This window comes from Marinobacter xestospongiae (assembly GCF_023156385.1).
GTDB classification, from domain to species: domain Bacteria; phylum Pseudomonadota; class Gammaproteobacteria; order Pseudomonadales; family Oleiphilaceae; genus Marinobacter; species Marinobacter xestospongiae.
In genome coordinates this window covers 1-115,343 of the sequence record NZ_JAKZAK010000014.1, presented here as the reverse complement: position 1 = coordinate 115,343, position 115,343 = coordinate 1, and the positions used below count along the sequence as shown (strand labels likewise).

At 63.3% G+C, this 115,343-nt stretch carries 98 protein-coding genes and 1 pseudogene (1 of these 99 running past the window's edge); 55 read left to right on the top strand and 44 right to left on the bottom strand.

The annotated features are described in order from the left end of the window. From MLD24_RS11565 to MLD24_RS11555, 3 genes and pseudogenes are all read right to left on the bottom strand, one after another. Positions 1–125 carry the start of a PLP-dependent cysteine synthase family protein gene (locus MLD24_RS11565; RefSeq protein ID WP_227172018.1) on the bottom strand. It extends 811 nt beyond the left edge of the window, so the window shows 125 of its 936 coding nt (coding positions 1–125); it begins with the start codon at positions 123–125; the stop codon falls past the left edge of the window. A 20-nt stretch (positions 126–145) separates the two neighbouring features. After that, positions 146–2,057 (bottom strand): annotated as a pseudogene (moeB, locus tag MLD24_RS11560) (molybdopterin-synthase adenylyltransferase MoeB). A 7-nt stretch (positions 2,058–2,064) separates the two neighbouring features. Then, positions 2,065–3,057, bottom strand: a complete 993-nt coding sequence (locus MLD24_RS11555) for a DMT family transporter (protein ID WP_248166743.1) — start codon at positions 3,055–3,057, stop codon at positions 2,065–2,067. A gap of 90 nt (positions 3,058–3,147) precedes the next feature. Between MLD24_RS11555 and MLD24_RS11550 the strand changes: the two genes are divergently transcribed. Continuing rightward, complete coding sequence (locus MLD24_RS11550) at positions 3,148–4,605, top strand: aminotransferase-like domain-containing protein (RefSeq protein ID WP_486341551.1); 1,458 nt, start codon at positions 3,148–3,150, stop codon at positions 4,603–4,605. Between the two features lie 264 nt (positions 4,606–4,869). Here MLD24_RS11550 and MLD24_RS11545 read toward each other — a convergent pair whose 3' ends face one another. Beyond that, the gene (locus MLD24_RS11545; protein ID WP_248166740.1) at positions 4,870–5,322 is read right to left on the bottom strand and encodes a YaiI/YqxD family protein; all 453 of its coding nucleotides are present in this window, start codon (positions 5,320–5,322) and stop codon (positions 4,870–4,872) included. Positions 5,323–5,402: 80 nt separating this feature from the next. Next, on the bottom strand, positions 5,403–6,137 hold the full coding sequence (locus MLD24_RS11540; RefSeq protein WP_248166739.1) for a tellurite resistance TerB family protein: 735 nt from the start codon (positions 6,135–6,137) through the stop codon (positions 5,403–5,405). 229 nt (positions 6,138–6,366) lie between these two features. Between MLD24_RS11540 and MLD24_RS11535 the strand changes: the two genes are divergently transcribed. From MLD24_RS11535 to sugE, 5 genes are all read left to right on the top strand, one after another. Further along, positions 6,367–6,912, top strand: a complete 546-nt coding sequence (locus tag MLD24_RS11535) for a copper chaperone PCu(A)C (RefSeq protein WP_227172011.1) — start codon at positions 6,367–6,369, stop codon at positions 6,910–6,912. Positions 6,913–6,915: 3 nt separating this feature from the next. Then, a complete protein-coding gene (locus tag MLD24_RS11530) occupies positions 6,916–7,590 on the top strand; it encodes a class I SAM-dependent methyltransferase (RefSeq protein WP_425562309.1) in 675 nt (224 codons plus the stop codon). A 55-nt stretch (positions 7,591–7,645) separates the two neighbouring features. Next, a complete protein-coding gene (locus MLD24_RS11525) occupies positions 7,646–7,972 on the top strand; it encodes a TfoX/Sxy family protein (RefSeq protein WP_248166738.1) in 327 nt (108 codons plus the stop codon). A gap of 91 nt (positions 7,973–8,063) precedes the next feature. After that, a complete protein-coding gene (locus MLD24_RS11520) occupies positions 8,064–8,495 on the top strand; it encodes a GFA family protein (RefSeq protein ID WP_248166737.1) in 432 nt (143 codons plus the stop codon). A 177-nt stretch (positions 8,496–8,672) separates the two neighbouring features. Then, a complete protein-coding gene (gene sugE / locus MLD24_RS11515; protein WP_248166736.1) occupies positions 8,673–8,990 on the top strand; it encodes a quaternary ammonium compound efflux SMR transporter SugE in 318 nt (105 codons plus the stop codon). Positions 8,991–9,015: 25 nt separating this feature from the next. Here the strand turns inward: sugE and MLD24_RS11510 are convergent, their stop codons facing one another. Genes MLD24_RS11510 through MLD24_RS11500 form a run of 3 tightly spaced genes read right to left on the bottom strand, consistent with a single transcriptional unit; the run spans position 9,016 to position 12,091 of the window. Beyond that, a complete protein-coding gene (locus MLD24_RS11510; RefSeq protein WP_248166735.1) occupies positions 9,016–9,963 on the bottom strand; it encodes a patatin-like phospholipase family protein in 948 nt (315 codons plus the stop codon). Next, positions 9,960–11,456 carry a flavin-containing monooxygenase gene (locus MLD24_RS11505; RefSeq protein ID WP_248166734.1) on the bottom strand — a complete coding sequence of 499 codons (1,497 nt, stop codon included), beginning with the start codon at positions 11,454–11,456 and terminating at the stop codon, positions 9,960–9,962. The genes MLD24_RS11510 and MLD24_RS11505 overlap by 4 nt, the downstream gene beginning before the upstream one ends. Before the next feature lie 44 nt (positions 11,457–11,500). Further along, a complete protein-coding gene (locus MLD24_RS11500; protein WP_248166733.1) occupies positions 11,501–12,091 on the bottom strand; it encodes a TetR/AcrR family transcriptional regulator in 591 nt (196 codons plus the stop codon). A 140-nt stretch (positions 12,092–12,231) separates the two neighbouring features. On the opposite strand from MLD24_RS11500, the gene MLD24_RS11495 reads away from it, so the two are divergent. From MLD24_RS11495 to MLD24_RS11485, 3 genes are all read left to right on the top strand, one after another. Further along, positions 12,232–12,666: a DUF2784 domain-containing protein gene (locus tag MLD24_RS11495; protein ID WP_248166732.1), complete on the top strand. Its 435-nt coding sequence runs from the start codon at positions 12,232–12,234 to the stop codon at positions 12,664–12,666. Continuing rightward, positions 12,663–13,793 carry a patatin-like phospholipase family protein gene (locus MLD24_RS11490; RefSeq protein WP_248166731.1) on the top strand — a complete coding sequence of 377 codons (1,131 nt, stop codon included), beginning with the start codon at positions 12,663–12,665 and terminating at the stop codon, positions 13,791–13,793. Before MLD24_RS11495 ends, MLD24_RS11490 begins: the two co-directional genes overlap by 4 nt. 87 nt (positions 13,794–13,880) lie before the next feature. Then, a complete protein-coding gene (locus MLD24_RS11485; protein WP_227172001.1) occupies positions 13,881–14,219 on the top strand; it encodes a zinc ribbon domain-containing protein YjdM in 339 nt (112 codons plus the stop codon). A 25-nt stretch (positions 14,220–14,244) separates the two neighbouring features. Here the strand turns inward: MLD24_RS11485 and MLD24_RS11480 are convergent, their stop codons facing one another. Further along, entirely contained in the window at positions 14,245–14,967 is a 723-nt protein-coding gene (locus tag MLD24_RS11480) for a GntR family transcriptional regulator (RefSeq protein WP_248166730.1), read from the bottom strand. Between the two features lie 214 nt (positions 14,968–15,181). On the opposite strand from MLD24_RS11480, the gene MLD24_RS11475 reads away from it, so the two are divergent. Continuing rightward, positions 15,182–17,566 carry a purple acid phosphatase family protein gene (locus MLD24_RS11475; RefSeq protein WP_248166728.1) on the top strand — a complete coding sequence of 795 codons (2,385 nt, stop codon included), beginning with the start codon at positions 15,182–15,184 and terminating at the stop codon, positions 17,564–17,566. Between the two features lie 73 nt (positions 17,567–17,639). Here the strand turns inward: MLD24_RS11475 and MLD24_RS11470 are convergent, their stop codons facing one another. The 8 genes from MLD24_RS11470 to MLD24_RS11435 form a co-directional block, all read right to left on the bottom strand. Further along, positions 17,640–18,356: a glutamine amidotransferase gene (locus MLD24_RS11470; protein WP_248166727.1), complete on the bottom strand. Its 717-nt coding sequence runs from the start codon at positions 18,354–18,356 to the stop codon at positions 17,640–17,642. A 92-nt stretch (positions 18,357–18,448) separates the two neighbouring features. Then, positions 18,449–19,024: an NnrU family protein gene (locus MLD24_RS11465; RefSeq protein WP_227171997.1), complete on the bottom strand. Its 576-nt coding sequence runs from the start codon at positions 19,022–19,024 to the stop codon at positions 18,449–18,451. A 218-nt stretch (positions 19,025–19,242) separates the two neighbouring features. After that, on the bottom strand, positions 19,243–19,959 hold the full coding sequence (locus MLD24_RS11460) for a YebC/PmpR family DNA-binding transcriptional regulator (RefSeq protein WP_248166725.1): 717 nt from the start codon (positions 19,957–19,959) through the stop codon (positions 19,243–19,245). 157 nt (positions 19,960–20,116) lie between these two features. Continuing rightward, positions 20,117–20,752, bottom strand: a complete 636-nt coding sequence (locus MLD24_RS11455) for a hypothetical protein (RefSeq protein WP_248166724.1) — start codon at positions 20,750–20,752, stop codon at positions 20,117–20,119. Positions 20,753–20,754: 2 nt separating this feature from the next. Further along, on the bottom strand, positions 20,755–23,937 hold the full coding sequence (locus tag MLD24_RS11450) for an efflux RND transporter permease subunit (protein ID WP_248166723.1): 3,183 nt from the start codon (positions 23,935–23,937) through the stop codon (positions 20,755–20,757). A 4-nt stretch (positions 23,938–23,941) separates the two neighbouring features. Then, positions 23,942–25,012, bottom strand: coding sequence for an efflux RND transporter periplasmic adaptor subunit (locus MLD24_RS11445; RefSeq protein WP_248166722.1), 1,071 nt, complete (start codon positions 25,010–25,012; stop codon positions 23,942–23,944). A gap of 153 nt (positions 25,013–25,165) precedes the next feature. Next, complete coding sequence (locus tag MLD24_RS11440; protein WP_248166721.1) at positions 25,166–26,131, bottom strand: universal stress protein; 966 nt, start codon at positions 26,129–26,131, stop codon at positions 25,166–25,168. Beyond that, positions 26,128–27,792 carry a cation:proton antiporter gene (locus MLD24_RS11435; RefSeq protein ID WP_248166720.1) on the bottom strand — a complete coding sequence of 555 codons (1,665 nt, stop codon included), beginning with the start codon at positions 27,790–27,792 and terminating at the stop codon, positions 26,128–26,130. Before MLD24_RS11435 ends, MLD24_RS11440 begins: the two co-directional genes overlap by 4 nt. Positions 27,793–27,885: 93 nt before the next feature. Between MLD24_RS11435 and MLD24_RS11430 the strand changes: the two genes are divergently transcribed. From MLD24_RS11430 to MLD24_RS11420, 3 genes are read left to right on the top strand one after another with little or no spacing between them, the layout of a single operon-like run. After that, entirely contained in the window at positions 27,886–28,851 is a 966-nt protein-coding gene (locus tag MLD24_RS11430; RefSeq protein WP_248166719.1) for a DUF2157 domain-containing protein, read from the top strand. After that, positions 28,848–29,903: a DUF4401 domain-containing protein gene (locus tag MLD24_RS11425; protein ID WP_248166718.1), complete on the top strand. Its 1,056-nt coding sequence runs from the start codon at positions 28,848–28,850 to the stop codon at positions 29,901–29,903. Before MLD24_RS11430 ends, MLD24_RS11425 begins: the two co-directional genes overlap by 4 nt. Next, entirely contained in the window at positions 29,900–30,463 is a 564-nt protein-coding gene (locus MLD24_RS11420; RefSeq protein WP_248166717.1) for a GDYXXLXY domain-containing protein, read from the top strand. The genes MLD24_RS11425 and MLD24_RS11420 overlap by 4 nt, the downstream gene beginning before the upstream one ends. Positions 30,464–30,475: 12 nt before the next feature. Here MLD24_RS11420 and MLD24_RS11415 read toward each other — a convergent pair whose 3' ends face one another. The 3 genes from MLD24_RS11415 to MLD24_RS11405 all read right to left on the bottom strand — a co-directional run bounded on the left by MLD24_RS11415 (position 30,476) and on the right by MLD24_RS11405 (position 32,588). Continuing rightward, positions 30,476–30,784, bottom strand: coding sequence for a hypothetical protein (locus MLD24_RS11415; RefSeq protein ID WP_248166716.1), 309 nt, complete (start codon positions 30,782–30,784; stop codon positions 30,476–30,478). Between the two features lie 227 nt (positions 30,785–31,011). Beyond that, positions 31,012–31,812, bottom strand: coding sequence for an oxygen-binding di-iron domain-containing protein (locus MLD24_RS11410; protein WP_248166715.1), 801 nt, complete (start codon positions 31,810–31,812; stop codon positions 31,012–31,014). Between the two features lie 353 nt (positions 31,813–32,165). Further along, complete coding sequence (locus tag MLD24_RS11405; RefSeq protein ID WP_248166714.1) at positions 32,166–32,588, bottom strand: SRPBCC family protein; 423 nt, start codon at positions 32,586–32,588, stop codon at positions 32,166–32,168. A 180-nt stretch (positions 32,589–32,768) separates the two neighbouring features. On the opposite strand from MLD24_RS11405, the gene MLD24_RS11400 reads away from it, so the two are divergent. After that, complete coding sequence (locus MLD24_RS11400; RefSeq protein ID WP_248166713.1) at positions 32,769–34,400, top strand: GMC oxidoreductase; 1,632 nt, start codon at positions 32,769–32,771, stop codon at positions 34,398–34,400. Between the two features lie 1,030 nt (positions 34,401–35,430). Here the strand turns inward: MLD24_RS11400 and MLD24_RS11395 are convergent. After that, positions 35,431–36,306 carry an AraC family transcriptional regulator gene (locus MLD24_RS11395; RefSeq protein ID WP_248166712.1) on the bottom strand — a complete coding sequence of 292 codons (876 nt, stop codon included), beginning with the start codon at positions 36,304–36,306 and terminating at the stop codon, positions 35,431–35,433. A 159-nt stretch (positions 36,307–36,465) separates the two neighbouring features. On the opposite strand from MLD24_RS11395, the gene MLD24_RS11390 reads away from it, so the two are divergent. From MLD24_RS11390 to MLD24_RS11365, 6 genes are all read left to right on the top strand, one after another. Further along, entirely contained in the window at positions 36,466–37,956 is a 1,491-nt protein-coding gene (locus MLD24_RS11390; protein ID WP_248166711.1) for a CoA-acylating methylmalonate-semialdehyde dehydrogenase, read from the top strand. A gap of 24 nt (positions 37,957–37,980) precedes the next feature. After that, positions 37,981–39,147, top strand: coding sequence for an acyl-CoA dehydrogenase family protein (locus tag MLD24_RS11385; protein ID WP_227171983.1), 1,167 nt, complete (start codon positions 37,981–37,983; stop codon positions 39,145–39,147). A gap of 35 nt (positions 39,148–39,182) precedes the next feature. Then, the gene (locus MLD24_RS11380; RefSeq protein ID WP_227171982.1) at positions 39,183–39,962 is read left to right on the top strand and encodes an enoyl-CoA hydratase; all 780 of its coding nucleotides are present in this window, start codon (positions 39,183–39,185) and stop codon (positions 39,960–39,962) included. Positions 39,963–39,979: 17 nt separating this feature from the next. Beyond that, positions 39,980–41,056, top strand: coding sequence for an enoyl-CoA hydratase/isomerase family protein (locus tag MLD24_RS11375; protein WP_248166771.1), 1,077 nt, complete (start codon positions 39,980–39,982; stop codon positions 41,054–41,056). Between the two features lie 87 nt (positions 41,057–41,143). After that, positions 41,144–42,043 carry a 3-hydroxyisobutyrate dehydrogenase gene (gene mmsB, locus MLD24_RS11370; protein WP_227171981.1) on the top strand — a complete coding sequence of 300 codons (900 nt, stop codon included), beginning with the start codon at positions 41,144–41,146 and terminating at the stop codon, positions 42,041–42,043. Positions 42,044–42,219: 176 nt separating this feature from the next. Further along, on the top strand, positions 42,220–43,284 hold the full coding sequence (locus MLD24_RS11365) for a proline racemase family protein (protein WP_248166710.1): 1,065 nt from the start codon (positions 42,220–42,222) through the stop codon (positions 43,282–43,284). 13 nt (positions 43,285–43,297) lie between these two features. Here the strand turns inward: MLD24_RS11365 and ilvM are convergent, their stop codons facing one another. The 8 genes from ilvM to MLD24_RS11325 form a co-directional block, all read right to left on the bottom strand. Continuing rightward, complete coding sequence (gene ilvM, locus MLD24_RS11360; protein ID WP_227171979.1) at positions 43,298–43,555, bottom strand: acetolactate synthase 2 small subunit; 258 nt, start codon at positions 43,553–43,555, stop codon at positions 43,298–43,300. Beyond that, entirely contained in the window at positions 43,552–45,306 is a 1,755-nt protein-coding gene (ilvG, locus tag MLD24_RS11355; protein WP_248166709.1) for an acetolactate synthase 2 catalytic subunit, read from the bottom strand. Before ilvG ends, ilvM begins: the two co-directional genes overlap by 4 nt. A 316-nt stretch (positions 45,307–45,622) precedes the next feature. After that, positions 45,623–47,350: a neutral/alkaline non-lysosomal ceramidase N-terminal domain-containing protein gene (locus tag MLD24_RS11350; RefSeq protein WP_248166708.1), complete on the bottom strand. Its 1,728-nt coding sequence runs from the start codon at positions 47,348–47,350 to the stop codon at positions 45,623–45,625. Between the two features lie 267 nt (positions 47,351–47,617). Then, positions 47,618–49,243 carry a methyl-accepting chemotaxis protein gene (locus MLD24_RS11345; protein ID WP_248166707.1) on the bottom strand — a complete coding sequence of 542 codons (1,626 nt, stop codon included), beginning with the start codon at positions 49,241–49,243 and terminating at the stop codon, positions 47,618–47,620. Between the two features lie 471 nt (positions 49,244–49,714). After that, on the bottom strand, positions 49,715–50,512 hold the full coding sequence (locus MLD24_RS11340; protein ID WP_248166706.1) for a (2Fe-2S)-binding protein: 798 nt from the start codon (positions 50,510–50,512) through the stop codon (positions 49,715–49,717). Continuing rightward, the gene (fhuB, locus tag MLD24_RS11335; protein WP_248166705.1) at positions 50,499–52,508 is read right to left on the bottom strand and encodes a Fe(3+)-hydroxamate ABC transporter permease FhuB; all 2,010 of its coding nucleotides are present in this window, start codon (positions 52,506–52,508) and stop codon (positions 50,499–50,501) included. The genes MLD24_RS11340 and fhuB overlap by 14 nt, the downstream gene beginning before the upstream one ends. Next, positions 52,498–53,520, bottom strand: a complete 1,023-nt coding sequence (locus tag MLD24_RS11330) for an ABC transporter substrate-binding protein (RefSeq protein WP_248166704.1) — start codon at positions 53,518–53,520, stop codon at positions 52,498–52,500. Before MLD24_RS11330 ends, fhuB begins: the two co-directional genes overlap by 11 nt. After that, positions 53,510–54,283, bottom strand: coding sequence for an ABC transporter ATP-binding protein (locus tag MLD24_RS11325; RefSeq protein ID WP_227171972.1), 774 nt, complete (start codon positions 54,281–54,283; stop codon positions 53,510–53,512). Before MLD24_RS11325 ends, MLD24_RS11330 begins: the two co-directional genes overlap by 11 nt. A 200-nt stretch (positions 54,284–54,483) precedes the next feature. Between MLD24_RS11325 and MLD24_RS11320 the strand changes: the two genes are divergently transcribed. Further along, on the top strand, positions 54,484–55,248 hold the full coding sequence (locus MLD24_RS11320) for a pseudouridine synthase (RefSeq protein WP_248166703.1): 765 nt from the start codon (positions 54,484–54,486) through the stop codon (positions 55,246–55,248). Next, a complete protein-coding gene (locus tag MLD24_RS11315; protein ID WP_248166702.1) occupies positions 55,245–56,228 on the top strand; it encodes an FAD:protein FMN transferase in 984 nt (327 codons plus the stop codon). The genes MLD24_RS11320 and MLD24_RS11315 overlap by 4 nt, the downstream gene beginning before the upstream one ends. A gap of 9 nt (positions 56,229–56,237) precedes the next feature. Here MLD24_RS11315 and MLD24_RS11310 read toward each other — a convergent pair whose 3' ends face one another. Genes MLD24_RS11310 through MLD24_RS11300 form a run of 3 tightly spaced genes read right to left on the bottom strand, consistent with a single transcriptional unit; the run spans position 56,238 to position 61,637 of the window. After that, a complete protein-coding gene (locus tag MLD24_RS11310) occupies positions 56,238–57,791 on the bottom strand; it encodes a general secretion pathway protein GspF (protein WP_248166701.1) in 1,554 nt (517 codons plus the stop codon). Between the two features lie 12 nt (positions 57,792–57,803). Continuing rightward, positions 57,804–60,365: a LamG domain-containing protein gene (locus tag MLD24_RS11305; protein ID WP_248166700.1), complete on the bottom strand. Its 2,562-nt coding sequence runs from the start codon at positions 60,363–60,365 to the stop codon at positions 57,804–57,806. Beyond that, the gene (locus MLD24_RS11300) at positions 60,366–61,637 is read right to left on the bottom strand and encodes a hypothetical protein (protein ID WP_248166699.1); all 1,272 of its coding nucleotides are present in this window, start codon (positions 61,635–61,637) and stop codon (positions 60,366–60,368) included. It abuts the gene before it with no gap. A gap of 435 nt (positions 61,638–62,072) precedes the next feature. Between MLD24_RS11300 and MLD24_RS11295 the strand changes: the two genes are divergently transcribed. The 15 genes from MLD24_RS11295 (at position 62,073) to MLD24_RS11225 (ending at position 77,424) form a co-directional block, all read left to right on the top strand. Beyond that, on the top strand, positions 62,073–64,664 hold the full coding sequence (locus MLD24_RS11295; protein WP_248166698.1) for an HzsA-related protein: 2,592 nt from the start codon (positions 62,073–62,075) through the stop codon (positions 64,662–64,664). Between the two features lie 96 nt (positions 64,665–64,760). Next, positions 64,761–65,510, top strand: a complete 750-nt coding sequence (locus MLD24_RS11290; RefSeq protein WP_248166697.1) for an SH3 domain-containing protein — start codon at positions 64,761–64,763, stop codon at positions 65,508–65,510. Next, positions 65,480–66,130, top strand: coding sequence for an outer membrane beta-barrel domain-containing protein (locus tag MLD24_RS11285; protein WP_248166696.1), 651 nt, complete (start codon positions 65,480–65,482; stop codon positions 66,128–66,130). The genes MLD24_RS11290 and MLD24_RS11285 overlap by 31 nt, the downstream gene beginning before the upstream one ends. Positions 66,131–66,154: 24 nt before the next feature. Further along, entirely contained in the window at positions 66,155–66,652 is a 498-nt protein-coding gene (locus MLD24_RS11280; RefSeq protein ID WP_248166695.1) for a TlpA disulfide reductase family protein, read from the top strand. 52 nt (positions 66,653–66,704) lie between these two features. Continuing rightward, positions 66,705–66,932 (top strand): DUF4266 domain-containing protein, encoded by a 228-nt coding sequence (locus MLD24_RS11275; protein WP_227171963.1) that lies wholly within the window; start codon positions 66,705–66,707, stop codon positions 66,930–66,932. Continuing rightward, the gene (locus MLD24_RS11270; RefSeq protein WP_425562308.1) at positions 66,919–68,067 is read left to right on the top strand and encodes a DUF3570 domain-containing protein; all 1,149 of its coding nucleotides are present in this window, start codon (positions 66,919–66,921) and stop codon (positions 68,065–68,067) included. Before MLD24_RS11275 ends, MLD24_RS11270 begins: the two co-directional genes overlap by 14 nt. A 37-nt stretch (positions 68,068–68,104) precedes the next feature. Next, a complete protein-coding gene (locus MLD24_RS11265; protein WP_248166694.1) occupies positions 68,105–68,653 on the top strand; it encodes an AraC family transcriptional regulator in 549 nt (182 codons plus the stop codon). A 7-nt stretch (positions 68,654–68,660) separates the two neighbouring features. Further along, positions 68,661–70,631 (top strand): tetratricopeptide repeat protein, encoded by a 1,971-nt coding sequence (locus MLD24_RS11260; protein WP_248166693.1) that lies wholly within the window; start codon positions 68,661–68,663, stop codon positions 70,629–70,631. Next, positions 70,624–73,578 (top strand): tetratricopeptide repeat protein, encoded by a 2,955-nt coding sequence (locus tag MLD24_RS11255; protein WP_248166692.1) that lies wholly within the window; start codon positions 70,624–70,626, stop codon positions 73,576–73,578. The genes MLD24_RS11260 and MLD24_RS11255 overlap by 8 nt, the downstream gene beginning before the upstream one ends. Continuing rightward, positions 73,565–74,149 (top strand): tetratricopeptide repeat protein, encoded by a 585-nt coding sequence (locus MLD24_RS11250; RefSeq protein ID WP_248166691.1) that lies wholly within the window; start codon positions 73,565–73,567, stop codon positions 74,147–74,149. Before MLD24_RS11255 ends, MLD24_RS11250 begins: the two co-directional genes overlap by 14 nt. A 14-nt stretch (positions 74,150–74,163) precedes the next feature. Then, a complete protein-coding gene (locus tag MLD24_RS11245) occupies positions 74,164–74,538 on the top strand; it encodes a hypothetical protein (protein ID WP_248166690.1) in 375 nt (124 codons plus the stop codon). A 130-nt stretch (positions 74,539–74,668) separates the two neighbouring features. Next, positions 74,669–75,376 (top strand): MotA/TolQ/ExbB proton channel family protein, encoded by a 708-nt coding sequence (locus MLD24_RS11240; RefSeq protein WP_248166689.1) that lies wholly within the window; start codon positions 74,669–74,671, stop codon positions 75,374–75,376. A 27-nt stretch (positions 75,377–75,403) separates the two neighbouring features. After that, on the top strand, positions 75,404–75,904 hold the full coding sequence (locus MLD24_RS11235; protein ID WP_248166688.1) for an ExbD/TolR family protein: 501 nt from the start codon (positions 75,404–75,406) through the stop codon (positions 75,902–75,904). Between the two features lie 9 nt (positions 75,905–75,913). After that, positions 75,914–76,414 (top strand): ExbD/TolR family protein, encoded by a 501-nt coding sequence (locus tag MLD24_RS11230; RefSeq protein ID WP_227171955.1) that lies wholly within the window; start codon positions 75,914–75,916, stop codon positions 76,412–76,414. Continuing rightward, positions 76,414–77,424 carry an AgmX/PglI C-terminal domain-containing protein gene (locus MLD24_RS11225; protein WP_248166687.1) on the top strand — a complete coding sequence of 337 codons (1,011 nt, stop codon included), beginning with the start codon at positions 76,414–76,416 and terminating at the stop codon, positions 77,422–77,424. The genes MLD24_RS11230 and MLD24_RS11225 overlap by 1 nt, the downstream gene beginning before the upstream one ends. 26 nt (positions 77,425–77,450) lie before the next feature. Here MLD24_RS11225 and MLD24_RS11220 read toward each other — a convergent pair whose 3' ends face one another. After that, complete coding sequence (locus tag MLD24_RS11220) at positions 77,451–79,319, bottom strand: putative bifunctional diguanylate cyclase/phosphodiesterase (protein WP_248166686.1); 1,869 nt, start codon at positions 79,317–79,319, stop codon at positions 77,451–77,453. 704 nt (positions 79,320–80,023) lie between these two features. On the opposite strand from MLD24_RS11220, the gene MLD24_RS11215 reads away from it, so the two are divergent. Then, on the top strand, positions 80,024–81,901 hold the full coding sequence (locus MLD24_RS11215; protein WP_248166685.1) for a sensor domain-containing diguanylate cyclase: 1,878 nt from the start codon (positions 80,024–80,026) through the stop codon (positions 81,899–81,901). Between the two features lie 52 nt (positions 81,902–81,953). On the opposite strand, the gene djlA is transcribed toward MLD24_RS11215, so the two are convergent. After that, positions 81,954–82,748: a co-chaperone DjlA gene (djlA, locus tag MLD24_RS11210; protein ID WP_227171952.1), complete on the bottom strand. Its 795-nt coding sequence runs from the start codon at positions 82,746–82,748 to the stop codon at positions 81,954–81,956. Positions 82,749–82,876: 128 nt separating this feature from the next. Continuing rightward, the gene (locus MLD24_RS11205) at positions 82,877–85,729 is read right to left on the bottom strand and encodes an HD domain-containing phosphohydrolase (RefSeq protein WP_248166684.1); all 2,853 of its coding nucleotides are present in this window, start codon (positions 85,727–85,729) and stop codon (positions 82,877–82,879) included. A gap of 169 nt (positions 85,730–85,898) precedes the next feature. Between MLD24_RS11205 and alkB the strand changes: the two genes are divergently transcribed. From alkB to MLD24_RS11185, 4 genes are all read left to right on the top strand, one after another. After that, a complete protein-coding gene (gene alkB, locus MLD24_RS11200) occupies positions 85,899–86,552 on the top strand; it encodes a DNA oxidative demethylase AlkB (RefSeq protein ID WP_248166683.1) in 654 nt (217 codons plus the stop codon). A gap of 196 nt (positions 86,553–86,748) precedes the next feature. Next, positions 86,749–87,882 (top strand): helix-turn-helix transcriptional regulator, encoded by a 1,134-nt coding sequence (locus MLD24_RS11195; protein WP_248166769.1) that lies wholly within the window; start codon positions 86,749–86,751, stop codon positions 87,880–87,882. Positions 87,883–88,099: 217 nt separating this feature from the next. Then, the gene (locus MLD24_RS11190) at positions 88,100–89,590 is read left to right on the top strand and encodes a parallel beta-helix domain-containing protein (RefSeq protein WP_248166682.1); all 1,491 of its coding nucleotides are present in this window, start codon (positions 88,100–88,102) and stop codon (positions 89,588–89,590) included. 80 nt (positions 89,591–89,670) lie between these two features. Then, entirely contained in the window at positions 89,671–90,855 is a 1,185-nt protein-coding gene (locus tag MLD24_RS11185) for an SO2930 family diheme c-type cytochrome (RefSeq protein ID WP_248166681.1), read from the top strand. A 24-nt stretch (positions 90,856–90,879) separates the two neighbouring features. Here the strand turns inward: MLD24_RS11185 and MLD24_RS11180 are convergent, their stop codons facing one another. Then, entirely contained in the window at positions 90,880–92,160 is a 1,281-nt protein-coding gene (locus MLD24_RS11180; RefSeq protein ID WP_248166680.1) for an MgtC/SapB family protein, read from the bottom strand. A gap of 221 nt (positions 92,161–92,381) precedes the next feature. On the opposite strand from MLD24_RS11180, the gene MLD24_RS11175 reads away from it, so the two are divergent. Continuing rightward, on the top strand, positions 92,382–93,131 hold the full coding sequence (locus MLD24_RS11175; RefSeq protein ID WP_248166679.1) for a choice-of-anchor E domain-containing protein: 750 nt from the start codon (positions 92,382–92,384) through the stop codon (positions 93,129–93,131). A gap of 55 nt (positions 93,132–93,186) precedes the next feature. On the opposite strand, the gene MLD24_RS11170 is transcribed toward MLD24_RS11175, so the two are convergent. Beyond that, on the bottom strand, positions 93,187–93,795 hold the full coding sequence (locus MLD24_RS11170; protein ID WP_248166678.1) for a GNAT family N-acetyltransferase: 609 nt from the start codon (positions 93,793–93,795) through the stop codon (positions 93,187–93,189). A 251-nt stretch (positions 93,796–94,046) separates the two neighbouring features. Between MLD24_RS11170 and MLD24_RS11165 the strand changes: the two genes are divergently transcribed. Both MLD24_RS11165 and MLD24_RS11160 read left to right on the top strand, forming a co-directional pair. Next, positions 94,047–94,205: a type II toxin-antitoxin system CcdA family antitoxin gene (locus MLD24_RS11165; RefSeq protein WP_425562307.1), complete on the top strand. Its 159-nt coding sequence runs from the start codon at positions 94,047–94,049 to the stop codon at positions 94,203–94,205. After that, positions 94,186–94,554 (top strand): helix-turn-helix domain-containing protein, encoded by a 369-nt coding sequence (locus tag MLD24_RS11160; protein WP_248166677.1) that lies wholly within the window; start codon positions 94,186–94,188, stop codon positions 94,552–94,554. Before MLD24_RS11165 ends, MLD24_RS11160 begins: the two co-directional genes overlap by 20 nt. 46 nt (positions 94,555–94,600) lie before the next feature. Here the strand turns inward: MLD24_RS11160 and MLD24_RS11155 are convergent, their stop codons facing one another. After that, complete coding sequence (locus tag MLD24_RS11155; RefSeq protein WP_248166676.1) at positions 94,601–95,806, bottom strand: BaiN/RdsA family NAD(P)/FAD-dependent oxidoreductase; 1,206 nt, start codon at positions 95,804–95,806, stop codon at positions 94,601–94,603. Positions 95,807–95,934: 128 nt separating this feature from the next. On the opposite strand from MLD24_RS11155, the gene MLD24_RS11150 reads away from it, so the two are divergent. Together MLD24_RS11150 and MLD24_RS11145 are read left to right on the top strand one after the other, a co-directional pair. Further along, positions 95,935–97,029: an ABC transporter substrate-binding protein gene (locus MLD24_RS11150; RefSeq protein ID WP_248166675.1), complete on the top strand. Its 1,095-nt coding sequence runs from the start codon at positions 95,935–95,937 to the stop codon at positions 97,027–97,029. After that, positions 97,026–98,375: a GGDEF domain-containing protein gene (locus MLD24_RS11145; RefSeq protein ID WP_248166674.1), complete on the top strand. Its 1,350-nt coding sequence runs from the start codon at positions 97,026–97,028 to the stop codon at positions 98,373–98,375. Before MLD24_RS11150 ends, MLD24_RS11145 begins: the two co-directional genes overlap by 4 nt. Here the strand turns inward: MLD24_RS11145 and MLD24_RS11140 are convergent. Then, positions 98,360–99,172 carry a PhzF family phenazine biosynthesis protein gene (locus MLD24_RS11140; RefSeq protein WP_248166673.1) on the bottom strand — a complete coding sequence of 271 codons (813 nt, stop codon included), beginning with the start codon at positions 99,170–99,172 and terminating at the stop codon, positions 98,360–98,362. The two genes, MLD24_RS11145 and MLD24_RS11140, sit on opposite strands and share 16 nt — an antisense overlap. Further along, entirely contained in the window at positions 99,169–99,510 is a 342-nt protein-coding gene (locus tag MLD24_RS11135) for a hypothetical protein (RefSeq protein WP_248166672.1), read from the bottom strand. The genes MLD24_RS11140 and MLD24_RS11135 overlap by 4 nt, the downstream gene beginning before the upstream one ends. 176 nt (positions 99,511–99,686) lie before the next feature. Between MLD24_RS11135 and MLD24_RS11130 the strand changes: the two genes are divergently transcribed. Beyond that, entirely contained in the window at positions 99,687–101,102 is a 1,416-nt protein-coding gene (locus MLD24_RS11130) for an aminotransferase-like domain-containing protein (protein ID WP_248166671.1), read from the top strand. A 16-nt stretch (positions 101,103–101,118) separates the two neighbouring features. On the opposite strand, the gene MLD24_RS11125 is transcribed toward MLD24_RS11130, so the two are convergent. Both MLD24_RS11125 and MLD24_RS11120 read right to left on the bottom strand, forming a co-directional pair. Beyond that, on the bottom strand, positions 101,119–101,781 hold the full coding sequence (locus MLD24_RS11125) for a response regulator transcription factor (protein ID WP_248166670.1): 663 nt from the start codon (positions 101,779–101,781) through the stop codon (positions 101,119–101,121). Positions 101,782–101,808: 27 nt separating this feature from the next. Further along, on the bottom strand, positions 101,809–103,656 hold the full coding sequence (locus tag MLD24_RS11120) for a PAS domain-containing sensor histidine kinase (RefSeq protein WP_248166669.1): 1,848 nt from the start codon (positions 103,654–103,656) through the stop codon (positions 101,809–101,811). 227 nt (positions 103,657–103,883) lie between these two features. Here MLD24_RS11120 and MLD24_RS11115 point away from each other — a divergent pair, with 227 nt between their 5' ends. From MLD24_RS11115 to MLD24_RS11085, 7 genes are all read left to right on the top strand, one after another. Beyond that, entirely contained in the window at positions 103,884–105,512 is a 1,629-nt protein-coding gene (locus MLD24_RS11115; protein WP_227171935.1) for an acyl-CoA synthetase, read from the top strand. Between the two features lie 108 nt (positions 105,513–105,620). Next, the gene (locus MLD24_RS11110; RefSeq protein ID WP_227171934.1) at positions 105,621–107,000 is read left to right on the top strand and encodes a solute carrier family 23 protein; all 1,380 of its coding nucleotides are present in this window, start codon (positions 105,621–105,623) and stop codon (positions 106,998–107,000) included. 203 nt (positions 107,001–107,203) lie between these two features. After that, positions 107,204–108,055 (top strand): metal-dependent hydrolase, encoded by an 852-nt coding sequence (locus MLD24_RS11105; RefSeq protein ID WP_248166668.1) that lies wholly within the window; start codon positions 107,204–107,206, stop codon positions 108,053–108,055. 140 nt (positions 108,056–108,195) lie between these two features. Then, entirely contained in the window at positions 108,196–109,146 is a 951-nt protein-coding gene (locus MLD24_RS11100; RefSeq protein ID WP_248166667.1) for a DegV family protein, read from the top strand. Positions 109,147–109,245: 99 nt separating this feature from the next. Beyond that, positions 109,246–110,283: a hypothetical protein gene (locus MLD24_RS11095; RefSeq protein ID WP_248166666.1), complete on the top strand. Its 1,038-nt coding sequence runs from the start codon at positions 109,246–109,248 to the stop codon at positions 110,281–110,283. Positions 110,284–110,332: 49 nt separating this feature from the next. Continuing rightward, positions 110,333–110,971 carry a LysE family translocator gene (locus tag MLD24_RS11090; RefSeq protein WP_248166665.1) on the top strand — a complete coding sequence of 213 codons (639 nt, stop codon included), beginning with the start codon at positions 110,333–110,335 and terminating at the stop codon, positions 110,969–110,971. 204 nt (positions 110,972–111,175) lie between these two features. Next, positions 111,176–113,902: a cation-transporting P-type ATPase gene (locus MLD24_RS11085; protein ID WP_248166664.1), complete on the top strand. Its 2,727-nt coding sequence runs from the start codon at positions 111,176–111,178 to the stop codon at positions 113,900–113,902. Here the strand turns inward: MLD24_RS11085 and MLD24_RS21680 are convergent. Continuing rightward, positions 113,799–114,014, bottom strand: coding sequence for a type II toxin-antitoxin system Phd/YefM family antitoxin (locus MLD24_RS21680; RefSeq protein WP_344816060.1), 216 nt, complete (start codon positions 114,012–114,014; stop codon positions 113,799–113,801). The two genes, MLD24_RS11085 and MLD24_RS21680, sit on opposite strands and share 104 nt — an antisense overlap. Before the next feature lie 715 nt (positions 114,015–114,729). After that, positions 114,730–115,343 (bottom strand): hypothetical protein (locus MLD24_RS11075; RefSeq protein ID WP_248166663.1); only part of this gene is annotated, 614 nt, incomplete at its 5' end.

Genomic DNA, 115,343 nt, shown 5'->3' with positions numbered 1-115,343 from the left:
TGGCTGCCGCCGGGGTTGAGGGATTCCAGCTTGGCGAATACGTTAAATCCCAGTGACTTGGAGAATCGCTGCAGGTGAACGATGGGGGTGTTGCCCACCGCGTGAATCATTGACGGGTAAATCATCGGTTGCTCCCGCAAACTGCTCAGTACATCGCCAGGGTCGGATCAACGTCCCTGGCCCAGCGTTTCAATCCACCTTCAATCACATACACCTGTTCCAGGCCCTGCTGCCGCAGACGGTTGGCGGCCTGCTCGGCACGTCCGCCCCCCAGGCACAGCAGGTAGATCGGCGCCGAGTCGGGCAGGTCGTCAAGGTGCTCGTCGAGATCCGCCAGTGGAATGTTGTGGCAGTGTTCAAGACGGCAGATTTCCAGCTCGTTGGGCTCACGAACGTCCACCACCAGCGGCGGTTGCGAGGCGTCGGCCAACAGCTCCGCCAACCGGGCCGGCTGGATGTAGTGTTGCGGTGCCAGGCTGACCGCCGGCGCGGGTGTGCTGGCGCAGGCCTGAGTGCTGTCGCTGAGCTGATAGTGGCGGGGATCGGCGGTGCACACCGGGCAGTCGGCACGCTTGCCGAAGCGGACCTCGCCAAAGCTCATGGCGCGGGCGTCGTAGCGGAGCAGCCGTCCTGACAGGCTCTGGCCCAGTTCCAGCAGCAGCTTCAACGCTTCGGTGGCCTGAATCATCCCGATCATGCCTGGCAGCACACCGATCACCCCGCCGGCGCTGCAGTTGGGGGCGAGGCTGGCGGGGGGCGTGGTCGGGAACAGGCAGCGATAACAGGGGCCGCCCTGGTAGCCAAAGACACTGGCCTGGCCGTCAAACTGGTAGATGGCGCCGTAGACCAGGGGCTTGCCCTGCAGGACACAGGCATCGTTGACCAGGTAACGGGTTGAAAAATTGTCGGAGCCGTCGATCACCAGGTCGTAGTCACCAATCAGTGCCATGGCATTGTCGGCGGTCAATGCGGTTTCGTGGGTTTCCACCCGGATGGTGTTGTTGACATCCAATAGCCGGCGGCGGGCCGATTCCACTTTGCTCAGGCCGATGGTGCTCTCGCTGTGCACCACCTGGCGTTGCAGGTTGCTGGATTCCACCACGTCGAAATCCACCAGGCCCAGGGTGCCGACGCCGGCTGCGGCAAGGTACAGCGATACCGGAGAACCCAGCCCGCCGGTACCGATGATCAGTACCCGGCTGTTGCGGAGTCGCTGCTGGCCCTGCCGGCCAACCTCCGGCAACGAGATGTGGCGGGCGTAGCGTTCCACTTCGTCCTTGCTCAGCGGGGCGTCCGGGGTGTCCAGTCCGCCAGAGGTGGCCAGCAGGATGTCCAGGCTGCTGCCTGGCACCATGGGGGTGTCGGCGGTCACCAGCTCACCATCGATGGTGAACAGGAAATGGTCCTTGAACTGGCCGTTGTCATAGAACAGGTGAGCTTCCAGCACGTCGTGCTCACGGCACAGGTGCTTGACCGCCTCAGCGACGGTGTCGCCCTCCACTTGGAACGTTTTGGCGGGCAGTTTGGTGACTTTTGCCAGTATCTCGGGCAGCTGGATCTGAGCCATGGCCTTCTCCTTAGGTCAGTAGCGGAGTGTTGCTTTTATGGATGCGCAGACCTTCTTCATTGAAGGTTTCGGTGCACTGAAAATCGCCCTCGACGAAGCGGAACAGCTTCGCTCCCACTGGTGTGCCAGCGCGGATATCCAGCACCAGATGTGCCACCGGGAAAATGGGTTCGCCACAGAACAGGGCTTTGTCCCGGTCCTGCTGGCTGAAGTAGGCGCCGACATCCGGGTGCGAGTGGTAGATCACCTGGACCGGGTTGTCGGTCTCGAAGCTGTCGCCAAGCATCCGGTTGTCGGCGATGGAGAAGGCAAATCCGGTGGCGGCGTTGCGGCGGTAGGTTTCCGGGCACTGCTCGTGCAGGGTCTGCTGAATGTTGTCGGCCTCGTGCACGGTGCCGTCGGTAAACACCATGCCGCAGCACTCCCGTGGGTAGTCGCGGCGGCCGTGGTCGAACAGGCGTTTCAGGGTGTTGGGGTTCAGAACATCCATGGGGTACCTACTGCTGGGGTCGGGAGGCCGTTGCCCCGCTGGGTTTGGACAGCGGGGACGATGATCGGGAAAACAGTTTTTCCAGCGGCAGCTTGGTGACCGCAAAGCCCAGCAGCATCACCACCGAGAACACGATGAAATCCCGGGAAACACCGTGTCCCTCGTACCAGGCGCCAATGGCAATGGCCACCACCGGAAACAGGATGAAGACAAACGACAGCAGAATCGGGCTCATCCGCTTGAGCAGGTAGAAATAGACGATGAATCCCCCCACCGAGGCCACCAGCCCGAGGTAGAGCAGGGCCACCCAGGAGCGGGTCGAGGCGGCCCCCAGTTCCGGCTGTTCGATCACCAGGCCGCAGGCGAACAGTGCCAGCCCGGCCAGACCGATGGGCAGGGTGTTGAAGGTAATCACGCTGATCTGGGCGCCGTGCTTGCGGGTGAGGATGTAGCACAGGGCATGCATGATGGCGGCGGACAGGATGGCGGCCACGCCCCACCAGCTGTTCTGGTCCATGCGCACGCCTTCGGCCTGCAGAATCATGTACAGGCTGAAGAACCCGATGGCGATGCCCAGCACCTGGCTGGCCCAGATCTTCTCTTTCAGGATCAGCGCTGAAAAAATCAGGATAAACACCGGCATGGAGCTGAACAGCAGCGAAGTCAGGCCGGAGGAGACGTACTGTTCCCCGAAGTTGATGAGGTAGTACGGTACCGAAAAGTAGAACACCGTGATCAGCAGACCAAAACCCAGGGATCGTGCCGGGAACAGGATGGGCTCCCGCATGATCCGGGCGAACACCACAAACAGTGGGAAGGCGATCAGGAACCGCAGGCCGGCCGATGACAGCGGCGGTACCGTTTCCACCGCCACCTTGATACCCAGCCAGGTGGTGCCCCAGGTAAAACAGACAACGACGAACAGCAGTCCGAGGATGGATTTGTCCAGCCAGGCTGGCCGAGGTGTGCCGGAAGTCTGCTTTTGATCCAAATGATCCATGTCAATGTGCCATCCCTGCTAGTATTGAGTCGGTCGATACAGGACAATGCATCGAAAAATTGACTTGATTCGAGGCTAATAGGGTGAAAAATGGGTGTCAATTATAGAAATGACATGGTGTCATTTATGTGTGATGCGCTCGGCAACGAGAAGGGGCCCAAGTACCAGCGACTGGCACTTGGCATAGAACGGGAAATTCGCGAGGGACGCCTGCCGACCGGGACCAAGCTGCCGGCGCATCGCCTGCTGGCACACCAGCTCAACATCACCGCCGGCACAGTCAGCCGGGCCTACCGGGAGCTGGAGCGGTTAGGACTGGTCAGTTCCCGGGTGGGGGATGGCACCTACGTCAAACTGAACGGCGAGGGACCGGCCGGGGAAGAAGGGTTTCGCAATGCCATCAGCCTGGATGACAGCGTGGTTGACCTCAGCCGAAACAAGCACATCCCCGGGCAGGACGTGGCACTGCTGGGTCAGGCTCTGGAAGCCATTGCCCGCCAGCCCCGGGTGCTGGCGGAGTTGTCAGACTACACCCCTGAGGGCGGTCTGCATCGTTACCGCGAAGCCGGTGCCCAGTGGTTCCGCCACAGTCAGGTGGATGTCCGTCCCGAACAGGTGCTTTGTACCAACGGCGCCCAACACGCCCTGATGGCCTGTCTGCCGGCGATCGTCAAACCGGGGGAGACGGTGGCCACGGAGCAACTGAGCTACCCGGGCCTGATCTCTGCGGCGCGCCAGCTGGGGATCCGGCTGGAAGGGGTGGAAGTTGACTGTGATGGCCTGGTGCCCGAGGCCCTTGACGACGTCTGCCGCAATACCCGCATTTCCGTACTCTACTGCACCCCGACGCTGCAGAACCCCACCACCTCCAACATGCCGGTGGCCCGACGGGAGGCGCTGGCGGCGGTGTGCCGCAAACACAACCTGATCATCATCGAGGACGATGCCCATGGCCTGCTCTCCACCGAGCGGCCGCCGGCCCTGCAGGTGTTTGCGCCTGAGCGCACGCTGCTGATCAGCAGCCTGAGTAAGGCGGTATCCGCCGGTTTGCGGGTGGGTTACGTACAGGTGCCGGAGACGCTGTGGAACCGGCTTGCCGGCGCCATTCGCGCCTCCTGCTGGATGGCCACGCCTCTGTCGCTGGAAGTGGCCAGCCAATGGATTCTGGATGGCACCGCCGACCGCCTGCGGTTGGCCCAGATCGAGGAAGTGGAGCGGCGTAAGGCCATCGTGGAGCCATTGCTGCAGAGACTCAACTATCACAGCCGGCTGGACTGCTCGCACTTCTGGATTGAGATTCCCGAACCCTGGCGGGCGATTGAGATCGAAGAATCGCTGCGCCAGAAACGGGTGTTGGTGAAGTCGTCGGAAGCCTTTGCCGTAGGGCGCCGGGCGGTGCCCCAGTTCATTCGTGCCAGCGTCAGCAGCACCGAAGCTGACGATCAGCTGGAGCAGGGCTTTCAGGCTCTGGTCGGGGCCCTCAACGATGTGCCACGGGAAGACCTGCTGGCGCGTCCGGAAGGGCTCTGGAGAGTCCCGTCTGGTTAATTCGTTGACTTACTGAGCCACTGACACCCCGAAGAGCTAGGCGTACTGGTGACGGTTTGGTGGTTCCAAATCGAGACAGTACAACGACGCTATTCGGGGTGTCAGTGGCTCCCGAAGGGCTTGCCTCTGAGGGCTCTGAGCCTGTGTTGCCACGGTTTGATGTGGAACCACCACATCGGCACAGCGGCGCCTTGGTCAGAACCCTCAGAGACAAGCAGTAAGTTAACGAATTAACCAGACGGGACACTAGCTGACGGAACCGGCTCAGCCCCTGGCGTTGCGCTGCAGCCAGCGGTCGAGCTGGTCGGCGAACTCCTTGCGATCGCCCTGGCTGAAGGGGGCCGGCCCGCCGGTCACCTGGCCGGCGTTACGCATCTCCTCCATGAAATTCCGCATCGCCAGGCGCTGGCGAATATTCTCTTTGGTAAAGACCTGGCCCCGGGGATTGAAGACGTCAGCGCCCTTCTCAATGGCCTCCGCCGCCAGGGGGATGTCCTGGGTGACGACCAGGTCGCCCTTGCTCATCTGGTCCACGATCTCATTATCGGCCACGTCAAACCCCTGGGGAACCTGCCGGCGACTGATCCACGGACTGGGGGGCAGATTGATGGCGTGATTGGCTATGAACGTGGTCTGAACCTTCCAGCGGGTGGCGGCGCGACAGAGGATTTCCCGGATGGGGACAGGGCAGGCATCGGCGTCGACCCAGATTGGCATTGCGAGCTTCCTTCGTTGGGGGATGGGCGTGGCTGACGGTGTCGTCAGCCACAGGCTTCGATTGTACCCCAATTCCCGTATCAGACCTGCTCGGCGTTGATCTGCTGCTCCAGTTCCCGGGCTAGGTTGGGCTCGATGTTGAGGGCGCCAGCCAGCTGATCCAGCCAGGCCCGTTCCATCGGGTTCTGGTCGTCGATGATCACCGCGCTGACCACGTAGATTTCCCGTGCGGCCTGGGGCGAGTCGGCACTCTGGGCGAGCGCCTGGGCGTCGAGCGGGGCATCGAACTGGGTTTGAATCCACGCCTGAAGTTCGTCGTCCGGGCTCAGCCGCTCAATTTCCTCGGTCAGCAGGGCCCGCTCATTGGCGTCGATGTGACCATCGGCCCGGGCCGCCATGATCATCGCCTGCAGAATCTCCAGACCCCGACGCTCCTGATCGGCACCCTGCAACTGCTCCAGCGGTTGACCCTGCTGGGCTGATGCTGCCGGCACGGTGTCCTGGCTGTTGCTCTTGTGATTCTGATAGGCCTTCCAGGCCAGGGCACCGACGCCGGCCAGGGCCCCGTACTTGAGTGCCGTGCCGCCCATCCGGCGGCCCCGCTTGGAACCCAGCAACATGCCCAGGGCTCCGCCACCGAGCAGGCTTTTCATGTCAATGCCGCTGTTGCCGCTGCCACCACTGCTCCTGCCGCCGGAGAGTTGGCTGCCCAGGTTGTTGACCATCCGGTTGATGTCGGACCCGCTGCCGCCCTGGTGCGACTGGCCGCCCTGGGCCTGGTTCATGAGCTGGTTCAGCACTGACATTACATTCATCTTTGGACTCCCTGGATACCAAATCGTGTGTGATTCCTTGTGGCCCTAGAATAACGCGTCCCGCCTTTTTATGGTCCAGCATAAACGACATGTAATCATCGGCGTGCTCTCTCCCGAATGCTCCCCGATTCATTTGGTCCAGGCCCGTGCCTGCGGCATTTCGTCCCTTGCCAAGGGCTGGCAGGCAGGTAAGACTAGGCGCAAACTCCATTGACGGACGAGAGAGATCATGAAGCGTCTAGCAACCTGCCTGCTGACCGCCGGCGCCCTGGCTCTGCCGATGCTGGCCAGTGCCCACGATTACGCTACCGGTGACCTGCACATCGATCATCCCTGGAGCCGGCCGACGCCGCCCGGCGTGATGATGGGCGCCGGCTATATGGTGATCCGCAATGAGGGCCACCACGATGTCACGCTGGTGGCCGCGGAGAGCCCCCGGGCCGGCCATGTCTCCATTCACCAAAGCCGGATGGAGGGTGGTGTGATGCGGATGGACGCAGTGGATGGCGGTCTGGTCATTCCGGCCGGTGAGTCGGTGGCGCTCAAGCCTCACAGCTATCACCTGATGCTGGAACAACTCGATGGCCAGCTCACCGAAGGTGAGCGCATCCCGCTGACACTGACCTTCGATGGCGCCCCGGTGCTGGAGGTGGAACTGGCGGTGGATTCCCTGGATGGCGGATCGATGGATGACAGCCAGATGGATCATGGCAATATGGATCACGACGGTATGGGGTCAGGCCAGGACGCTGGCGCCATGCAGCACCACCACTGACCCATGTCCGAAGCGAGTGATGGGGGCGTGGTTACGCCTCCGGCTGTCTGCACCGTCTGTCGTCAGCCCGGCCTGATCCATCTGATTACTGTGAAAACGGTGCCGTACTGGCGCTGTCCGCACTGCCAGGCCACGCTGATGGATCCCGAGTGCTGGCTCGATGCCGACGCCGAAAAGCAGGTCTACGATCTGCACGACAATAACCCGGAGGACCCCGGCTACCGGCGATTCCTGGGTCGTCTGACCAGTCCGCTGATCGAGCGCCTGGTCTCCGGCGCCGAAGGTCTGGAATTTGGTTGTGGCCCCGGGCCGGCGCTGGCGGCGATGTTGGCAGAACAGGGGTGGCCGGTGACGCTGTACGATCCGTTTTTCCACCCCAACCCTGAGGCGCTGAGCCGGCGCTACGATTTCATCACCTGCACGGAGGTGGTGGAGCACCTGCATGACCCCTGGCAGACCTTTGCGCAACTCGACAGCCTGCTCCGTCCCGGCGGTTGGTTGGGGGTGATGACCTGCTTCCAGACCGACGATGAGCGTTTTGCCAACTGGCATTACCGCCGTGATCCCACCCATGTGGTGTTTTACCGGGAAGCGACGCTGGCCTGGCTCGCTCGACAGTACGGGTGGCAGTTGGAGGTTCCGGCCAAAGATGTGGCGCTGTTCCGTAAACATCCCTGACGACACAAGCTATAGTGTCAGAGGTTCCCTTTCTTACCGGTTACGGCTGAGCTTCATGAGTGAATACGTTGATCACCTGCGAGAGGTTTTCGAGCCCTTTGGCCCGATCCAGGCCCGGCGGATGTTCGGTGGTTATGGCATTTACCACGACGGCCTGATGTTCGCGTTGGTCAGTGATGACCCGCTCTACCTCAAAGCTGATGAAGACTGTCGGGGGCATTTTGACGCCGCTGGTCTGCCGGCGTTTGAGTACCCCAAGAATGGCCGCCTGGTGAGAATGTCCTACTACCAGGCACCGGAAGAAATGCTGGAAGACCCGGAGCAGGCGGCGCTATGGGCGCGCCGTTCCTACGAGGCGGCCTTGCGGGCGAGGAAGCGTTAGGGAGTCTCTGATCAACTCCGGATCGTCACCAACCTCATGTGCCACCTGATGCGACATCCTATACGACATCTTATATGACAGGGAGATCACCATGTCTGAGACGTTCAAAGCCAGTGCCAACTGCCTGTGTGGCGCCGTTACCCTGCAGGTGGCCGCAGCCTCCCGGGAAGCCGACGCCTGTCACTGTGGCATGTGCCGGAAATGGGGCGGAGGACCGCTGCTGGCGGTGGATTGCGGTACCGACGTGACCATCGATGGCAGCGATCATGTCGGAGTGTTTGATTCCTCCGACTGGGCCCAGCGCGGCTTCTGCCGGGACTGCGGTACCCACCTGTTCTACCGGCTCAAGGGGGCCAATCAGTATGTGCTGCCGGCCGGGCTGTTTGCGGATCAGCAGGACCAGTTCCATCTGGGACAACAGATCTTCATTGATCACAAACCGGCGTTCTACGATTTCGCCAACCAGACCGAGAACCTGACCGAGGCGGAAGTGTTTGCCAAGTACGCCCCACCTCAGGGTTAACATTGCCCCGCATGAGTAGGTAGGTAGTTGACCGGACTGTGTTCCGGTCTGCCAGTTCGTATCTTCTGTTACTGCGGTCAGGCCTTTGGGCCTGACCGTCCTGTCACTGGACGTGAGGACGACCTCACCACTCCGATTCCAATTGGGGACGACCCCGCCCGAAAGGGATCAATCGCAATGGCGTGGATTCTTCTTATTCTCGCTGGCCTGTTTGAGGTCGGCTGGGCCGTGGGCCTGAAATACACCGAAGGCTTTACCCGGTTGTGGCCGTCGGTGTGGACCATCGCCGCCATGGCGCTGAGCTTTGGCCTGCTGTCGGTGGCTCTGAAAAGCCTGCCGCTGGGCACCGCCTACGGCGTCTGGGTGGGTATTGGCGCCATCGGCACGGTGCTATTGGGCATGGTGCTACTGGGTGAGACTGCCAGCCTGGCCAGGATCGTCAGTGTGCTGCTGATCGTTGCCGGCATCATTGGTCTGAAGCTGGCGACGCCCTGATAACGGACACTCAGGGCGCCGCCGATTAGGCGTCTGCGATGGCCCTGGCCACCAACGCCGGGGCGCTGAGGCAGGCCTGGTCCAGTACCCGCTGGCGCCGCCCCGGGTCCATCAAGTTGTAGCCGAATGCGGTGAGGTCGGCGGCACCGGGTTCCAGGCGAATAACGCGCTTGCCCGCGGCCCTCAGCAGAGCCTCTTCACGATCGACTATCGCAGTCATGTAGTGTCGGACCCGGCGCTCAATCCAGGGCAGTGGGGCCCGCGGGCGATCCGGGTTACGGGCCGCCATCGGTGCCAGGATCACCACCTCATCCACCGCGGTGTCGGCAACCAGGTCCGCCGAGGTGGGGGAGGCGACACCACCGTCAATGTAGCGGCGGCCCTGAATGCTTACTGGTGGACACCAGGCGGGTACGGCGTAGGAGGCGCAGACGGCGTCGTTCACGGCGGCGGCGGGAGCCCCAGGGTGCCCGAAGGCGACGCGCTCGCCACTGTCGGTGTCCACCGTGACGAGCCAGGTCGCCGGGTGATCTGGCCACTGACCGGCGGGAATCGCGCTGTCGATCAGACGGCGGAAGGGGGTCATATCCAGCCGGCCGGTGGGCAGCAGGCCGCAGAACGCCGTCAGGGGGGAGACCTCGCCACGGAGGCCGAGTCCCAGTAATCCGCTGCCGGTAAAGCGGGCGGCGGGCCAGGGCGGCAGGGCGCCGCCGCTGTCACGGTCGTGTTGCCACTGACATTGCCTGCCCTGACCCTGCTGGCAGGCCACCAGAGTCTTAACGCCAACTCCGGCGGCCAGCAGTGCGGCGACCACGGCGCCTGCCGAGGTACCCACCAATACGCTTGCGTTGCGGGCGTCCCAGTCCAGTTGCCGCTCCAGTTCGGCCAGTATGGCAATACTCCAGGCGCCGCCGGCGACACCACCACATCCAAGCACCAGCGCGCGTGCGGGCGAACCGTTGCGGTGGCTCATGAGCCACCCCCAAAGACCGGCTCGTCGCGGTTGCTCAGATGGTAGCTGCGGGCGTCAAAGCGTTTCAGCAGCCGCTGCATGGTCAGGGTACTCCAGGGAAAACCCACGCTGTTGAAGCCGTTGCGATCCAGGTAGTAGCTGGAGCAGCCACCGGTGTTCCATACGGTTTTCCGGAGATCGGCCTGAACCCGCTGGTTGTAGCGGGCCTGGGCATCGGCGCGTACTTCGATGCGGCTGAGCCGTTTGGCCCGCATGGTTCGCAGCGTGCTGAGAATGTAGTTCAGCTGCGCCTCGATCACGATAAACGCCGAGTTGTGGCCGATCCCCAGGTTGGGGCCCAGCACCATGAAGGCGTTGGGCAGGCCGTTGATGGTGGTCCCCCGGTAGGCCTGCATCCCCTCCGACCACATCTGCGACAGCGATTGGCCAGCGTCGTTGAAGATCCGCTGGGCAATCGGTGGCTCGGTGACGTGAAAGCCGGTGCCCAGGATGATGGTGTCCACCTCGGCCCGGCTGCCATTCTGGCCGATCAGAGTGCGTCCCTGGACTTCCTTCAGGCCGGTGGCGTGGACCTGGACATTGGCCTGGTTCAGCGCCGGGTAGTAGTTGTTGCTCATCAGCACCCGTTTACAGCCCAGGGTGTAATCCGGGGTCAGGCTTGCCCGCAATGCCGGGTCCTGCACCGCCCAGCGAAGGTGGGCCAGGCCAAGTTTCTGGATCTGCTCCAGCAGTTTGGGGTTGCGGAAGCCCACGCCAAAGGTCTCGAAACCGCCATACAGCAGGGTGCGCCAGGCTTTCAGAGTCAGCGGCAGTTCGAAAAACCGGCGTTCGATGTCAGGAATGGCGTGATCCGGCTTCGGCAGTACCCATTGCGGTGTGCGCTGGAAAACGTGGAGTCTGGCGACGTCGGGCTGGATCTCCGGCACGAACTGGATGGCTGAGGCCCCGGTACCCACCACCGCCACCCGTTCGCCCTGGAGGCTGTGGTGGTGGTTCCAGCGTGCGGAGTGGAACAGGGTGCCGGGAAACGCCTTCAGCCCGGGAATGTCCGGCACGATCGGCTCGTGCAGGTAGCCGGAACAGGCGATGATCGTACGGGCGTGATAGCACCGGTCGGGCGTTTCAACCCGCCAGTGGCCAGGCTGTTCCTGCCACTGAGCGCGCTCCACTGGCTGCTGGAAGTGAATCTGGTCGGTAATCCTGTGCTGTGATGCCACCGCACGGACGTAGTCGAGGATCTCTCCCTGGCCGGCGAAGGCGCGGCTCCAGTCCGGTTTCTGGGCAAAGGAATAGGAGTACAGCGCCGATGGCACGTCGCAGGCGCAGCCAGGGTAGGTATTGTCCCGCCAGGTACCGCCGAGGTCGGCGGCTTTCTCCAGGATCACCCAGTTGTCGAACCCGGCGTCGTTCAGCCGAATGCCGGCGCCAATGCCGCTGATGCCGGCACCAATGACCACTGCATCGTAAACGTGGGGGGAAGTGTTGGAGCTCATACGGTGTGGTTCCTGTGGTCAGATGAACGGCTCAGATGAACGGGTCAGGAGGTGTGGCTGAGAACCTGCCAGCAGGCGTCCCGGGCCTGCTGGAGGTCGTCGGAGTCCAGCTCCAGGTAGCCCAGGCGCTGGGCCTTGAACAGGCCGACAAAGGCGCCCCAGAACAGCGCCATCGCGACTTCAGGGCGCAGGTGCTGACTGAGCACACCGGCCTGTTGGCCCTGCTCGATCAGCTGTCGCAGAGGCATCAGCAATTGCCACTCGCTGAGACGGCTGTTGGCGTCCAGGTAACTGTGGTGATCCTGTAGCTCGAGGAAGCGGAAGGCATCGGGGCGATCGCGGGCAAAATCTGCCAGCCGGCGCCAGAGTTCGTTGAACAGGGGGCGATCCAGAGTGGTCAGGTTTAGGTCGGTGAGCAGGTGGGTTGCCAGTGCCTGCTTGGTGTCCTGAAACACCGCATTGACCAGGGCCTCCTTGCTGGCAAAGTAGCGGTACAGGCCGCCGACGCTGATGCCAGCGGCGGCGGCAATCGGCGGCACCGGTGTGCCATGGACTCCCTGGCGGGCGAACACGGTCAGCGCGGCCGCCAGGATGCGCTGGCGCTTGTCGTCGGGTGTGGCGGAAGGCGTCGTCATGGCACCGTGTCTCCGGCAGGTGAATGAACATTCATTCCGCAGTGTTGGTGATGCGGCCGCCTGCCGGAATGGCGGTGCGGGCCAGGTCGCCGAGTGGCTCGGCAATTGGCTCTTTTGGCCTGGTATGCAAAGCTGGCGGCATGACATCCCATCCCGAGATCTATCTCTGGCTCGCTGATGCGGTACTGGCACTGCACCTGGCTGTGGTGCTGTTCGTGGTCGTGGGGCTTGTGCTGACGCTGGTTGGCGGTATCCGCCACTGGCGCTGGGTGCGCAATGGCTGGTTTCGCTGGTGCCACCTGGCGACCATTGCCGTGGTGGTGGCGCAGGCCTGGCTGGGGATTCTGTGCCCACTGACTACACTGGAAATGTGGCTGCGGGCATCCGGCGGTCAGCCTGGTTACGCCGGTTCCTTCATCGGCCACTGGATGCAGCAGTTGCTGTATGTCCAGGCTCCGGCCTGGGTGTTTGTGGCGGCTTACAGTCTGTTCGGCCTGCTGGTGGTGCTGGTGTGGTGGTGGTTGCCGCCACGTCGTGGCCGTGTCCGCCAGCAGCAACCACCAAAGGGGAGATGATGGAAACCGGCATCGTACTGACAGGAGGCGGAGCCCGGGCGGCCTATCAGGTCGGTGTGCTGAGGGCGATATCCGACATGTTTCCGGACTGGGCTTACCCGTTCCGGGTGATTGTCGGCACCTCCGCCGGCGCCATCAATGCCCTGGCGCTGGCGGGCGGCGGCGATATCTTCCGCCACAATGTGTCGCGACTGGAGCAGTTCTGGCAGGCGCTGGAACCGGACCAGGTCTATCGCAGCAACACCTACGACATCCTCCGCAACATGACGTCGGTTGCCCGCCGTCTGCTGGCCGGCAGCGACAGCGACCGGCCGCTGTCGCTGCTCAACAACCGGCCGTTGCGGGAGATGCTGGCCCGGGAGATCGACTTTGCCGAAGTACGCCAGGCGATTCGGGACCGACGGCTGTCCGCGGTTGGTGTGAATGCCTGCGGCTATGCCACCGGGCAGAACGTGTGCTTTTTCGACGGTCACGAGGCGCTGCAGAGCTGGACCGTGGGTCAGCGGGCGGGGGCCCGCACCGAGCTGGGGCTGGAGCATGCCATGGCCTCGTCGGCGATTCCCACCGTGTTCCCGCCGGTGCCCATCAACCGGGAATACTTCGGTGATGGGGTGACCCGGCAGATGGCCCACATCAGCCCGGCACTGCGGCTGGGCGCTGAACGGGTGCTGGTGGTGGGGGTGAGCGCCAACAGCATGTGTCCGTCGACCCGGCCGGCCCACAACCCCGGCGCGGCGCCGGGCTTTGCCCAGATTGTCGCCCACGTCTTCAATGGCATGTTCCTGGATACTCTGGATTACGACATTGACCGGTTGCGGCTGATCAATCAGTTGGTGGATCTGGTTCCCCGAGAACGATTGGAGGAAGCCGGGTTGGGGCTGAAGCCGGTACGCCTGCTGGAAATCTCCCCCAGCGAGCGTATTGATGAGATTGCCGCCCGATATATGGACGGCATGCCGCTGGTGCTGCGGAATCTGGTTGGCTCGGAGGGCCGCTCGCTGACGGGGGGCAGTCTTGCCAGTTACTTGCTGTTCGACCATCGCTTTTCCAATGCGCTGATCGAACTGGGCTATCGCGATGCCCAGACCCACGCCCGCCAGATCGAACGGTTTTTTGCTGAGGATTGAGGGCTTCCTTGATGTGAAACACCCGCTGGCGGACGCATTGCTGGTATCATGCCCCGCCTTAGTTTCAGTCACTGATGAAGGAAAGCCATGTCTACCTTGCCTCCCTGTCCCGCCTGCGGTTCCGAATACACCTACGAAGACGGTATCCAGCTGGTCTGCCCGGAATGCGCCCATGAGTGGTCTGCCAACGAGCCGGAGGCGGCCGAGGAAGGACTGTCGGTTCGGGATTCCAACGGCAATCCGCTGCAGGACGGCGACACCGTAACGGTGATCAAGGACCTCAAGGTCAAGGGCTCGTCCTCGGTGGTGAAGGTGGGTACCAAGGTCAAGAACATCCGCCTGGTGGAAGGCGATCACGACATCGATTGCAAGATCGACGGTATCGGGCCGATGAAGCTGAAGTCCGAATTCGTCAAGAAAGCCTGAGCATCTCCGGCTTCCGGTCGGTGGTTTACTCCGCCGACCGCCCTCCCATCCGCATTTCGATGGCATCGTGCAGCCAGTATTCCACCTCCACCACGATGCATTCCCCGCCCGCCTGCACCTCCCGCACCAGCTGCAACGCCGGTGAGCCTTCCCGCACCCGCAGGTGCTGGGCCTGGTCGTCGGTCAGCGGCTTCGATGAGATTGCCACCTCCAGCTGCCGTTGCCGGTAGCCATACCGATCCCGGACCAGTGCCGTCAGAGACCCGGACAGGTCCTGCTCCAGCAGCTTCGGAAAGGCGGCTTGCCGGAACCAGCACTGTTCCAGCAGTACCCAGCGGCCGTCTACCGCCCGCCGCCGCATCACCTGGAAGGCCTGCGGCTGTTCGCTCATGCCCAGCCGTCGGGCCACCTGGCGTGGCGGCACCATCCGCTCCGCCGTTAACAGTTCGGTGGTGAGCCGGCGCTGATGATGGCGGGCCTCATCGAGCAGGCTGTGGGTGCGGGTAGGGTCGTAGATAAAGACTTCGGGTGCGACAAACCAGCCCACCCGGTTCATGCGGTAGACCAGGCCCTGGTTCTCGAGGAAGTGCAGGGCATCGCGGGCGTTGACCCGGCTGACGCCCAGGCGATCGCAGAGCGCGCGTTCCGAGGGCAGCGGGCTGCCGGGGGGCAGGTCGCCGGACTGAATCCAGCGTTGCAGATTGGCGGCCACGGTGTGGTAGGTGGTGGTTTCCCGGTTCAGAGCCATGTTGTAACAGGTGTCATGAGTGGTCCGCCTATCTCAGCGTCTCGATGTGACCGTTCGATGACAGGCGCTGGTTAATGGTTGATGTTGCGAACTGGTACGTACCAGTTGTCACAAAAGCGTCAGCAATCCGCAATGGAACGATCACAGCGCTGACATCTGGGCCTCCTATGTTGGTACCCACCAATTTTGGTATAGACCAATTCGGGAGAGATTTATGGCGAGTCCAATCAGGCCCCTGCTGACCGTGGGGATTTCCGCACTGTTGCTGGCCGGCTGCAACAACTCCGATGACGATGACCGCGGCGCGGGTGTCAGCGATCCCCAGTCGGACCAGGCGCCGGCGTTCATCGTCCGGCCCTACCTGCAGGCGCCGGGCACCGACACCATGACGGTGATGTTTGAAACCGAAGAGGCCAGCCCGCAGGTATGGGCGCGACCCTTTGGCAGTTCCGATGCGTTTCGCGAAGTGGCGGCCGAGATCAATTCGGACGATGGCCTGGTGTATCGGGCCCGTCTCAACGGCCTCAGCTCCAACACCCTGTACGAGTACTTTGTGCTCACCGGTGCCGATGAGCAGCAGCGGGTCAGCCAGGAATTTGCCTTCAAGACCTGGCCCCAGGCCGGCGACGGCGTCACCGAAGCGAAGATCATCGCCCTCAGTGATACCCAGCTGGACCGGGAAATCTACGAGGTGGTGCTGAACAACGTGGTCGCCGATGGCTTCATGACCGAGGAGTGCGACGGCAGCCAGCCCGAGACCTGCGCCGAGAACATTGCCGCCATTACCATTTCCGGCGACGTGGTGCAGACCGGCGGCACCCGCTCGAACTGGCGTGACCAGCTGTTTGGCCGCATGGCGGCCATTACGCCTTATGTGCCACTGGTGACCGTGCCCGGCAACCACGATTACTACAACAACGCCGAGCTGGAGCTCTACCGCACCTACATGTCGCCGCCGGACAACGGCTCGGTGGGGTATGAAGAGCACTGGTACTACCTGGATTTCCTCGACCTGCGTCTGGTCGGACTGGACAGCTACCCGATCTCCGGGGCCCATGGCAGCTTCAACCGTGAGACCCTGGCGGTTCAGCGGCAGTGGTTGCGGGAGACGCTGAACGAGGCGGAAATGTCCTCCAAGCAGTTTGTCATGGGGATGTTCCATCACGGCTGCCTGTCGGAAATGTGGAACGTCGGCGAAAGCATCGGCTCCTGTGAGATGGTGACGGAGCTTGAGAACTACAGCCGTGAGACCGGGGCCGTCACTGGCCACTTCTTCGGCCATACCCACGCCTATTCCCGCGGCCAGTCACTGGATGCACCGCATCTGTGGCTCAACGCCGCCAGCGCCTCCGGCTACATTGAGCCGCTCAACGACGCCGGCCACCAGGACAGCCAGGTCAGCGACTACGATACCTTCGAGGTCAGCCGCAGTGAGTTTGGCTACAGCCTGCTGACCTTCCACTTCGGTAACGAGCCGTCGATGACCCTGGAGCGCAAGAAAGGCGGCTACGACGGTGACACCGACTTCAACGTGGTGGACCAGGTGACGTTCCGGCACCGCGATCACAGCAACCTGCCACAGGCGACCGCCGGTACCGGTGAAGTCTCGGCGAATGACGTCGAGTTGGCCGTGCAGGTGGCGTCGCCGGAGCAGGTACACGAAGTGCACTGGCAGGTGTCTGAGAGTGCGGATTTCAGTGGCCCGGTGTTTGATATCTGGGGCAACGATACCCGTCGGCATAACCTGTTTTACGCCGCCGCGGATCAGGTGGGTGGCGACAAGTATCAGGGCTTTGAGCCCATCGATACCCAACAGGGGGCGGACCTGTTCCGGCTGGACCTGAGCGCCCAGCTCGAACGCCAGACCATTCGCCCGGGTGCCGATGCCTACTATCGCTGGCACAAGCGCTACAGCAACCAGAATACCCACGCCTCGTCCATGGACGCCTACCCCGGCCAGCCCTGGCCGGAACTGTCACTGAAGCCCGGCAGCAGCTATTACTGGCGTGCACGGGTGCGGGACACCCAGATGAACTGGTCGCCCTGGAGCAACGCCTACAGCTTCAACCTCGCCGGCAGCCGCAGTGACAACCTGCTCGCCAATGGCGGAGGCGAGGCCGGCGATGTCTCCGGCTGGACCCTGGACAGTGGTCTGGTGAGCGCCATCACCGCGGCCAACAACGGTGGTTTTGGTGCTGCCAGTGGCGACTACTACTTCGCCGGTCGTGGTTTTGGCCAGGGTATGCCGGGGGACTGCTGTGAGGACCGGATGTCCCAACTGGTGGATGTCAGCGGTTACGCCGACACCATCGATGCCGGCAAGAACTACCTGGAACTGTCCGCCCGCATGACCACCTGGTCGAACCAGGATCAGCCCAGCCTGGTCGTAACACTGCTGGATGGCTCCGGCGCGGTGATTGACTGGGCCGGCTCCGAGCCACGCACAGTGTCTTCGGTGAAGAGCTGGCAGGATGTAACTGTCGAGGGCTTCCTGCCGGCCGGTGTGCGGCAGATCCGGGTGTCGGTCGGTGGCGAGCGTAAAGCCGGCGACGACAACGACGTCTATTTTGACGATCTGTCGCTGTACCTGTTGCAGTGATCGCTCACTGACACAGTAGGGCCAGGAACCCTCCGGATTGGGCCGCCATTTTGGCGGCCTTTTTTGATGGTGGTCAGTGTAGCCCCTGAACCAGAGCAGAGAAGCGCTGCAGCAGGGATGCGGCTTCCGGTGTGTCAATCACGCCGTCGATCAAGGCCTGTGGTGACAGTCCCTCCGAGGCCAGAGCCGGCGCCTGTACACCAAGATAGGCACGCATCACTGGTGCGGTGAACTCCGGATGGAACTGCACGCCCCAGGCGCGGTCGCCGACGCGGAAGGCCTGGTGCGGCTCGTGGTCAGAGCTGGCCAGCAGGGTCGCGCCGGCAGGCAGGCTCAGGACCGACTGCAGGTGGGTCAGCTGGGCAGGGAAGGCGCGGGGCAGGGAGCCCAGCAGCGGATCGGCCTCGCCGGCTTCGTTCAGTCGCACCTCAAAGGTACCGGATTCCCGACCCCCGGGGTGATAGCCGACTTCGCCACCAAGGGCGTGGGCCAGCAGCTGGTGACCGTAACATACACCGAGCACCGGCTTGTCCTGTGCCACCGCCTGGGCCAGCCAGCGGGCGGTGCGTTCGCTCCACGGCGCACGTTCGGACACCATGGCCGGAGAACCGGTCACGACAATGCCATCCCAGTCGTCAATCTGCCCCGGGTCCTGGTCTTCAGTGACGTTGATCACCGTGAGCTCAAGCTCTGGTGACAGGCCGGCGATGAACCAGTCCTCAAAGTCGCTGAACTGTTCAATGATGGCGGGGTAGGACTGACCTGTTTTCAGGATTACAACACGGCTCATGGGGTATCCTCGGAGCTATATCGAAGCAACATTGGCACTATATCAAAGCAACATCGGTGCAATGACGAAGCGCCATGGTCTGGAACTGCCGGTTAAAAGGCAATGGGGTCCACCCCGATCAGCAGTCGGTGGCCGCCGGTGATGAACGCGCCGTAGATCGCCAGACCGGCAATCACCACGATGGCGTCGTTGAAGCGGCCGCCGGGCAGCGCCGGAATGGCCCGGGGCGTGCGCCGTTTGAGGGAGATACGATCCACCACGGCCCAGGCCAGGAAGCTGCCGAACAGCACCACGTCATGGGCCATGCCGTTGACCAGCAGGTGAGACAGGGCCCACAGCTTGACCGCCACCAGCATCGGGTGCTTCAGGGTGCGCTGGATGCGCCCCGGAAAATAGGCGGCCAGCAGCATGGGGAATACCGGGAGCAGCAGCAACATCGCCAGATGGCTCAGCCACAGCGGCGGGATGTACAGTGGCGTCGGGTCTAGCCGGGCCTGACCATAGCCCCAGATCACCAGGCCCAGCCCCACGGCGGCGATGACCGAGTAGAGCCCCTTGAACGGCCATTCACCCAGCTTTGCCACCAGTCGGTTGCGCAGCGGTTCGTTGACAATAGACAGGCAGTGAACGCCCAGGAAAAGCACCAGGCCGAGAATCAGTGGCAGCATTGTTGTTCCCTCATCGTCCGCCGGTATGACTCCGTGCGGTGGTTATTGGCGCGATGGCATCACGCCTTTTGGGGCGACAGCTTAGCCAATATCCGGCAGGGCCGAAAGGCTCCGGGAAGGGCGGGGACGCCGGCCACAAAAAAGGCGGCACCGCAGTGCCGCCCCTGGTGTCCTGTCTGTTTTGGCCAGACGGGACGCTTGTACTGACAACGCCGGTGTTACAGTTCGGCGTTGTGATAGACGTTCTGGACGTCGTCGAGGTCGTTGAGCATGTCGAGGAATTTCTCGAACATCTCCACGTCTTCTCCCTCAACCACGGTGGTGGTCTGGGGCAGAAACTGGATGTCGTCCACCTCGAACTCGATGCCTTCGAAGGCATCGGCCAGGGCCTGCTTGGCCTTGGCGTACTCGGTGTTGGGGGCGAACACGGTGATCAGGCCGTTCTCGTTCTCGATGTCGGTGACGTCGACATCGGCTATCATCAGCGCTTCCAGGGCGGCTTCTTCGTCGTCGCCCTTGAACGCCAGGATGGCGCAGTGATCAAACATGTGACTGACACTGCCCTGGGTGCCGATCTTGCACTTGGTCTTGGTGAAGCAGAAGCGGACGTCACCAAAGGTGCGGTTGGGGTTATCGGTGAGGCAGTCCACGATCACCATGCAGTTACCCGGACCAAAGCCCTCGTAGCGGGCTGGGTTGAAGTCCTCGCCGGCGCCGCCCTTGGCCTTCTCGATGGCCTTGTCGATTACGTGGGTGGGCACCTGGTCTTTCTTGGCGCGGTCGATCAGGCCCCGCAGGGACAGGTTGGCATCCGGGTCGATACCGCCCTGCTTGGCGCACATGTAGATTTCACGGCCGTACTTGCTGTAGACCTTGGTTTTGGCCGCGGCCGTCTTTGCCATCGACTCTTTGCGGTTCTGGAACGCTCTACCCATTACGCTGTCTCTCTGATTGTGCCGGACACGAGGCCGCTCCACCGGGTATGGAAGGGGTGGCGGCCGCGTGGGTGTTGAAAGAAAGCCCCAGAGTTTACTGGACATCGCGCCGACGGGACAGGGGCAAATGCTCCGGCGGCGGGCAGTCGGCCGTGGCTCAGTGTGCCGGCAACATGCCATCGTCCTGCAGCCGGTGTACCAGCACCTTGCTGAACTCGGCCACGCTGTCGTTCAGATCAACCGGGTTGAGGGTCCTGGACTGGGCCCGCCACACCGCCTGGCCGGTTTCCACGTCAAACAGGCTGGTCTGCACGAACACTTCCCGCTGGGAGGTGAAGTAGCCCGGCGTCACCACGGTATCGTAGTGGTAACCGACGTAGGGCCCGAACCCCGGGTGCAGGGCCGGGGTGGCGACCTGGTTGATCTGTGGGGCAACGTACTCCTCCCGCACTTCGTCGCGGATCAGCGAGGCCACCAGCACCGCTTCGGCGTTTTCCGCCAGCACCAGGGCCTCGGCTTGCTGGCGCAGGGCCTGCTTGCCCAGACTATCCAGCTCGCCGGGCAGGGCGGGGTAGGCGACGACGGCAGTGACGCCGGCGCGGGCCAGGGTGGCGCCAATCTGGTCTTCCACGGTCTTCCGCACCAGTTGGTCACCACTGATGGACAGTACCAGGATGCGGCCGTAATGGCCGCGGGCTTCCCGGTCGAGTGCCACCGAGGTCAGTTCGGTCTGGCTGGCGCAGCCGCCGAGTAGCAGGGCCAGGCCGCTGATAAGGGCTGCAAGTCGGTTCATGGTCAGGCGTCCTTCTGGTGGTGTGCGGCCGACGTCCCGGCTGGCCGTGAGGGGTTGGGGTAACGGAAGATGGTGGCGTACAGCACCGGGACCACCACCAGGGTCAGGATGGTGGCAAAGCCCAGGCCGAACATGATGGTGACCGCCATGGCCACGAAGAAGGCGTCCCCCAGCAGTGGAATCATCCCCAGGATGGTGGTCAGGGCCGCCATCGCCACCGGGATCAGGCGGCTGACGCCGGACTCCACCACCGCGTGGACCGGTTCCGGATCGGACTGCAGTTCCAGGTCGATCTGATCCACCAGCACGATGGCGTTCTTGATCAGCATGCCGGCCAGACTCATAAAGCCCAGCAGGGCCATGAAGCCGAACGGCTGGTTGAACGCCAGCAGGCCCACGGTGACGCCGATGATGGCCAGGGGTACCACCAGCCAGATCACCAGGGTCTTGCGGATGGAGTTGAACAGCAACAACACGATGAACACCATCAGCCCGAAGAACACCGGCACCGATTCGGCGATGGAGGTGGAGCCTTTCACCGAGTCTTCGTTCTCACCGCCCCATGCCACGAAGTAGCCCGGCATGTCACGAATTGGCAGGCGGTCGCGATAGCGGATGGGCAGGGTGTCGGCGGTATGCTCCACCTCGGTGCCTGGTGCCAGACCGAGGTAGTCCTGAACGTCGACATTGAGGGCTTTCTCGACGTCGGCCTTGAGTTCGTTGAGCAGTTCGGAGGACAGGCCCTGGCGCTGGTCAAAGTGCAGTCGCAGCATGGTGATGCGGTCCTGGCGCCAGATGTGAGCGTCCTCAAAACCGACGTCGAAATGGCCGACCACCTGACCCAGGGGCACCATGTGCCGGGCCACCGGGCTCCACACTGCAATCTGGTCCAGGTTGTTGAGGCTGAGCCGTTCCTCGACCGGTGCCCGGGCTACGATGGGCAGCAGTTCGTCCCCCTCACGGTAGGTACCGACCCGCACACCATCGACGCCATAGGCCATGGCATTGGCAATGTTGGCGCGGCCCAGTCCCAGTTTCTTGGCCTGGGCGTCGGCCACGACCGGTTCAATCACCTGGGCTTTTTCGCCCCATTCATCCCGCAGCCCTTTGACGTTGGGGTGGGCGGCGATCACTTGCTCTGCCTGTGCCGCCAGTCGGCGCAACTCGTGGCGGTCAGGACCGGAGATGCGCAGCTGGATCTTGCCGCCGGTGGCCGGCCCCAGCACAAACTGGCGGGCGTTGACGATGGTGCCGGGTTGCAGGCCAGCCAGGTCATTCTGGACCTGACGGGTAATCGCCGTGAGCTGGCGGTAGTCGTTCACATCCGCCAGCAGGCGGGCAAAGTTGGGCGCCGGCTGTTCCGGGCTGTAGGTCAGCAGGAATCGTGGCGAACCACCGCCGATCTGGGTGGTCACGTGGGTAACCGCGTCATACTCCGCCAGCCGCTGCTCAAACGCTTTGACCTGATCCCGGGTACTGGCGATGTCGGTGCCCTCGGGGTACCAGACATCGACGTAGAACTGGGCCCGGGTGGAGTCCGGGAAGAAACTGCTCTTGACCCAGCCGAAGCCCACCAGAGCTGAGGCGAACACCGCCAGGGTGACCGTCAGGGTGATCACCCGGTGGCGGATGGTCCATTCCAGCAGATGACGGTAGCGCTGGAAGAAGCCGGACTGATAGGCCGCCTGTTCGCCGCCCTGGGCCGGTTTCAGGAACTGGTGGCACAGCAGCGGGGTGATGGTGACGGCGGTGAACCAGCTCATGGTCAGCGAGATCAGAATCACCGAGAACAGTGATCGGGTGTACTCACCGGTGGCGTCCTGGGAGGTGCCAATGGCGGCAAACGCCGTCACCGCGATGGCCGTTGCGCCCAGCAGTGGCAGGGCGGTCTGGCGCACCACGTCGCGGGCGGCGGCCAGGGTATCCTGGCCCTGCTGCAGACGCATCCGGATACCGTCGGTGACCACGATGGCGTTATCCACCAGCATACCCAGCGCGATGATCAGCGCCCCCAATGACACCCGCTCCAGAGTGATGTCGAAGATGTCCATGAAGATGAAGGTGCCCATGATGGTGATCAGCAGCACCGCGCCGATGATCAGGCCACTGCGCAGTCCCATGAACACCAGCAGCACCAGCACCACGATGGCGACAGCCTGCAGCAGGCTGGTGGTGAAGCCGTCGATGGCTTCGGTGACCGCCTCCGACTGCATCGACACCACGTTCAGTTCCATACCCAGGGGAATCTGCGGCAGCAACGCCTTCATCTTGTCTTCCAGGCCCTGGCCCATGGTGACCACGTTGCCGCCACTGCGGGTCGAGATGGCGAGACCGACCGCCGGCTGGCCGTCGTAGCGCAGCAGGTTGGCGACCGGTTCCTTGAGGCCCCGGGTGATGGAGGCCACATCCCCCAGCCGGATCTGCTGGCCCGGGTTGCGGGGGCTGGTGATCAGCAGGGTATTGAACTGTGCCACCGAATCCAGCTCACCGGACACTTTGACCGCCAGGCGGTCGTCGCCGGCCCGGGCGTAGCCGGCGTAGGCCACGGTGTTCTTGTCGCCGAGCGCGGCGTAGATGTCATTGGGGGAGATGCCAAGGGCGGACATCTTCTCCCGCCGCAACTCCACGTAGATGACTTCCTTTGGCTCGCCGTACAGGCTGATGTTCTTGACGTCTTCCACCAGCAGCAGCTCGCGCTTGAGGAACTTGGCGAACTCATACACTTCTTTCTGGCTGTAGCCCTCGCCGGTGATAGCCAGATAGACCCCGTAGACATCGCCAAAATCATCGATGACCTGGGACGGGCCGGCCCCTGGGGGCAGGTCCGCCTGCACGTCATTGATCTTGCGGCGCAGTTCATCCCAGACCTGGGGCAGGCTGTGCTTGTCGTACTGATCGCGGATCTTTACCGAGACGATGGATTTGTCACGGTAGGAATGCGACTCGACATAGAACAGCTGACCCATCTTCTGGGCGGCGCGCTCAATCAGGTCGCTGACTTCCTCCTCCACCTCGGCCGCGGTTGCGCCGGGGTAGGGCGTCAGCACCTTGGCTTCCTTGATGGTGAATTCCGGGTCTTCCAGGCGGCTGAGGTTGTTGAAGGAGTAATACCCCATGACGACCAGTACCAGCGCCACCACCCAGGTGATCACACTGTTGCGGATACTCCACTCGGCGATATTCATTGCCCTAGAACTCCACCTTGTCGATGGGCTTGACCTGCATCCCTTCTCGCAGGGCAGAGACACCGGCGATCACCACCCGGTCACCCGGGGTCAGGCCCGAGCTCACAATAATGCTGTCCTGGCCGGCGAATTCACCGGTCTCGACCGGCTGGCGGTGCACGCGGTTGTCATCGTCCAGCAGCCAGACCGATGGCTGGCTGTCTTCTGCTGGCGTCAGCGCGGCCAGCGGCAGGGTAATGCGGTAGCTGTCGCTGCCTTCAAGTGAGGTCTGGGCCGCGCGGACATTGGCGGTCATCCCGGGCAGGACGTTGTAGCCCTCGGTCTGCTGGATTGACAGCACGTAGTCGAAGGTCTGGGTCTCGGGGTTGGCTTCGGTCGCGAACTCTTTGATTTCAAGTGGGAATTCGACGCCGGGGATGCCCTCGAAGGTGCCGGTCAGCTGCAAACCCTCGGCGTCGTTGTGACGCACCACCAGGCTTTCCGGCACATTCACAATCACTTCCAGTTCGTTGTTGTTCTGCAGGCTCAGCACCGGTTGCTTGGCCTGCACCTCCTCGAAGTTCTGCACCAGGGTGCGGGCCACCACGCCGTCGAACGGAGCAATCAACCGGGTGTCGTTGAGGGCTTTTCGGGCCTTCTCCAGATTGGACTGGGCAATGTTGTAACTGGCCCGGATGCTGTCGAATTCCGCCTGGGAGACGTAGTTCTTGCCAATCAGCTCCTGGGCACGTTTGAAGTTGGCTTCGGTGCGGGTGAGGTCGGCCTGGGCGGCCGCCAGGTTACTGCGGTAGTCGGCATCGTCCAGCAGTCCAAGTTGGTCGCCCGCCTGCACCTGCTGACCCTCCTTGACCGGGAATTCCACCAGGCGTCCCGGAACCTGAAACGCCATGGAGACCCGCTGGGTGGCGCGTACTGTGCCGGGGAACTCACGGGACAGTGTCTGGCCACTGCCGCCAAGGGTCAGGATCTTGACCGGCTGAACCACCGCGGGGGCCGGTGTATCGGGTGCCTCGCCGCAGGCACCAAGAAGGAGGACCAGAAAGATCCAGGGAAGGATCCGAAGTGTGCTGTTCATACCGGTAAAACCTGTTCAGGGGATCGGGAGGGCGTAGCCATCATACTAGGAGGGCGGCGCAAATAAGGAAAGCCTGTTGCCGTGAGTGCTTGATCCGTCGCAAGAAATCAGCCAGCAGGGGCGATGGCGGTCGGTGATTTTTTGGCCGGTTTTTCAGGGGGTGTCTGATGGAACCGGAGACACGAAGCCTGACGGCTTGATGGCCAGCACGGAGCAGGTTACCTGATTCAGAATCATCTCTGCGGTATTGCCCATGATCAGCCCGGCCACGCCGGAGCGACCAACGGTGCCCATCACCAGCAGGTCGGCCTGGATCTCGCGGACTGCCATTGGAATGGCGTGTTGTGGTTGCCCCATCACCAGGTGCACTTTCGGATCGAGGTACTGGTAGGCCTCGTTGCCAATACGCTCGGCCAGCCGCTGTTTGAGGATTTCAGTCGCGGTCCGGTGGCGTTCCCTTTCGCCTTCAAGCAGCTGCATTTCTGCCTTGTCCGGGGCATCGGCCCAGGAGCTGATAAAACCGGCTTCCGGGGCTTCCCAGGCATGGATCAGGTGCAGGCGGGAAACGTCAGAGATGGCCACCGCGCTGGCGATTTCCAGCAGTTCCAGGCTCAGCTCGAACTCTCCGGCGTCGAGATCATTGGGGTCGAAGTCCACCGCCGTCGCTACCCGGTGGCACTTGTCGTCACCGGGCTTTAGCATCCACACCGGGCAAGGGCATTTCCTCAGCAGGTGCATGTCGTCACCACCAAAGAGACGGTCCATCCAGGCCGGGTCTTCCGCCGGTTTGAGGACCAGGTCATAGCCACCCTGCAATACGGTCCGAATGACTTCCAGGAAGGTTCGGCCGCAGCGTACCTCGGTGTGGATGGCAAGCCGGTCCCGGAAAGGGGCAACCCAGTCCGTCAGGCGTTGCTGCTCCTGTGCCATGATTCGGTTGGTCAGGCCGTCCGGAAAGAACGCTGACAGTGCCTGCCGGCTGATCTTGGTATCCGGCACCACGGCAAGGACGGTTAGGCTGGCCTGGTGGTCACCGGCAATAGCCACCGCCCGCGCGATGGCGGCATCCTGGTCCACTGACGGTTCGGTCACATAAAGCATACGATTGAAGCGTTTCATGGTCTGTCTCCCCCGGTATTGTCGTCGCAGCCGTGGTGCATGATCTGTTCCGCAGCCTCCCTGGCCGCGTCGGAGTATGGAATCAGGACGAGGTCCACCCCGGCCTGTTCAAGTTTTTCGGCATCCCTGTGGTTCGAGCAGGCGATGGCGACCTTGCCGGTGTAGTGCTGTCGCTCGAGGCCATGGAGCAGGGTCTTGTTGATCGCAAGGTCGCGAATGGTGCTGACCACCCAGCGGGTATCGGTCAGTGGCAGCGTTGCCACAAATTCCGGATCTTCGGCGTCGCCGTAATGTACCGAATAGCCCTCCCGCATATGCTGTTGCACGGCGCTCGGGTCGAAGTCGACGGCAAGAATGCCGCAGCCCTCGTGCGCCCGCAGATTGGCGGCCAGTGCCGCGCCATAGCGCCCCAGACCGATCAGCAGCACATCGATCCTGGTGTTTGACCGTGGCTGGTTTTCCAGTTCCCGATGGGGTATGTCGCGTTCAAACCAGGTCAGCCAGGGGGCGAGCTTCTCGTAGAGGGCGTGGGAGTAAAGGATCATGTAGGTCGAGGCACTGATGGTGATCAACCCGACCAGTGTAATCAGCCCTGCGGTCTCCTGCTGCAGGTGTCCCAGGCTCAGGCCCAGGGCCGCCAGGATCAGTGAGAATTCGCTGATCTGGGCCACCGTCAGCCCAGCCAGGAAACCGGTGCGCCGGCGGTAGCCCATGTACCCCATAATGCCCATCACGATGATGGGGTTGCCCACCAGAACAAACACCGAGAACACCACCGAGGCGCCCAGCTGCGCTCCCAGCGTGCTGAGGTCAAGGGTGGCCCCCAGCTCGATAAAGAAAAACAGCAGCAAAAAGTCCCGCAGACTGACCAGCCTCGCGGCCACCTGCTCCCGGTAGGGCGTGGAGGCAATGGAAATGCCCGCAAGGAACGCGCCGACCTCTTTGCTGAACCCAAGCAACTCCCCCGTTACGCCGCCCAGTACCGCCCAGGCGATGGCGAACAGCATCAAAAGCTCAGACGAGCGCGCGAGCCGGTGCAGCAGGTGTGGCAGCACGTAGCGCATCAGCAGGGCAACGGTGATCAGCAGGGCGGAGCCTTTCAGCAGAATCTTCAGCGCTTCGCCGCTGATGCTGACGTCCTTGCCGGCCTCGCCATACGCGATCAGGCCGATCATCACCAGAACCACCACGATGTCCTGAACAATGAGAAAGCCCACCGCAATCCGGCCATGCAGGGAGTCCACCTCGCGCTTGTCCGACAGCAGCTTCACGATAATGATGGTGCTGGAAAAGGTGAGGGCAACGGCCACATAGATGGCTTCCACGTGAGGCATGCCCAGCAGCAATGCGATCAGGTACCCTACCACGGAGGTAAAGAAAACCTGGCCAAGACCTGAAGCCAGAGCTACCGGCCCCACGGTCCGGATGACATGAATATCAAGCTTCAGGCCGACCACGAACAGCAGCAGGGCGATACCCAGGCGGGCAAACAGCTCAATCTCCGAGCTGTGCAGAACCATACCGGAGGCGGAGGGCCCAAGCAGGATGCCGACCGCGATGAAGGCAACAATCAGGGGTTGTCGCAGCCACTGGGCAATGGCACCGGCAACCGCCGACAGGCCGACAATGACACCGATCTGGAAGAATACGCTGTCGAACATATACCCACGCCAAACGCTGCTGACTCATGGCAGTATAGCTGTTGATCGCCACTTTCATGTGGCGCCGACTGGATCTCAGAACAGGGAATGTCTATGGCAACCATCCGCCAACTGATCAGCACCTGGATAGACCGGGGTGACCTGCCGCCGGATCAGGTTCCCCAGGCCCTGGTGGCCGTCGGGCTGGCCAGCTCCGGTCGCCCCTGGGCAAGCTTTCTGGACCGGGCCCTGCTGTGGCTCGGCGGGCTTTGCCTGGCGCTGGGGGTGCTGTTCCTGATTGCCTTCAACTGGAGCGAGCTGGGCCGCCTTGGGCGCTTTGCCCTGGTTGAGGGGGCTCTGGTGGCGGCGGTTGTCGTGAGTTTGCGGATGCCACAGGGCCTCAGCCGGGACGTTGCCCTGGTGGTTGCCGGGCTGCTGCTTGGCGGCCTGCTGGCGCTGTTTGGTCAGACCTACCAAACCGGCGCCGATTCCTGGCAGCTGTTTGCGCTCTGGGCGGTGCTGCTGGTGCCCTGGGCCCTGGCCAGTGCCAGCGTGGTGTTGTGGCTGCTGATGCTGGCGCTGGTGAACCTGTCGGTGTCGCTGTACTTCGATGCCTGGTGGCTGTCGAACCTGGAGTGGGCGGGTGGCCGTCCGCTGGACTGGCTGCTCAGTGCACTCAACCTGAGCGCCTGGGCTATCGCGCATGGCTGGGCTCAGCGATCGGGCGTTGATGCCTCGCCCTGGCCTTTGCGTCTGGTCGCCGTTGCAGGCGGGGTTGCGGTGAGCTGGCTGGCCTTGGTGTGGATTGTGGATGGCGCACTGAACCAGCTCTGGCCGGGGCTGGCCTGGGTCGCCTGGCTGGCGCTGCTGGTGTGGTGTTACCGGGTGAGACAGCCGGATCTGTTCATGCTGGCCGGCGGATGTCTGTCGGTGATTGTGATCATAACGGCGGGTCTGGCGCGGGCTCTGCTGGACATTGATGAGCCCGGTATCTGGCTGATGTTGGGACTCATCGTCCTGCTCATGGTGATGGCGGCGACCGCCTGGTTACGCCGGCTGCAACGGGAGCTTGCGCAATGACCCGTCTGGCGGAGCAACTCCGCGAGAAGCTTCAGGATCAGGGCATTGAGCTGGCTGCGGAGGCGATGGATGCTGAGCCGTCGCCCCCCTGGTACCTGAGGGTGATGACCGCCATCGGCGCTTGGTTCAGCGCGCTGTTCCTGCTTGGATTTTTGGTGTTGTCTTTCAACTGGGCGGCGATCGCAACACCGGTGGCCACGGTGCTGGGCCTGTTGCTGATGGTTGCGGCCTGGGGATTGCAAAGGGTGTCGGTCAGCGACTACGGCGAGCAGGTGGGGCTGGTGCTGAGCCTGGCCGGTCAGGGGCTATGGCTGTACGCGGTGGTGGCGCATAACTGGGATCTTGTGGCGCTGATCTGGTGGCCCGCGACCCTGGTCCAGGTGGTGCTTGCCCTGGTGATGCCAAGTTATGTCCATCGCCTGTTGAGTGGCTTGTTGGCAGGGCTGTTCCTGGCCAATGCCATGGCGGTGGCCGGGGAACCGTTGCTGACCGCGCCGCTGCTCTGGCTGCTGGTGGCGCTGGCCTGGCTGTGGGAATTCCGCTGGCCGGGGCGGGTGCGCCATGTTCAGGCGGTGGCCGGCGGGGTCAGCGTGGCGCTGGTGCTGCTGACCGTGTCCTTGCTGACGGGTGAAGAAGACCTGATGGCCTGGCTGGCGCCGGGGCCGGATCGCCTGCCCTGGGTGTCGACTGAGCTGGCTGGTGCCTTGTGTGGGCTGGTGAGCGCAGCGGTCGCTGTCGTGCTGATGCGCCAGACCAACAGCGCCAGCGCCCACCAGTGGCGGGCGTTGTGGCTGGGAGTCCCGGTACTGGTGCTGCTGTCCGTCTATGCGCCGGGTTTGGCGATTGGGGCGGGGCTGCTGGTATTGGGGTTCGCCGGTGGCAACTGGCCGTTGATGGCATTGGCGCTGACCTGTCTGCTGGGATACGGCTCCGCTTACTACTACCTGCTGGAACTGACGTTGATGACCAAGTCGCTGATCCTGATGGGCATCGGCGCCGGGTTGCTGCTGCTGCGGTTGTGGCTGGTACGCTTCGGGAGGGGTGGACAATGAGCAAGACAGGCACCGGACGTCTTTCCCGGAAACATCGCCACTGGTTGATTCTGGCGGGGCTGGTGCTGGCCCTGGTGCTGGTCAACGTATCGATCTGGCAGAAGGAATCGCTGCTGCGTGATGGCGAGATCATCTACCTCGATCTGGCCCCGGTGGACCCGCGGTCGCTGATGCAGGGAGATTACATGACCCTTAGCTACCAGCTCGCCCGCTCACTGCGACAGCGGCTGGCGATGGATGCCAGCGGCCGGACGGAGCCGACCGATGGCCGCATTCGGGTGACAGTGGATGAACGGGGCGTGGCAACCTTGGCGGGCTTGTATGACGGCGGCGAACTGGCCGCCAACGAGCGCCTGGTGGCATATCGGGTGCGTAACAATCGCGTCAAGCTGGCTTCCAACGCCTTCTTCTTTCAGGAAGGCCATGGTGACTTCTACGAAGGGGCACGCTATGGCCAGTTCCGGGTGGCGGCGGACGGCGAGCTGTTACTGACCGGACTCTACGACGCGCAACTGCAGCGGTTGGGCCCGGAGCCCCGGAATCAATCCGAGGCTCGCTGACAGCAACCCGGCTCAGGCCGCGTGGGACTGTGGATTGCCCCGCGCCCGCAGTTGCTGGCTGATGTCGCTGATCAGCTGTGCAACGTCCACCTCGTAGCCCTGATCCTGGGCTACGAACACCAGCCCGGGAACATACTGGTAGGTGATGCCGTGCCGCTGCCAGGTCACCACTGGCGCCCGATGCTGGTGGCCGGCGGGGTCTTTCTGGTGTTGCGCCTGGTACTCGTTGTGCCAGCCGATGTGCAGGTCCTGCACCTGGCAACTCTGTTCGATCTGCAGTTCTTCAGTCAGTCCGATGAGACGGTTTGAGCTGATGGCCATGATAGCCTCCTTTGCCTGTGTACTGACGGCAGGAACCCGGCCAGATGAAACACCGGTGGATTCCCTACGATACCCCTAAGGTCGTTATTGTCATGGGTCCTCCTGACCTCTTGTCTTTGTTTTGTCTTCGTTGTGAACAACTGTACACAAGAGGGCGGGTGGTGGAACAGGGGCGGGAACGGGAAGACCCGTTATGACAATCGGGTCTTCCCGGCAGGTTCGGAGGTTCAGGCGTATTCGGTGGGCACGCGGTAGTGTTCCTGGGTGGTCAGATCGACACCACAGTCGACGGAGGCGACCCAGTCAAGGAAGCGATTGACCATGTAGCTACCCTCAAAGCGTTTGCCGTGCTGGGGCACGATCTTCTCCACGTCCAGTTCCCTGATCATATTGGCCCACAGTTCACACACCTTGCGGGAGCAGATGTAGCGCTTGTGGAAACCGATCATGTGGGGAATGTGGGCATCGAAATCGTCCACTGGCTGGTGATCTTCCTCACCGCCCATGGAGGCGCCCAGGTCACCGGAGAACAGGATCTTTGACACCGGATCGTAGAACTGCAGGTTGCCCACGGAGTGCATGAAGTGGGCCGGCAGACACTGGATGTAGCTGTCGCCGAAGCGCACCCGGGCTCCCTTATCAGGGATGGCGGTGATGCGGTCGTAAACGTTCACGCTCAGCTGGTTGGAGACATAGCCCGATGCCAGGTGGGGCAGGAAGCGGGCCCACAGCCGGGAGGTGATGATCTGGGCCTTGGTGTGCACCAGCCAGCGGTCGATGGAGCCGATGATGTCCGGGTCCTGATGGGACGCAAAGACATAGTCCATCTCGCGGATGTTCATGTAGCGGGAGGCGGCGACCGCCAGCGGGGTGTAGGTCAGATCACCACCGGGATCGATCAGCGCTTCGTGCTTGCCATCCACCAGCAGGAACTGGTTGGACTGCACGCCTTCGCCAACCACCAGTGAATCGAACATCAGGCATTTGTGATGGCCGTTGTCAAACAGTACGACGGGTTCAGACGCCATGGAGTACTCCACTGATAGGGGAACCGAGCCGGCGAACGGCGGGTTCGATGGGGACGGCGGCGGAGGTTACTGAACTCCGGAATAGGGACGTTTGTCCCAAGTCAAGAAATTGATTTGTATCAAGTAACAGTGTGTAACAAACGACATGGTGTAACAAACGGCGTGTTGTAACAAACGACGTGATTTAATAAACGACGTGATGTAACAAACGATGCGGTGTAAGGAATGAGGTGCCACGAACGCCGGTAACCACCGGTGCCGGGCTATGAACGGTAGGGAGGTAGTGCCCGGTTGGGCAGTCCGCCCGACGTCACGCCGGGCGGACTCGGGCTGGTCTGTGGCCCGGGCGGCCGTCAGGCCAGCCGGGGCAGTCGCTTGATGCCCTTGCGCAGGCCCTGTTCCAGGGCGCCACGGACCAGGTGGCCGGTGAACGGAATGACATCGTCAAAGCTGATGGTGTAGTTGACCCGGGTTTTGCCTTCCGGGGTGTCTTCAAAGCGGATACGGCCGAAGTGATTGCGCAGCGGACTGAGGCTGGTGATGGTGTACTCGATCAGTGAATCCGGCTCAAAACCGACCACGGTCTCCTCCAGCCCGATGGGGCCGATGCCGATCTTGCGAACCGACCCGAGGCCATTGGGGTCCGCCTGGTCGCTGTCCTTGATCCGCCGTGCCGGAGCCCCCAGCAACTTGCCAAAGCGCTCATGCTCGGCAAATACGGCAAACACCTTGCTCCTTGGTACATCCAGGGTTTCGTCGATCTCAATGGTGTACATGGCCTTGTTCCATTCGTTGTTGGTTTATTCCTGACCAGACTAGTCGCTTGTGGATTAATACGAAAGTCGTAGATTGAAGCCATGGCGATTTTGGCCCCGACAGCCCCGGGTGCCTGCGTTGTCTGCTGCCGACTGTCGTAGCATGATGAGCTTCCTACAACAAAAACAGGAAGCATCAGGATGGAAGAGCACGATTACGACTATGTGATCGTTGGTTCCGGTTTTGGCGGCAGTGTCTCGGCCTACCGGCTCAGCCAGAAAGGCTACCGCGTGCTGGTTGTTGAGCAGGGACGGCGGTGGACACCGGACAACCTGCCGGCGACCAACTGGAAATTCTGGGATTATCTCTGGCGACCGTTTCTCAAGCTCAAGGGGTTCCTGAGTCTGCGGTTGTTCCGTCATGTCATGATCCTGCACGGCAACGCCGTGGGCGGCGGTTCCATCACCTACGCCCAGACCCTGCTGGTGCCGCCGGACTCGGTCTGGCAGAACGGCAACTGGGCCGGTCTCGATGACTGGCAGGCGGTCATGCCGGAACACTACGACACCGCCCAGCGCATGCTCGGGGTGGCGGAAAACCGTCGTCCGGGACCGGCCGACAACCGGCTGCAAACCATGGCCCGGGCCACCGGGGTGGAGGACAGCTTCTATTACACCCGGGTCGGGGTGTTCTTCGGCGATGACGATGATGAACCGGGGCAGAGCTACCCGGACCCTTACTTCGACGGTGAGGGCCCCAGTCGCAATTCCTGCATCGGTTGCGGTGGTTGCATGGTCGGCTGTCGCCACAACGCCAAGAACACCCTGGACAAGAACTACCTCTACCTGGCGGAGCGTCTGGGGGCTGAGGTCCGGGCGGAAACCCGGGTGGTGGATGTGCGTCCGCTGGCCGGTTGTGAGGATGGCGCCGAGGGGTACCAGATCGAAACGCGGGCAACGTTTGACCGGCGCCAGGGGACGACCCGCATCACCGCCGCCAACGTGGTGTTTGCGGCGTCGTCACTGGGTACCCAGGAGTTGCTGTTCAGCCTCAAGGACCGCGGTTCTTTGCCCAACATCTCCGACGACCTGGGCAAACGGGTGCGCACCAATTCCGAGTCCATCCTCGGGGTGCGTTATCCCGGCAGCCAGGAAGACCTGTCGCAAGGGGTGGCGATCGGCTCCGGCATCTACGTTGATGCCCACACCCACATCGAGGCGGTGCGGTACCCCAAAGGCTCCAACCTGCTGAGCAGTCTGCTGACGGTGCTCACTGGTGGTCGCCCCGGGCCGTCCAGGGCGCTGGTGTGGCTGTGGGCAATCCTGAAGCTGCTGGTGCGGCGACCGCTGGATGGTCTGCGCAGTCTGGTGCCTTACCGCTTCGCTTCGGAGACGGTGATCTTTCTGGTGATGCAGACAATTGACGGTCACATCAACATGCGCTGGCGCCGTCCCTGGTTCTGGCCGTTCCGCAAGACCCTGAGCAGCCACGGTGATCCCATCCCCACGTTTATTCCCGAGGCCAATGCCTTTACGGAAAAGGCCGCCCGGGCAACGGGAGGGATCGGTCTCAGCTCCCTCAGTGAGATCCTGTTCAACGTGCCGATGACGGCCCACTGTATGGGCGGCTGCGCCATGGCGAAGTCACCGGAGGAGGGCGTGATCGATGCCCGCAACCGGGTCTTCAACTACCAGAACCTGTATGTGGTAGATGGTTCCATGCTGTCGGCCAATCTCGGGGTGAACCCCAGCCTCACCATTACCGCCCTGGCCGAACGGGCCATGTCGTTTATCCCGGCCAAGTCCGAGGTTGTCCACAAAAACCGTGGATAACTGTGTGTGAAAGGTCAGGGTAACATGCCCTAAGCCTTGTGCCCCATGGCCTGGGCGGTTGTGGTGTGGAAATAAGCAAGCTAGCAGCTTTGTTGCTTTCGAGGTGTCACAGCCGCCCGGAAAGTGGATAAAGCGGCTTCCTCCAGTCGGAATCCCGGTCCGACAGGCCTGGTTGTCCACACGAACTGTGGGTAACCGTGTGCGCAAGGCCAGGAGAACCAGTCTCATCCCTTGGGGCGCAAGGGATTTCGGGTTGTGTCGGTAAAATGATCAGAGGCCTCGCCTTGTCCACACAAACCGTGGATAACTGTGTGCGAAAGGTCAGGAGAAACCCTTCCAGCCATAGTGGCACAAGGGCTGACGGCCTGTGGCGTATTATTGGCCAGAGTCCGTTGGTTGTTGATGGTGGTGGCCTCCAGGTCTCGTCGGTTGAGGGATTTTTACCGAGGCCGGCCAGGGTTATCCCCATTAATGGTGTTTTGCGCGCACGTTTACTGCCTGGCGCTTGTAAAACAGGGGCGTAATCACAGGTTTCCCGGCTTGTTACGCCGGTATCCTGATTGCGTTTCCCTTTTTTCCACACAAACCGTGGATAACTGTGTGTGAAAGGTCAGGGTAACCCGGCCAATGCCTTGGGGCACAAGGGCTGTCGGGATGTGGCGTTTAAATGACCGCGGTCTGGCTAGTTTTCCCTTACTCTGGCCCGGGTTGTGCACAAATTGCGGGGATAACCGTGTGTGAAACGTCAGGAGAAGTCACTGCACCCCTTGTGCCGCAAGGGATTTGGTGAGTTGGTGTGGAAATGATCAGGGTGTTGGAAATACACCCCCTTGGGGATAACGGACCGGGGCGTCGATGGTGCCGTTGGGGAATGCCCACAGATTCTGTGGATAACCGTGTGAGCGGGACCGCTAACAACCTGTCAGAAGCCGGTAATGGTGCGGGCTGGCGGGATCTGGCCAAGGTTTGACCAGCGCCGGGAGAACGCCGGTAGGCGTGCCCCGTCGCTGCCGCTGTGTATGCGGCTGTGTCAGTGACGGCTGGCATGGCGATAGTGGCTGGGCGATTGCCCCATCACCTTCTTGAACAACCGGGAAAAGTAGTAGGCATCGTCATAGCCCAGGCGCGCGCTGATCTGGGCAAAGGTCAGCCCCGAGGTGTCCAGCAGCTGGCAGGCCCGTTCGATCTTGAGGTGGATAAAGTGCTGGATCGGCGTGGTGCCGGTCTGGCTGCGATAGCGGGTGGCAAAGTGGGCCGGCGACAGGCCGGCCAGTTCCGCCAGCTGTTCCAGGGTAATGCGCTCCTCCAGATGTTCGCGCATGAAGTTGTGGATGATCTCCAGGTCGGGCTGTTGCTCGCGGGCGGCGGCGTCCACGGTCAGCGGGATCGCCGCCAGCAACTGGCGCAGCCGATTGGCGGCGTGCACCAGCCCGCGACTGCGAAAGCCGGTTTGTCGGACCGACAGCAGACCGTTGAAATCCACCAGCACTCGCGGTTGCACCCCCAGATGCAGGCAGTGGGTGTCGGGACCGAAACCCATGTAATCCCGGAACTCCGTCGCCAGCGGGCCGGCGAAATGCACCCAGTGGATGGTCCAGGGCCGGTCCGGGTCGGCGGTGTAGCGGTGGGCGACCCCGGGGGGCAGCAGGAACAGGTCCCCGGCCTCGGCGGTGTAGGGGCTGCCCTCGATGTTGAGGAAGGCGCGGCCGTCGGTGCAGTAGATCAAAAGATAGTCGCGATGGTGCTCCCGGTGCATGTGGTGACCCTCCGCCTTGCGGTAGTGTCCGAAGGCCAGGGGGTACAGCTCCCGGGTCAGCGGATTTTCCGAAAGTGCCTTAATGGCGGGGGCTGGCACGACATACCGAACGCTGTCGGCGGGTACTGGCCATTGTGACGTCTGTGTCATTGGGCGACTCATCCTTTCGTGGTTTCCGAAAAATAGTCCATCAAGCGCGAAATTTAGTCAATCACTCCGGTTCGGTTCCTTTGCTAGCATCAAGTCATTGCCAACCGATGGTGGCCCCATCCGGGTCGCCTGCAAGACAACAACAACAGGAACACAGCCATGAAGAACGTACCTCTCTACATCGCTGGCGAGTTTGTTCAGAGCCAGACCGACAAATGGATCGATGTCACCAACCCGGCGACCAACGAAGTGATCGCCAAGGTCCCCTGCGCTACCGATGACGAAATGCAGCGGGCCATTGCCAACGCCTCTGAAACCTTCAAGAGCTGGAAGGAAACCCCGGTATCCGAGCGCGCCCGGGTGATGATGCGCTATCAGGCCCTGCTGAAGGAGCACCACGACGAGATCGCCGAGATCCTGGCCCAGGAAACCGGCAAGACCTTCGAAGATGCCAAGGGCGATGTCTGGCGGGGCATCGAGGTGGTTGAACATGCGGCCAACATTCCGTCGCTGATGATGGGCGAGACCGTTGAGAACGTCGCCCGCGAAATCGACACCTATTCCTACACCCAGCCGCTGGGCGTGTGCGCCGGTATTACCCCGTTCAACTTCCCGGCGATGATTCCGCTGTGGATGTTCCCGGTCGCGATTGCCTGCGGTAACACCTTTATCCTCAAGCCTTCCGAGCAGGACCCGCTGACCCCGACCCGTCTGGTTGAGCTGTTCGAACAGGCCGGCGCACCGAAGGGCGTGTTGCAGGTGGTTCACGGCGCCAAGGATCAGGTGGATACCCTGCTGACCGACCCGGCCATCAAGGCGGTGTCCTTTGTCGGCTCGGTCCCCGTCGGTCGTTACATCTACGAGACCGGCACCAAGAACATGAAGCGGGTGCAGAGCTTTGCCGGCGCCAAGAACCACATGGTGGTGATGCCGGATGCTGACAAACAGCAGGTCATCAACGCCCTGGTGGGCGCGTCAGTGGGTGCGGCCGGTCAGCGCTGCATGGCCATCTCGGTTGCGGTGTTTGTCGGTGCCGCGCAGGAGTGGATTCCCGAGGTGAAAGACGCCCTGGCGAAAGTCCGTCCGGGTGGCTGGAACGACAAGGAAGCGGCCTATGGCCCGCTGATCAGCCCGCAGGCCAAGGACCGGGTGGAATCGCTGATTGCCACCGGTGAGGGCCAGGGCGCAAAGCTGCTGCTGGACGGTCGTGGCTGCACCGTGGAAGGCCTGCCGGATGGCAACTGGGTGGGACCGACCCTGTTTGCCGGTGTGACTCCGGAAATGGACGTCTACAAGGAAGAAATCTTCGGACCGGTGCTGTGCTGCATGGAAGTGGACAGCCTGGGCGAGGCCATCGAGCTGATCAACAACAGCCCCTACGGCAACGGTACCTCCATCTTCACCAACTGTGGCGGTTCCGCACGTCGCTACCAGCACGAGATTGAAGTGGGTCAGGTGGGGATCAACATCCCGGTTCCGGTGCCCCTGCCGTTCTTCTCCTTCACCGGCTGGAAAGGCTCCTTCTACGGTGACCAGCACGCCTACGGCAAGCAGGCGGTGCGGTTCTACACCGAAACCAAGACCATCACCTCGCGCTGGTTCCACAGCGAGATGGAAGTGGACGCCAACTTCTCCATCAACCTTCGCTGATGATGGGGAGCAGAGGATAGCGGTATGGATTTCAACCTCAGCGAAGACCAGCTCGCGTTCCGTGAGGCGGCCCGGGCCTTTGCCCAGAATGAAATGGCCCCGCACGCCGCCACCTGGGATGAGGACCACATCTTTCCGGTGGAGGTGATTCGCTCCGCCGGTGCCATGGGCTTCTGCGGGCTTTACACCCCGGAAGCCCAGGGCGGCATGGGTCTGTCCCGGCTGGACACGTCGGTGATCGTGGAAGAGCTGGCCGCGGCGTGTCCCTCGACCGCCGCGTTCATCACCATCCACAACATGGCCACCTGGATGGTGGCCAGTTTTGCCAACGGTCAGGTGCGGGACGACTTTGCCCCGCGCATGGCCAGCGGTGAGTGGCTGGGCTCCTATTGTCTGACCGAGCCCGGCGCCGGCTCCGACGCCGCCAGCCTGCGTACCAAGGCGGTACGGGACGGTGATCACTACGTGCTGAACGGCAGCAAGGTGTTCATCTCCGGTGCCGGTGGTACCCAGGTGCTGGTGGTGATGGCCCGCACCGGTGATGCGGACAGCGGCGCCAGGGGAATCTCGGCGTTTGTGGTGCCGGCGGACAGCGACGGCATTCACTATGGCAAGAACGAAGACAAGATGGGCTGGCGCAGTCAGCCGACCCGTCAGATCACCTTTGAGGACGTGCGGGTGCCTGTGGAGAACCGCATGGGCGAGGAAGGCGAGGGCTTTGCCATTGCCATGAAGGGCCTGGACGGTGGTCGCCTGAACATCGCCACCTGTTCCCTGGGTGGTGCCCAGGCCGCCTTGCTGCGGGCCCGCAACTACCTGCATGAGCGCAGTCAGTTCGGCAAGCCGCTGGCGGCCTTCCAGGCCCTGCAGTTCCGCCTGGCGGACATGGCCACCAATCTGGTGGCGGCGCGGCAGATGGTGCGTCTGGGGGCGTTCAAGCTGGACAACGCCGACCCGGAGGCCACTCTGCACTGTGCCATGGCCAAGCGCTTTGCCACTGACGCCTGTTTTGAGGTCTGTAACGAGGCCCTCCAGCTGCACGGTGGCTATGGCTATATTCGCGAGTACCCGCTGGAACGTTACGTCCGGGATCTGCGGGTACACCAGATCCTCGAGGGTACCAACGAGATCATGCGGCTGATCATCGCCCGCCGCCTGCTGGAGTCGGGGGTGGCGGAAGCCATCCAGTAACGCCAGCGACCCACGAACAACCAAGGATTCCTGACATGAGTGCATTGATCGAAGTGGAAAAGCAGGGGCACGTTGCCACCCTGACCATCAACAATCCGCCTGCCAACACCTGGACCCAGGATTCCCTGGCCGCGTTGGTGGACGTGGTTGAAGGGCTCAACCAGGACCGGGACATCTTTGCCCTGGTCATCACCGGGCAGGGCGAGAAGTTCTTCTCCGCCGGTGCCGACCTGAACACCTTTGCCGACGGCGACATCGGCCGGGCTGCGGTCATGGCTCAGGCCTTTGGCGATGCCTTCGACGCGCTGACCAACTTCCGTGGTGTTTCCATCGCCGCCATCAATGGCTACGCCATGGGCGGCGGCCTGGAATGTGCCCTGGCCTGCGATATCCGTATTGCCGAAGAGCAGGCCCAGATGGCCCTGCCGGAAGCCCGCGTCGGGCTGTTGCCCTGTGCCGGTGGCACCCAGAACCTGCCATGGCTGGTGGGTGAAGGCTGGGCCAAGCGGATGATCCTCTGCGGTGAGCGGGTGAAGGCGGACAAGGCGCTGCAGATTGGTCTGGTGGAAGAGGTCGTGGGCAAGGGTGAAGCCCTGGCCAAGGCTCAGGAACTGGCGGAAATGGCCTGCCAGCAGAGCCCGTCTTCCATCGCCCGCTGCAAATCGCTGGTGATGAGCGCCCGTGATGGTCGCAGCCACCGTGACGGCTGGCGCATGGAGCGGGAACTGTTCGTGGAGCTGTTCTCCACCGAGGACCAGCGCGAGGGCGTCAACGCCTTCCTGGAAAAACGCACTCCCGAGTGGAAAAACCGCTGATCGGCGTGGGCTGCACCATGAGTAACGAAAGCATTGTATTTGAAGAATGGGCGGTCAACGGGGGACGCGTTGGCGTTGCCCGGCTGAGCGCACCGAAATCCCTCAACGCCCTGTCGCTGGAGATGATCCGCGAACTGGCACCAAAGCTGGCACAGTGGCGTGAGGACGATGGCATCCTGGCGGTCTGGCTGGACGCCGAAGGGGATAAGGCATTCTGTGCCGGCGGCGATATCGTGGCCCTCTACCGCGACATGCTGGAGCCAAAGCCGGACGGCCAGGGCGGCGTGGGCGAAGCCTTCTTCACCGAGGAATACGCCCTCGACCAGGTCATCCACACCTTCCCCAAACCCTTCGTTTGCTGGGGCCATGGCATTGTCATGGGTGGCGGCATTGGTCTGATGGCCGGCGCCAGCCACCGGGTGGTGACGGAAAAGTCGATGCTGGCGATGCCGGAAATCACCATTGGTCTGTACCCGGATGTGGGCGCTGGCTGGTTCCTTAACCGCATGCCGGGCCGCACCGGGCTGTTCCTGGGCCTGACCGGGGCACGGATGAACGGCCCGGACGCGCTGTTCACCGGCCTGGCGGACCGCTTTGTCTCGCAGCAGCACAAGCCGGCGGTGATCGCCGCTCTGCAGGAAGCGGACTGGCAGAGTGAGCCTGCCGAAGCCGTGATCAACCAGGCGCTGCGCCGCTTTGAAAAGGCGTCGCTGGAAGACCGGCCGGCGTCACCGGTGCGGGATCACTTTGACCGCATCAACGAGCTCACCGATGCCGATACCCTGGAGCAGGTGGTGACACAGCTGAAGGCGGCGGGCGAAGACGGCGACTGGCTGGCCAAGGCGACCCGCGCGCTGGCCGGTGCCTCCCCGACATCGCTGTCGCTGGTCTGGCGCCATCTGGCCCGCTCCCGCCACCAGAGCCTGGCGGAAGTGTTTGAGCAGGAGCTGGCGCTGTCGATCCGGTGTCTGCAAAAAGGTGAGTTTGCCGAGGGTGTGCGGGCGCTGCTGATCGACAAGGATCAGCAACCCCGCTGGCGCTACCCGGCGCTGAACGATATCGACCCGGAATGGATTGACGACTTCTTCCGCTGAGTTCCCGGGGCACCCATCCAGACCGGAGCCGATGCCCGGCTCCGGCGACCGTTACAACAAACCGGTACAAAAACAAGGAGAACGGAAATGGCCAAGATCGGATTTATCGGACTGGGCAACATGGGCGGCCCGATGGCCGCCAACCTGGTCAAGGCCGGCCACGAGGTGGCGGTGTTTGACCTGTCCGCAGACGCGGTGGCGCAGCTGGTGTCGGAAGGCGCCTCAGCGGCCGACTCGGCCCAGGCCGCCGCGGCTGACAAAGATTGCGTGGTGACCATGCTGCCGGCTGGTCAGCATGTGGAGGCGGTGTACCTGGGCGACAATGGCCTGCTGGCCAATCTGCCCACCGAGACCCTGGTGCTGGACTCCTCCACCATTGCCCCGGAAACCGCCCGCAAGGTGGCGGCTGAGGCGTCCGAGCGCGGCATCACCTTTATGGACACCCCGGTGTCCGGCGGTGTCGGCGGCGCCAAGGCCGGTACCCTGACGTTCATCTGCGGCGGCGATGCGGCCGGCTTTGAGCGTGCCAAGCCGATTCTCGAGGGCATGGGCAAGAACATCTTCCACGCCGGCGATCACGGCGCGGGGCAGGTGGCCAAGATCTGCAACAACATGCTGCTGGCGATCCTGATGTCCGGCACCTGTGAGGCCCTGTCCCTGGGCGTCAAGAACGGTCTCGACCCGGCGGTGCTGTCGGAGATCATGAAGCAGAGCTCCGGCGGCAACTGGGCGCTTAACGTCTACAACCCCTGGCCGGGGGTGATGGACGGCGTGCCGGCGTCACGGGACTATGAAGGTGGTTTCCTGGTGAATCTGATGAACAAGGATCTGGGCCTGGCCTTCGATAACGCGGTGCAGAATCAGGCCGCGATTCCCATGGGCTCCCTGGCCCGCAACCTGTTTTCCCTCCACGCCGTCAAAGGCAATGGCCAGCTGGACTTCTCCAGCATTCAGCGGCTGTTCCTGGAGGACGGGCAGGACGCCTGATCCCGGTACTTCCCGGTTGCGTCGAACTGGCGCATCCGGGCTTTCCCCGTTTTGTTCTTTCCTTGCTCCTTGCTCCTTGCTCCCTGCTTGTCTGCTTTGTCCGATGATCTATCCTGAGGGGAATCTCAGCGTTTGAGCCGCTGTCTGCCATCTCGGTCACAAGAGGAAGTCAGGTTATGTCGTGGACCAGTTCCCGTTGCCCGCCCGGGCACCGTATGCGCTCCATCGAGCTGGTGGACATGCAGTCCGGCGGCGATGTCAGCCGGATTGTCACCCGTGGCGTCGGGCATTTGCCCGGTGGCAGCGTGTTGGAGCAGATGCGCTATATCCAGAACTACGGCGACGGTTTTCGCCGCTGGCTGCTGAACGAACCCTACGGCGATCCGTTCATGTCCATCGACCTGATTGTGCCGCCGGGCAACCCCAGGGCCCAGGCCGGCTATATCATTATGGAAGCCATGGGGTACCCGCTGTACTCCGGCTCCAACACCATCTGCACCGCCACCGCCATCCTGGAGAACGGCATCGTACCGATGGAAGAGGGCGAGCAGCAGCTGGTGCTGGAGTCGCCGGCCGGGCTGGCCCACATCACCGCCCATAACCGGGGTGGCCGGGTGGAGTCGATCACCACCCGCAGCGAGCCGGCCTTTGTTGCCGATCGCAACCTCAAGGCGACGGTGCCGGACTATGGCACGGTGCCGTTTACCCTGGTCTGGAGCGGTGCCTACTTCGCCATGGTGGACGCCGCGGCGCTGGGCTTCCGATTGGTCGCCGAGGAAATGCCGGCGCTGGCAAGGTTTGGCCAGGCATTCGTGGAGGCGGCCCGTCCGGCCGTCACCCAGGAGCACCCGGACCTGGGGCCGGTGGGGCCGCTGCCTTTTGCTCATTTCATGGGGCCACTGGAACCGACGGCCAGCGGGTACCGGTCGCCCTCGGCCACCTACGTTCACCCGGGAGTGATTTGCCGCAGCCCCACCGGCACCGGCACCACCGCCCGCCTGGCGCTGATGCACGACTGTGGCCAGATTCAGGAGGGCCAGACCCTGGAGACGGTGTCGCCCCGGGGCAGTTCCTTCCTCGGCACCCTGCTGGGGGAAGCCACGGTGGGTGGCTTCCGGGCCGTCAATAGCGAAATCACCGGCCGTGCCTGGACCCTGGCCCACTCCGAAATCCACCTCGACCTGGACGACCCTTTGGTGGACAGCTCCGATCTGGCCGGCATTCTCGGCGCCGGCGACTGACGTCGCGATCGCCTCAGGCCCGGGCCAGTGCCAGCGTTGTCTCGGTACTGACCTGGGCCACCGTGTGCAACTTTTCCAGCTGTGACTGCAACATGCCGATGGGGCGCTCGCCACTGACCGTCAGGCCGATGGTGAGCTGGCCGTCGGCGCTGTCTGCGCTCATCTGCCGGATGCGGAAGCCTCGCACCCGGACCACCTGACAAAGCCGCTCCAGAGCAGCGGGCTCGGCTTGCATTCGGCAGGTGAGGGTGTGTTCGGTGGTGGCGCTCATGCGGCAGTCTCCTTACTGGTCTTGGTGGTTGGTGTTTCTTTGCGGTTGCGCTGGTGCTCGTCCAGCATCTCGCGGTTGCCGGCGCCGGGTTTGACGATGGGCCAGACGTTGTCATCGCGGGCGATGGCAACATGCAGCAGCATCGGCCCCTGGTAGGCCAGAATGGTTTCGATGCCCCGGCGGATCTGGTCACTGCGTTCGATGTGCAGCGAGGGAATGTCGAACGCCCGGGCCATGGTGAGAAAATCCGGGTTGTCGTCCAGGTCGATCTGGCTCTCGCGATTGCCGTAGAACAGTTCCTGCTGCTGGCGCACCATGCCCAGGCACTGGTTGTCGAGGATGATCAGCTTCAGCGGCAGCCGGTAGCGGCGAATGGTGGCGAGTTCCTGAGCGTTCATCATGAACGAGCCGTCGCCGGATACGTTGATCACCACCTGATCCGGGCGCGCGAACTGGGCGCCGATGGCGGCGGGCAGGCCGAAGCCCATGGTGCCCAGACCACCGCTGCTGAGGTGATGGCGGGGATGATCGAACTGGTAGTGCTGGGCGACCCACATCTGATGCTGGCCAACGTCGCAGGCGATGATGGCGTCGTCCGGGGTAATCCGGGACAGCTGGCGAACGAACTCGGGGCCATGGATCGGTGCCACCGTGGCTTCATTGTCGGCGGCCGGAAACCCCTTGGTGGTGGCCCAGGTGCGGCACTGGGCCTGCCAGTCCGCAATGGCCAGGGGGCGGTTGCTGAGCGCCTGGGTCAGGGCCTGCAGCATGGTGTTGAGATCCCCCCGCAAGGCAACCTCAGCCCGGCGCAGCTTGTGGAACTCGGCCTGGTCGGCGTCGAGATGGATGATTCTCGCATTGGGGGCAAAATCGGCCAGCTTGCCGGTGGCGCGATCGTCCAGACGGGCGCCGATCACCAGTAGCAGGTCGCAGGCGTCCACCGCCAGGTTGGCGGCACGGGAGCCGTGCATGCCGAGCATGCCCAACTGGTGAGGGCTGTGTTTGCCGTGATTGCCGATGCCCTTGAGGGTGACCACACCGGGCAGGCCCGAGGTGTCGGCGAAGGCCCGAAAGGCCGCTTCGGCCCCCGCCAGGCCGACACCGCCGCCACTGTAGAGCAGCGGTTGGCGGGCGTTGTGCAGCAACGCCAGGGCGTCGCTCAGGTCCGGGCAGGGCGGGGCTGTGGTGGTCAGGGTGGACTGGGCGGCCTGAGCGATGTCGGGCGCGGCGGACGGACACGCCATGGCCGCAATATCGGTGAGCAGGACATCCTTGGGGATGTCGATCCACACCGGCCCCGGGCGGCCTTGCTGGGCAAGGCTGATGGCTTCCTCCAGGATGGCCGGCAGTTCGTCGGCCTCGGTGACCAGGTAACTGTGTTTGACGATACCCAGGGCCATTCCGAGCACGTCGGTTTCCTGGAAGGCATCGGTACCGATCAGCGCCGATGGTACCTGGCCGGTGATCACCAGCATGGGAATGGAATCCCGGTGGGCGTTGGCAACCCCGGTGATCAGGTTGGTGGCGCCGGGACCGGAGGTGGCGATGCAGACCCCCAGCCGGCCGCTGGCACGGGCATAGCCATCGGCGGCCAGGGCGCAGCCCTGTTCATGACGGCACAGCACGTGCTCCACCCCTTCGGCGTCCACCAGGGCATCGTACAGCGGCATGATGCAACCGCCAGGGTAGCCAAAAACCGTGTCGATCTGGTGGCGTTGGAACGCCTCGAGAATGTGTTGTGCGCCGTTCATGTTGTAGTCCTTAGCCCATTGGCTCCCAAGTTTTTTCGACGTAAAAAAAAGCCCCCGGATCTTTCGATGCCGGGGGCTTTTTGGTGTCTGGTGTCAGGTGATTTCGTTAATTCTCCCGTCCGTCCACGACAAAGCCCCCGGTTGGCACCACGACCACCAGGATGACTTTGACTAGTACGATAACGGCGTTGAAGTTCATAGAATCAGAATCTTGCTAACGAATAACCTGCGATTGATGGCTAAAAACTACCCTACGCTTTTGGCCCAATGCAAGCGTTTTTTGACCTCAATGGATATTTGTTGCCGCCGACCTGCATCAGCGCTGCGGCGGCACCAGGTTGGAGCGCAGCGCCAGTTCCCGTGCCGGTACCTCCGCCGGTACCGTGTCACGGTCGTGCTGGCGGGCACCGGCGGGCTTGGTGAGTTCGCCGGCAAGGGCGGAGAATTCGGTCTGAAACGCCGCCAAGGTCCACTGGCCATAGAGCGTGTGGCCACCCTCGTAGCATTGGGCCTGGTATTCCTCAAAGGTGGTGACGTAGCCCATGTACTCGTTGCAGTAGGTGCAGATCAGCACCCGCTCGATGGCGGTGGCGGAGGGCAGCGTGGCCAGTTGCCGGGCTACGGTCTCCCGCAGGCGCTGACCCGCCACAGTGGTGAACTCGCCCGGACAGCACACCATGGCGACGTTGCCCAGGGTAATGATCTGCAGCGGCAGCACCGAAGGCACCAGCGGGCTGTGATCCAGGGCGCCGGCACGGGCCTGGCGTTTGAGTTCCGCGACGGCGGGATCGGCAACGTCCGGCAGTCGCAGCTGGCGCAGCGGCTGACCCAGCAACCGCTTGCTGCCAGCCTCCAGCAGGATGTCCTTGTTGCCCTGGCTGCGGTACAGCCGCTGGTAGTGCGGGCTGTCAGACGGGGACGGCCTGCTGAGCCGGCGCCGCTTTAGCCGTCGACTGAGCAGCGCCGCCATCCGCGCCAGCGCTCGGGGCATGCCGGGGCCATCCACCGGGGTGCCGGCAAAGAACGCCACGCCGTGGCAGGGTTCGCTGGTGCAGGCGTCGGTCTCGCCGTTGGCAAAGGCCGGTGCGGCGCGACGGTGGCTGAAGTCCAGGTAGCTGAGCACGCCATCGATCGGGCCGCGAATCTCGACGCTGTCGGCCGTCAGGGCGGCGAGGGCTAGGCTGGCCTGGTGCTGGCCGTTGCGGCGGGCGTAGCGGTACTCGGCCCGCCCCCGCAGGCGGCGACGGCGGCGATTCTGGCCGGGGCCATGGTAATGCGGGGAGACATCGCCGGCGGTGGCCTGGGCAAAGATCGCCACCGGCTCGGTGGCACCTGCCTCCGCCAGGCTGGCTTCTGCCGCCAGGGCAGCATAGCCTTTGTTATCACCGTCGTAGCGACCCTGCTGATTACCGACGCAGGTAGCGTGTACACCGAACAGGCTGAGCAGGGCCTGGATCTGGCCATCCCGTTCGACCGCCAGCACCGGCATCGACCGGTCCAGTGCCCGGTGGCTGTGGCGTCGATCCACCGGGATCACCTCCGGGTTGCGGTTGTAGGCCTTGAGGGCGCGGTTCCAGGCGACCTCGACCGGCTCCCCGAACCGTCCCTCTGTCAGCAGCAGCCGTCCGGGTTGGGCGCTGTCCAGGGCGGCCAGCAGGGCATCGCAGGTTGCTTCGATGATGGCGTCGACATGCTCGGGCACATAGCCTGGCGTTACCAGGTTGTAGAGGCCTTCCTGGGCACAGCCGCCGGGGCCGGAGTGGGTGTGGGTACAGGTCAGTACCAGCCGTTCCGGATCAAACGCCGAGCCGAGGAAATTGGCCAGCCGCTGGCACACGCCCTTGCGCATGGCGCGGGTGATGTAGCCCAGGTCGAGGCAGCAGAACAGCAGTGGACGGTCGTCGCCCCAGGATAGGGTGAGCGCGCGGCTGTAGAGGGAGGTTTCGACACCGCGGGCGCGGTGGTGCCACTGGCCGTAGCCATGCATGGCGTACCCCTGGGGTTCGATGGCAATCGGGCGACGGGCCCAGCCAGCAGTATACATGGGCGAATCCAGTTACTCAGTGGGGCGCTCCGGACGGTCGGGGCCCTTATTGTTGTTGGTCTGACTGTTGTTGGTTTAGCTGTTGTGATCAGAGTGTTGCTGATCAGGGCCGTCTGAGATTCGTCAGAAAAGGTGGTTTCTGAGTCTAGGAAAGACAGGACAGGTTGTCACGTCGTTCGTTGGCGCTGGCCCGAACCGACTGGGGACCGCCGTCCGTGGCGGGTGAGTGTCCGGGTTTTGTTGCGGAATAGGTAGGGCGAGGGCCGCTCAGCGGCGGAAGCGGGCCGCGATCGCTTCGGCTTCCTGAGCCATGCGATCGAGTTCGGGCACGGTGTCCCGGTTTTCGGTAGCGGCCTGGTTCATCGACTCGGAGATCTCCGCCACGTCGGTAATGTTGCGATTGATGTCCTCGCTGACACTGGTCTGCTCCTCAGCCGCGGTGGCCACCTGGGTGGTGGCGTCGCTGACACTGGCCATGCGTCGGTTGATGCTGGCGAGGGTTTCCCGCACGGTGGCGACGGCTTCCGAGGTCTCCTGGGTGACTACCTCGCTGGCCTGCATATACTCTGTGGCGTCCTGGGAGCCAGAGGCGATGGCCTCAATGATGCGGTCAATCTCCACTGTGGCATCCTGGGTCTTGGCCGCCAGGTTGCGGACTTCGTCTGCCACTACGGCAAAACCGCGACCGGCGTCACCGGCGCGGGCGGCCTCAATGGCGGCGTTGAGCGCCAGCAGGTTGGTCTGCTCGGCGATCTCGCGGATCACCTTCATCACATCCCCTACACGGCGGCCATCGCTGGCCAGTTTGCTGACGGTTTCCGACGATGTCCGGATCTGCTCGGCGAGCCGATTCATGCTGCTGGTGGCGCTATTGATCTGGTCATCGGCCTGATCGGTTTTCTCCGAGGTCTCCTGCACCTGGCTGGCCACCGAGGCGGCATGGGTGGCAACATCCTGGGCCGTGGCCGACATCTCATTCATCGCGGTGGCGATCTGGTCGATGCGCAGATGAGCCTGCTGCGACTGGTCGGACACCCGGGTGGCGTTGTCGGAAATGACATTTCGGGTCTGGTGCAGTTGATCGGCGGTGGCGGACATCTGTCGGCTGGTGTGGCTGAGGAATTCGTGCAGCTTGCGGGCCGCGCCGGCCAGCCGCCCAAGTTCGTCCGGTCGCTGGATGGTGACCGGATCGGACAGGTCACCGTCCCCCAGTTTCTCCAACTGACCAATGATGGTCTGGGTCGGACGGATGACGGCGCGGACCAGCACCCACATGCACGCCAGGGTGCCCAGGATGATGGTGATCAGCAGCAGCGAACCGACGGCCTTGGTGTTGGTGTCGACGTCGTTGCTCAGACTGCCGGCATGGTCGATGGCCTGCTCTCGAATGTTCTGCACAGCTTCGTCAATCAGTCGTGCCGGTTCCCGATCAATGCCCTGCACCGCCTGGTCGCCGGCACTCACTGCCATGTTCGCCGCAACGAAGGCCTGGTAGCCCTCGCGATAGGCCTCGCCCATGGAACGGTGTGCCCGCTGGAACTGTTTCATCAGACTGACGGCTTCCGGGTTCAGCAGACGTGGTATCAGGTCATCCAGCGCCTGTTGGATATCACCCTCCCGCTCCTGAAACCGGCCCCAGTACTTCTTGAGCTGGTCCGGATCGGAGCCACGGATCAGCACATTCTTCCACTCCTGGACCTGGGTCTTGAAGGTGATCAGCACATCCTGCGCTTCCAGAGCCGTTACCATTTCGGTGCCGGCCAGTTGGTCGTATTCATCCTTGGAGTCGAGGGAGAAGGCGAAATAGATCGCCGCCACGATGGCGATCGCCAGATTGGCGACCACCACGATGGCCAATACTCGATTGAGAATACTGCGTTTATACCAGTTCATAGCGCAAGATTTCCTGAGACGCTGAAAATTACGTGAACGTGCTTCAACAAGTATAGAAGAAACAAGCTTTTAAACATGACACTTTTGTTGCAGTGAAATGACGGTGGGAATGGTGCTGGCAACGCTGCAAATGAGAACTCTTATCGTTTATATTGGTCCTGTCGGTTGCAAACTGACCAAGCCCCTCCCGAGCGGATGACATCACGGGAGGCGATTTTCCAGTGGCAAATGCCATGGTCAAGACCCGGGGAAGTGAGACAGCGATTTTCCCCCAGCAAGGAGACAAGGGATGCACGCGGATACTGAAGTGTTGGAAGGACTCAAACTTGCCGGTATTGCCTTGGGCGTTGCGGTGCTGGTGGCCGGCGGCACTGTGTTGAGCGGTCTGTTTTAATCAACAGCCCTGAGCGGTACTTTTCAATAAGGAGCCCTGAGCGGTCCTGTTCAATAAAAAGCCCTGAGCGGTCGTTTTCAATCAACAGCACCTTGGGGACTCTGGCTGGCGACCAGAGCCAGCCGCTCCTTGCGGTAGATGCCGCAGGTACCGCAATAGCCGCCATCCGGCAGCCGGTACTTCTGGCAGCAGCCCCGGCGTTGTGGAATCGCGCAGTCCAGCTCACCGAAGGTGAAGGGAATCCAGTCGATAAAGCGCCGGGCGTCGCAGTCGAAGCGTTGTAGCCAGTGGCTGGCCTGGTGGCACAGCTCCGCCGGTCTGGCGCTATCGTAAAGAGCGGAGTAGGGCGCGCACAGCGCCAGCCCAGTGCTGCTCCAGTAGGCGCCGGCGCTTACCCCCAACTGGCGACGAAACACCTCATACCACTGGCGGCTGAGCGTCGCCATCTCCCGGATATAGCATGCCTCATCCACAGTATCGGCGCCGGTGTCGGGGGTGAGATACCACTGCCCCTCCGGATCTGCGGTATCGAGCCAGATCGCGTCTGCCGCTGGCAGCCGGGTATGGCCGTCCAGAAACAGGGTCACCGTACACGGACCCAGCACCTGCAGGGCCAGATTCTGGTGAAGCACCGACGCCAGCGAGCGGACATCGCCGCCCCGCTGCCTGGCGATGCCGGCCAGCAGATCGGCAAAGGCGTCGGGCTCCTCCAGGATCTGGGTCAGTGACAGGGCGCCGGCCGCCGCGTCCGGGGCTTTCGGTTGCGGCAGCAACTGGCGCAGCTGGTCCGGCTGCTTACCGGCCTGGGCCAGCAGCCGGGAGAAGGCCGGCCCTTCGTCCTGATGGTGCTCCGGGTGATACTCAGCGACGGTCATGACGACTCAGTCCCCACAGGAAGTAAGTCCCCCCCACGATCGCGGCGAGAATGCCCGCCGGCAGCTGGTTGGGGTACATCACCACCCGAGACAGGTAATCCGCCAGGGTCAGCAGGGCCGCACCGATGATCGCTGCCAGCAGCATCTGGCGGGCTACGGTTTGCTGCCCCAGCAGACGGGCCAGGTGAGGAGCCATCAGGCCGACGAAGCTGAGCGGGCCGATGATGATGGTCGCCGCCGCGGTCAGCAGGGCGGCAATCAGCAGCACCCCGGCACGGGCCAGAGGCACCCGCAGGCCCAGTGACAAGGCGGTGGGTTCTCCCAGCGGCAGGATTGTCAGCACCCGACTGACCAGCGCGGTGACGGCCACCAGAGCAGCGGCCACCAGCGCCAGTGCCAGCGCTTCGGTTTCAGTAACCAGCCAGGTGGAGCCGGACAGCCACGTCAGCAGCTTGTTGGCCTCGGTGCCACCGCCGGACAGCACCATGCGGATGCCTGCGTCCATGAAGACGTACACAGCCACCCCGCCCAGCAACAGTTGATGGCCAGAGAACCGATGTCGCCGTGACAGTGCGAACAGCAGGGTAAGCACCGCAGCGCCACCGAGACTGCCGGCGAGCAGTTGCCCGGCACGTCCCGGATTCAGACCCATCAGTGACAGCACCACCATCGCCAGGGCGGCGCCGCCGCTGATTCCCAGTACTTCCGGACTGGCCATGACATTGCCGGTCAGACGCTGGATCAGGGTACCGGCGATGGCCAGCACCACACCGGCAACCAGCGCTGCCAGCAAACGGGGGCCGCGCCAGTCCCAGGCCTGGTCCCAGTTGCTTATCGCGGTCCACTGCCAGCCAGACAACGTCGGTGACCAGGCGATGGCCAACACCACCACCAGCGCCAATACCACCAGCAACGCAATCAGCGGTAGCGCCAGAGGCTTGCGTTCCGGGGTGAAGCTGGCCGGTTCGGAGGCCTGGCCGGGCATGTGGCGGTCGTTCTTCATGCCCCGCAGGGCCAGCAGCAGGATCGGTCCGCCGATCAGTGCGGTGGCGGTACCGGTGGGGACCAGATTGCCGTCGGCCCATGCGGTGGCCCATTGTGCCAGGGCATCGGCCAGCAACAGCAGGCCGGCGCCAAGCAGGGTGCTCCAGAGCAGGTGCTGGGCCAGGGTGCGGGCGCCAAGCAGGCGGGCCAGCGCCGGCGCCGCCAGGCCAACGAACGCCACCACGCCGACCCGGCTGACCACCGAGGCCGTCAGCAGGATCACCAGCAGCATCGCCAGCAATCGCAGCGCTGTGACCCGGGCACCGAGGGCCTTGGCAGAGTCAGCCCCGAGTTGCAGCAGCTGCAGTGGCCGCATCAGCAGGACCAGCGCGATGGCGAGCACCACCACTCGCGGCGACAGGGTCTGGAACTGGTTCCAGTCGTTCTGTACCAGCGAGCCGGCGCCCCAGATAAACAGGTTGCCCAGGTACTCACCGTGAAACAGCATGAAGGCGGCGTTGATGGCTCCCAGGAAGAAGCTCACCACCATGCCAGCGAGGATGACGGTGACCGGAGAAAAGCCCAGGCGCCAGGTCAGGGCAATGACCAGCCCGGTGCCAAGGATACCGCCGGTGACCGCGGTGAGGTCCGGACTCAGGGCCATCAGGCCGGGGAGATAGACGGTGGCGATGGCGATCGCCAGTTGTGCGCCGGACTCCACCCCAAGGGTGGTGGGCGATGCCAGCGGGTTACGTAGGATCTGCTGCAGCACCGCGCCGGCCAGGCCCAGGCCGCTGCCGATCAGCAGCGCCATGGCCAGCCGCGGGGCCCAGCTGTAATGCACCAGTACCTGTGAGAAGTCGTCGGTGTTGGGGGCCCAGATTGCAGCGAGCAAGGCGTCGACCGGCAATTTGCCGAGCCAGGGCAGGGCACTGGCGAACAACGCCAGCAGCCAGATCAGTACGGTGCTCGAAGGCAGCCGCAGGGGCAGTGAGGGCGCCTTAGCGGACATTGTCACTGCCGCCGGACAGCAGTTGTTCGGTCAGGGTGTTGGCCAGCCGGCGTACCGAGTGCACGCCGCCAAAGGTCCACACCGGGTCGATCTGGTAGACCTGGTTCTGACGCACCATCGGCAGGTGTTTCCAGAACGGGCTGCCGGCAAGCTGGTCCTTCAGGCCCGGAGGCGTTGGCGAAATGGCCACCAGCCGGGCCTGTTGCAGCGGCGCCAGTTCCTCCAATCCGACCAGGGAGAACCCCCAGAAGTTGCCTTCCCGCTGCCAGGCGTTGGTCAGCCCCAGGCCCTCGATGCCGGCCTGGAGCAGGCCATTGGGGGTGTTGATGCGAACGTGGCGGTCGTCCATAAAGCCGACAATGGCCACCGGCCGGTCGGTGAGACCGGCGGCCTCAAGACGGGCGCGGTTGTCCGCCAGGGTGGCGTCGATGTCGGCCAGCACGGTCTCCGCCCGGGATTCCCGGTCCAGCATCTGGGCCAGGGTGGTGAGCATGGTGCGGGCCTGCTGATAGGGCTGGGTGCCCTCGTCGTACACGCTGATGACATAGGTCGGGGCAATGGCCGCCAGTTGTTCGTAGGCGGGCGCCAGCTGGCCGGAGGTGACGATCAGGTCCGGAGCCAGTTCACTGATGGCCTCCAGACTGGGGGCGCTGCGGGCCCCGACGTTGGCGACGCCTTCCGGCAGAGCCGGGTCCTGTACCCAGACCTTGTAGTACTCCAGATCCGCCACACCTACAGGCGTCACCCCGAGCAGGGCCAGCGCCTCGGTGGCCGCCCAGTTGAGCGCAACCACCCGTTGCGGCGGACTGTCGAAGGAAATCGAACCACGCTCGTGTTGCCAGGTGTCGGCCAGCGCAAGCTGGCTGACGCTGAGGCACAGCCAGGTGGTGATGGCGAGGGCCAGGCGGGCGCAAAAACGGCGGATCGGGTTCACGGACATGACGGCCTGGGCCTGTTCAAAGGGCGAGTGGTTGATGGACAGATCGTTAATGGACATATCGTTAATGGACATAGGACACCCATTGGCCGGGCGCGCGTTCCATCACCCCCATGGGCACGCTGTAGATGGATTCCAGCACCTGCTCGTTCATGATCTGTGCCGGCGTGCCGTCGGCCGTTACCGCGCCGGCTTTCAGGGCCACCAGGCGATCGCAGAACCGGGCCGCCAGGTCGACATCGTGCAGCACCATGACCACCGTCAGCTCGCGCTGCTCTGCCAGGCGCTGGATCAGGCGCAGGGTTTCGACCTGGTGCAGTACATCCAGCGCGGAGATCGGTTCGTCCAGCAGCAGGCAGCGGGTCTGCTGGGCCAGCAGCATGGCGATCCAGGCGCGTTGGCGTTCACCGCCGGACAGGGTGTCCACTGAGCGCTGGGCAAAGGCCTGCAGGCCGGTGTCGTCGATGGCCTGGTCGATCAGCCGCTGGTCCTCATCGCGATAGCGACCGAGCGGGCCCTTCCAGGGGTAGCGTCCCAGCGCCACCAGCTCGCGCACGGTCAGACCGTCGGTGGCCGGGGTGTACTGGGGCAGGAATCCGACCTGGCGGGCAAAGTCCCGCTGGCCAAGGGTGCCGAACGCGTCGCCCTGGAGCGCGAGTTCGCCGCCGCTGGGCTCGAGCTGGCGAGCCAGCACCTTCAGCAGGGTCGACTTGCCCGAGCCGTTATGGCCCAGCAGCGCGGTCACTTCGCCATCGTGGAAGTCGAGGCTGATGTCCCGGAGGATGGAGGTCGAGGCGATCTCGACGTCCAGATGACGAATCTGGAAAAAACTGGGCATGAGGGTTCCAACAAGGGGAAAGTTGCGGACTGAGAGGGTAAAAAAAATACGAACGATTATCAACGTGAAGGCGTGTTCACCCTCTTCTGAAGAAGGATGGGAGGAACAGGAGGGAGAATGAAGGTGAGCAGGAGGGAGAATGAAGATGAAAAAGAGGCGGGAGGGGACAAGCCCGGTCCGAGGCCGTAGAATATCCGCCAATGAACGCCTGTCAGCCAACCCCCAATCCCCTGTCCGAACTCTACCGTGACGATGACCTGCTGGTGGTGCACAAACCCGCCGGTTTGCTGGTACACCGCAGCCCCATTGACCGCCACGAAACCGAGTTCGCCCTGCAGTATGCCCGCGCGCTCAATGGCGGCCGTCATGTCTACCCGGTGCACCGGCTGGATCGTCCCACGTCCGGGGTGCTGGTCTTTGCCCGCAGTGCCGCCATGGCCCGGGTGCTGGGGGAGCAGATGATGGCCGGAGCGGTGGCCAAGACCTACCTGGCGGTGGTCCGGGGCTGGCCCGCGGCCCAGGGGCTGATCGATCATCCGCTGCGGGAAGAGCCCGAGGATCGCCGCCTGAAAGGCCAGGAACAGCCGGTGAGGGAAGCCCAGACCCGCTATCGCACTCTTGCCACCACCGAGATTGCCGTGGCCATCGAAACCTACCCCACCAGCCGCTACGCCCTGGTGGCGCTGGCCCCCAAGACGGGCCGCAAACACCAGTTGCGACGCCACATGAAGCACATCAGTCACCCCATCATTGGCGATGCCAACCACGGTCGCGGCCGCCACAACCGTTACTTCGCCGAACGCTTCGGTCAGGGGCGGCTGCTGCTGGCGGCAACCCGGATGGGATTCCGGCATCCCGGCACCGGTGAGCCGCTGACCATCGAAGCGCCGTTGGAGGCGAGTTTCCGCGAGGTGCTGTCGATTTTCCCGCAGCCTTTGCCCGACCTTGAAGGTGTGGTGGTATGATCCTGCGCGCCATCGCCCTGCTGGTCCTGGCCGGACTGATCAGCACCAGCGCCCGGGCGGAGTGGTTCCGCTTCAGCGGCAGTGCCATGACCACGCCCATCGAGATGGAGTTCTGGGCGGCGGACCGGGACCAGGCCGAACGCCTGAGCAGACAGGTGTTTGCCGAGTTTGATCGAATTGACCACCGGATGAGCCGGTACCGGGAGGATTCCGAGCTGTCCCGGGTCAATCGCCAGGCGGCGGACGCTCCGGTGGTGGTGAGCGACGATCTGTACCGGGTGTTTGAGCAGGCCCGGCGGGTGTCGGAACTGAGCGACGGCGCGTTCGACATCAGTTTCGGGTCAGTGGGGTACTTCTACGATTACCGTCGGCGCATCCAGCCCAGCGAGCAGGAGCTGGCCCACAATCTGCCCCGCATCAACTACCGCGACATTGAACTGGACCCCGAAGACCGGTCGGTGCATTTCCGCCAAACCGGCCTGTTGACCGATCTGGGGGGCATCGCCAAGGGCTTCGCTGTCGACCGGGGCATTGAGCTGCTGCGCGCCGGTGGCATTCGCCACGCCCGCCTCAGTGCCGGCGGTGACATGCGCCTGCTGGGCGACCGGCGGGGCCGGCCCTGGGTGGTGGGGGTCCGCGACCCGCGCCGGGAAGAGACCATGGTGGTGCGGCTGCCCCTGGCCGATGTCGCCATTTCGACTTCCGGGGACTACGAACGCTTCTTTATCGACGACAGCGGCACCCGGGTGCATCACATCATCGCGCCGTCCAGCGGCCGGCCCGCCGAAGGCGTGCAGAGCGTCACCATCCTCGGGGATCGGGCGCTGGTGACCGACGGCCTGTCTACCGCGGTGTTCGTGCTCGGAGCCGAGCAGGGGCTGGCGATGATCAACCGGCTGCCTGGGATCGACGCCATCATCATCGACGACCAGCGTCAGCTGCATTACTCCGAAGGACTGATGCCTCCGGCGGGGCCTTAAGGGGCCGAATTAGATCGTACCACTGACAATCCCAGGCAACGCGATCAGGCTGTCCTGCAGGGTGGCGTTGCCAAGCCCGTGGGCGGGGAAAGTGGTGCCAAAGTTGCCCTGTTCACCATGCAGCGCCATGTAGTTCAGCAGCACCGTCTGGACCAACTGATTAACGTTGTTGGCTGCCGGGCTGGAGGCGGTTTCCACCGAGGCGTCTGCGCGCATATAACCGATCTGGTTGCGGATGGCGGCAGGGCGGCCATTGGGGTTGTAAACCAGAAAGAACGAGGCGGCGGTCTGCTGGTTGTCGCCGGTCCATTCGCCCTTGCCACGGCCTTCGGCGGAGTCATCGATGCGGCCGTTACTGGACACCGAGCCGTCGCTGAAGACGTACATCATCAATGGCATGTTGCGCCGGGCGGCGTACTCCAGGCATGCCCCCATGCACTCGCCGGCCAGGAAGTCACGGCGTTCGCCGGTGCCCCGCTCGCCGGTGTGGTAGTCGTAGCCGCCCATGGTGATGGTGCCAGCGCCGGCAAAGCCGTTCACCACCAGCTTCATTACCGCCGCGGTCTTGCGGAACTCCGATTCGCCGTTGTATTGGGCGCTGGTAAAGATGCCGCCGGGACCAACGATGTCCGGGTCCAGATCCGGGTCCAAGGTGCTGGGATCGCCGAAACGATCCGCCAGGTCGGCACTTTTGACGTACCCGCACCGGACCAGGTCCTTGATCACCTCGTCTGCGGTGATCTGGGTGTTCACCCGGTTCATCTTGGCGTCGCTGATCCGCTGGATGGATTCCATGACCGCCACGGCGTCACTCTGGTCCAGCAGCCCCACCAGATCCCCCACGTCCACCAGGCCGGTGACATCGGTACGGCGGTCCACCTTGGTGGGGCGGGCCTCCGGGTCGATCAGATCCATCGGTGCCAGCGAGTTGCCGCCGGAATCGGAACTGCGGGAGCCGATCAGTGACAGCAGGGAGCCGTCGGCGCCCGCCCGATAGATGCCGTACATGGGGTTATGGGGGTTGTTGCCGGTGTCGTTCTCCGAACGTGCCGCGATGATGGCGCCGTTGGTGGCGGCCCGTGTGCCGGCGCCGGTGCGGGCCTGGATACCCCGCAGGAAGCCGCTGTCGGTGTGGAACGCCAGTCCCAGCTCCTGATTCACGAACGCCGGGTCATTGGGCAGCATGTCGCCGGGCAGCCCCAGGCGGTTGTAGCCGGCGGTGGTGAGGAAATCCTGCTGCCCCCCGCTCTTGCCCATCAGCACGTTGGAACCGGCGATGTTGGCGCCGCCGGCCAGGTCAAAACAGATAAAGGGAATCTTGCCGGCCCCCTGGACGCCAAGGCCGCAGCTGCTCTTGAGTGCTTCCAGATCTGACGACAGTGCCGCCTGGGCTGCCCGCGGGTTGGCAAACAGGCTCAGGGCGGAGGCGCCGAATACGGTTGCGGTACCGGCGCGGAAGCCCTGGGCGATGAACTCCCGCCGGGTGATGGGGCGGCGGTGGTCCGGGTGATGCAGCGGCTGATGATTGGCCAGGGCCTTGTTGCGCGAACGTTTGATAAACATGGGCAGTTCCTCTTACTGAACGAGGGTGACCGCACTGCCGAGCACGGCGGCGCAGCTGGCCTTGACGATGGTGGCGGTGCGATCGCTGGCGCAGTTGCCGCCACAGGCGCTGAGCCGGTCGATCAGGCCGTTCAGTTCGTTTTCGATGTCGGCCACCGATGGCTGGCTGGCCAGATCCTGACCGACAAATTCGTTGATCAGCGGCGTGATCACCTGGCTGCGGCCGGCGGTGTCGAACGCGCTGCTGGTGGCAGCGCTGACGTTGAAACCGGGGAAAAAGCTGCTCCGCAGAGTGCTGTCTTCCACCAGGGCGTCGCAGTACTGGATCGCCAGCTGGGTGATGGCCATCTGGTGGGACGACAGGAAGCCGTTGATGTTCTCCACCGTCGGCAATTGCTGACGCACGGTGGCAAAGGTGTCGGCCACCGTCGGGTGGGTGGTGGACACGCCGGTCATGCGGGACATGGAGACGTTGATCTCATCAAACGTCTTCAGGCCGATATGGGAGGCCGGGGCGCCGTTTGCCGGGGTTGGCTGCGGCGGCAACGGGCTCTCGATACGGACATTCTCATGGCGACCCAGGCGGTCGAAGGTGAGGAAGAACTCGTCGGTTGCGGGGCCGCTTTCAAGGGCAATCAGCGCGCCCAGGCGGGACAGCGGCTGGCCGCTGCCCGGGCTGTAACGGTCGGCGTCCAGCACCACGTCGAGATTGGCAAAGGCCTGGCCGACGGCGGCTTCCCGACCATTGATGCCGATACGCATGCCGGCCAGTTCTATGCCATCGGGGCGCTGGTCTTCATCCAGGCTGATAAAGAAGGGCTCGGAGAACAGGTAGCTGTAACTGTCGAACTGGCTGACTTCGAGCACCACATAGCTCTGCGGCACGTCAATCAGGTGGGCGACGCTGAACAGCAGGTAGTATTTCTGGCCCACGCCCACCTCGAAGTTGGCCCGGATCTGGTCATCGCTGAGGGCCCGGTTATGGATCGCCACCATTCGCAGGGTGCCCTCCCACAGGGAGTTGCCGTCGGTCTCGTTACCGAGCACCAGGGCGAAACTGTTGTCCCACTCATTGAGTAGGCCGGCCTCCGCCGGGTCCAGATCGCCGGTGAACTCGCCGTTAACGTAGATCCTGCGGCCTTCGCCGGCAGTGAAGTTAACCACCACATGCTGCAGCGATGCCTGCAGGCGGTTGTCGCCATCGGCGGTGGCGAAGGCGGTGTTCTGGTCGGTGGTGGAGCTGCGGTGCAGCACCTCGTAGTTCTGCCGGGTCTGGCTCAGGGTGACGTTGCGGGCGGTGGCCGACCCGGAGTAGGTGACGATGCGGGCGTCTTCCTGGCTGGTGTTCGCCGGGGCGACCCAGGCTTCAATGCTGTATTCGCCGGAGGCGGTCAGCAGATCATGCAGCTTGCGGCTGGCCATGGTTGAACCCTGGGCCTTGCCATTGCGGACGCGGTTGCCGGAATCGTCATCGTAGGCGGCGCCCACGTTGATGCCCCAGCCACCGACCCAGTCGACATTGCCGATCAAATTCAGGTGCAGGGCCGGTTCCACGCCACTGGTGTCAAAAGCCGTGCGGCCTTCCCCGGCCTTGAACTCGTACAGCGCGATGACGTTGTCCTCGAAGCGGCCACTGGCGTTTGCCGCCAGACCATCCCCCAGCAGCGCCAGGGCTTTGCTGGTCACCATGTCGCCATCGGGAGCGTGGGCCGTGAGGCTGCTGGCAAAGTCTTCGATGGCCATCTGCATGGTGAGGGCGGAGGTGGTGCAATCGTTGTCCCAGCAGTTGTGGAAATCATCCCGCAACCGCTCCACCAGGCGCGATGCCGCCGGGTTGCCCAGGTTGATACGGCTCTGGGACTCGGCGTAGGCGGTGTCGACGTCGGCGCTGCCGATGTAGGGCGTCTGCACGCCTTCCACATGGCAGTCGGCGCAATAGGTCTGCAACACCGGGTAGACCTGGGTGCCAAAGCTGCCGCTGGTTTGCGGAAAACGTTTGGTGGCGCCGGGGTCGCGAATCACCGGCGGCACCAGGTCGATGGTCTTGGCGCTGCCGCTGGCGTCGCCGGCCCAGTCTTCCAGGTAGCTGGTGATGGTGTCGGCGCAGGCCTGGTCGCTGGCCAGCCAGCAGTTGTGACCGCCGGCCACCTTGCTGACCAGCACCGACTGGCCCGGATCGGTCAGGTCAACCACGGTGTTGGCCTGGGCGTAGGCGATGTTGATGTCGCCCTCGTGGACGAAGGTGGGAGCCTGACCGCCAACGTTGTGGCAGGTGCCGCAACGGTTGCTGGCGACCAGGTTGTCCCAGACCGTGCGTTTGAAGTTCTGGACGTCATCGGTGGCCGGTGGCGGACCGCTGTAGTTGCTGTTGGGGGGTGGGGTGCCGGTGTTTGGCAGCGCCTCGGTGGCTTCGCCGCCACAGCCGGTCAGGCCGGCGAGCATCAGCACCAGCACGGCCAGACCCGGTAGCGTGCGTGTAGTGCCGCGGAAAGTGCTGCGGAAAGTGCCGGGGCCTGTGTTGGAGCCAGTGTCGGTGGTCGTAGAGTGGGGCGGGGTCGACAGATACCGCATCATTCAGTCTCCCATGCAGTAGACGGCGGAATCGGCGAAGCTCCGCTTGAGCTTGAAGCCGCTGGCACGCAGGTTCGACACCATGGTGGCGATCTGGCTGCGATCAGCGCCATCCACCGGATCACGCAGGCACACGGTACGGAACACCTTCTTGGCCTGGCATTCGGCAAAGGCGTCGGAGTGGGCCAGCTCCTGTCCCATGGACTTGGCGCCATAGCCTCCGCCCTCGGGATTCTGCGCGCTATCCCAGCCCAGTCGCCGGTTGGGGCCGGCGCGCCAGTAATTGTCCCAGCGGTCGTCGCGGGTGATGTAGCCGGGTTCAAAATTGGCGGCGTTGATCAGGTATTTGCCCTGGACCCGGGTGCCGGTGTCCGGGTCCGTCGCGCCCACCGTGTTATAGACCAGGCGGCCCAAGTTGCCGTCCGGATCGTTGTCGGCGTCGTACTCGAAGTCGTAGTAGGCGAAGGCCTGGGCCAGTGGGTCCATGCCGCTGTGACAGCCCACGCAGTTGTTGAGAAATACCCGGCTGTCGCCCCCGGGGCTGCGGGACACGTCCTGGCGGATGCGGTCCGGCGGACGGGTGACGTCGTTCACCTGCTCGAGGTCGTTGCACAGGTGGTTCATCAGGGTGAAGCGGAACATCGCCCGGTTGGTGCCGGCGCTGAAGAAGGCCTGGGCGGCGGCGCGGGAGGTCATGACGCCAGCGGTGGCGGTGGACGGCAGGCCGTTGCGGCTGGACTGGGTGGTGGCATCGAGGTGGTCCTGCAGGCTGTACCCGCCGGCTTCCAGCTCCCGGTAGTGATCGTTGTTGTCGATGGCGTAGGGGGGCAGGTTCAGCGCGCCGTCACCGACGTAGAGAATGTCGTCATAGAGGATGGTGCGGAAATCCCGTTCGTCCCGAACCACGCCAATGACCGTTGCGGTGTAGTCGTTAAGCGGCACGAAGCTGGACTGGGCCTCATTGGTCCAGGGCGCCGCAAAATTCTTCAGGGTGACATCGTAGAAGGCGCGGTCGTCCATGGCGGTGTAGGCAGCCTGTTGGGCATTGCCACCCTGAATCTCCAGGGCCATGGTCTCCAGCACTCCGGCCGACGGCCGCACCCCGGTGAGGCGTTCATGCATGCGTTGGGCCTGCTCGCGGGCGCCGGCGTGGGCGGACTGCCAGGGCAGCGCCAGGGAGGCCAGCAGGCAACCCATTCCGATCAGGCGGCCGGATTGCATCAGAATCCGGTGGGTGTGCTGTCCCACGGGCCAGTTACTGCCGTTGGCTGTCATCTTTTGTTCCTCGTGCCTCTCTTATGCCCTCCCTGCCCTTCTCATGCCTCGTCCCCTCATGGCAGGGACCCGGAGTATTTTTCGGTGTTCAGGTCCGCTTCCACGACGCTGTCATCATAACGTGACAGCTTGTCACGCAAGGCCTGGCGGGGCTTTCAGGGTTGCTCATCTTAGGGTGGGGGCGGTGAAATCCGGAAGAAATTCACTGGCTCTTTGTTCAGTTTTGAGACCTGTCGCTTATGGTTACGTTTGTTTACACGAAGCGTTTGGAATGTAAACAAGTGTTAAACGTACTCTGTGCATCCTGTACTATCTGGCCCCTTATCACAATGCGCCTTGAGGTTTAGTTCATTGGCCCGCTCAACGACATATTCCAGCCGTGACCCGATCGGTTGTACGCTCACTCTGCGGGCCTCTCTGTGCGCTTTGGTCGCCGTGTTGACGGGCTGTGGACCCGGAGGTGGCAGCGGCCAGGCGCCGGACCCGGTGGTGGCGGAGCAGCCGGTGGCGTTCGTCCAGCGTACCCTCGACGTTGACCCCGACAGCAACGAACTGCGCGGCGATGACCGCCGTGAGCCCGACGCCTTTCGTCCCGGTGCCCGCTTGTACCTGAAGGACCGGGCAGCCCCCAGTGCGGCTTTGCGGGACATCACCTCGTCGCTGTTTGCCGATGACCGCTTCCTCGATGACGAGGGCGAACTGCGCTACGACGTCAAGGACCTGGCGGTCTCCTACGACGGTAACCGCCTGCTGTTTGCCCTGCGGGCGCCGGAAGTGGACGACCAGACGTCGACCTGGAACATCTGGGAATACGACGTGGCCAACGATCTCCTGCGCCGGGTGATTGCCTCCGATACCCAGGCCGAGGCGGGCCACGACATTGCTCCGGACTATCTCCCGGATGGCCGTATCGTGTTTGCCTCCACCCGTCAGCGCACCGCCAAGGCGATTCTGCTGGACGAGGGCAAACCCCAGTTCGATGCCCTGGACGAGGACCGCGATGCCCCGGCGTTTGTGCTCCATGTCATGGCAAGCGACGGCAGCGACATCGAGCAGATCACCTTCAACCAGAGCCACGATCTGGACCCCACCGTGCTGGCGAACGGCAAGATCCTGTTCAGCCGCTGGGACAACGCCGGCCAGACCCGCAACAACGGTTTCAACCTTTACCAGGTCAACCCGGATGGCACTGACCTGGCGTACGTATTCGGTCGTCACTCCCACGATTCCGTTGAGGGGCAGACGGTGCATTACTTCCGTCCACTGGCGTACAACGGCCAGGTGCTGGCCCAGGTGCGACCGTTCGCCAGCCAGAGCCTGGCGGCGCTGCCGGCGTTGCTCGACACCACTGCCTTTGTGGAGGCGGATCAGCGGCTCGACGGCAGCGAAGGCGATGGCCAGGTTGCCGTGGTGGCAGGCTACGATGGCTCTGGCGAGCCGAACCTCAACGGCAGCTATGGCGCAGCCTCGCCGCTGTTCGACGGCACCGATCGCTACCTGGTGAGCTGGAGCCCCTGTCGTCTGCGGGAGGCATTTGCCGAGGGCGACGACCGCATCGTCAACTGCACCGAGGAACGGTTGGCCGCGCCGGACGATTACGACCGTGCCTTGCCGATTTTCGGGCTCTGGCTGCTGGACAAGACCAGCGTGACCCAGCTGCCGGTGCAGGCGCCGGAGGAAGGCGTGCAGGTGGATGAGGCGGTGTTGATGATTGACCGCCCGCTGCCGACCCACCTGGCGCCGGCGATCCTGGACAGTGAAGCCGCCACCCTGGCCAACAGCGGCTACGGCGCCGTGCACATCCGCAGCGTGTACGACGTTGACGGCACGGACACCGCACCCGGTGGCATCCGCACGCTGGCGGACCCGCTACAGACCGAGCCGGCGGCACGGCCTGCGATGTTTGTCCGGTTCGAGAAACCGGTGTCGATTCCCGATGACGAGGTCCGGGAGGTTGACCTTTCCGCCTTTGGCCGCAGCGCCGCCCAGGGCATGCGGGAGATTCTCGGTTACGCGCCGGTGGAGCCGGATGGCTCGGTGCGGGCGGCGGTGCCTGCCAACGTGGCCTTCGCCATCAGTGTGGTGGATGGCAACGGCGAACGGCTGTCTGCCCGTCACCAGAACTGGCTGCAGGTGCGCCCTGGTGAGACCCTGAGCTGCCATGGCTGCCACGACCCCGGCAGCGACGTGCCCCACGGCCGGCCCGACGCCGGACCTGCCTCGGTCTACAGTGGCGCCCGCACCACCGGTCTGGAGTTTCCCAACACCGACCCCACCCTGGTGGCCGACATGGGCGAGACCATGGCGCAGACCTACAGCCGCATTAATGGCATCCGCCAGTTGCAGCCCGACCTGGTGTTCGAGGACCAGTGGAGTAATGACGCGGTGGTGGCCAAGGCGGCGCCGTTCGCTTACCGCTACTCGGATCTGAGCACACCCTCACCGGTATCGGCGGCCTGCGCTGCCAGCTGGTCCGGCTTCTGCCGCACGGTGATTCACTACGAGCAGCACATTCACCCGCTCTGGGGGCTGGACCGGCAGATCATCGCTGCCGATGGGGTAACGGTTCTGGACGACTACACCTGCACCGGTTGCCATTCCGATCAGGACGCCGATGGTGCCCTGCGGCTGCCCGACAGCCAGCTGGACCTGTCCGACGGGCCGTCGCCGGACCAGCCGGATCACTTCAATGCCTACCGCGAGCTGCTGTTCAACGACAACGAGCAGGAGATTATCGATGGCGCGCTGACGGACGTGCTGGTGGACACGGGCGAGATTGAGCGGGATGAGGACGGCGTTCCCATTCTCGATGCCGAGGGCAACACCATCCCGGTGTTCACCACCGTCAATGTTCCGGCGTCCATGAACACCGCCGGGGCCCGCGCCAGCAGCCGGTTCCTGGACCGGTTCCGCAGCGGCGGCAGTCACCAGGGCTTTCTGACCGAAGTGGAGCTGAAACTGATTGCCGAATGGCTGGATCTGGGCGGCCAGTACTACAACAACCCTTTCGACACCCCTGAGGACTGACGGCTGCCGATGTGTGATATCGACTCAGGGTTTGATAACAGCGTGGCGCTCAGCACAGCCCCCGACAGCAAGCCTGGCGCTGCCAGGTTGAGGATAGTGGCATGGCTGCTGGCCTGTGTGCTGCCGCTGCTGGTATCCCCGGCCCTGGCTGATGATGGCCGGGGGGCGACGGCGGATCTGCCCCGGGTTCAGGTGGCGGAACCCTACGTGGCGTGGCACACCGGTCCGGCGGCGGCCTATCCGGTGGTGCGGGTCAGTGAGAAAGGGGAGTGGCTGACCCTGGTGCGGCGCAAGACCGACTGGTTCCGGGTGCGGGATCGCCGGGGCCGGGAAGGCTGGGTGCATGTGGACGATGTGCTGCTGACCTTGGACGGCGCCGGCGAGCCGGTGACGTTGACCGAGCCGCGGTTCGACGATTTCAGCACCCGCCGCTGGGAGGCCGGGCTGATGATGGGAGAATTTGACCGTGCCCCGGTCACCGCCGTTTACGCCGGCTACTGGATGACAGCGAACCTGTCGCTGGAGCTGTGGGGCTCCCAGGCGTTGGGAACCGCGTCGGAGATCCTGATGGTGAGCGGCAATCTGGTGCACCAGCCGTTCCCGGACTGGCGGGTGTCGCCGTTCTTTACCCTGGGTTATGGCCATATCGCCATCCGACCCAAGACCACCCTGGCGGACACCGAGAACCGCGACAACCCGATGGCCAATGCCGGCCTGGGGGTCCGCTTCTACATGACCGACCGCTATTTTCTGCGTGCCGAGGTGAAGGACTACAAGACCTTCACCGATCGACAAACCAACGAAGAAGCAACCGAATGGAAACTAGGACTCAGCATCTTTTTCTGACCCTGTCGCGGCGAGCCTGGCTGCCATTGCTGCTGTGTGCGGCTCCGGCCTGGGCGGCGGAAGAACCCACCCTGATCGAGCCGGACGTCAGACCGGTGGCGGTAGACGAGGCGCTGATCGACACAGAGAACTTCGAGGTCGGCGCCTTCACCGGTGTCCTCAACATCGAGGACTTCGGTTCGTCCTTCGTCTACGGCGCCCGTCTGGGCTACAACCTCAGCGAATCGCTGTTCGTGGAGTCCAACATCGGTTTTGCCGAGGGCGGGGAGACCAGTTTCGAGCAGTTGGCAGGCGATGTGGAGCTGCTCACCGACAGTGAGCGGGAGTATGTCTACTACAACCTCAACTTCGGTTACCGGCTGCTGCCGGGTGAGGCCTTTTTTGGTCCCGATCACGCCTTTAACACCAACTTCTACCTGGTGGCCGGCGCCGGCGCGACCGATTTTGCGGGGGACAACCGTTTCACCACCAACGTCGGTTTCGGTTACCAGGTGCTGTTCACCGACAGCCTGGCGGTGGAATTGGGGGTGCGTGAACACATGTACAAGATCGATGTATTGGGAGACGAGAAAACCGCCTTCAATACTGAAATCCGTTGTGGTCTGTCGGTCTTTTTCTAGGTTATCAACAGGAGTTTTCAGCGTATGAACCGAACCCTCATTGCAGCCGGCCGCACCGGCCTGACATTGCTGCTGGTGCTGTTCAGCCTGGCGGGCCGGGCCAGTGAGCCGGCGCCGGATTTCACCCTCACGAGCAACCAGGGCGAGAACCTGCGCCTGGAGGATTACCGCGGCCAGGTGGTGATGCTCAACTTCTGGGCGTCCTGGTGCGGCCCCTGCCGCCAGGAAATGCCGTTGATGGATGAGATCTACCAGAACTACAAGGATCTCGGCTTCACCGTGCTGGCGGTGAATGTGGATGCCGACTCCGCCGATGCCAATCGCTTTCTGGAGGCGGTACCGGTGTCCTATCCGGTCCTGTACGACACCGAAAGCCGGGTCAGTGAGCTGTACGAGGTCGACGCCATGCCCACCACGGTGATGATCGACCGTGACGGCAACGCCCGCTACCTGCACCGGGGCTACCAGCCGGGCTATGAAGACCATTACGCCGAGCAGGTACGAGAACTGGTGCGGGAGTAAACGCTGAGATCGACGCACTGTGACCCGCTGGTCGTGACATGAGTAACGCAAAATGACGAAACCGCTGATAATCGCTTCCCTGCTGGCCCTGCTTGTGGTGTCTGGCTGCAGCGCCATTGAGCCCTGGGTCAAACCCTATGAGCGGGCCAACCTGGCAGACCCGATCATGAGTCCGAGTCGCCATGGCTACGCCGATGCCTACATGCACCACGTATATCAGGCGCGGGAATCGGCCCGTGGTGCCGAAGGCGGCTCCGGAGGTGGTTGTGGCTGTAACTGATTGGGGCTCGCGCTGGCTGTTGCTGGCGATGACGCTGTTGGCCACCACCGCATCGGCCGCCACCCTGCCGGTGGATAAGGTGGATGTGCTGTACCACCGATACGACGGCGGTGGCATGGTGATCGATGGCCCGTCGGTGCTGGTGCGCAAGAGTGCCGGCCCCCAGCTGTCGTTCACCGGGCAGTATTACGTCGATTCCGTGTCTGCCGCCTCGGTGGACGTGCTGGCCACCGCCAGCAAGTACACCGAGGAACGCACCGAGTACACCGCCGGGGTGGACTACCTCTACGACAAGGCCATCCTCAGCCTGGGCTATACCAACAGCTCTGAGAACGACTACGAGGCCAACACTCTTTACTTGTCAGTCAACCAGGAGTTCTTCGGCGGTCTCACCACCCTGAAGATGGGCTACGCCCAGGGCTGGGATGAAGTCGGTATGACCGGAAACGACGGCTTTGAAGAGGACGCCGACCGCCGCAACTACCAGCTCGGAATTTCCCAGGTGCTCACCAAAAACAGTCTGCTGGGGCTGGATCTGGAAGCAGTCACCGATGAGGGTTTCCTGCAGAACCCCTATCGCCAGAATCGTTACCTGGACCCGGCGGACCCGGGCAGTTTCCTCTACCAGCCGGAACGCTACCCGCAGACCCGCACCAGCCTGGCGGTCGCCGGTCGGGCGCTGTATTACCTGCCGTACCGGGCCTCGCTGCGGGGCGAATATCGCTTCTTCAACGACAGCTGGGGTATCCAGGCCCACACCGTCGAGATGGCCTACGTGCATCCGCTGGGGCCGCGCTGGGTTGTGGAAGGTCGGGTCCGCTACTACACCCAGGACCAGGCGGATTTCTACAGCGACCTGTATACCTATGAGAACGCTTTGACCCACCTGGCCCGGGACAAGGAACTCAGCCGTTTCTCCGGTACCACCCTGGGCGCCGGAGTGAGCTACGAATGGCGCCAGAGCGGCCTGCCCGGTGTCGATCGGCTGCAGTTCAGCCTGCTGCTGGACTACCTCGATTTCAGTTACGACAACTTTCGGGACGTGACTGCGCCCGGGAACTACCTGCCCGGTGAGGAACCGTTATATTCCTTCGACGCTTTCGTCACCCGGGCTTCGTTGATTCTTGAGTACTGAGCCCGGCGTCACGGGCCTCGCGAACAAGGTTATGGCTATGACAAAGAACACCGTTTCAGGGTTGCCCCGGCTCTTGCTCAGCGGGCTGTTGCTGGCACTGCCGCTGGCCGGGGCCGCGCAGGACCAGGCTGCCGAGCCGGAGGCGGGGGCAGCGGTCAGCGTTGAGGAGCTGAAGCGCCGGGTGATCGAACTCAACCGGGATCTGTTCATTCTGGAGGAGGATCTGCTGTTTCCCGCCAGCACCCAGTTTGCTGTGTTCCTGAGTGTCGACACGGGCCGCTTTCTCACCCTCGACAGCGTCAAGCTGAAAGTGGACGACGAGGTGGTGGCGGCGCACCTGTACACCGACCGTCAGGTAGCGGCGCTCCAGCGCGGTGGTATGCAGCGGCTGTACATCGGCAACCTGCGTAGCGGCAGCCACCAGGTCACCGTCTTCGTTGAGGGCGTGGGCGCCGACCAGCGCGCCTACAAGAAAGCGGCGACCCTGGATTTTGACAAGGGGGCGGACATCGCTTCGCTGGAAATCCGGGTTCAGGACAGCGCTGCGGACTACCAGCCCCATGTCGAGATCGTCGAGTGGGAGTGAGCGCGCCGTGAGTCGGACCCTGTCCCGAACCCTCCAATTGCTCGGTCTTGGGCTGGCACTGGCCAGTGCCCCGTCCGTGGCCGCTGCCGCCAGCGATGACTGGCCGCAGCGGGCCCAGGACCTGGGCTACGGCACCATCCTGTACGATCACTATCAGGGTCGGTCGCTGGACGCGCTGACCGGGTTTGCGGTCGCCGAGGCCCGCGATGGCATCCAGGGCCACGGCGATCATCCGCAGTTGATCCGCGGCAGCGTGATGCTGGCCTACGGCATGACCCGCCAGGCCCAGGCCCTGTTCGAAGCGTTGCTGGAGGACAGCCGGGTTGATGCGCTCAGCCGCAATCTGGCCTGGTTCTACCTCGGCAAGGTGTACTACCTCGAAGGTGACAACTCACGCTCGCAGCAGGCCCTGGCCAGGGTGACTGCAGAGGTGCTGGCGGCGGACGCTCCGGATGACCATGAGCAGTGGCTGTACCTGCAGGGCCAGCTGGCGTTGCGGGTTGACGGGGCCGGTGCTGACAGCAAGGTGGAGGCGCTGGTGGCGCGGTTACCGTCCGGCAGTCTGTACCGTCACTATCTGCGCTACAACCTGGCCAGCGCACGGCTGGCGGCGGGGCATCGTGAGGCGGCGTTGGCGACACTGGAGCAGCTGGCGTCGCAGCTCCGGGCCACGGCACCGGCGCAGGACGGTGAGTCGCGGGCGCTGCTGGAACGCACTCAGCTCAGCCTGGGGGAACTGTATCTGCAGCAGTCGCGACACCGCGATGCCCAGTCCCGGTTGGCCGCCATCCGTCTGGACAGCCCGTTCTCCGACCAGGCGCTGTACCACTATGCCCTGGCGAGTGCCGGGACCGAATCCTGGGGACTGGCGCTGCAGGCTCTGGATACCCTGCAACAGCGGCGCCTGTTCTCGCCCTGGTTACAGCAGGTGCCCTATGCCCGTGGCCATGTGCTGGAACAGCTGCAGCGGCCGCAACAGGCCATGGCGGCCTATCGCGGTGCCGCAGAGCGCTACCAGACCCTGCAGCAACAGCTGGCACAGGCCCGGGCCCAGTTGACCGAGGCCGGCATTGTCGGCGCCCTGCAACCGCTGGCGTCGGTCGCCGATGGCCAGCCACCGGCCCAGAGTGCCGTGACTCTGGGTGACCCGACGCTGGGCAGCGACGCCTATGGTCGACTGCAACTCCAGCCGGGCGACCCCGCGCTGGCCCAGTTGCTGTCGCAGGAACCGTTCCAGCTGGCGCTGCGGGATCTGCACGAGCTCTACCGGCTGCAGCGTCTGCTGACCGACTGGCAGGACAAACTGGCGTCCTTCGACGCCATGCTGGTAACCCGCCAGAGCCAGCGCCAGCGCAAGATCGCCGACACCCGCGCCGCTCTGCAGGCGCAGCAGGCTGATCAGTGGCTCAGCCAGCAGCAGCGGTTCCAGCGTCGCATCGACGCGGCGCTGGCGGCGGAGGACGCCGACTTCTTCATGAGTGAGCCGCAGCGGGCCGCTCACCGGCGTATCCAGCGGGTGCTGGCGACACTGGAAACCCTGCCCGACGATGAACGCACCGCATCCCAGCGCCGCAAGATCGCCCGCATCCAGGCTTACTTTGACTGGCAGGTGGCAGACGATTACGGCGTCAATCGCTGGGCGGCGCAGAAACAGCTGCGGCAACTGAACCAGGCCATGGCCGAGTTCCGCCAGCGCCGGACGGCACTGGCCGGGGAAATGGCCGGAACCGGCGGCAACGCCAGCCTGGCCCGGCGGATCAGCGCCAGCGGCCAGCGTCTTGAGACCCTGGCTGGCGAGTTGGAGCTGGCCCTGAGCCAGGCCCGGGCGGAACTGCTGGCCCGGGTCAAGGCGGATTTCGACCGCCAGCAGCAGACCGTGCAACGCTACCTTGTGGCCAGCCGCCACGCCCAGGCCCGGTTGGCGGATGCGGTGTTCAGTGGTGTCGATGACCGCCCAGAGGAGCAGACCGATGATTAGACAGTCTGCCTTTACCCCGCGCCGGTCCTGGCTGGTGCTGGCCATGGCGGCCAGCCTGGGTGGCTGCCAGAGCCTGTCCCCGGACGACTGGTTTGGCGACGATGAGCCGCAGGTTCAGCCCCACACCCTGGCAACGCTCCAGCCCGCCGATCTGAGCAACCTGTCAGCGGTTGGTTCGACCAATGAGACGAGTGGGAACGGGGTCCCCAGAACCGGAAACAGCGATCCCGGGCGCACAACCGAAACCATGGCGCTGACCGACGTGATCGCCAGCTACGAAGCGTTGTTGCCGTTGCTGCAGACCTCGCGGCAGCCAGAGGACCAGGAACGACTGGTGCAGGTACAGCACCGGCTGGCGGACCTGCGTTTTCAGCAGGCAGAGGAGCGGCTGGCGGACCAGGCGGTCGATGACCTGGCGCCGGCCATTGCGGCCTACCAGCGCCTGCTGCGCCAGTACCCGGATCGGGCCAGCAATGACCAGGTGCTTTACCAGTTGGCCAAGGCCTACGATCTCAAGGGCGAACGGACGGCGCACCTGCAGACCCTGGAGCGGCTGATCCGCGACTACCCGGCGTCGGCACTGGTAACCGAAGCCCAGTTTCGTCGTGGCGAGCAGCTGTTTACCGAAGGGCGTTACCGCGCCTCGGCTGAGGCATATGGGGCGGTGATCGCCGGCGCCGATGGCGAGGACCAGCGCTTCCTGGCGGATGCCCATTTCATGATCGGCTGGTGCGCATTCAAGCTGGCTCAGTATCAGAGCAGCCTGATGAGTTTCACCCGGGTGCTGGACCGGGTGTTACCGGCGGATACCCGGGTTGCCGGCGTCGACCAGCGCCATCGCACCATGGTGGAGGACCTGTTCCGGGTCATGGGACTGGCGTTCACCCATCTCGGGGGCGCCGACAGCGTCGAGCGGCTGTTCCGGGACATCGGTGGCAAACCCTACGAAACCCTGGTCTATGACCGCTACAGCGAGCAGCTGCTGGCCAACGAGCGCTACTCCGATGCCATTGAGGTGTTCCAACGCTACATTGCCAACCACCCGGACAGCCGCTGGTCGCCGCGCTACCACCTGGCCATTATCGATACCCTGCAGCGGGCCGGCTTTAGCAGCGACATCGGCCGCTGGAAGGCGGATTTCATCCTCAACTACGGCATCACCAGCGGCTACTGGCAACAGGCTTCGGCGCCCCTGCGCGACGAATTGCGGACACAGCTGGAACCCCTGCTGACCGAACTGGCCAATCGTCACTACGCGCTGGCGCAGCGGGCCGAGGGTTCCGGAGAGCGGCAGCAGGCGAGGGCGCAGTACCAGTCTGCGGCCTTCTACTATGGCGAGTTCGTGGCGACCTTCCCGGATCACGCCCGTACCCCGGAAATCCTGTTCCTGCTGGCAGAAACACACCTGGCGCTGGCCCAGTGGCCCGAGGCAATCGCCGCGTTTGAGCAGGTGGCCTATGGCTTTGACGCCCACCCCCGTGCCGCCGAGGCAGGCTATGCAGCCATCCTGGCCTATCGGGATTACGTTGCGACGGTTGCGACGGCTGAGTCCGCGACGGAACAGCGCCGAGCACTGATGCAGCGGCAGCAGCGCAACCGACTGCGGTTTGTGACCCGGTTTGCCAGCGATCCCCGGGCGCTGGATGTGCTGTACGTGGCGACCCAGCATGAATTTGAGCACCAGCGGTATCAGCAGACCCTGCGCCATGCCCAGCGCCTGATCGACTGGCAGCCGCTGCCGCAACCGGAGCTGATGGCGGAAGCCCAGTTGCTGAAGGCCCACAGTCTCTACCAGTTGCGCTCCTATACGGCCGCCGAACAGGCCTATCAGGAGGCACTGTTGGTGATGGCACCGCAGGACCAGCGTCGCGCCGACATTACCGAGAACCTGGCCGCCAGCGTTTACCGTCAGGCCGACGATCTGCTGGCCGCCGGCGACACCGTGGCGGCGGTTGAACAGTTACTAAGGGTGGGCCGGGTGGCTCCGGGGGCGGCCCTGCGCGCCAATGCCCAGTACGACGCCGCCAGCTATCTGATTGAGCTGGCCGACTGGGATCGGGCCATCGCGGTGCTGGGCGGCTTCCGGCGCGACTACCCCGACCATGAACTGAACGACGAACTACCGGCCAAGCTGGCGCTGGCCTACCGCGAAACGGGCCAGTGGCAACAGGCCGCAGACGAAACCCGGCGTTTGCTGGCATTGGCGGACAGCGAGGACGAGCGACGTCAGACCCTGATCCTGGTGGCGGAGCTGTACGACCGCGCCGGGAACACCGGCGAGGCCATCGTGACCTGGCGCCGCTATGCCAATCGCTACCCGCAACCGCTGGCGGATTACATGACGGCGGCGGACCGGTTGGCAGAGCTCTACGCCGAACGCGACGATGTCGACAAACGCCGCTACTGGTTGCAGCGGCAAGTGGCGGCGGTGGATGCCCGCGAAACCCGGAACGGAAGCGTCGACGACTACCTGCGCTACCAGGCAGCGGGAGCCTCCGCGGCCCTGGCGGAGGAAGCCTATCAGGCGTTCCTGGCCATTGAGCTGACGCTGCCGCTGCAGCAGACCCTGCCGGCCAAGATCCGCACCCTGGAGACGGCCGTTGCGGCCTACCGGAAAACCAGCGGCTATGGCGTTGCCGACTTTGCCACCGAAGCCGGCTACCGTATCGCCGATCTTTACGCCCAGCTGGGCGCGGCGCTGATGGACTCGGAACGACCCCAGGGCTTGAGTGAACTGGAGCTGATGCAGTACGAGCTGTTGCTGGAAGAGCAGGCCTACCCGTTTGAAGACAACGCCATCGACATTCATGAGCAGAACGCCCGACGCAGCTGGAACGGCCTCTACGATGACTGGGTTCGCCAGAGTTTCGAGGCCCTGGCGCAGCTGTTGCCCGCCCGCTACAACAAAGCCGAGCAGACCGCGGAGGTGATCGATGAATTGCGGTAACCGCAGGCGTCACCACGGCTCTTGCCTGCTGGCAGCGTTGCTGCTGTTGGCCGGGTGTGCCGCCCGGCAACCCGCGCCTGACAGTATCACCTGGCAGCCCGATGAGGCCACCCGCACCGCCTACCAGGCGGCGCTGTCGCAGCTGTCGGCGGGGGATCTTGATGCCGCCGCAGCGCAGTTGCAGTCGATCCATCAGGCCCATCCGTCCTTGGCCGGCCCGGTGGCCAACCTGGGGCTGATTGCCATGCGCCAGGGCGAGCGGGATCAGGCCCGGGGGTATTTTCAGCAGGCGCTGGCGGCGCACCCTGAGCATCTGCACAGCCTTAATGCCCTGGGGGTGCTGGCCCGGCAAGACGCCGATTTTGAGACTGCGGAACGCTATTACCGCCAGGCCCTGGCGGTGAACCCAGACTTCCAGCCGGCGCTGCGCAACCTGGGCATTCTGCTGGAACTGTACCGTGGCGAACTGACCGAGGCGCTGGCGCTGTATCAGCGCTATCAGTCGTTGCAGCCGGAGGAAGATCCCCAGGTCAGTGAATGGATATTTGATTTGGACCGTCGGATTGAATGATGTCGGGAGAGCTTATGCAGAAACGTCGATCCCGCCGAATGGCTCCTGCCGTTTCGCGCCCCCTGAGCAAACCCTCGCTTGCCGGTGTAGCGCTGCTGTTGCTTGCCGGTATTGCCCAGGCCCAGCCAGGGGATGCCGACGTCGTGACCATTGAGGGAACCCGGATTCGCGCTGATCAGGAGCTGCCGACGGTGATGTACCTGGTGCCCTGGCTGCCCCCGCAAGTGCAGGCGCTGAAGCGGGCCGACGAGCAACTGATGGTCGGCACCGGTATTGCGCCACTGGAGCGGGCGGAGTTTCGCCGGTTGCTGGATTACCACCGGCGCTTCCAGGCGGCGATGGCCAACCTCGAGGAGGGCGCCGCAGCCCAGCCAAAGCCAGCGCCCTAGTCTTCTCTGGACACAAAAGCATAAGGTGATACAGGCGTGTTCGGGAAACGATGAATAGTTGAAAACAGATGAGTGTTCAAAAAGTAGCCATGACGAAAATTCAGAACTATCCAACCGGGAGTGACTTCCAATGATTGAAACCGCCATTCGCTTCTTCCAGGAAGGTGGCTTTTTCATGTTTCCGATCGCCTTCATTCTGGTGATCGGGCTGATTGTTGCCATCGAGCGTTACGTGTACCTGTCCGCCCAGAAGGTCACCAACCGCCGGGATTTCCGCCAGTTGCACCACAAACTGGCCAACCGTGACCTGCGGGGCGCGCTCAACTACGCCAACGAATCCGGCAGCGCGATGTCGGCGATGATCGGCGCCGGCCTGCAGCGCCTGGCCCGCCGCCAGTCCCGCGAGGACATCGAGTACGCCATGGAAGAGGGCCTGCTGGAGGTCATGCCGCGACTGGAGAAACGGACCCAGTACCTCTCCACCCTGGCCAACGTATCCACGCTGCTGGGCCTGCTCGGCACCATCATCGGCCTGATTGCCGCCTTCACCGCGGTGGCTTCGGCCGATCCCGCCGAGAAGGCCAGCCTGCTGTCCCAGAGCATTTCGGTGGCGATGAACACCACCGCCTTCGGTCTGATTTCCGCCATCCCGCTGCTGCTGTTGCACTCGGTCCTGCAGACCAAGACCAATGAGATTGTCGACAGTTTCGAGATGGCCGGGGTGAAGGTGCTCAACCTGGTTGCCGACGGTCGCGCCCCGGCGCCAGCCACCGGCTCCCAGAAACCGGCCGCGCCGGCGGCTGCGGACAAACCGGCCAATGCTGGCTCGGTTGCCTGATCACGCCGACGACACAGGAGTCTCACTATGAGGCGGAAACATCGTCGCCTGCGCAGTGACGCCGATCTGGACATCACCGCGTTCATGAATCTGATGATCGTGCTGGTGCCAGTTCTGTTGCTGAACATGGTGTTTGCCCATACCAGCGTGCTGGAGCTGAACTTTCCCGAGTCCGGCGGCCAGGCCGGCGACCCGGCCGAAACCCTGCAGTTGCAGGTGGTGCTGGGGGACGACGCACTGGTGGTATCGGACAACCGCGCCGGGGTGATCAAGCGCATTCCCAACCGCGACGGTGGTCACGATTTCGACCTGCTGGGTCAGGTGATGCAGGAGATCAAATCGCGGGTACCGGACAAGCGGGACATCGTCATCATGGCGCGCAAGCAGACCTCCTACCAGACCCTGGTCACCACCATGGACACCGTGCGGTCCTATGAAACGGTGGTGGCGGGCAGTGTGGTGGACGCCGAGCTGTTTCCGGAGATATCCATCGGAGATGCGCCGGAGACCGGGCGTGAATCGGGTTAAGGAACGGGCATGAAAGAATCAGCCAAAGCAAAGCGCCTCAAGCGCCACCAGCGCCGGGGCAAGCAGCAGAGCAAGCTGAACCTGGTGTCGCTGATGGACATTTTCACCATCCTGGTGTTCTTCCTGATGGTGAACTCGTCCAGCGACGTTCAGGTGATCAACCCGGACAAGGGCATCCAGCTGCCGGTGTCGAGTGCGGACACCCCGCCGGCGGACGTGCTGGCGCTGACCGTGACCCAGCAGGACATCGTCATCAATGGTCGGGCCGTGCTCAAACGGGCGGACCTGCTGGCCTACGAGGGCACGGTGGAACCGTCGCTGAAGGCCGAGCTGGACTACCAGGCCCAGCGCTCCGATGCCCCGGCACCGGAGGCTGGCCGGCCGATCACCATCGTGGCGGACCGGGAGCTGCCCTATGAGCTGCTGAAGAAGATCATGTCCACCTGTGTGGACGCCGGTTATGCCAGCATTTCCCTGGCGGTGAGCCAGCAGGCGGAGCAGGGGGCGTAATGGCGAACTCTCAACGACTGGGCCTGCCCTGGAACGACGAACCCGGAGAGAAGCGCCGCCTGCGACTGATCGCAGCGGTAGTGACGCCCCTGTTCCTGGCCGTTGCCGGCTACGTGACCTGGGTAGACCTGCCAGAGCAGGCGCGGGAAGAGCGCGAGGCGCTGCCACCGCAACTGGCACGGCTGATCCAGGAGAAGCCGCCGGAGCCACCGGAGCCGGTCAGGCCAGAACCGGCCCCGGTGCCGGAACCTGAGCCCGCACCCGAACCGCAAGTGGTGGACGCACCGCCACCGCCCAAGCCAAAACTGGTGGCACCTCAGCCTGAACCGGAGCCTGAGCCAGCGCCGGAACCGGTGGCTGCGGCTGAACCGGAACCGACACCGGCGGACGTGGCGCAGGCCCGGGAGAAGGCCAGTCAAAGCGGTGTGCTGGCGATGAGCAGCGAGCTGGCCCAGCTCAGTGTGGCCGCAGACTCGATCCAGCTGGATGCGCCGGAGGCCAATCTGACCGCCAGACCCATCGCCCGGGAGAAGACCGACGCCCTCGCTGCCCGGGCGACCGCCAGCCGCAGCAGCGGCGTGGATGACAGCCGCCTGAACCAGCAGAGCCAGAGCCGCGAACTGGCACAGCGGGAGCAGGCGGAGGTCCAGCAGGCCGAACAGGTGGTGGCCGCGGCAGCGGCGGAAGAGGCCAGAACCCAGCACCGCCGCGACAACCGCGAGCGTTCGCGGGAATCCCTGCGACGCACCATGGACGCCAACAAATCGGCAATCTACAGCATCTACAACCGGGCGTTACGGCGTAAGCCATCGCTGCAGGGACAGATCACCCCGGAGCTGGTGATCGAAGCCAGTGGTGTGGTGTCCAGCTGTGAGGTGGTGGAGTCGACCCTCAACGAGCCGATGCTGGAGCTGAAGATCTGCAACCGCCTGAAGCTGGTGAACTTTGGCGCCGAGCCGGGAGTCAGCCAGACCACCATCCGCTACCCCATCGAGCTGCTCTCCGGCTGATCGGCGGCGCCACCCTGCACTGGCGTTCAGATCTGGTAGTCCTGAGCCGGTCGCGGCAGGTCGTCGAGGAAGCGGTTGCAGAGGTCATCGAAACAGACCGGACGGCTGTAGCGGTAGCCCTGCAGGTAATCGCAGTGGTGGGACTGCAGCCACTGTTCGTGCTCCAGGGATTCCACCCCCTCGGCCACCAGCGACAGTCCCAGGCCCTTGGCCAGCCCGATGATCGACAGGGTGATGGCGCAGTCGTCCTCGTCGGTGGGAATATCGCGGATGAATGAACGGTCGATCTTGATCCGTGAGAACGGCAGGCTCTTGAGCCGGGCCAGGGAGGAGTAGCCGGTGCCAAAGTCGTCGATGGCCAGCTCCGATCCGGCGGCCACCAGTTGGGTCAGGGTGGTCCGCAGGGTCTGGGAATCGCCCTGGATGGCGTCCTCGGTGACCTCGAACTGCAACGCCTGCGGGGACACCCCGAAGTTCTTGCACACCGCCGCCACCCGTTCCGGCAGTTCCGCCGTCAGCACCTGCTCCGCCGCCAGATTGACACTGATCACGGGCAGTGGCTGCTGACGCTCCCGGGCGACCTGGATGTCGCGACAGACCTGCCGCAATACGCTGTCTCCGAGCTCATTCATCAGGCCCGCGCCCCGGGCCACTTCCAGGAACTCAATGGGAGGCAGCATCCCCCGTTCCGGGTGTTGCCAGCGCACCAGCGCCTCGGCGCTGACCATCAGCTTGCCGCTAGCGTCGAAGATGGGCTGGTAGTGCACCGTCAGTTCATCGTTGAGAATGGCGTAGCGAAGGTCCCGCTCCAGCGCAAAGCGGGAACGGGCGGTCACCTGAATGGACGAGTCGAACCAGCAGGCCTGGCCCTGGCCCCGCTTCTTGGCGTGGTACATGGCAGCTTCGGCACTGCGCAACAGAGTTTCGGCGTCATGACCGTGGTCCGGGTAACGGCAGATACCGAGGGACGCGGTGAGGCTGAGCTGCTGGTCCTGGAGCATGAACGGGGCCTGTATCGACTGCTGGACCTGTTTGACCAGCCCATCAAGGCCATGACCATCGCCACTGGCCCGCAGCAGCAGGGCAAATTCGTCACCGCCAATTCGCGCCAGCAGGTACTTGCCATTGATCTGCAGGTTGCTCAGGCGCTCACCGGTCTCTGTAATCACCTGATCGCCGACCTGTGGACCCAGGCCATCGTTGATGGTCTTGAGTCGGTCCAGATCCAGCCATAGCAGGGCGAAGGGGCCCTGGCGCCGACGATTGGCCTTGCTCACCAGATATTCCACCCGGTCCCGCAGACTGTGCAGGTTGGGTAGTCCGGTAAGGCTGTCGTAGTGGGTCAGGTAGTCCAGTTTGCGCTTCGATTCCAGCCAGGCGGTGTGGGTATTGATCAGGCTGATGGTGTCGGCGATGGCGACCACGAACGACAGTTCCGGCAGGGTCCACTCCCGGTGTTGAAGAGCCTCCAGGCAGATCACGCCGCTGGGCCGGGCGCCATCAAACACCGGTGCGTCCAGCATGGACTGGATGCCCATTGGAATCAGGTAGTCACGGGCAAAGGAGGCGGTGCGCTTGTCGTGGGGGGCGTCGATGGCGTCAATCAGTCTGGCCCTGCCCAGGGCCTCGAAGTAACGGGGATGTTCTTGGGCATGAAGTTCCAGCGAGTGCTGCTGGACCACCGTGTCGCCATCGACGCACAGGTGTTCGCAGGTCAGGCGATCATGACCATGGCTCAGGTGCCAGACGCTGACCCGTTCCACGTCCAGGGCCGTGGCACACATGGTGGTGAGTGCAGCCAGTTTGCGGTCTCTGGATTCGTTGATGAACTCGGTGCTGTGGCTGAGCTTCATCAGTCGTTCGTGGAAGTCGGTAAACAGTCTGCTGTCTGACATCGGTTATGCGCCTGTTTCCTGTATCGCGTCGGGCGGTGTCGTGTCGTCAGGGCCCGCTCACGGGCATTCCCGGCTATTAGTGTCCCGTCTGGTCAATTTGTTGACTTACTGCTTGTCTCTGAGTGTTCTGACCAAGGCGCCGCTGTGCCGATGTGGTGGTTCCACATCAAGCAGTGGCAACACAGGCTCAGAGCCCTCAGAGACAAGCCCTTCGGGAGCCACTGACAACCCGAATAGCGTCGTTGTACTGCCTCGATTTGGAACCACCAAACCGTCACCAGCACGCCTAGCTCTTCGGGTTGTCAGTGGCTCAGTAAGTCAACAAATTGACCAGACGGGACACTAGAGCCCGAACCTGGGGCCCATGGCAACCAGGAAGCCTAATCAATAATGGCAACAGCCCCCTGAGCTGTCCAACCAACCAAGGTCGCAACCGTGGTTTCGGCCTGGATTCCGGGCAGGGTCCGGTGGTTGGTTGCTGTCGTGGTTGAGGGTATTCAAGGGGCGAGCGTCCTGACCACACAATAAGTTGCGGGCGAACCTTAACGGGCTGTAACCCTTTAGGGAATGTCAAATTCTGTGATGTGTAGCCATTTGTTATCTATTTGAGTTTTTTTATGTCCTGCCGGCGCACCCGCCGGGCCCTTCAGTCATACTTTGGTCGGACACTTTTCAAACAATAATGACAAGGCTGTCGCCAAACCATGCGTTTCCTGACACTCATCACCGTGCTCGTCTGGCTGCTGGTGACCACCGGCGCTCACGCAGACACCCTGACCTGGTCAGACCAGGATCGGCGGGTGGATCTGACCCGCTACCTGGATTACCTGATCGAGCCACCCGATGGCCTGGGCATCGAGCAGATCCGCGCATTGCCGCCCTCCGCCTGGATGGACAATCACGCCGAAAGCATCAACTTCGGCTACGGCGAAGAGGTGTTCTGGTTTCGGCTGACAATTAATCCCGGATCGCAGACCTTCACCCCGTTGCTGGAAATCGCCTACCCGGTGCTGGATCGCATCGATGCGTTCCTGGTGCGGGGAGGTGGTGTGGTTGAGCACCAGGTGTTGGGTGACAAGCTGCCGTTCCACCAGCGACCGGTGCACCACCGCAACTTTTTGCTGCCGCTGGCACTGCCCGCCGATGAGCCATTGCAGCTGTACCTGAGGGTGGAAACCACCAGTTCGATGCAGGTACCGATGACACTGTGGGACGAGGCGGCCTTTCACGCCTCCGACCAGGCCGGCAGCATCGCCGAGGGGGTGTATTTCGGCATCATCCTGGTGATGATCCTCTACAACCTGTTTGTCTACCTCGCGGTGGGGGAGCGCAGCTTCCTCTACTACGTTGGCTACATTACCGCCATGCCGCTGTTTCTGGCCTCCCTGCGGGGGCTGTCGTTCCAGTACCTGTGGCCCGAGGCAACCTGGTGGAACGATCAGGCCATCGTGGCGTTTCTCAATCTGGTGATCGTATTTGGCGCGGTATTCACCATGCGCTTCCTGACCGTGGTACCGCGAACCCACCCCCGGCTCAGTGTGGTGACCATCGCCGCCATCGCCATGGCGGGCCTGTTGGTAGTAGCCAGCGTGCTGTTGCCGTACCGGATGCTGATTGTGCCTACGATCACCCTGGCCACGCTGACCTGCTCGCTGATGCTGTTCCTCGGCGTGTACCGCTGGTGGCACCGGGATACGGCGGCGCGTTACTACACCGGCGCCTGGGTGTTCATGCTGTCCGGGGGCATCGTGCTGGCGCTCAGCAAGTTCACCATGCTGCCGCGCAATGTGTTTACCGAGAACGCCACCCAGCTCGGCTCCGCGCTTGGGGTGATTCTGTTGTCCATTGCCCTGGCCGATCGGCTCAACCGTGAGAAGCGGGCCGCATTCCAGGCCCAGCAGCGGCTGTTGCGGGAAGAGCGCAAGGTCCGTCTGACCCAGGAACGGTCGCTGCGGATTCAGCAGCAGGCCAACGCCCAGCTGGAGGAGCGGGTGCAGGAGCGCACCCGGGATCTGGAGCGACTCAACGCCCAGTTGCTGGAACTCAGCTCCACCGATGCCCTGACCGGGCTGAAGAACCGGGCCCACTTCGATTCGGCGTTCCAGTCAGCGTGCGTACGCGCCTATCGGTTCCGGCAGCCGCTGTCCGTGCTGGTGGTGGATATCGATCACTTCAAGCAGTTCAATGACACCTATGGCCACCTGGTGGGGGATGACTGTCTGCAGAGCGTTGCGGAGCAGATCCGCCAGATTGTGACCCGGCCCCAGGACCTGGCGGCGCGCTATGGTGGTGAGGAGTTTGTGGTGTTGCTGCCGGACACCCCGGAAGCAGGGGCCGTGCGGGTGGCGGAGCGTATCCGCAAGGTGGTGGAGCAGGCGGAATTCCGGGTGTCGGATGACCGTATCCGCCTGAGTGTCAGCATTGGCGTTGCCACTCTGATACCGGACCACGCCGAGCAGACCAAGGAACTGTTCGAGCGCGCCGATGCGGCCCTGTACCGGGCCAAAGCCCAGGGCCGCAATCGGGTGCAGGTGGAGCGGTCGCCCCAGGCCGATCCGGTGGTCACGTCGATCAAGCGCTGACGGTTGGCTCGATTGGCCCGAAGGGGCCGGCACCGGGAAAGGCGCGGGCGGCTCAGGCCGACGCTTTACGGGCGGCGGTCACAATGTCGTAGGCGTGGCTGATTTCCCGGGTCTTCTCTTCGGCCATGTCCCGCATGCTTTCCGGCAGACCACGACCGGCGAGCTTGTCCGGGTGGTTCTCACTCATCAGTTTGCGGTAGGCCTTCTTCACCTCGGCGTCGGTGGCGGAGGCTGACACCCCCAGAACCTTGTAGGCATCCTCCAGCTGCTGGCCGCTGCTGGCGGCACCCGCGCCGCCTGCCCGTCCGGCATGGGCGCCCCGCAACATCGCTTCCAGCTGTTCCACCTGGCTTTCCGGCAGCCCCAGGGTGCGGGCGATCTTCACCAGCATGTCGTGCTCGGCGGGGTGGACCTGACCGTCGGCAGCCACCGCCGAGACCTGCACCTGCAGGAACATCTGCAGCATCATCTGCTGACCGCGGGTCACCTGCAGGAAGCGGTTCAACTCCGCGTCAAGGTCGAAATCCGCCGCCTTGCCCCGATTGAAAGCCGCCTTGGCCGCCTCGCGTTGCTGGCCGGCGAGGCGGAAGCGGTCAAAGAACGCTTCCGCCACCTGGATTTCGTCCCGGGTCACCACGCCATCGGCCTTGCACAACGCGCCCATCACCGCAAACACCGGTTCAATGAAGGAGGCCTGCAGATCCTGCAGTCGCGACTGCAGGGTGGCCCGCAGCCGATTGCGCAGGAATCCGGCCACGATAACGCCGGCAACGGCGCCGATCAGCAGACCGGGGAATCGTCCAAACTGGTAGCCGATCAGGCCACCGATGATCATCGGGAACAACATGGTGTGATCCTTGGGAGGGTGACTACGATATCAGCCAGCAGCGTCTTGCTCTGGCGTGCTGCAAATTTGCCCTAGATTAGCCGCAATCGTTCGATGACAAAAGTCTCCAGGGAGCGCGGCCATGACGTTCACTTGGCCAGACGGGACACCAGGGCGGCTTCGTCCACCGTATCGATCTGCCCCGGAGACAGGCAGGCCTCGGCGTACTGGCGATAGACCCCGGATTCTATGAGCAGCCCCAGCACTTGGGCATCAATGTGCCGTTCGTTCGCCATGTTCACCATGATCGACAGGGATTCGGTCAGAGTCTTGCCATCCTTGTAGGGGCGGTCGGCCGCGGTGAGGGCCTCGAATATATCCGCAACCGCCATGATCCGCTCGGGGATGCCCAGGGCCGCGGCGTCCAGCCGGCAGGGGTAGCCTTCGCCGTCGAGACGCTCGTGGTGGGTGCCGGCCAGTCGTGGCACGTTGGCAAGCCGGTCGGGTAGCGGCAGGGCATCGAGCATGCAGATGGTCTGGACGATGTGTTCGTTGATCTTGAAGCGCTCCTCCGGCGTCAGGGTGCCGCGGCGCACAGTGAGGTTGTGCAGCTCTCCCCGATTGTAGGCATGGGCCGGCAGCGGCATATCAAAACCCCAGCGGTTGCGGGGATCGTCCCGGGTGACCGGTGGCAGGCGCTCGCCCCAGGGCTCCAGGTGTTCGGGCCTGTCCGCCAGTAATGTCTCGGTGGCGGGCAGGGCGGATTCCGGCTGGCCCTGCAGTCGCTCGATCTCGTCCCGGGACAACCCCAGGCGGTCGCTGAAATGCCGCTGCCAGGTGCGACCGGCTATACGCTGCAACTGGGCAATGGCTTCATCGGACATCGCTTCACCGCCGATGTTGGCGGTGGCCACCTGGACGAATTCCTGCTGCAGCTGGGCCTGCTCCCGATCCCGCTGGCGTTCGGCATCGGTGGCGGACACGCCCGCCAGCTGACGCCGAAGGCACTGGATCTCGGCGTCCCGGTGCAGCACCTCAAAGCGGGTGCGGATCTCGTGAATGCGGTTGTGGATGGTCTCCAGCTTGGTGGCCTTGTCCACCACGTACTCCGGGCTGGTGATCTTGCCGCAATCGTGCAGCCAGGCCGCCAGCTTGAACTCGTAGGCCTCGTCCTCGCTCATCTGGAAGTCGCGGAACGGTGGCTGGTCGCTGGCCACCGCCGCGTCCAGCAGTCGCTGGGCCAACTGCGGCACCCGCTCGCAGTGGCCGCTGGTGTACGGAGACTTGGCGTCGATGGCGTTGGCCACCAGCCGGATAATGCCATCGAGCATCGCCTGCTGGCTTTCAATCAGTTCGCGGGTTTCGATGGCCACCGCAGCAGAGCCGGCAATTTCCTCGACAAAGATCACCAGGTCGTCGCTGAGCTTGCCGGGATCAGTCTTGGCCATGTCGATCACCAGCACCCCCACCAGGTCCTGGCGGCGATTGCGCAGCACTGCGATCAGCGGGTGGCCGGGCATCATCGGTCGCAGGTGACGGACCAGGTCGCTGTCATCGCTGGCGACATCAATGTCCGGCACCCCGGCAGGCACCGGCATGCCGGCATTGACCGCCAGGTTGAGCCGCTGCTGACGGGGTGCGTACAGGTAGATGGCGCCCTGTTGCTGGCCGATGATATGAAGAATCTGGGCCAGCACGTCGTCCAGCAATTCCTCCAGGTTGCGGCCCCGGTTCAGGGTCAGGGCAATGTTCTGGAAGCTGCGAATGGTGCCGGCCATGCCTTCCAGCGCGGAGCTGAGCCGGGATGCTTCCAGAATGCGGGAGTTCACCCGCACTGGTGTGTCAAAACGAAACTGCGACAGCGCGCTCACCCGCTGGGCAAGCTGAGCCAGGGGCTTGCCCACCTGGTGTCCCAGGAACCAGCCCAGCACCAGCAGAAAGATGGAAATGGCCACCGCAATGCGGGTCTGGTGGGCGAGGGAATCCCACACTTCCGCCAGCAGTTCGTCTGCCGGAATGGCCAGCAGGATGCGCAGGGGGCCGTCGTCGAGACCGGCGACCGGCAGTGCCAGGCCGAACCAGGTACGTTCGTGGTGGTCGAAAGGCACCATACCCTGGGCCGGATCGAGCTGGCTGATCTGGGCCAGGGTGTCATCGGTCAGGGTGTCCAGCTCGCGCATCTGGTTGGGGTAGGGGCCTGGCGCCTTGAGTTCCTCGGGGCGGGAATAGGCGATCACTTGACGTTCGGCATTGACGATACCAATGCGGGTGCTCGGCGTGTGCTCAAAACCGGCGAGTTGGTGACTGAGCGCGGTGACGGTGACATCGATACCGATCACGCCCTCCGCAACCCGCCGCGACAGGGTGAGGCCGATGTCCCGGGTGGTAAAAAACACATAGGGTGGCGACAACCGGGTGCGTCCGGGTTCGGTGGTCTGTTGGTACCAGCCCCGGTTGCGGGGGTCGTAGCGGTAGTCCGGCCGGGGGATCTCGGCAAGCTGGATCAGGTCGCTGTCAAAATAGTGCCAGCTACCGTTGATGCTGCCACCGTCGCGGCTGCGGGTCTGGAGGAGAAAGGCGGTCTGCGGTGGCGCGTCGGGAAACAACGGGCGGGTGTGCCGGGTGACCTGGCGCAGCAGTAAGAACTCGCCGTTGTCGTAGCCGGCAAACACCGCGCTGACGATGTCGTTCTGCTCCAGTACCGCGGCCAGCGCCGACAGCCGCTGCAGGCGGGCGGACAGCCCTGGGGTGGTCATCAGCGGGTCGTGCTCCAGCAGCGACAGGGCAAGCCGCGACGGTGCGGTGATGGCCTCAATGCGGTCGTTGATGTTCACTGCCAGCTGCTGCGCTGACTCCTCGGCTGCGGCGAGCTTGGCGTTCTCCAGGCCCCGGTAGCTCTGTGCTATCAGCACCAGCGTAAGGATCAGCATGGCCAGGGTGACGGTGATGGCCACCAGCAGAGCCAGGGAGATCTGGGCAGACTGGCGATTGGGCAGCGGCACGATACGCTCCTTCTCGGCGCCGGGGAGAAAGGATGGCAATGGATTGAACTTGATCAGAGGTTCCCTGAGGCTCCGTACCCTTTACCATAGACGGTAATGCGCTGGTTTGATGGATTAACCGCACGGGACATCGGGAGCGCAAAAACGCCCCCCAACGACAGGTAAGGTAATGCTGGAGGATCTGTTTGCAGAGCCAGGCTCCGGGCCTGAACAGCTGCCGCTGGCGGACGGTGCGGTGGTGTTGCCGGCGTATGCCTGTGAGGTTGCCGATCAGTTGTTGGCGGCGATCGACTCGGTGGTTGCGCAGGCACCGCTACGGCGGATGGTGACCCCGGGCGGCCAGACCATGTCGGCGCAGATGAGCAACTGCGGCGCACTGGGCTGGGTCACCGATCGGGCCGGCTATCGCTACCAGGCGACGGACCCGGTTTCCGGTCGGCCCTGGCCCGCCATGCCTGTGGCGATTGCCCGATTGGCGACTCAGGCCGCTGCCCTGGCCGGGTTTGCGGATTTCTCCCCGGATGCCTGCCTGATTAACCGCTACCAGCCCGGGGCTCGAATGGGACTGCACCAGGACAAGGATGAGCAGGACCTGAGTCAGCCCATTGTCTCGGTGTCCCTGGGGTTGCCGATGGTGTTCCAGTTCGGTGGCCTGAAACGCAGCGAGCGGCCGCGTCGGGTGCCGCTGAACCATGGTGATGTGGTGGTGTGGGGCGGACCTTCCCGGTTTCGCTATCACGGGGTTTTGACGCTGAAGCCGGGCACCCATCCGGTCACCGGCGACTGCCGCTACAACCTGACCCTGCGGCGGGCGGGGCGCTGATCCCGGGCGCCGCAACCGATCCTGCCTCGTGCACTGGTTCACGTTTTGCTGGCAAAGACCTGCCGCCGACATGGACAGACCCGAAACCGGTTGGCCACTATTCAGCTAGTACGTATCTCAGACAGTACTCATTTTAGATAGTACTCATCTTAGACAGTACGCATCGAACAAGAATAAGGCGACCATTGTGCTCCTGATGACTGGTTTTGCCCTGGGCTGCCTGGCGTTGTTGTTCGCCATTGCCGTCAGGGATTATCGACGCCTGCCTGTGGGGCAGGTGTTCCTGCTGCTGATTGTCACGTCCGTGGCGTTCCTGCTGGAACCGCGGGTGGCGCCGTCCTGGCGCTGGCTGATGGCAGACCTGCAAACTGCGCTGCCGGCGCTGTTCTGGTGGCTGTGCCTGTTGATCTTCGCCCGCCGCCCGCGCTGGCGGCCATTGTGGGCGGCGGTGGCGTGCTACAGCGTGCTGGCACCGGCCCTGGCGCGACCGCTGGTGGCTACCGGGCAGGCGGAGGCCTGGGTGGTGTTTGTCGGTTTCCGGCTGGGTCAGTATTGCGAATACGCCCTGCTGGCTCATGGTCTGTTGCAGGTGGTGAGCCACTGGCGGGATGACCTCGTGGAAACCCGGCGTCGGGCCCGGCTCGGCTTCCTGCTGGTGGTCGGCAGCACTGTGTCAGTTGCCGCGGTTTGCCTCAACACCGGCTTGTACACCGACAGCCTGCGCAGTCTGCTGACGGCGCCAGCGGCGTTCATTACCCTGCTGTGTCTGGTCCAGGCCCGGGATGGCATGCTGGCCCTGGCGCAGCCACAGCCACAGCCACAGCCACAGCCACAGCCGCAGCCCGCAATACCTCCATCGGAACCACTGCCAGCAACAACCGTGGCCGCGAGCCCACAGGGCCCACTGAGCGCTCCCGGGGCCGATGAAGCCAGTGCCGATGCCGACCAGCTGGGCAAGTTGATGGCCAGCGGGTTCTATCGCACCGAACGGCTGACCCTGCGCAAGCTCGCGGACGCCAGCGGCCTGCCGGAATACCGCCTGCGCCGGGCCATCAACCAGCACCTGGGCTATCGCAATTTCAATGACTACATCAACCAGCTGCGGGTGGCGGATGCGGCCCGGCGACTGCTAGCAGAGCCTGATTTGCCGGTGCTGAACATCTCCCTGGATGTCGGCTACCGGACCCTCAGTTCGTTCAATCGCGCGTTTCGCGAGATCATGGCGACGACCCCCACCGACTACCGGCAAGCCGGCCTGACATCGCCGGCTGTGCCTTCCCCGTCAACCCGCCAGGCCTCGCTGGCCAGGATTGCCGAACACCACGTCTGACTGTGCAAAAGTGGCAATTGCGGGGATTGCAGGATTTGCACAAAGGACGATTTCCGCCCTGCCAGCTGATTGATTCAAAAGCAATTCAAGGATCTGCAAAGTCGTCGGAGGATTCTGCACGGCGGTAGTGCTCGCCAGCCGGCGGCGGGCGCCATAGGGTTTCCGTGAAGGTATCGATAGCAACAAGTCAATAACAACAATACGGAGAACCCTCGCGATGAGACAACCCAATTCCAGAACCCTGTTCCTGATGTCCACTGGTCTGTTGACCGGTGTCCTGCTGGCTGGCTGCGGTGGCAGTTCCGACAGCAACGATGGCCCGACTTTCCCGGCGGGCGCGATCATGCTGCCGGCGGAGAATCTTACCCAGGCCGCCAAGGAGGCTTTCATCAATGCCGAATCCGGGGATGTGATCGTGTTCCCGGAAGGCCGCTTCGAGCTCGCCGATACCCTGACCTTCGATGGTGACCCGGACGGCGACGGCAGTTCGCTACAGGGCATCACCATCCTCGGCTACGGCAAGGATGAAACGATTCTTGATTTCTCCGCGTCCGCTGGCGGGGATGGGCTGTTCATCCAGAATGGGGTGGATGTGACCATCAAGAACCTGGGGGTCTACGAGGCGGCGAACAACGCCATCAAGCTCAAGGACACCAACGGTATCCATATCAAATCAGTGGCAACGGTCTGGGAAGGGGAGCTGAATGAGGAGAACGGTGCCTACGGGCTGTACCCGGTGGAGTGCGAGAACATCCTGATCGAGGACTCCTACGTGCGGGGCTCCGCCGATGCCGGGGTCTATGTCGGCCAGTCCAGCCACATTGTGGTGCGCCGGAACACGGCGGTGGAGAATGTCGCCGGCATCGAGATCGAAAACTCGGTCAACGCCGATGTCTACGACAATGTCGCCACCGGCAATACCGGCGGTATCCTGGTCTTTGACCTGCCGATCGGTAACGAGCGTTACGGCTCCACGGTGCGGGTGTTCGACAACGACATCACCGCCAACAATACCACCAACTTCGCCAACTCCAGCGACTTTGCCGCGGGCGTGCATATCGTGCCGCCGGGTACCGGGGTGATTCTGCTGTCCAGCAGCGATGTCGAGGTTTACCACAACACCATTGCCGACCACGACACCACGTCGGTCACCATCACCAGCTACTTCATCGCAGACGAGCAGCTGAACTACGCCAACCCCACCTACACCGACATCATCGATGACGGCTGGGAGCCGGTACCCCGCAACGTCAGCATCCACGACAACCAGATCAGCAACTCCGGCGCCAATCCCCGGGGCGACCTGATTGAAGACATCATCCTGGGTTACCAGGCCGGCGGTGTGACGGTACCGGCGATTCTCTACGACGGCATCGGTGAGCTGCTGGCCAATGCCGGTGCGGACAGCACCACCACCGGCGCGCCGTTTGCTGCAGAAGATGCCATCTGCGCTCGCGACAACGGCGGTGTCAGCCATGGCCAGATCTACCTGACCGATCCCACCGACCCTGATGCCTTCGACACCACCGATCCCCAGAATCCGGTACCTGCGCCGCAGTTGCTGTATGAAGCTGCCCAGGCCGAGATTCTGGCCTGCGACCAGCCCCACGGTCGGCTGCCGGCGTCATCCGCCACCATCGCTGGCCAGGCCTACGGCTGTGGCAGCGTCGAGACCGGCGATCCCAGTGCCGCCTCCTGCAATCTGTAACCGCGACCAGCCTTTGACGTTAACTGTGGATCAGGACTTCGTCAGCCGTGCTGCTGGCGGAGTCCTGAGTGGGAGGTACCATGACACATCGTTTTCAGACCAGCCTGGGCCTGGGCATCCTGTTGTTGCTGACGGCCTGCGGGGGCGGCGGGGGCAGCAGCGCTGATCCCGAGCCTGGCCCCAAGGAAGCCGGCGTTTGCGGCGAGTCCGCCGGCGCCATCAACCAGGAGGCGCTACAGACCGCGGACTGCCAGTATCTGAGCAGCTACCGCCTGTTTGCCGACGCCTCTGACCCCACTACCGGCGCCAACGGTGGTGGCCTGCCTTTTGAGCTGAACACGCCGCTGTTCACCGACTACGCCAGCAAGTACCGATTTGTCTTCGTGCCCGAGGGCACGCACGCGGACTATCAGCCTCTGGAGGCTTTTGAGTTCCCGGTGGGCACAGTCATCAGCAAGACCTTCGCGCTGCCGGCGGACACCGCGTTTCGCGGGCTGGCCAATGAAACCCTGATCGAGACCCGGTTGCTGATCCATCGCCCCAATGGCTGGGTGGCGCTGCCGTACGTTTGGGACGCCGAGGGCGGCGATGCCACCCTGCAGGTTGCCGGGGCGTCGGTGCCTTCGACACTGGTGCACAATGGCCAGCAGATGAGTTTCGACTATCAGGTACCGGACAAGAACCAGTGCAAACAGTGCCACCAATTCAGTGCCGGTGACACCAGTCGCATCACCCCCATCGGCCCCAAGGCGCGCAACCTCAATGGACCGCTGGATTACGGCGATGGAGAGGTCAACCAGTTGACTTATTGGCAGCAACAGGGCGTGCTCTCCGGGCTACCGACAGACCTGGCGACTGTGGCGGCGGTGCCGACCTATCGGGACGGCGATGAACAGGGCCTGGCGCAGCAATCCGACCAGCAGCTGGAGGCGCTCGCCAAGGGCTACCTGGACATCAACTGTGCCCACTGCCATCGCCCGGAAGGTGGCGCCAGCAACACCGGCCTGCATCTGGAATACTGGCGCAGCCTGGCGGCGGAGCCCAGCAAGCATGGGTTATGCAAACGCCCCGTAGCCTACGGTGGTGGCAGCCGGAGTTGGGATGTGGTGCCCGGGGACGCGGAGCAATCCATTCTCCACGCCCGCATGGTGTCCACCGAGCCCGGGGACCGCATGCCGGAGATTGGCCGCGCCCTCAGCCACGGTGAAGGTGTTGCCCTGGTGGCCGCCTGGATCAACCGGATGACTGGCGATTGCCAGCCCTGAGCCGGTGGGGTACGGCGCGATCCTTCACCCCAGCCAGATGGCGGCCAGACCGGCGACCATGGACAGCAGCATCGGCACCGCCACCCGCAGCCCCAGGGCACGGGTGCCGATGCCGCCAGCCAGGCCGGTCTTGACCAGGTTGTTGACGGCGGATGCGATGATGATGCCCAGGACTGCGGTTTCCAGGGTGATGGACCCCTGGGACATACGGGTCAGGGACAGAGTGATGGCGTCCACGTCCGCCACCGCCGAGGTGGCGGCCAGGAAATAGATCCCGGTATTGCCAAACCAGCCCTTGAGGGCTTCCCCCACCAGCAGGATCAGCGTCAGCAATACACCAAAGGCCAGTGCGGTCTTCAGGTCCAGCGGGTTCTGGCTGAGACGGGGCTGTTCCACCGCCAGCGAGCCACGGTTCATGTGCCAGATTACCAGCGCTGGCAGGTAGAGCGACAGGGTCATGGCGATCACCGGTGTCACCAGTGCCGGCAACAGTTCCCGGTTGATCAGCAGGCAGTAGATCAGGATGCGGGGAAACATGGTGCCACAGGCAATCAGAATGCCGGAGGCGAACTGCGGGCTCAGCTCCGGGGCCTGGCGGGACTGGCGGGCAAAATGCAGGGTCAGGGCCGTGGAGGAGCTCAGGCCGGCGAATAGGCTGGTGAACAGGATGCCCTTGGCCGCGCCCGCCATGCGGATGGCGAAATAGCCGACGAACGATACCGAGGCGATCAGCACCACCATCCACCAGATCTCGTAGGGATTCAGCAGATCGCCCGGTCCCATCGGCTGGTTGGGCAGCAGCGGCAGCATCACCACGGTGATCAGCAGCAGCTTGAGTCCGGCGTCCAGCTCCCGTGCCCGCAGTTTGCGGATCAGCGCGTGGATCTCGGTCTTGTTGTCGAGCAGGATCGCCGTGGCCACCGCTGCTGTTGCCGCCGGCACCGGATCAATGGCGACCGCCACCGAGCCGAAGCAGAATGTCAGTATCAGGCCGACGATGCCGGTGATGCTGAAGTTGCGGGTTTCTTCCAGGCGTCGACGGTAAGGCACCAGGGTGACCGCCACCATACTCAACAGGATGGCCGGCCAGGCCCACACCGTCAGTTCCTTTGCCAGCAACGCCGCGATACCACCCAGCAGGCCAATCAGGGCATAGGTACGGATGCCTGCAATGCGCTCGCCGGACTTGCGGTCCCGCGCCTTCCAGCCGCGCTGGAGACCGATCAGGGCGCCCAGCAGCAGGGCGATGGTGAGATCGACGGTGGTCTGGTTGTTGCTCAGAAACTGCTGGGTTACATCGTCCATGGTTGGTCCTGTTGCGCCTGGGACGGGGCCTGGCGCCCCAAACACTGCTGGAGTTGTCAGGTATTTTTACGCCCAGAGGCGCCCTGTCGGGATGCTTTACATGTCGTGCCGGAAGCGATTCAGAAAGGTCACGATAATATGATGAAAGTTAGGGTATTTTGGGAGATCGGTAAAGGGATTGCTTAGCTCGAAGCGAACCCACACACGCAGAGGTCGTGGTCATGAAGAAGTCCCAAGCTCTTACCGGAATGGCAGCCGCCATTGCATTGATGTCCTTTTCTGGCGCTGCCAGCGCCCTGTCCATCTCGGACACATCCAGTTTTGGGTTCGGAAGCCTGGAATTTTATGACAAGGAAGGTATCAATAACGATCCGATGGAGGTTCGGACTCGCAATCAGGGTCTGGCCCTGAATGGTTTCGACAGCTCCATGGGCATGCTGACCGGGGTTTCGATCGAGTTCGAAAGCGACTGGTCGTTAAAGTCCAAGGTCGCGGCCCAGGACAACCACAATTCCTGGTTGTCCCACGACTACACCAATGGCTATGCCAAGGCTGAGAGCTACTTCTACATCGATATGATCAACCCCAATGCGCCGGTATCCGCGTCAATGACGCAGGAATCCGCGTCCTGCAGTGGTAAGGGGTGGTGGGGCGCCAGCTGCTCAGACAGCAACCAGAAGACCGGCTCCTTCGATGGCCTGCTGGATCTGTCCAGCCTGTCGTTGGCCGACTTCCTGGATACCGTGCTGACCTTCGACATCAAGAACGTATTGAAGGCCGAAGCTGATACCTCGGATCACGATACCTGGGTGTATGCCTACAACAAGAAAAACTGGTGGCAGGGTTCGGTAACCGTCACCTACGACTATGAAGAATACGCCGTCGCCGAGCCTTCCGCTGTTGCCCTGCTTGGGCTGGGACTGTTCGGTCTGGGTGCGCTCCGTCGTCGCCGCCAGGCCATTGCTGCCTGAAGCGTGAGCATCGATTGGCCCCGGAGCAACTCTCCGGAGCCAATCGGCACCTGGTTCAGATGTTCCGCGAGCTGGGCGCCTGAACATCCAGCACCATGGTTGTGGCACCGGAGAAGCCGATCAGCCACGCCAGATACGGGAAACGCTCGTTTCTCGTGGCCACAAACCCTTTCGACTCGTACAGCTTCCTCGCCCTGGGGTTGCTGTCGATGACATCCAGCCGCACCGAACGGAAGCTGTTGTCAGCGGCATAGCCAATGATCCGATCCAGTAAACCGGAGCCGATACCCTGGCCTCTGACGCTGCGGTCGACGGCAATCCCGTCCATGACCAGCTCACCCGGCTCCGGCTGACGCTCGAACAACGCGAAGACGCAGCAGGCCCACAGCCCCCGTATCACGCCCAGTGTGTCAATCAACTGGCTGGCGCCCAGTCCGCCCGTCAGTGAACCGGCCGACTCCTGAAACCCCGCCAGCCCAACAATCCGGTCGCCCTGGAGCGCGACGAAGGAAAAGTCCGGCTCAAAGCTCCTGGCAAGCAGCACCAGGCGCTTCGCTTTGTCGGGAATCGCGCGCTCAAACTTGGCGCCAAAGGCCTCGTCATAAAGACCGGCGACAAGGTCAGCCTGCTCCGGCGACCAGCCCTGCTGAATGTGAATGTCCACGGCTTGGTTCGCTCCTTCTCCGTTTGGCGAAGGTCTCAGTATAGCGAGCCGGGTCTTAAGGGCGTGTTTAGCTGAGCTGTTCAGGGGGCGTGATGTGATGCGGATTTACCGGCGACAGAAGAACAGGCCCCCGATAGCCACGGCATCCATCCACTCGATGACCGCTTCATACAAGTCTTTGCTGTTCTTGTGTGCGCATAAGCCCGCGCATAAACTGAAGCGGTCTTTCAAGTCGCTGACCGGAGGCTCCGATGGATGAGCGGTGCAACGCAGCCGCTCCCAAGAAAGCGGCGAACCTCTCCATTAACAGTGATCTTCTGCAAAAAGCCCAGGCCCTCAACTTTAACCTTTCTGCGACCCTGGAACGGGCAAGTTGTCGGAGGATTCGCGATGGACATTATGCCGATTAAGACCGATGCCGACTATCGTGCGGCATTAAAAGCCGTTGAGAGCCTGATGATGGCCGCGCCCGATACGCCAGAAGGTGAAATGCTGGACGTCATGGTGACCCTGATTGAGGCGTATGAGGCCAAGCATTTCCCGATGGATTTGCCTGACCCGGTTGAGGCCATCAAGTTTGAAATGGAGCGCAAGGGCCTGACCGTCAAAGATCTGGAACCGATGATCGGCAAAAGCAACCGTGTGTACGAGATATTGAATCACAAGCGCTCGCTAACCTTGAAAATGATCTGGAAGCTGCACGAGGGCTTGGGCATTCCGGCCGAGTCGTTAATCAAGCCGCCACAAGCTCATGTCTGATTAATCTCAAAGAGGTGATCCAGAGTTAATCAGAGGCTCCCAAGATTCAAACCTCATTCCCCGCCGCCACCCCGGACGCCCAGGCCCACTGGAAGTTATGCCCGCCGAGATGACCGGTCACATCCACCACTTCGCCGATGAAATAGAGGTTGGGGTGGTCGTTTGCGGCCATGGTCTTGGAAGAAAGCTGGCGGGTGTCGACACCGCCGAGAGTGACTTCGGCGGTGCGGTAGCCTTCGGTGCCGGCGGGTTTGATGGGCCAGCGCTGGAGGGTGTTGGCGACGTCTTCCAGGTCGCTGTTCTTGTAGGCCTGTAACGGTCCCTGCCAGTGATTCAGGTCGTTGAAGGCCTGGGCAAAGCGTTTGGGCAGGTGTTGGTTAAGGTATTTGGCCAGGGTGCTCTGGGGCTGCTGTTTGCGCAGGCCAAGCAGTGTTTGCTGGACGGCTTCGCCGGGCAGCAGGTCGATGGCCAGGGCGTCGCCTGGTTGCCAGAAGCTGGAGATCTGCAGCATCGCCGGCCCGCTCAGGCCGCGGTGGGTGACCAGCATGGGCTCGCGGAAGCTCATGCCATTGCAGCTGACTTCCACCGGGCAGCTGACGCCGGACAGCGGGGCCAGCTGTTCTTTGAGGTCTGGCTGCAGGGTGAAGGGCACCAGCCCGGCGCGGGTGGGCAGCACCTCCAGGCCGAACTGACGGGCGATGTCGTAGCCGAAGCCGCTGGCGCCGAGGGTGGGAATCGACAGCCCGCCGCAGGCCACCACCAGGTAGTCGCAGCGAAAGGCGCCGGCGCTGGTGGTGAGCTGGTAGCCGTCGGCCACCGCTTCGATGCTCTGGATCGCCGTGTTCAGCCGGATGTCGGCGCCGGCCCAGTCACATTCCGTCAACAGCAGGTTGACGATGTCCTTGCTGCTGTCCTGGCAGAACAGTTGACCGGCGGCCTTCTCCACATGCTCGACGCCGTGACGCTCCACCAGCTCCAGAAAGTGCTGCGGGGTATAGCGCTTGAGCGCGGAGATGCAGTAGTGGGGATTGTCTGACAGGAAGTTGGCCGGGGTACTGTTGAGGTTGGTGAAGTTGCAGCGCCCACCACCGGACATCAGGATCTTCTTGCCCGCCTTGTTGGCGTGGTCCAGCACCAGTACCCGTCGGCCCCGGTATCCGGCCGTGGCGGCGCACATCAAACCTGCGGCGCCAGCGCCTATAATGATTACATCGACGTGACGGTTCCGGGGTAGGGATGTGGGTACGCTCATAACAGCCTTGCCGAGTCAATTGGCACGGAAGTATAACGACCCATGGCCGGTTTTACATGGTTCGGAAACTCCGGATTGGTTAGAATGTGGCCGGCTTAGTTGGCCCTCCAACCTGTTCAAGGTGAAACGTGTTTCGAATTCTATTGACCGCCCTGCTGCTGTGGCTGCCTCTCAGCGCCTGGGCATTTTCGGTCACCTTCATTAATCCTGGTACCCGCCTGGAGCCCTATTGGAACGACGCCGCCAACGGTATGCGTGCGGCTGCCCGGAGTCTGGGGGTCGAGCTTGAGGTGGTGTACGCCGGCCGTGATCCGCTGCGACAGATTGAATTGACCCGGGAAGTGGCGGGCCGTCCCGAAGAACGGCGTCCGGATTATCTGCTGCTATCGGTGGAGAAAGGCTCGTTCGCCGAGCAGATGCGGATTGCCGAGTCGGCCGGTGTGCCGGTGTTCCTGGCCTACAACGGCCTGCGCCCGGAAGAACGGGCCCGCCATGGCGCCCCCCGGGAGCATTTCAGGGAGCTGCTGGGATCGCTGATTCCGGTGGCGGAAACCGCCGGCCGGCTGACCGCCGAAGCGTTGCTGGAGGAAGCCCGGCGCCGGGGCCTCTACGGCAAGGATGGCAAGATCCACATGCTGGCGATTTCCGGTGATCGCTCCACCGACAGTTCCATTCGCCGCAACCGGGCAATGCAGGCGGTGGTGGCGGCCAATTCCGACCTGGTGCTGGACCAGATCGTCCACGCCGACTGGCGCCGGGATCTGGGCAAACTCAAGGCCTCCCTGCTGTTCGAGCGCTACCCGCAGGCCACACTGCTGTGGGCCGGCAATGACCTGATCGCCTTTGGCGCGATGGAAGCGCTGCGGGAGCAGGGCCGGACTCCGGGCGTGGATGTGCTGTTCTCAGCCATCAATACTTCGGACGAGGCCATGCACCGGCGTATCCGGGGTGAGCTGACAGCCTTGGCCGGTGGTCACTTCATGGCGGGAGGCTGGTCGCTGGTGTTGCTATACGATTACCACCACGGTGTGGATTTTGCCGACACCGAGGGGGTGGAAATGCAACGGCCGATGTTCACGCTGTTCACCCCGGAGCTGGCCCGGCGTTATCTGGACCGTTTTGGCGAGCCGGTGCCGGACATCGACTTCACCCGTTACAGTCGCCACCTGAACCCGCAGCGGGATGGTTATTCTTTCGACTTCAAAGAGCTGCTTGAACCATGAGCCTGTTGCCTGCAGTGCGGCCGTTCCGCTCCATCACCCGGGACATCCTGCGTCGGGTGAGTACCATTGCGGCGATCTCCGTCCTGCTGGTGGCGGCAACCCAGACCTGGCTGCAGTATCGCACCGAGGTGGCGAGGGTGCATCAGCTGGTGACCACGGTGACCAACAGCCATGTGCCGCTGCTGACCGTGGCGATCTGGGATATTGAGCCGAAGGTGCTGGCGCGGCAGATTGATATGATTGCCTGCCATCCGGAGATCCGTACCGTGGAACTGTCCACCCTGACCGGGCAAACCGTGTCGGCCGGCGAGGACGTGGTGGCGATGGTGCCGGATCTGGTGGTGCCGATTCCCCACCCCCGGACCGAGGGCGCGACCCTGGGGGAGCTGGCCCTGAGCTACGACCGTCAGCAATTGCAGCACAACATCCTGATGTCTGTGGTGGTGGCGACCGCCAAGTTTGTGGCCTTCATCCTGGTGGTGTGCGCGGTGGTCTATCGGGTCATGGTGTTCCGGCTGAACCGGCCGTTGCGGCAGATTGCCGAATACAGCCAGCAGCTGTCGCCGGATCGGGACAACCCGCCGTTGGTGATCCGGCGGCCGGAACGGCAGTGGCGGGACGAAATCGATCTGGTGCTGGAGGGCTTCGAGACGCTGCGGGAGGCCATTGCCCGCTACAGTTCGGAGCGTGACAAGGTGACGGCGGAACTGGCCCGGGAACGGGACCAGCTGGAACAGCGGGTCGAGGAGCGCACCCGGGAGCTGGAAGACAATCGCCGGGAGCTGTTCCTGCTGTCCCGCACCGACCACCTCACTGGCCTGGCCAACCGGCGCTACTTCGATGAGGCCAAGGGCATCGAGGAGCGACGGGCCCGTCGCAGCGGCCTGCCGATTTCGCTGATCATGATCGACGTGGATTACTTCAAGGCCTACAACGACCGCTATGGCCATGCCCACGGTGATGAGTGCCTGGTTCAGCTGGCGGCCATCATGAAGGATTATTGTCGCCGTGCCGGCGACCTGGCTGTCCGGCTGGGCGGTGAGGAATTTGCCATGCTGTTGCCGGGGCAGGACGCCGCCAGCGCCCGGGAGCTGGCCGAGCGGCTGCGGCAGTCGTTGCTGGATGCCCAGTTGCCCCACGAGGGTTCCCCCCTGGGCCAGGTGTCTGTCAGCATCGGCTGCGCCACCTGGCAGCCCGGGGTGTCACTGCCAGCCGGGGGAGAGCTGTTTGACCGGCTGCTGAGCCTGGCGGACAAACGCCTCTACCAGGCCAAACACAGCGGCCGCAACCAGGTTGTGGCCGCCGATGCCGAGGTTCAGGAAAGCGCTTCTCAGCCCGGTAGCTGAACCTGGCCTTCCATGTAGAAGGCTGCCTGACCGGACACTTCCACCCGATCGCCCTTCAGTTCACATTCCAGCACCCCGCCGCGGGCTGACAATTGATGGGCCGTCAGTTTCTCCCGGCCCAGCTGTTCGGCCCAGTATGGGGTCAGCGCACAGTGGATGGAGCCGGTGACCGGGTCCTCATCAATACCCACGGCGGGCACAAAGTAGCGGCTGACAAAGTCGCTGTTGCTGCCCCGGGCGGTGACGATCACCCCCTGGCGGTCCAGTTGCTTGAGCAGACGCATGTCCGGCTGGGCGTTCAGTACCGCTTCCTCGCTGTCCAGGATCACCATCTGGTTGCGGTCGTTGGACACGAAGTAGGTGATGTCGCCGGCTTCCGGCAGTGCCTGTTTGAGCAGCGCTGGCGTAGGGCCGGCGTCGTAGCCCAGGCGCGGGAAGTCGAGGGTCAGCCAGCCATCGTCCTTGCGGGCGACGTGGAGCGGGCCGCTCAGGGAGCGAAAGCTGACCCGTTCGCCATCAAACCCCAGCCGGTTGAACAGCACCCAGGCGGTCGCCAGGGTGGCGTGGCCGCACAGCGCGACCTCGGCGCCGGGGGTAAACCAGCGGATGTGGTAGTCCAGTTCACTGTCGGCCGGCTCGGGCACGATGAAAGCGGTTTCCGACAGGTTGTTCTCCAGCGCCAGTTGCTGCAGTTGCTGATCCGGCAGCCAGCGTTCGAGGGGCATCACGGCGGCGGGGTTGCCGCCGAACACGCGATTGGTAAAGGCATCAACCTGATAGATAGGAAGTGTGGTCATGTGGGTTCCTTGTCGTGCTCTGGTGCTGGTGAATCGTGTGGTGTTTTTCGGGCGTAGCGCTGAGCCGGGCCCTGGGTAAACCGGCACAGTTCGGCAGAACCGTACAGGTGGATGGCGGTTGACTGCCCGGCCGGGCTGACGAGCCAGTGTCCGGGCGAGGATTGCCGTACCTGGAACCCCAGTTTATGGAGCTTCGCCAGGCCGCTGTCAACGCTGTGGTGTTGTCCGGCCTGGGCTGTGATCGCCGGGGCTGTGCGGTACAGGCCCAACAGATCCTGGCGGCTGGCAGCGCCAGCGATGGCAGCGGTCGGCAGTGCCGGTGGTGGGTAGGAGGTCATGATTTTGGTCCTCATCCGGGGATGGATAACCATTGTGACGCTCGGCCACGGGCCGACACAGAGTCAGTCGCCTGGTAAATGAACCGGTACAGATTGCGATATGGTGCTACTGTACCGGTATAGATGGCCGGCAACTGTACTGCTGGCTCCATGTTGTCGTCTGGCAGGATAGGACCATGGGATCTTTATACAATCGTGTTGCCGACCAGCTTCAGGGCCTGATTCAGGATGGCGTCTACCGGGACGGGGATCGACTGCCCGGCGTGCGGGTGCTCAGCCGTCAGTTCGGGGTGAGTATTTCCACCATCCTGCAGGCTCACCAGACTCTGGAAGGCCGTGGCTTCCTGGAACCCCGCGAGCGTAGCGGTTACTTCGTGCGGCGACCGCAGCGGCCGCTGGCGGAGCTGACCATGAGCCAGGGCCGCGCCCGCCCGGTGCCGGCAACCGCCCGGGACATGGCGCTGGATCTGTGTTCTGATGCCCACAAGTCGTTGATACCGCTGGCACGGGCGGTTCCCCACCCCGATTTTCTGCCGGTACGGCAGATTCAGCAGGCTACCCTGTGGGCCGCCCGCCACGGCCTGGAAGCGCTGGACTATGCCTACCCCGGCAAGACCGTGTACCGGCGCCAGATTGCCCAGCGGATGACCGCTCTGGGCTGTCTGGTGGCGCCGGACGACATCATTGCCACCAACGGCGCTCAGGAAGCCATCATCTTCGCCCTGCGGGCGGTTACCGAGCCCGGTGACATCGTGGCGGTGGAGTCGCCGTCCTACCCCGGCATCCTCCAGGCGCTGGAAGTGGTCGGGCTGCAGGTGCTGGAGATTCCCTGTCACCCCACCGATGGCATGAGTCTGGAAGGACTGCAACTGGCGCTGGAACAGTGGCCGGTGAAGGCCTGCCTGACGGTCACCAACCACAGCAACCCCATGGGCGCGCGGATGAGCGATCAGCGTAAGCAGGCGCTGGTGACGATGCTCGCCGATGCCGGCGTGCCGCTGATTGAGGATGACATCTACGGAGACCTGCAGTTCGAAGGCGAGCGGCCACGTCCGGCCAAGGCCTTTGACCGCACCGGGCAGGTGATCTACTGCAGCTCCTTCTCCAAGACCATTTCCCCGGGCCTGCGGCTGGGCTGGATGATTCCCGGCCGCTTCCTGCCCCAGGCCCGTCAGCAGAAGTATTTCAGTAATCTGGCGACGGCCACGATTCCCCAGTTGGCGGTGGCCCGCATGCTGGAGCAGGGCAGTTACGATCGCTACCTGAGGACGGTGCGGCCGCGCTACAAGGAAGCGCTGGTGCGGATGCGGGCGGCAGTAGCGGAGGCGTTCCCGGAGGGGACGGCGGTGAGTGATCCCCAGGGCGGCTTTGTGCTGTGGGTACAGATGCCGGCGGGGGTGTCGGCAACCCAGCTGTATCACCAGGCCTGGGATGAAGGCATCAACATTGCCCCGGGGCCGATGTTCTCCACCAGTGACAAATACGAGAACTGCCTGCGCCTGAACGGTGCCAATCCCTGGAGTGACACTGTGGCCGGCGCGATCCGGCGCCTCGGGGAGCGAGCGACACAGTTGGCCCGGGAGGCGCTGTGATAACAGTCCTCGCCGGTCAGGCTGACGACGGTGGTCGCAGCGCCAGCGGGTCCAGCAGGCCGGCGGCAATTGCCAGGCCGGTCACATCGGGGAGCCGTTCGGCGCCCAGCCGCTTCATCACCCGGGCGCGGTAGAGATCGATGGTCTTGACGCTGACGTCCAGCTGCTCGGCGATTTCCCGGCTGGTGTAGCCCTGGGCCAGGGGCAGGAACACATCCCGTTCCCTCGGTGTCAGACTGGCCAGACGGGCCTCGGTGTCAGCCTGGACGGCACCGCTGGTGCGTTGCAGGGCGACCGGTTCCCGCTGCTGCTCCAGGGCCTGCTGCACGCTGTCGAGCAGCAACTGTTCGTTGAACGGCTTCTCGATGAAGTCGAACGCGCCGGACTTGAAGGCGCGAACCACAATCGGCACATCGGCGTGGCCGGAGACGAAGATCACCGGCAGCGTCAGCCCCCGCTTGTCCATTTCTTCCTGCACATTGAGGCCGCCCAGGCCCGGCATCCGCACATCGAGAATCACGCAACCACCGGCAGCCGGGTCGACGGTATTGAGGAACTGGCGACCATCGGCGTAGCCGCGCACCCGCAGGCCCACGGATTCCAGCAGCCACTGGGTGGATTCCAGCATGCCGGCGTCGTCGTCCACCACATGCACCAGGGCGGTTTCCGGGGTGGTCATAGCGTGTGCTCCTTCAAGGTTCAGTCCTCAGTCGTCGGTATCCGTGGCGCTGGCCAATCGTACTGGAAAGCGGCAGTAGAGTCTCAGGCCGCCGCCGTCGTCGGGGCTGGCTTCCAGGTAACCGCCAAAGCCCTCGACGATGGAACGGCTCATGGACAGCCCCAGGCCCAGGCCGTCCTGCTTGCGGGTGTAGAACGGCGCAAACATCTGGCTGAGGCCTTCCTCGTCCAGCCCCGGCCCCTGATCGATCACCTCGATCAGGGTCTCGGTCTGGCCCTCGCCGGTTGCACGGTGACGGGTGATCAGGGTGATCCGGGAAGGCTGGCCGGCGTGGCGCTCGCGGTTGGCGTCGATGGCGTTGCGGATCAGGTTGATCAGCACCTGCTCCAGCAGCACCGGATCGGCGGTCAGGCTGGGGCGGTCCGGCGCCAGTTGGCACTGGATCGCCACCTGGTGCTTGTCGGCTTCCCACTGGCACAGGCGAACCGAGGTGGTGACCACGTCGTTGACGTCGATCGCCGCCGTACGCTTCTGGCCCTTGCGCAGGAACGCCCGCAGGCGCTTGATCACTTCCGAGGCGTGGTTGGCGTGCTGGGTGATCCGTTTCAGGCCATCCTGCACCCGGGCCAGGGCGCCTGGGTTGTCGTCGGCCTGCTGGAGGTAGCGCTGGCTGGCGTTGGCGTAATTGACGATGGTGGCGAGGGGCTGGTTCATCTCATGGGCGATGCCGGAGGCCAGCTCCCCCAGGGTGGCCAGGCGGGCGGTGTGGGCGAGTTCTTCCTGGTGGCGTCGCTGTTCCTGCTCGCGCAGTTCCCGTTCGGTCATGTCCCGTGCCACCAGCGAGTAATAGGGCTGGCCGCTGGCGGCAGGGTGGGAGAGCAGCACCAGTGACACCGGCAGGGTGTCGCCGCCACCGTGGATGTGCAGCCGGGCCTCGGTTTCCCAGACGCCACTTTCGTTGGCCCGGGGCAGGCCCTCAGTGACCATCCGCTGCAGTTCGCTGGCATCGAAGAACGCGCTCAGCGGCGGCAGGCTTTGGCCCTCCACCGCCAGTGCCGAGCGGGCGGCGGGATTCATGTAGCTGATGTCGCCGCTGCGGCTGACGAAAAGCACCAGGTCGGTATTGGCCTCAACTACCTGCGCCAGGCGTCGGTTGTTCTCTTCCGAATTGACCCGGGCGGTGATGTCGCGGGACACACTGACCACCTCGATCACCGCGCCGGTGTAGGTCTCGCGGATGGCGCGGCTGGCGGTCTCGAACCAGCGCAGTTCGCCATCGCGCCGTCGCATCTGCACGGTCAGGGTGGCGTAGCCGGTGTCCCGCAGGCGTACCCGGGCCTCTTCCAGGTGTTGGTCAAGGGAGTCGGCCAGTACCACCTGATCCAGCCTTTGACCGCGCAGCTCCTCCGGCCAGTAGCCCAGCAGTCGCCAGGAGGCAGGCGAGGCGTCTATGAAGCTGCCGTCCGGTGCGTGGCGGGAGATCAGGTCGGTGGTGTTCTCGGTAATCAGCCGGTACAGCCGGCTGGCGCGGGTGGCCTCGTCCAGCGCCGCCAGGGTGGCGCTGCCGTCGCGACCGCGGATCATCACCTGCTGGTGGGCCTGGTCCGGCACCAGCAGCCACAGGTAGGTGTGGTCGCCGAGGCGGCTTTCGACGTCCTCAATGGCGCGATCCTGTTGCAGGCAGGCCCGCACCAGCGCGGCCAGGTTTACCGGTAACAGCGTGTCGGGGCGACCACCACCGGATGCGTGGTCATGTTGGCGTAACCAGCGCTGGGTGGTGTCGTTGAAGGCGAGCACCTGTGCGCGGTGATCAACGACCAGGCAGGCCTCGGGGTCCCGGGGCAGTGAGTCGGGAATCTGGGGGATTTCTGTCATGCTGACAACGCAATATAGTATTTATTCTATAATACTACGGGTCTATTGCTAGATTGCTCTGGCTGAAATAGTATCCGTACCCAATGGTAGAAAAGTTACCTTAGTGGGTTCTCATAGATCTACCAATAGCAGACTCATAAAAACAAATGATTTCCTGGAGCGACGTCCCACAAAACGTTCCATAAAACATTCTATAAAAACTACAGGGTGCAAAGAGGAAACGTCCCATGACCTCGATCTTTGAGTCCGGCCTGGAGCCGGTCAACGCCAACTACGCCGTTCTGTCCCCGATCGATTTCATTGCCCGCACGGCAAGCGTCTATCCGGACTACCCCGCCATCATCCACGGTGATATCCGCTACAACTGGCAGCAGACCTACGACCGCTGTCGCCGGCTGGCGTCCGCCCTGGCCGGGCGTGGTATCGGCAAGGGTGACACGGTGGCGGTGATGCTGCCGAACATTCCGGCGATGGTGGAGTGCCATTTTGGTGTGCCGATGATCGGCGCGGTGCTCAACACCCTGAACGTGCGGCTGGACGCGGAGGCCATCGCCTTCATGCTGGAGCATGGCGAAGCCAAGGTGGTGATTGCCGACCGCGAGTTCGGCGAGGTGATCCGGGCAGCGGTTGCCCACCTGGAGCACGCGCCGCTGGTGATCGATGTGGATGATCCCGAGTACGGCGAAGGCACCGCGGTCAGTGACCTGGATTACGAGGCCTTCCTGCAGGAGGGTGACCCGGCGTTCAACTGGCACCTGCCGGCGGACGAGTGGGACGCGATTTCCCTGAACTATACCTCCGGTACCACCGGCAACCCCAAGGGCGTGGTGTACCACCATCGTGGCGCCTTCCAGAACGCCCTTGGCAACCAGGCGGTCTGGTCCATGGGGCAGCATCCGGTGTACCTCTGGACCCTGCCGATGTTCCATTGCAACGGCTGGTGTTTTCCCTGGACCGTTACCGCGCTGGCAGGCACCCACGTCTGCCTGCGCCGGGTTGATCCGGAGAAGATCCTGCGGCTAATCCGCGATCACCAGGTCACCCACATGTGCGGCGCACCGATTGTCCTCAATGCCCTGCTGAACGTGCCGGAAGCCGCCAAGGGTGGCATCGATCACACCGTCAACGCGATGACGGCCGGGGCCGCGCCGCCAGCCCAGGTGATCGGCTCGGTGGAAGAAATGGGCATCCGCATTACTCACGTGTACGGCCTGACCGAAGTCTATGGCCCGGTCACTGTGTGTGCCTGGAAGTCGCGCTGGGATGAGCTCAGCCTGGACGACCGGGCAACGATCAAGGCCCGCCAGGGTGTGCGCTATCCGACGCTGGCCGGGATGATGGTGGGTGATCCCAACTCCATGGAGCCGGTGCCGAAGGACGGCAAGACCATTGGTGAGATCTTCCTGCGCGGCAACACTGTGATGAAGGGGTACCTCAAGAACCCCACAGCCACCGAGGAAGCCTTCCGCGGCGGCTGGTTCCACACCGGCGACCTGGCGGTGTGGCACGAGGACGGTTACATGGAAATCAAGGACCGCCTCAAGGACATCATCATTTCCGGTGGTGAAAACATTTCCACCATCGAGGTGGAAGACGCCCTCTACCGTCATCCGGCGGTACTGGAGGCGGCGGTGGTGGCCCGCCCTGATGAGAAGTGGGGGGAGACTCCCTGCGCCTTCGTGGCGCTGAAACCGGAAGCCGGTGAGATCAGCGAGGAAGACCTGATCAACTTCTGCCGTGAGCGTCTGGCCCGCTTCAAGGTGCCCAAGACGGTTGTCTTTACCGATCTGCCGAAAACGTCCACCGGCAAGATCCAGAAATTCGTGCTGCGCGACCAGGCTCGCCAGCTCGACTGATGACGGCGCGGGGACGGGCCGGTCCCGGCTCGCCCCGCCGCATCACCTCTCAATCCCTGACAAAAACAACATCAGGCCCTCCCGCCGGAGGTGCCAGGAGGTTTCGCTATGCAAATGTATCACCGTAATGAGGGCGCCGAGCAGCCCTACTGGGCGGCCGGACCGTTCAAGATCCGCCTGCCTTTTGTTCACTACCGCTGGGAAGTGGCGGAGATGGTCCAGGCACTGATCATGTTTGTGGTCAGCCTGGCGATGATCCCGCTGCTGGAGAAGTACCTGGGCGTGCCTTACGACGTTGCCCTGGCCTATGTGGTGGTGTGTGGTATCGGCTTCATGCTGCCGGCCCTGCTGGGGGTGCCGCTGGTGCCGGGCTGGATTACCCCGGGGATTCCCGTGGTGCTGCTGTTCCTTGGTGAGTTCGAACCGGGGGCGGAAGCGATTCAGGCGCTGTTCGCGCTGCAGTTCCTGGTGTTCCTGATCTTTCTGGTGCTGGGCCTGACCGGCATGGGCAACAAGCTGGTACAGCTGATTCCCCGTTCGATGAAAGGCGGCATCATCATTGGCGCCGGTATTGCGGCGCTGATGGGAGAGATTGAGGCCGGTGGCCGGCTGGCGGAGACGCCGATTTCCCTGATTCTGGGTGGTCTGGTGTGCCTGTACCTGATGTTCTCGCTGTCGTTCAAGGGCTTTGTCGAGACCAACACCATTGCCCGCAAGATCGCCAACTACGGCATGGTGCCGGGGATGGTGGTTGCCATCCTGGTGGGCTTTGCCACCGGCGAGTACGACGTGCCGGACGTGCAGTGGGGCATTACCCAGCCGGCGTTCGGGGAGCTCTGGAACTACCTGCCGTTCACCGTTGGCTTCCCGTCCGCTGAGGTGTTCATGCTGGCGGTGCCCACGGCGGTGATTGCCTACATCATTGCCTTCGGGGACATCATTGTCGGGAAGTCGCTGATGGATCGTGTTGACCACCTGCGCAAAGACGAAGACATCGACAGCAGCATCGATCGGGTACACCTGGTCACCGCCATCCGCAACGGCATGCACGCGTTCTTCGCGCCCTATCCGGGGCTGGCCGGGCCGATCTGGACGGCGGTGACCGCCACCATGGCGGAACGTTACAAGTACGGCCGCAAGGCGATGGACTCCATCTACAGCGGCGGCGGTACCTTCTGGATTACCGGGTTCATTGCGCTGTTCGTGTTGCCGCTGGTGAGCTTCTTCCAGCCGGTGTTGCCCATCGCGCTGTCACTGACCCTGCTGCTGACCGGTTACATCTGCCTGATGGTGGGTCTGGAGCAGTTGGAGAACAACACCGAGCGCGGCATTGCCGGCACCATGGGCGTAGTCCTGGCGGTGTACGGTGCGGGCTGGGGCCTGGCGACCGGGGCGGTGCTGTACCTGCTGATTGAGCGCAGCAAGCTGATTGGGTTTACGCCGGACCCGGAAGCGCCCGGCGCCCGCGCGGCCGCGGAAGAGCACTGATTATCCTGCGTTGAGCCATTGTGTGTGCTTTGGGGAGCTTAGGCTCCCCTTTTTTATGTCTGTTGGTTGGGGCGCGCTGGTCACTTTGGGACGATTGTTGATCAGGGAATGTACAAGCGGGGAGGGGTGTTTTAAGTTGCCAGTAGAGGCTTTGTTATCCGGAAAGGCTCCGCAACAACAATAAGTGTAATAAGGAGGCTGCCATGTCCATCAGCACTACGTCCACCAACACTGCGTCTATCAGCACTACGCCGGACGGCGTCACCGTGGCGCCACGCAACCTCAAGTTCGATGTGTCCCCGGACCTCAAGACCTGGTGGCACAGCAACGATCCGTTTCGTACCGCCTTCTTCAACGCCCTGTCGCTGCAGTTTCCCGAGGGCGAGCAGCAGTTCATCAATGCGGTGCGGCTGTACCGTGACCGCATCGACGACCCCAAGCTCAAGGCTGAAATCCGTGGCTTTATCGGCCAGGAAGCGCTGCACAGCCGCGAACACCGGGACTACAACGAGGGCCTCAAGGCGCGGGGGTATGACATCGACGCCATCGACGCCCGCTTCCATCGCCACATGGCCTGGGTCGGCCGCTTGCCGGCCAGCCGTCAGCTGGCGGGTACCTGCGGCGCTGAGCATTACACCGCCGTACTGGCCAACGCCATCCTAAGCCACCCGGAGTGGATGGAGGGGGCGACCCCGGCGATGCAGCGGCTGTGGCGCTGGCATGCCATTGAAGAAACCGAGCACAAGTCGGTGGCCTTTGATGTGTATCGCCAGTGTGTCGGTAACGAGCGGCTGCGGCGGGTGGTGTTCCTGTTCGTCACCTTTAACTTCTTCAAGTACACCTTCCTCAACACCTGCAGTTTGCTGAAGCGGGATGGCAAGCTCTGGAGCCTGAAAACCTGGCTCGGCGGGCTGAACTTTCTCTGGGGCAAGCCTGGCGTGTTGCGCCGCTGTCTGCCGGAGTTTCTCGGCTACCTGCGGCGGGATTTCCACCCCTGGCAGCAGGACAACCGCGAGCTGCTGCGCAAAAACCTCAGCGCGCTGAAATCCGGGTAGGCTGATATCCGGATCGCCGTTGCGGTGGGGGCCGGGCAGGGGTGCTGAATTTGTGACCAGTTTGTGGTACACATGGCATCCCTCACAACAATGATAACAATAGCAGCCGGACAACCGGCTGGAGAGACCCGGAGGTCCCGATGCGCGTTGGTCTGATCGTAGACTCAGCCTGCGACTTGCCGTATGAGTTCAGGCGCAAGCACGACCTGTTTGTGCTGCCAATCACCGCCACCATCGACCACCAGACCTACATCGATGAGCATGATCCGGTGCGCACCCAGGAGTTCTACCAGAGTGGCCTGCTGCAGAAAGGCCACCACGCAGAAACCCAGGCCTTTACCGCCGAGCAGATCCACGACCTGTTCATGGAGCGGATCGTCAGCCAGTTTGACGTCGCCATCTGCGAAACCGTTACCCGTTCCCGTAGCCTGATCTATCAGAATGCTTCCGCCGCAATGAACACGGTGATGGCCCAGTACCGCGAGGTACGGGATGCCGCCGGCGTTGAGGGCAGCTTTTCCATGCGGGTGATCGACAGCAAACAGATCTTCGCCGGCCAGGGCCTGCTGGCGGCCCACACCCTCAGCCTGCTGGACAAGGGACTGTCGAAGAACGCCCTGCGCCATGAGGTGGAGTCGTTTACCGACCGCATCTACACCTGTGTGATCCCCCGGGACCTGCATTACATCCGCGAGCGCGCCCGGCGTCGGGGTGACAAGAGCGTATCCGCCTTGGTGGCCTTCCTCGGCCGGGCGCTGAACATCACCCCGGTGATCTTCGGCCAGGGCGCCGAGGGCCAGCCGGTGGCCAAGACCCGCAATTTCGAGGTGGCGGTGGAGAAGGTCATCAACTACGCCATTGGCCGGGTTGAGGCGGGGCTGCTGACGCCCTATGTCAGCCTGTCCTGTGGTCTGTCCTGGCCCGAGATCGAAGAGCTGCCCGGCATCAACCGCTTGCGCGACGCCTGTGAACGCCAGGGCGTGGAACTGCTGCTGTCGCAGATGGGCATTACCAGCAGTATCTACCTGGGGCCCGGCAGCGTCTGTCTGGCCCTGGGCGCCGAGCGTCACCACTTCAACGACTTCCAGTAGGCTTGGCCGCGGCGCAGGCGGTGGCCGTCCCATTGGGCAAAGGGCCTGCCGGCCGCTTCGTGCTAGCCTGCGCAAAACAATCAAGCAGGAACGCTGCCCATGTCCCAAGTCGAAACCCTCGATCTCGCCACCGAGCTGCTGGAGCAGCACGTCAAACACGAGCTGGCGGCCCTGAAAGGGGCCAAGCTGCGCAAATCCCTGGAACGGGAGGTCAGGGCGCTGTTTGGCTACGCCGGCCAGCTGACCCTGAACCGGGTCTGCTCCGCCGAACAGGTGATGGGCGTAATCCAGCGGCTGGTGATGGATATGGAACTCGATGCCGGCATCCCGGAACTGGCGGCAGAGATGGCGACCGAGGTCCTCAATGCCGACGTGCAGGCGCAGACCCGGCTCAAGGACGTGTTGTCACGGGAGCAGGCCACCGCGTTTCTGGAGGAGGCGCTTGAGCTCAAGCACCACCGGGAACGGGTGATCAGCAGCATCATGGCGCACCCGGTCTATCAGGAGCTGGTGTCCAACGTGGTGTACCAGGGGCTGGTGAACTACCTCTACGAAGACAACCTGATCACCAAATCGGTGCCGGGGGTGGGCTCGGTGATGAAGTTTGGCAAGAAGATGGCCAACAAAGCCGTGCCCGGCCTGGACGAGACCTTCGAACGCCGCATCAAGGGCTGGCTGTCAGACAGCCTGCCGGGGCTGATCAGCCGCAGTGAGGCCTTCCTGCACAAGGCACTGACCGACGACGAACTGCGGGACACCGTAATGGCGGCCTGGGTCAGCCTGGAAGACCACACCATTGCTGAGCTGCAGGAAGGCCTTGGTGACATCCAGCTCCAGGAGTTTGTGGTGCTGGGCTACGAATTCTGGCTCAGCTTCCGCCAGACCGCCTACTTCGAGGGCTGCTGCCGGGCGGTGGTGGAGAAGCTGTTTGAACGCTACGGCGATCAGCCGTTAACGGTGCTGCTGGAGGATGTGGGGGTGGATGAAGCCATGGTGATGGCGGAGCTGGACGCCTTTGCCCTGCCGATTGTGGACGTGCTCCGGGAGGAGGGGTATCTTGAAGAGGTGTTGCGCCGCCGCCTGTCGCCGTTCTACAAGTCGGCGGCGGTCAAGAAACTCCTGGCTCGGGACGACTGATCACGCTGAGGTGGCCGGTTGCCCGGGCCGCCTGTGCTTGTGGTGAGTTATGCCGTCCATCGAACTGCTTGGCGCCTACCTGGTGGCCATTTTCCTGCTGACCATCACCCCCGGGGTAGACACCCTGCTGGTGGTGCGCAACACCGCCCGTTCCGGGCTGCGGGCCGGCTCGGTCACCAGTCTGGGGATCTGCAGCGGGCTGTTTGTGCACGCCACGCTGTCGGCGGTGGGCATCTCGGTGATCCTGGTACAGACCGCCTGGGCCTTTACCCTGCTGAAATGGGCCGGCGCCTGCTACCTGATCTGGCTGGGCGTCTCCAGCCTGCGCCAGGCCTGGCGCAAGCCCGCTATGGACTCCACCCCTGTCGCGTCGGCCACGGTACCGCCACGATTCCGGCGGGACTTCCGCGAGGGCCTGCTGTCCAACGTCTTCAACCCCAAAACCGCGCTGTTCTACATGGCGTTCCTGCCGCAGTTTGTTGACCCGGCCGGCAACGTCTTCCTGCAATCGCTGATGCTGGCGGCCATCCACTTTCTGCTGGCCATGGTGTGGCAGTGCGCCGTGGCGGCTTTGGTCGCCAGATCAAACCGCCTGGCCACCCCCGGCTGGCTGCGGCGCACCATGAACGGCCTCACCGGCTGCGTCTTTGTCGGCATTGGCGCCAAGGTGGCGATGACCCAGGCCTGAGTGCTCAGGCTTTCAGCCAGGCTCTTCTCTCCAGAGTTGTGCTGCATATAGCTCTGCAGGTCATGGTGCGGAGTCTTGGCCTGGATCAAACCGATGTTGAGCCACTGTTGCACAATGCAATTTGGTGCTGGCAAGCAAGCTGGGTCAGTCGTGACCGGGCGAGGGTTCGCCAGCCGTGGAGTCTCACAGCCTGGAGATCCGGTCATGGATAAAATGCGGAACTGGTATCAGCAGGGAGTGGCTGAGGTGCTTGAGGCATTGCAGACCACGTCTGGTGGCCTGTCAGACCAGGAGGTCAGAGCCCGGCAGCAGCAACATGGCTTGAACTGCCTGCCGGAGCCACAACGCCAGCGCCCACTTACCCGATTCCTGCTCCAGTTCCACAACATCCTTATCTACGTTCTTCTCGGCGCCGCCGCGATCACCCTGGCCCTTGGGCATTGGCTGGATACCTCGGTGATCCTGGCGGTCGTACTGCTCAACGCCGCCATCGGTTACCTCCAGGAGGGCAAGGCCGCCCGGGCGATCGCCGCGATCCGTCACATGCTGGCGCCGCAGGCATCGGTGATCCGCGATGGCCGGCGCCAGTCCGTGGCCGGCGATCAGCTGGTCCCGGGCGACCTGGTGTTGCTGGAGGCGGGTGATCGGGTGCCGGCCGATCTGAGACTGGTTACGGCTCACAGCCTGCAGATTCAGGAAGCCATTCTCACCGGGGAGTCGATTGCGGTAGAGAAGGCTGTCGACCCGGTGGCGGGGGAGTCGTCGCTGGCCGAGCGCAGGTGTATGGCGTTCAGCGGCACCACCGTAACCAGCGGTCAGGGACGGGGGGTGGTGGTTGCCACCGGGTTGGCGACCGAAGTCGGCCGGATCAGCGGCATGCTGACCCAGGTGGAAACCCTGCAAACCCCGCTGCTGGAACAGATGTCGGCGCTGGCCCGCTGGCTGACGCTGCTGATTGTGGTGGTCGCCGGCCTGATCCTGGTGTACGGCGTTTTCGTTCAGCAGCAGCCGTTTCGTGAGCTGTTCATGGCGGTGGTGGGGTTGTCGGTGGCCGCGATTCCGGAGGGGTTGCCGGCGGTCCTGACCATTACTCTGGCGGTGGGCGTTCAGGCGATGGCCCGACGACACGCCATCGTGAGACGGCTGCCGGCGATTGAGACCATCGGCTCCGTATCGGTGATCTGCACGGACAAGACCGGCACCCTGACCCGGAACGAAATGAGTGTGGTCACCGTGATTGCCGGTCAGCAGCATTTTGGCGTTGAGGGAGAGGGCTACGCGCCGGACGGGGAGCTGACGCAGGATGGCCAGGTGGTGTCGGTTGAACAGATGCCTGCGGCTGTCCGGGAGCTGATCCGGAGTGGGGCGCTGTGTAATGACGCCGAGCTTAGCAAGCGGGAGACCGGCTGGCAGGTGCAGGGTGATCCCATGGAAGGCGCGCTGCTGACGCTCGCCGGAAAAGCCGCGCTTTACCCCGATGACCTGAGACGGCATTGGCGGCGCACCGATGTGATCCCGTTCGATACCGACAACCGCTTCATGGCCACCCTCAATCACGACCATGAAGGGCATGGCATGATTTACCTCAAGGGGGCCCCGGAAGCGCTGCTGGAATTGTGCTCCGGGCAGCTGGATGGCGCCGGTGACACGGTGCCGCTGGACAGCGAGTTCTGGCGGCAACAGGCGGACCGCATCGCCCGGCAGGGGCAGCGGGTACTGGCGTTCGCCTGCCGGCCGGTCCCCGAACACAAAGTCGTGCTTGATACGGCCGACCTGGCCTCGGGCATGGCGTTCATCGGGCTGGTGGGGCTGATCGACCCGCCACGGCAAGAGGCCATTGCGGCGATTGCGGAATGCCTTGGGGCCGGGATCGAAGTGAAGATGATTACCGGAGACCATGTCGCAACGGCATCCGCCATTGGCCATCAGATCGGCTTGCCGGAGCGCGCTCCACCACTGACCGGCGCCGAGCTGGAGCGGCTGGGAGACGCGGAGCTTGCCGTCAAGGCGCTGGACACCAACGTCTTCGCCCGCACCAGCCCCGAGCACAAGCTGCGCCTGGTCAAGGCGTTGCAGACCCAGGGGCGGATTGTCGCGATGACCGGAGATGGGGTGAACGACGCCCCGGCGTTACGGCGGGCGGACGTTGGCATCGCCATGGGCGGCAAGGGCACGGAAGCGGCCAAGGAGGTCTCCGACCTCGTGCTGGCGGATGACAACTTCGCTTCCATCGTGGCGGCCGTGCGGGAAGGGCGCACGGTCCGCGATAACCTCTGCAAGGTGATTGGCTGGACGCTGCCGACCAACAGCGGGGAGGCCAGCGCGATTATTGTTGCGCTGCTCAGTGGTGTTGCTTTACCAGTGACACCGATCCAGATTCTCTGGATCAACCTGATTACGGCCGTTTCCCTGGGGGTCGCACTGGCTTTTGAACCCACGGAAGCCAACACCATGCTAAGGCACCCCCGACCCCGCAACGACCGGTTACTCTCCGGCGCGCTGGTTTGGCAGATTCTGGTTGTATCAGCACTGTTCCTGAGTGGTGTTTTCGGGATTTATTTCTACGCCATCAGTGCGGAGTATTCGGTAGAACTGGCCCGCACGCTGGCGATGAACACACTGGTCGTGATGGAAATCTTCTATCTGTTCTTCATCCGCAACATGCAGAACACCGTGCTTACCTGGCGAATGATCCGGGGAACCCCCATTGTCTGGATGGCGGTGCTTGGCGTCACCGCAGGACAGTTCGCCATAACCTATTGGCCCTGGGCCCAGCGGATATTCGACACCCGACCGGTCGGATTGCGGGAGGGGCTGCTGGTAGTGGCTATTGGGGTCGTGCTTTTGGTGGTTCTGGAACTGGAGAAGCAGGTTCGGCTGCGGTTGTTTGATGCCGATGTAATGCCTCATAGTCCTCAAGAGAAATCATGACCACGGACTGCGCCTTGCTCCAAGTGATGATCACGGGCGAATGGTTTTCGCAGACCTGCTCCATGGTTTTTGCTCGATTGGTTCTAGCTGCTGTGTAGCTAATGGCATCCATAAGGCTGCTACTGTACGCATATGGATTTAACCGTCGGCTGCCTGGCGAGCGCTTTTCCGCCCCCTCGACCTCCAAACCGGTGCGTGAGCCGGTGGGCGTGGGGGCTGTGAAAAAGTCCCGGAATCCACCATCTCGCTCTGATAGCATCAGAATCTCGCAGGCCGACAAGGACCGCTCCCATGCTCCGATTCAGGCACTACAACTACGACCAGGATTCGATGGTCGTGATCAGCTACCAGGATCAGCTCCAGACGGCTTGGTAGCCCCCCCCCCTGAGGTCGCGTTGTAGCTCCCGGCAGACGGTGCTGTTGTGGCAGCGAAGAATCGTGGCGATCTATGGTTAGCTCTTGTCTGCCACACGCAGGGTAGAAATCTGGTGTCGTTGTTTCTGGGTCAGTTATCGGTATCCCATCAATGCTTCACTTTGATCGTTAAAGGGAATAAGGGGGCCGGCAGCGACCCTCCTTTCTCTACCTCGTTATCTCAAAGTACCGGGGTTATTGTCTGAATTCAGGAGGCTAGAGAGCCTCTGATCAACGCCGAGAGTGGATCGCTCTGATGGCCCCGAAGGGCGCGCTTTAAGGGCTGCATCTGCAGCGGTGCCATTACCTGCGAACCGCGCCTTGCAGCCACAGCCCTCAGATCGCGCAGAGGCGACTCGGAGTTAATCAGAAGCTCCCTAAATTAATCTCACTCATTGAAACATCGCTCCCTTTTAGTCCAGCCACTCACATTCAGCTCGAATGGCGTGAATGCCAGCACCGAAATAGCTATCTTTAGCTCCACGCTCAACTTGATAAGCCAACCGCTCCAAATCTTTATCATTACGACTATCTACGGGAATGCCGGCCAGTTTGATTTTAATCAGACCATTAAAGTCTTCATTGCGATTGGGGTTTTCATCCGGGCCTTTTCCATATTCACCCACAATATCGAGAGCGGCAACACCTGCATGCCGAAAGAGGAGGTCTAAATCATCGCCACGCACCGTCACCTCATAATGTTCAGAGTCATCCGGCTCTTTCACGCATTGTACGTCTATCGCAGGTTTTTCTTCATATTCCAGAGTCGGCTCCATCTGCCCTAGAAGCTCAGATTTGCTGACCACTAATAAGGCATCTTTCGGTTTAGAAGCACAATTTAATGAGATATAAAACGTCTCATCAAGCAAGGTCGGCACATTTAACGGGTTAAATTGATATGGTTCTGGCACTGACAATAACTGATTAATCAGAGTGTCGCCGCTTTTGTCGTATACGCGAATAGTAGGGTCATAGGTGGTAAAGACATATAGGTATTCACCATCAAACACCACATTTGAGGCAAAGC

Coding starts and splice junctions, on each gene's coding strand:
- MLD24_RS11250 (WP_248166691.1), top strand. CDS start 73,565: ATGAATTGCGGTAACCGCAGGCGTCACCACGGCTCTTGCCTGCTGGCA.
- MLD24_RS11435 (WP_248166720.1), bottom strand. CDS start 27,792: ATGTTCGACAGCGTATTCTTCCAGATCGGTGTCATTGTCGGCCTGTCG.
- mmsB (WP_227171981.1), top strand. CDS start 41,144: ATGGCCAAGATCGGATTTATCGGACTGGGCAACATGGGCGGCCCGATG.
- MLD24_RS11345 (WP_248166707.1), bottom strand. CDS start 49,243: ATGAACTGGTATAAACGCAGTATTCTCAATCGAGTATTGGCCATCGTG.
- MLD24_RS11485 (WP_227172001.1), top strand. CDS start 13,881: ATGTCTACCTTGCCTCCCTGTCCCGCCTGCGGTTCCGAATACACCTAC.
- MLD24_RS11195 (WP_248166769.1), top strand. CDS start 86,749: ATGACTGGTTTTGCCCTGGGCTGCCTGGCGTTGTTGTTCGCCATTGCC.
- MLD24_RS11410 (WP_248166715.1), bottom strand. CDS start 31,812: ATGGCGTCTGAACCCGTCGTACTGTTTGACAACGGCCATCACAAATGC.
- MLD24_RS11180 (WP_248166680.1), bottom strand. CDS start 92,160: ATGGACGATGTAACCCAGCAGTTTCTGAGCAACAACCAGACCACCGTC.
- MLD24_RS11500 (WP_248166733.1), bottom strand. CDS start 12,091: ATGACGACGCCTTCCGCCACACCCGACGACAAGCGCCAGCGCATCCTG.
- fhuB (WP_248166705.1), bottom strand. CDS start 52,508: ATGTCCGCTAAGGCGCCCTCACTGCCCCTGCGGCTGCCTTCGAGCACC.
- MLD24_RS11155 (WP_248166676.1), bottom strand. CDS start 95,806: ATGAGCGTACCCACATCCCTACCCCGGAACCGTCACGTCGATGTAATC.
- MLD24_RS11245 (WP_248166690.1), top strand. CDS start 74,164: ATGCAGAAACGTCGATCCCGCCGAATGGCTCCTGCCGTTTCGCGCCCC.
- MLD24_RS11425 (WP_248166718.1), top strand. CDS start 28,848: ATGACCCGTCTGGCGGAGCAACTCCGCGAGAAGCTTCAGGATCAGGGC.
- MLD24_RS11365 (WP_248166710.1), top strand. CDS start 42,220: ATGTCGTGGACCAGTTCCCGTTGCCCGCCCGGGCACCGTATGCGCTCC.
- MLD24_RS11215 (WP_248166685.1), top strand. CDS start 80,024: ATGCGTTTCCTGACACTCATCACCGTGCTCGTCTGGCTGCTGGTGACC.
- MLD24_RS11330 (WP_248166704.1), bottom strand. CDS start 53,520: ATGTCCATTAACGATATGTCCATTAACGATCTGTCCATCAACCACTCG.
- MLD24_RS11395 (WP_248166712.1), bottom strand. CDS start 36,306: ATGACACAGACGTCACAATGGCCAGTACCCGCCGACAGCGTTCGGTAT.
- MLD24_RS11450 (WP_248166723.1), bottom strand. CDS start 23,937: ATGAATATCGCCGAGTGGAGTATCCGCAACAGTGTGATCACCTGGGTG.
- MLD24_RS11445 (WP_248166722.1), bottom strand. CDS start 25,012: ATGAACAGCACACTTCGGATCCTTCCCTGGATCTTTCTGGTCCTCCTT.
- MLD24_RS11135 (WP_248166672.1), bottom strand. CDS start 99,510: ATGACCTCCTACCCACCACCGGCACTGCCGACCGCTGCCATCGCTGGC.
- MLD24_RS11475 (WP_248166728.1), top strand. CDS start 15,182: ATGGCGAGTCCAATCAGGCCCCTGCTGACCGTGGGGATTTCCGCACTG.
- MLD24_RS11165 (WP_425562307.1), top strand. CDS start 94,047: ATGGATGAGCGGTGCAACGCAGCCGCTCCCAAGAAAGCGGCGAACCTC.
- MLD24_RS11190 (WP_248166682.1), top strand. CDS start 88,100: ATGAGACAACCCAATTCCAGAACCCTGTTCCTGATGTCCACTGGTCTG.
- MLD24_RS11350 (WP_248166708.1), bottom strand. CDS start 47,350: ATGTATACTGCTGGCTGGGCCCGTCGCCCGATTGCCATCGAACCCCAG.
- MLD24_RS21680 (WP_344816060.1), bottom strand. CDS start 114,014: ATGGATGCCATTAGCTACACAGCAGCTAGAACCAATCGAGCAAAAACC.
- MLD24_RS11375 (WP_248166771.1), top strand. CDS start 39,980: ATGAGTAACGAAAGCATTGTATTTGAAGAATGGGCGGTCAACGGGGGA.
- MLD24_RS11545 (WP_248166740.1), bottom strand. CDS start 5,322: ATGCCAATCTGGGTCGACGCCGATGCCTGCCCTGTCCCCATCCGGGAA.
- MLD24_RS11455 (WP_248166724.1), bottom strand. CDS start 20,752: ATGAACCGACTTGCAGCCCTTATCAGCGGCCTGGCCCTGCTACTCGGC.
- MLD24_RS11160 (WP_248166677.1), top strand. CDS start 94,186: ATGGACATTATGCCGATTAAGACCGATGCCGACTATCGTGCGGCATTA.
- MLD24_RS11120 (WP_248166669.1), bottom strand. CDS start 103,656: ATGACAGAAATCCCCCAGATTCCCGACTCACTGCCCCGGGACCCCGAG.
- MLD24_RS11495 (WP_248166732.1), top strand. CDS start 12,232: ATGACATCCCATCCCGAGATCTATCTCTGGCTCGCTGATGCGGTACTG.
- MLD24_RS11255 (WP_248166692.1), top strand. CDS start 70,624: ATGATTAGACAGTCTGCCTTTACCCCGCGCCGGTCCTGGCTGGTGCTG.
- MLD24_RS11300 (WP_248166699.1), bottom strand. CDS start 61,637: ATGACAGCCAACGGCAGTAACTGGCCCGTGGGACAGCACACCCACCGG.
- MLD24_RS11325 (WP_227171972.1), bottom strand. CDS start 54,283: ATGCCCAGTTTTTTCCAGATTCGTCATCTGGACGTCGAGATCGCCTCG.
- MLD24_RS11470 (WP_248166727.1), bottom strand. CDS start 18,356: ATGAGCCGTGTTGTAATCCTGAAAACAGGTCAGTCCTACCCCGCCATC.
- MLD24_RS11230 (WP_227171955.1), top strand. CDS start 75,914: ATGAAAGAATCAGCCAAAGCAAAGCGCCTCAAGCGCCACCAGCGCCGG.
- MLD24_RS11315 (WP_248166702.1), top strand. CDS start 55,245: ATGATCCTGCGCGCCATCGCCCTGCTGGTCCTGGCCGGACTGATCAGC.
- MLD24_RS11175 (WP_248166679.1), top strand. CDS start 92,382: ATGAAGAAGTCCCAAGCTCTTACCGGAATGGCAGCCGCCATTGCATTG.
- MLD24_RS11415 (WP_248166716.1), bottom strand. CDS start 30,784: ATGGCCATCAGCTCAAACCGTCTCATCGGACTGACTGAAGAACTGCAG.
- MLD24_RS11380 (WP_227171982.1), top strand. CDS start 39,183: ATGAGTGCATTGATCGAAGTGGAAAAGCAGGGGCACGTTGCCACCCTG.
- MLD24_RS11265 (WP_248166694.1), top strand. CDS start 68,105: ATGACAAAGAACACCGTTTCAGGGTTGCCCCGGCTCTTGCTCAGCGGG.
- MLD24_RS11400 (WP_248166713.1), top strand. CDS start 32,769: ATGGAAGAGCACGATTACGACTATGTGATCGTTGGTTCCGGTTTTGGC.
- MLD24_RS11225 (WP_248166687.1), top strand. CDS start 76,414: ATGGCGAACTCTCAACGACTGGGCCTGCCCTGGAACGACGAACCCGGA.
- MLD24_RS11140 (WP_248166673.1), bottom strand. CDS start 99,172: ATGACCACACTTCCTATCTATCAGGTTGATGCCTTTACCAATCGCGTG.
- MLD24_RS11505 (WP_248166734.1), bottom strand. CDS start 11,456: ATGAGCTCCAACACTTCCCCCCACGTTTACGATGCAGTGGTCATTGGT.
- MLD24_RS11340 (WP_248166706.1), bottom strand. CDS start 50,512: ATGACCGTCGCTGAGTATCACCCGGAGCACCATCAGGACGAAGGGCCG.
- MLD24_RS11145 (WP_248166674.1), top strand. CDS start 97,026: ATGAGCCTGTTGCCTGCAGTGCGGCCGTTCCGCTCCATCACCCGGGAC.
- MLD24_RS11115 (WP_227171935.1), top strand. CDS start 103,884: ATGACCTCGATCTTTGAGTCCGGCCTGGAGCCGGTCAACGCCAACTAC.
- MLD24_RS11310 (WP_248166701.1), bottom strand. CDS start 57,791: ATGTTTATCAAACGTTCGCGCAACAAGGCCCTGGCCAATCATCAGCCG.
- MLD24_RS11480 (WP_248166730.1), bottom strand. CDS start 14,967: ATGGCTCTGAACCGGGAAACCACCACCTACCACACCGTGGCCGCCAAT.
- MLD24_RS11320 (WP_248166703.1), top strand. CDS start 54,484: ATGAACGCCTGTCAGCCAACCCCCAATCCCCTGTCCGAACTCTACCGT.
- MLD24_RS11510 (WP_248166735.1), bottom strand. CDS start 9,963: ATGAGCCACCGCAACGGTTCGCCCGCACGCGCGCTGGTGCTTGGATGT.
- MLD24_RS11275 (WP_227171963.1), top strand. CDS start 66,705: ATGACGAAACCGCTGATAATCGCTTCCCTGCTGGCCCTGCTTGTGGTG.
- MLD24_RS11085 (WP_248166664.1), top strand. CDS start 111,176: ATGGATAAAATGCGGAACTGGTATCAGCAGGGAGTGGCTGAGGTGCTT.
- MLD24_RS11125 (WP_248166670.1), bottom strand. CDS start 101,781: ATGACCACCCCGGAAACCGCCCTGGTGCATGTGGTGGACGACGACGCC.
- MLD24_RS11520 (WP_248166737.1), top strand. CDS start 8,064: ATGTCTGAGACGTTCAAAGCCAGTGCCAACTGCCTGTGTGGCGCCGTT.
- sugE (WP_248166736.1), top strand. CDS start 8,673: ATGGCGTGGATTCTTCTTATTCTCGCTGGCCTGTTTGAGGTCGGCTGG.
- MLD24_RS11540 (WP_248166739.1), bottom strand. CDS start 6,137: ATGAATGTAATGTCAGTGCTGAACCAGCTCATGAACCAGGCCCAGGGC.
- MLD24_RS11285 (WP_248166696.1), top strand. CDS start 65,480: ATGGAAACTAGGACTCAGCATCTTTTTCTGACCCTGTCGCGGCGAGCC.
- alkB (WP_248166683.1), top strand. CDS start 85,899: ATGCTGGAGGATCTGTTTGCAGAGCCAGGCTCCGGGCCTGAACAGCTG.
- MLD24_RS11105 (WP_248166668.1), top strand. CDS start 107,204: ATGTCCATCAGCACTACGTCCACCAACACTGCGTCTATCAGCACTACG.
- MLD24_RS11240 (WP_248166689.1), top strand. CDS start 74,669: ATGATTGAAACCGCCATTCGCTTCTTCCAGGAAGGTGGCTTTTTCATG.
- MLD24_RS11385 (WP_227171983.1), top strand. CDS start 37,981: ATGGATTTCAACCTCAGCGAAGACCAGCTCGCGTTCCGTGAGGCGGCC.
- MLD24_RS11530 (WP_425562309.1), top strand. CDS start 6,916: ATGTCCGAAGCGAGTGATGGGGGCGTGGTTACGCCTCCGGCTGTCTGC.
- MLD24_RS11525 (WP_248166738.1), top strand. CDS start 7,646: ATGAGTGAATACGTTGATCACCTGCGAGAGGTTTTCGAGCCCTTTGGC.
- ilvM (WP_227171979.1), bottom strand. CDS start 43,555: ATGAGCGCCACCACCGAACACACCCTCACCTGCCGAATGCAAGCCGAG.
- MLD24_RS11430 (WP_248166719.1), top strand. CDS start 27,886: ATGGCAACCATCCGCCAACTGATCAGCACCTGGATAGACCGGGGTGAC.
- MLD24_RS11130 (WP_248166671.1), top strand. CDS start 99,687: ATGGGATCTTTATACAATCGTGTTGCCGACCAGCTTCAGGGCCTGATT.
- MLD24_RS11095 (WP_248166666.1), top strand. CDS start 109,246: ATGTCCCAAGTCGAAACCCTCGATCTCGCCACCGAGCTGCTGGAGCAG.
- MLD24_RS11460 (WP_248166725.1), bottom strand. CDS start 19,959: ATGGGTAGAGCGTTCCAGAACCGCAAAGAGTCGATGGCAAAGACGGCC.
- MLD24_RS11440 (WP_248166721.1), bottom strand. CDS start 26,131: ATGAAACGCTTCAATCGTATGCTTTATGTGACCGAACCGTCAGTGGAC.
- MLD24_RS11185 (WP_248166681.1), top strand. CDS start 89,671: ATGACACATCGTTTTCAGACCAGCCTGGGCCTGGGCATCCTGTTGTTG.
- MLD24_RS11390 (WP_248166711.1), top strand. CDS start 36,466: ATGAAGAACGTACCTCTCTACATCGCTGGCGAGTTTGTTCAGAGCCAG.
- MLD24_RS11090 (WP_248166665.1), top strand. CDS start 110,333: ATGCCGTCCATCGAACTGCTTGGCGCCTACCTGGTGGCCATTTTCCTG.
- MLD24_RS11490 (WP_248166731.1), top strand. CDS start 12,663: ATGATGGAAACCGGCATCGTACTGACAGGAGGCGGAGCCCGGGCGGCC.
- MLD24_RS11305 (WP_248166700.1), bottom strand. CDS start 60,365: ATGATGCGGTATCTGTCGACCCCGCCCCACTCTACGACCACCGACACT.
- MLD24_RS11555 (WP_248166743.1), bottom strand. CDS start 3,057: ATGGATCATTTGGATCAAAAGCAGACTTCCGGCACACCTCGGCCAGCC.
- MLD24_RS11235 (WP_248166688.1), top strand. CDS start 75,404: ATGAGGCGGAAACATCGTCGCCTGCGCAGTGACGCCGATCTGGACATC.
- ilvG (WP_248166709.1), bottom strand. CDS start 45,306: ATGAACGGCGCACAACACATTCTCGAGGCGTTCCAACGCCACCAGATC.
- MLD24_RS11465 (WP_227171997.1), bottom strand. CDS start 19,024: ATGCTGCCACTGATTCTCGGCCTGGTGCTTTTCCTGGGCGTTCACTGC.
- djlA (WP_227171952.1), bottom strand. CDS start 82,748: ATGTTGTTCCCGATGATCATCGGTGGCCTGATCGGCTACCAGTTTGGA.
- MLD24_RS11280 (WP_248166695.1), top strand. CDS start 66,155: ATGAACCGAACCCTCATTGCAGCCGGCCGCACCGGCCTGACATTGCTG.
- MLD24_RS11220 (WP_248166686.1), bottom strand. CDS start 79,319: ATGTCAGACAGCAGACTGTTTACCGACTTCCACGAACGACTGATGAAG.
- MLD24_RS11110 (WP_227171934.1), top strand. CDS start 105,621: ATGCAAATGTATCACCGTAATGAGGGCGCCGAGCAGCCCTACTGGGCG.
- MLD24_RS11420 (WP_248166717.1), top strand. CDS start 29,900: ATGAGCAAGACAGGCACCGGACGTCTTTCCCGGAAACATCGCCACTGG.
- MLD24_RS11405 (WP_248166714.1), bottom strand. CDS start 32,588: ATGTACACCATTGAGATCGACGAAACCCTGGATGTACCAAGGAGCAAG.
- MLD24_RS11535 (WP_227172011.1), top strand. CDS start 6,367: ATGAAGCGTCTAGCAACCTGCCTGCTGACCGCCGGCGCCCTGGCTCTG.
- MLD24_RS11550 (WP_486341551.1), top strand. CDS start 3,148: ATGGGTGTCAATTATAGAAATGACATGGTGTCATTTATGTGTGATGCG.
- MLD24_RS11100 (WP_248166667.1), top strand. CDS start 108,196: ATGCGCGTTGGTCTGATCGTAGACTCAGCCTGCGACTTGCCGTATGAG.